107 protein-coding genes and 1 tRNA gene (2 of these 108 only partly in view) are annotated in these 112,537 nt (G+C 67.6%); 65 read left to right on the top strand and 43 right to left on the bottom strand.

Annotation, left to right across the window (positions count from 1 at the left end):
• The 3 genes in view from BFF94_RS22880 to BFF94_RS22890 are tightly spaced (at most 48 nt apart) and all read left to right on the top strand, a layout consistent with a single transcriptional unit that may run on beyond the window.
• Positions 1–686: the 3' portion of a D-alanyl-D-alanine carboxypeptidase family protein gene (locus tag BFF94_RS22880; protein ID WP_128842192.1), read on the top strand. It extends 625 nt beyond the left edge of the window; the window shows 686 of its 1,311 coding nt (coding positions 626–1,311); its start codon lies beyond the left edge, outside the window; the stop codon is at positions 684–686.
• Between the two features lie 48 nt (positions 687–734).
• Positions 735–1,661 carry a D-amino acid aminotransferase gene (locus tag BFF94_RS22885; RefSeq protein ID WP_128842191.1) on the top strand — a complete coding sequence of 309 codons (927 nt, stop codon included), beginning with the start codon at positions 735–737 and terminating at the stop codon, positions 1,659–1,661.
• Positions 1,661–1,969, top strand: coding sequence for an HP0495 family protein (locus BFF94_RS22890; RefSeq protein WP_011546305.1), 309 nt, complete (start codon positions 1,661–1,663; stop codon positions 1,967–1,969). The genes BFF94_RS22885 and BFF94_RS22890 overlap by 1 nt, the downstream gene beginning before the upstream one ends.
• Here the strand turns inward: BFF94_RS22890 and BFF94_RS22895 are convergent.
• Entirely contained in the window at positions 1,953–2,933 is a 981-nt protein-coding gene (locus tag BFF94_RS22895; RefSeq protein WP_128842190.1) for a transcriptional regulator GcvA, read from the bottom strand. The two genes, BFF94_RS22890 and BFF94_RS22895, sit on opposite strands and share 17 nt — an antisense overlap.
• A 102-nt stretch (positions 2,934–3,035) precedes the next feature.
• On the opposite strand from BFF94_RS22895, the gene BFF94_RS22900 reads away from it, so the two are divergent.
• The 6 genes from BFF94_RS22900 to BFF94_RS22925 all read left to right on the top strand — a co-directional run bounded on the left by BFF94_RS22900 (position 3,036) and on the right by BFF94_RS22925 (position 8,230).
• Complete coding sequence (locus tag BFF94_RS22900) at positions 3,036–3,362, top strand: DUF2917 domain-containing protein (protein ID WP_128842189.1); 327 nt, start codon at positions 3,036–3,038, stop codon at positions 3,360–3,362.
• An 84-nt stretch (positions 3,363–3,446) separates the two neighbouring features.
• On the top strand, positions 3,447–4,193 hold the full coding sequence (lipB, locus tag BFF94_RS22905) for a lipoyl(octanoyl) transferase LipB (protein WP_128842188.1): 747 nt from the start codon (positions 3,447–3,449) through the stop codon (positions 4,191–4,193).
• Entirely contained in the window at positions 4,186–5,178 is a 993-nt protein-coding gene (gene lipA / locus BFF94_RS22910; protein ID WP_128842187.1) for a lipoyl synthase, read from the top strand. The genes lipB and lipA overlap by 8 nt, the downstream gene beginning before the upstream one ends.
• Before the next feature lie 246 nt (positions 5,179–5,424).
• Positions 5,425–6,441, top strand: a complete 1,017-nt coding sequence (gene tauA, locus BFF94_RS22915; RefSeq protein ID WP_219139882.1) for a taurine ABC transporter substrate-binding protein — start codon at positions 5,425–5,427, stop codon at positions 6,439–6,441.
• 29 nt (positions 6,442–6,470) lie between these two features.
• Positions 6,471–7,268 carry a taurine ABC transporter ATP-binding protein gene (locus BFF94_RS22920; RefSeq protein ID WP_128842186.1) on the top strand — a complete coding sequence of 266 codons (798 nt, stop codon included), beginning with the start codon at positions 6,471–6,473 and terminating at the stop codon, positions 7,266–7,268.
• A 71-nt stretch (positions 7,269–7,339) separates the two neighbouring features.
• Positions 7,340–8,230 (top strand): ABC transporter permease subunit, encoded by an 891-nt coding sequence (locus tag BFF94_RS22925; protein ID WP_246637391.1) that lies wholly within the window; start codon positions 7,340–7,342, stop codon positions 8,228–8,230.
• Positions 8,231–8,359: 129 nt separating this feature from the next.
• Here BFF94_RS22925 and BFF94_RS22930 read toward each other — a convergent pair whose 3' ends face one another.
• The 3 genes from BFF94_RS22930 to BFF94_RS22940 all read right to left on the bottom strand — a co-directional run bounded on the left by BFF94_RS22930 (position 8,360) and on the right by BFF94_RS22940 (position 13,483).
• A complete protein-coding gene (locus BFF94_RS22930) occupies positions 8,360–10,150 on the bottom strand; it encodes a YadA family autotransporter adhesin (RefSeq protein ID WP_128842195.1) in 1,791 nt (596 codons plus the stop codon).
• 418 nt (positions 10,151–10,568) lie between these two features.
• Positions 10,569–12,443, bottom strand: coding sequence for a gamma-glutamyltransferase (gene ggt / locus BFF94_RS22935; protein WP_128842184.1), 1,875 nt, complete (start codon positions 12,441–12,443; stop codon positions 10,569–10,571).
• Positions 12,444–12,520: 77 nt separating this feature from the next.
• Positions 12,521–13,483, bottom strand: coding sequence for a LysR family transcriptional regulator (locus BFF94_RS22940; RefSeq protein WP_219139883.1), 963 nt, complete (start codon positions 13,481–13,483; stop codon positions 12,521–12,523).
• A gap of 249 nt (positions 13,484–13,732) precedes the next feature.
• Here BFF94_RS22940 and BFF94_RS22945 point away from each other — a divergent pair, with 249 nt between their 5' ends.
• The 9 genes from BFF94_RS22945 (at position 13,733) to BFF94_RS22985 (ending at position 27,124) form a co-directional block, all read left to right on the top strand.
• Positions 13,733–15,865 (top strand): 3-hydroxyacyl-CoA dehydrogenase NAD-binding domain-containing protein, encoded by a 2,133-nt coding sequence (locus tag BFF94_RS22945; RefSeq protein ID WP_219139884.1) that lies wholly within the window; start codon positions 13,733–13,735, stop codon positions 15,863–15,865.
• Positions 15,866–15,907: 42 nt separating this feature from the next.
• Complete coding sequence (locus BFF94_RS22950) at positions 15,908–17,116, top strand: acyl-CoA dehydrogenase family protein (RefSeq protein WP_219139885.1); 1,209 nt, start codon at positions 15,908–15,910, stop codon at positions 17,114–17,116.
• Between the two features lie 14 nt (positions 17,117–17,130).
• Positions 17,131–18,267 (top strand): acyl-CoA dehydrogenase family protein, encoded by a 1,137-nt coding sequence (locus tag BFF94_RS22955; RefSeq protein WP_219139886.1) that lies wholly within the window; start codon positions 17,131–17,133, stop codon positions 18,265–18,267.
• Positions 18,268–18,296: 29 nt separating this feature from the next.
• Complete coding sequence (locus tag BFF94_RS22960; protein ID WP_219139887.1) at positions 18,297–19,502, top strand: CaiB/BaiF CoA transferase family protein; 1,206 nt, start codon at positions 18,297–18,299, stop codon at positions 19,500–19,502.
• Positions 19,503–19,694: 192 nt separating this feature from the next.
• Positions 19,695–20,000, top strand: coding sequence for a DUF485 domain-containing protein (locus tag BFF94_RS22965; RefSeq protein WP_128850026.1), 306 nt, complete (start codon positions 19,695–19,697; stop codon positions 19,998–20,000).
• Positions 20,001–20,011: 11 nt separating this feature from the next.
• Positions 20,012–21,697, top strand: a complete 1,686-nt coding sequence (locus tag BFF94_RS22970) for a cation acetate symporter (RefSeq protein WP_219139888.1) — start codon at positions 20,012–20,014, stop codon at positions 21,695–21,697.
• A gap of 400 nt (positions 21,698–22,097) precedes the next feature.
• A complete protein-coding gene (locus BFF94_RS22975) occupies positions 22,098–23,387 on the top strand; it encodes a dicarboxylate/amino acid:cation symporter (protein WP_128845321.1) in 1,290 nt (429 codons plus the stop codon).
• Between the two features lie 4 nt (positions 23,388–23,391).
• Entirely contained in the window at positions 23,392–25,401 is a 2,010-nt protein-coding gene (locus BFF94_RS22980; protein WP_128845323.1) for a sensor histidine kinase, read from the top strand.
• A gap of 367 nt (positions 25,402–25,768) precedes the next feature.
• Positions 25,769–27,124: a sigma-54-dependent transcriptional regulator gene (locus tag BFF94_RS22985; RefSeq protein ID WP_128845329.1), complete on the top strand. Its 1,356-nt coding sequence runs from the start codon at positions 25,769–25,771 to the stop codon at positions 27,122–27,124.
• Between the two features lie 94 nt (positions 27,125–27,218).
• Here the strand turns inward: BFF94_RS22985 and BFF94_RS22990 are convergent, their stop codons facing one another.
• The gene (locus BFF94_RS22990) at positions 27,219–27,755 is read right to left on the bottom strand and encodes a TlpA disulfide reductase family protein (protein ID WP_128845325.1); all 537 of its coding nucleotides are present in this window, start codon (positions 27,753–27,755) and stop codon (positions 27,219–27,221) included.
• A 160-nt stretch (positions 27,756–27,915) separates the two neighbouring features.
• On the opposite strand from BFF94_RS22990, the gene BFF94_RS22995 reads away from it, so the two are divergent.
• On the top strand, positions 27,916–28,488 hold the full coding sequence (locus tag BFF94_RS22995) for a hypothetical protein (RefSeq protein ID WP_219139889.1): 573 nt from the start codon (positions 27,916–27,918) through the stop codon (positions 28,486–28,488).
• 333 nt (positions 28,489–28,821) lie between these two features.
• On the opposite strand, the gene BFF94_RS23000 is transcribed toward BFF94_RS22995, so the two are convergent.
• Positions 28,822–30,402, bottom strand: coding sequence for a YifB family Mg chelatase-like AAA ATPase (locus tag BFF94_RS23000; protein ID WP_219139890.1), 1,581 nt, complete (start codon positions 30,400–30,402; stop codon positions 28,822–28,824).
• A 299-nt stretch (positions 30,403–30,701) separates the two neighbouring features.
• Positions 30,702–30,953: an accessory factor UbiK family protein gene (locus BFF94_RS23005; protein ID WP_006489451.1), complete on the bottom strand. Its 252-nt coding sequence runs from the start codon at positions 30,951–30,953 to the stop codon at positions 30,702–30,704.
• Positions 30,954–31,308: 355 nt separating this feature from the next.
• Between BFF94_RS23005 and BFF94_RS23010 the strand changes: the two genes are divergently transcribed.
• The 7 genes from BFF94_RS23010 (at position 31,309) to ptsP (BFF94_RS23040) (ending at position 38,753) form a co-directional block, all read left to right on the top strand.
• Complete coding sequence (locus tag BFF94_RS23010; protein ID WP_038711752.1) at positions 31,309–31,647, top strand: P-II family nitrogen regulator; 339 nt, start codon at positions 31,309–31,311, stop codon at positions 31,645–31,647.
• Between the two features lie 37 nt (positions 31,648–31,684).
• Positions 31,685–33,196 (top strand): ammonium transporter, encoded by a 1,512-nt coding sequence (locus BFF94_RS23015; RefSeq protein WP_219139891.1) that lies wholly within the window; start codon positions 31,685–31,687, stop codon positions 33,194–33,196.
• A gap of 243 nt (positions 33,197–33,439) precedes the next feature.
• Positions 33,440–34,729 (top strand): glutamate--cysteine ligase, encoded by a 1,290-nt coding sequence (gshA, locus tag BFF94_RS23020; protein WP_128843678.1) that lies wholly within the window; start codon positions 33,440–33,442, stop codon positions 34,727–34,729.
• 27 nt (positions 34,730–34,756) lie between these two features.
• A complete protein-coding gene (gene gshB / locus BFF94_RS23025) occupies positions 34,757–35,713 on the top strand; it encodes a glutathione synthase (protein WP_128843677.1) in 957 nt (318 codons plus the stop codon).
• A gap of 231 nt (positions 35,714–35,944) precedes the next feature.
• Complete coding sequence (locus tag BFF94_RS23030) at positions 35,945–36,415, top strand: PTS sugar transporter subunit IIA (protein WP_219139892.1); 471 nt, start codon at positions 35,945–35,947, stop codon at positions 36,413–36,415.
• Positions 36,416–36,488: 73 nt separating this feature from the next.
• Complete coding sequence (locus BFF94_RS23035; RefSeq protein ID WP_128843676.1) at positions 36,489–36,758, top strand: HPr family phosphocarrier protein; 270 nt, start codon at positions 36,489–36,491, stop codon at positions 36,756–36,758.
• A 222-nt stretch (positions 36,759–36,980) separates the two neighbouring features.
• Positions 36,981–38,753 carry a phosphoenolpyruvate--protein phosphotransferase gene (ptsP, locus tag BFF94_RS23040; protein ID WP_128843675.1) on the top strand — a complete coding sequence of 591 codons (1,773 nt, stop codon included), beginning with the start codon at positions 36,981–36,983 and terminating at the stop codon, positions 38,751–38,753.
• Positions 38,754–38,818: 65 nt separating this feature from the next.
• Here the strand turns inward: ptsP (BFF94_RS23040) and BFF94_RS23045 are convergent, their stop codons facing one another.
• From BFF94_RS23045 to gpmA, 3 genes are all read right to left on the bottom strand, one after another.
• The gene (locus BFF94_RS23045) at positions 38,819–39,571 is read right to left on the bottom strand and encodes a HesA/MoeB/ThiF family protein (protein ID WP_128843674.1); all 753 of its coding nucleotides are present in this window, start codon (positions 39,569–39,571) and stop codon (positions 38,819–38,821) included.
• Between the two features lie 105 nt (positions 39,572–39,676).
• Positions 39,677–41,221, bottom strand: a complete 1,545-nt coding sequence (locus BFF94_RS23050) for a S41 family peptidase (protein ID WP_128843673.1) — start codon at positions 41,219–41,221, stop codon at positions 39,677–39,679.
• A gap of 262 nt (positions 41,222–41,483) precedes the next feature.
• The gene (gene gpmA / locus BFF94_RS23055) at positions 41,484–42,230 is read right to left on the bottom strand and encodes a 2,3-diphosphoglycerate-dependent phosphoglycerate mutase (RefSeq protein ID WP_128847060.1); all 747 of its coding nucleotides are present in this window, start codon (positions 42,228–42,230) and stop codon (positions 41,484–41,486) included.
• A 134-nt stretch (positions 42,231–42,364) separates the two neighbouring features.
• Between gpmA and BFF94_RS23060 the strand changes: the two genes are divergently transcribed.
• From BFF94_RS23060 to BFF94_RS23080, 5 genes are all read left to right on the top strand, one after another.
• Positions 42,365–42,787, top strand: a complete 423-nt coding sequence (locus tag BFF94_RS23060) for a rhodanese-like domain-containing protein (RefSeq protein WP_114178149.1) — start codon at positions 42,365–42,367, stop codon at positions 42,785–42,787.
• A complete protein-coding gene (grxC, locus tag BFF94_RS23065) occupies positions 42,784–43,044 on the top strand; it encodes a glutaredoxin 3 (RefSeq protein ID WP_128847063.1) in 261 nt (86 codons plus the stop codon). The genes BFF94_RS23060 and grxC overlap by 4 nt, the downstream gene beginning before the upstream one ends.
• Before the next feature lie 107 nt (positions 43,045–43,151).
• On the top strand, positions 43,152–43,634 hold the full coding sequence (secB, locus tag BFF94_RS23070) for a protein-export chaperone SecB (protein ID WP_128847066.1): 483 nt from the start codon (positions 43,152–43,154) through the stop codon (positions 43,632–43,634).
• 25 nt (positions 43,635–43,659) lie between these two features.
• On the top strand, positions 43,660–44,658 hold the full coding sequence (locus tag BFF94_RS23075; protein WP_128847068.1) for an NAD(P)H-dependent glycerol-3-phosphate dehydrogenase: 999 nt from the start codon (positions 43,660–43,662) through the stop codon (positions 44,656–44,658).
• Between the two features lie 92 nt (positions 44,659–44,750).
• Positions 44,751–45,275 (top strand): O-acetyl-ADP-ribose deacetylase, encoded by a 525-nt coding sequence (locus tag BFF94_RS23080; RefSeq protein WP_128847070.1) that lies wholly within the window; start codon positions 44,751–44,753, stop codon positions 45,273–45,275.
• 22 nt (positions 45,276–45,297) lie between these two features.
• Here BFF94_RS23080 and trmL read toward each other — a convergent pair whose 3' ends face one another.
• Together trmL and BFF94_RS23090 are read right to left on the bottom strand one after the other, a co-directional pair.
• Positions 45,298–45,768, bottom strand: a complete 471-nt coding sequence (trmL, locus tag BFF94_RS23085; protein WP_128847072.1) for a tRNA (uridine(34)/cytosine(34)/5-carboxymethylaminomethyluridine(34)-2'-O)-methyltransferase TrmL — start codon at positions 45,766–45,768, stop codon at positions 45,298–45,300.
• A gap of 105 nt (positions 45,769–45,873) precedes the next feature.
• Positions 45,874–46,671: a ComF family protein gene (locus tag BFF94_RS23090; protein ID WP_219139893.1), complete on the bottom strand. Its 798-nt coding sequence runs from the start codon at positions 46,669–46,671 to the stop codon at positions 45,874–45,876.
• Between the two features lie 81 nt (positions 46,672–46,752).
• Here BFF94_RS23090 and BFF94_RS23095 point away from each other — a divergent pair, with 81 nt between their 5' ends.
• The 8 genes from BFF94_RS23095 (at position 46,753) to BFF94_RS23130 (ending at position 53,817) form a co-directional block, all read left to right on the top strand.
• The gene (locus tag BFF94_RS23095) at positions 46,753–47,718 is read left to right on the top strand and encodes a methyltransferase domain-containing protein (protein WP_219139894.1); all 966 of its coding nucleotides are present in this window, start codon (positions 46,753–46,755) and stop codon (positions 47,716–47,718) included.
• Positions 47,719–47,913: 195 nt separating this feature from the next.
• On the top strand, positions 47,914–48,438 hold the full coding sequence (locus tag BFF94_RS23100; RefSeq protein ID WP_128842628.1) for a DUF2244 domain-containing protein: 525 nt from the start codon (positions 47,914–47,916) through the stop codon (positions 48,436–48,438).
• 57 nt (positions 48,439–48,495) lie between these two features.
• A complete protein-coding gene (gene coxB, locus BFF94_RS23105) occupies positions 48,496–50,100 on the top strand; it encodes a cytochrome c oxidase subunit II (protein WP_128842626.1) in 1,605 nt (534 codons plus the stop codon).
• A gap of 43 nt (positions 50,101–50,143) precedes the next feature.
• Positions 50,144–51,751, top strand: a complete 1,608-nt coding sequence (ctaD, locus tag BFF94_RS23110; RefSeq protein WP_128842625.1) for a cytochrome c oxidase subunit I — start codon at positions 50,144–50,146, stop codon at positions 51,749–51,751.
• A gap of 69 nt (positions 51,752–51,820) precedes the next feature.
• Complete coding sequence (locus BFF94_RS23115; RefSeq protein WP_027789063.1) at positions 51,821–51,961, top strand: cytochrome oxidase small assembly protein; 141 nt, start codon at positions 51,821–51,823, stop codon at positions 51,959–51,961.
• 35 nt (positions 51,962–51,996) lie between these two features.
• Positions 51,997–52,605, top strand: coding sequence for a cytochrome c oxidase assembly protein (locus tag BFF94_RS23120; RefSeq protein ID WP_072437278.1), 609 nt, complete (start codon positions 51,997–51,999; stop codon positions 52,603–52,605).
• 16 nt (positions 52,606–52,621) lie between these two features.
• Entirely contained in the window at positions 52,622–52,822 is a 201-nt protein-coding gene (locus BFF94_RS23125) for a DUF2970 domain-containing protein (protein ID WP_096471841.1), read from the top strand.
• A gap of 137 nt (positions 52,823–52,959) precedes the next feature.
• Positions 52,960–53,817 (top strand): cytochrome c oxidase subunit 3, encoded by an 858-nt coding sequence (locus BFF94_RS23130; RefSeq protein WP_219139895.1) that lies wholly within the window; start codon positions 52,960–52,962, stop codon positions 53,815–53,817.
• 172 nt (positions 53,818–53,989) lie between these two features.
• Here the strand turns inward: BFF94_RS23130 and BFF94_RS23135 are convergent, their stop codons facing one another.
• Positions 53,990–54,199 carry a twin transmembrane helix small protein gene (locus BFF94_RS23135; RefSeq protein ID WP_006752055.1) on the bottom strand — a complete coding sequence of 70 codons (210 nt, stop codon included), beginning with the start codon at positions 54,197–54,199 and terminating at the stop codon, positions 53,990–53,992.
• A gap of 84 nt (positions 54,200–54,283) precedes the next feature.
• Between BFF94_RS23135 and BFF94_RS23140 the strand changes: the two genes are divergently transcribed.
• Genes BFF94_RS23140 through BFF94_RS23160 form a run of 5 tightly spaced genes read left to right on the top strand, consistent with a single transcriptional unit; the run spans position 54,284 to position 58,363 of the window.
• A complete protein-coding gene (locus BFF94_RS23140; RefSeq protein WP_246637393.1) occupies positions 54,284–54,994 on the top strand; it encodes an SURF1 family protein in 711 nt (236 codons plus the stop codon).
• A 60-nt stretch (positions 54,995–55,054) separates the two neighbouring features.
• A complete protein-coding gene (locus BFF94_RS23145) occupies positions 55,055–55,678 on the top strand; it encodes an SCO family protein (RefSeq protein WP_128842623.1) in 624 nt (207 codons plus the stop codon).
• 25 nt (positions 55,679–55,703) lie between these two features.
• Complete coding sequence (locus BFF94_RS23150) at positions 55,704–56,816, top strand: COX15/CtaA family protein (RefSeq protein WP_128842622.1); 1,113 nt, start codon at positions 55,704–55,706, stop codon at positions 56,814–56,816.
• 8 nt (positions 56,817–56,824) lie between these two features.
• Positions 56,825–57,727, top strand: coding sequence for a heme o synthase (gene cyoE / locus BFF94_RS23155; RefSeq protein ID WP_128842621.1), 903 nt, complete (start codon positions 56,825–56,827; stop codon positions 57,725–57,727).
• 18 nt (positions 57,728–57,745) lie between these two features.
• Entirely contained in the window at positions 57,746–58,363 is a 618-nt protein-coding gene (locus BFF94_RS23160; protein ID WP_128842620.1) for an SCO family protein, read from the top strand.
• Between the two features lie 140 nt (positions 58,364–58,503).
• Here the strand turns inward: BFF94_RS23160 and BFF94_RS23165 are convergent, their stop codons facing one another.
• On the bottom strand, positions 58,504–58,794 hold the full coding sequence (locus BFF94_RS23165) for a YciI family protein (RefSeq protein WP_128842619.1): 291 nt from the start codon (positions 58,792–58,794) through the stop codon (positions 58,504–58,506).
• A 242-nt stretch (positions 58,795–59,036) separates the two neighbouring features.
• Between BFF94_RS23165 and BFF94_RS23170 the strand changes: the two genes are divergently transcribed.
• Together BFF94_RS23170 and BFF94_RS23175 are read left to right on the top strand one after the other, a co-directional pair.
• Entirely contained in the window at positions 59,037–60,674 is a 1,638-nt protein-coding gene (locus tag BFF94_RS23170) for a methyl-accepting chemotaxis protein (protein ID WP_219139897.1), read from the top strand.
• A gap of 203 nt (positions 60,675–60,877) precedes the next feature.
• A complete protein-coding gene (locus BFF94_RS23175) occupies positions 60,878–61,693 on the top strand; it encodes a MetQ/NlpA family ABC transporter substrate-binding protein (RefSeq protein ID WP_128846751.1) in 816 nt (271 codons plus the stop codon).
• A 117-nt stretch (positions 61,694–61,810) separates the two neighbouring features.
• Here the strand turns inward: BFF94_RS23175 and BFF94_RS23180 are convergent, their stop codons facing one another.
• Positions 61,811–62,119 carry a VF_A0006 family four-cysteine protein gene (locus tag BFF94_RS23180; RefSeq protein WP_128846753.1) on the bottom strand — a complete coding sequence of 103 codons (309 nt, stop codon included), beginning with the start codon at positions 62,117–62,119 and terminating at the stop codon, positions 61,811–61,813.
• Between the two features lie 331 nt (positions 62,120–62,450).
• On the opposite strand from BFF94_RS23180, the gene BFF94_RS23185 reads away from it, so the two are divergent.
• From BFF94_RS23185 to nagE, 11 genes are all read left to right on the top strand, one after another.
• Positions 62,451–63,416: an ABC transporter substrate-binding protein gene (locus BFF94_RS23185; protein ID WP_128846756.1), complete on the top strand. Its 966-nt coding sequence runs from the start codon at positions 62,451–62,453 to the stop codon at positions 63,414–63,416.
• Between the two features lie 140 nt (positions 63,417–63,556).
• Entirely contained in the window at positions 63,557–64,453 is an 897-nt protein-coding gene (locus tag BFF94_RS23190; RefSeq protein ID WP_128846758.1) for an ABC transporter permease, read from the top strand.
• A gap of 1 nt (position 64,454) precedes the next feature.
• Positions 64,455–65,249: an ABC transporter ATP-binding protein gene (locus tag BFF94_RS23195; RefSeq protein ID WP_128846762.1), complete on the top strand. Its 795-nt coding sequence runs from the start codon at positions 64,455–64,457 to the stop codon at positions 65,247–65,249.
• 249 nt (positions 65,250–65,498) lie between these two features.
• A complete protein-coding gene (gene imuA, locus BFF94_RS23200; protein ID WP_219139898.1) occupies positions 65,499–66,206 on the top strand; it encodes a translesion DNA synthesis-associated protein ImuA in 708 nt (235 codons plus the stop codon).
• Positions 66,139–67,644 carry a Y-family DNA polymerase gene (locus tag BFF94_RS23205; RefSeq protein ID WP_219139899.1) on the top strand — a complete coding sequence of 502 codons (1,506 nt, stop codon included), beginning with the start codon at positions 66,139–66,141 and terminating at the stop codon, positions 67,642–67,644. Before imuA ends, BFF94_RS23205 begins: the two co-directional genes overlap by 68 nt.
• A gap of 6 nt (positions 67,645–67,650) precedes the next feature.
• Positions 67,651–70,854 (top strand): error-prone DNA polymerase, encoded by a 3,204-nt coding sequence (locus BFF94_RS23210; protein WP_219139900.1) that lies wholly within the window; start codon positions 67,651–67,653, stop codon positions 70,852–70,854.
• A 307-nt stretch (positions 70,855–71,161) separates the two neighbouring features.
• Complete coding sequence (locus tag BFF94_RS23215) at positions 71,162–71,896, top strand: GntR family transcriptional regulator (protein ID WP_219139901.1); 735 nt, start codon at positions 71,162–71,164, stop codon at positions 71,894–71,896.
• A gap of 100 nt (positions 71,897–71,996) precedes the next feature.
• Positions 71,997–73,100, top strand: a complete 1,104-nt coding sequence (nagA, locus tag BFF94_RS23220; RefSeq protein ID WP_128843058.1) for an N-acetylglucosamine-6-phosphate deacetylase — start codon at positions 71,997–71,999, stop codon at positions 73,098–73,100.
• Positions 73,093–74,109, top strand: coding sequence for an SIS domain-containing protein (locus tag BFF94_RS23225; protein WP_219139912.1), 1,017 nt, complete (start codon positions 73,093–73,095; stop codon positions 74,107–74,109). Before nagA ends, BFF94_RS23225 begins: the two co-directional genes overlap by 8 nt.
• Before the next feature lie 15 nt (positions 74,110–74,124).
• Positions 74,125–76,707, top strand: coding sequence for a phosphoenolpyruvate--protein phosphotransferase (gene ptsP / locus BFF94_RS23230; protein ID WP_219139902.1), 2,583 nt, complete (start codon positions 74,125–74,127; stop codon positions 76,705–76,707).
• A gap of 77 nt (positions 76,708–76,784) precedes the next feature.
• Positions 76,785–78,548, top strand: coding sequence for an N-acetylglucosamine-specific PTS transporter subunit IIBC (gene nagE / locus BFF94_RS23235; RefSeq protein ID WP_219139903.1), 1,764 nt, complete (start codon positions 76,785–76,787; stop codon positions 78,546–78,548).
• A gap of 150 nt (positions 78,549–78,698) precedes the next feature.
• Here the strand turns inward: nagE and BFF94_RS23240 are convergent, their stop codons facing one another.
• The 6 genes from BFF94_RS23240 to rpoH all read right to left on the bottom strand — a co-directional run bounded on the left by BFF94_RS23240 (position 78,699) and on the right by rpoH (position 86,201).
• Positions 78,699–81,182: a beta-N-acetylhexosaminidase gene (locus BFF94_RS23240; RefSeq protein ID WP_219139904.1), complete on the bottom strand. Its 2,484-nt coding sequence runs from the start codon at positions 81,180–81,182 to the stop codon at positions 78,699–78,701.
• A gap of 539 nt (positions 81,183–81,721) precedes the next feature.
• Positions 81,722–81,838: a cytochrome bd-I oxidase subunit CydX gene (gene cydX / locus BFF94_RS23245; protein ID WP_128849540.1), complete on the bottom strand. Its 117-nt coding sequence runs from the start codon at positions 81,836–81,838 to the stop codon at positions 81,722–81,724.
• Between the two features lie 53 nt (positions 81,839–81,891).
• Positions 81,892–83,028 carry a cytochrome d ubiquinol oxidase subunit II gene (gene cydB / locus BFF94_RS23250; protein WP_128849542.1) on the bottom strand — a complete coding sequence of 379 codons (1,137 nt, stop codon included), beginning with the start codon at positions 83,026–83,028 and terminating at the stop codon, positions 81,892–81,894.
• A gap of 31 nt (positions 83,029–83,059) precedes the next feature.
• A complete protein-coding gene (locus BFF94_RS23255; protein WP_128849545.1) occupies positions 83,060–84,640 on the bottom strand; it encodes a cytochrome ubiquinol oxidase subunit I in 1,581 nt (526 codons plus the stop codon).
• The gene (gene cydP / locus BFF94_RS23260; RefSeq protein ID WP_201260458.1) at positions 84,630–84,914 is read right to left on the bottom strand and encodes a cytochrome oxidase putative small subunit CydP; all 285 of its coding nucleotides are present in this window, start codon (positions 84,912–84,914) and stop codon (positions 84,630–84,632) included. The genes BFF94_RS23255 and cydP overlap by 11 nt, the downstream gene beginning before the upstream one ends.
• A 351-nt stretch (positions 84,915–85,265) precedes the next feature.
• Positions 85,266–86,201: an RNA polymerase sigma factor RpoH gene (gene rpoH / locus BFF94_RS23265; protein ID WP_128849550.1), complete on the bottom strand. Its 936-nt coding sequence runs from the start codon at positions 86,199–86,201 to the stop codon at positions 85,266–85,268.
• Positions 86,202–86,561: 360 nt separating this feature from the next.
• On the opposite strand from rpoH, the gene BFF94_RS23270 reads away from it, so the two are divergent.
• Complete coding sequence (locus tag BFF94_RS23270; protein ID WP_128849555.1) at positions 86,562–87,131, top strand: acyloxyacyl hydrolase; 570 nt, start codon at positions 86,562–86,564, stop codon at positions 87,129–87,131.
• 45 nt (positions 87,132–87,176) lie between these two features.
• Positions 87,177–87,560 (top strand): nuclear transport factor 2 family protein, encoded by a 384-nt coding sequence (locus tag BFF94_RS23275; protein WP_128849558.1) that lies wholly within the window; start codon positions 87,177–87,179, stop codon positions 87,558–87,560.
• A gap of 143 nt (positions 87,561–87,703) precedes the next feature.
• Here BFF94_RS23275 and leuA read toward each other — a convergent pair whose 3' ends face one another.
• Together leuA and ybiB are read right to left on the bottom strand one after the other, a co-directional pair.
• Positions 87,704–89,350, bottom strand: coding sequence for a 2-isopropylmalate synthase (gene leuA, locus BFF94_RS23280; RefSeq protein WP_219139905.1), 1,647 nt, complete (start codon positions 89,348–89,350; stop codon positions 87,704–87,706).
• A 380-nt stretch (positions 89,351–89,730) separates the two neighbouring features.
• Entirely contained in the window at positions 89,731–90,705 is a 975-nt protein-coding gene (ybiB, locus tag BFF94_RS23285) for a DNA-binding protein YbiB (RefSeq protein WP_128849561.1), read from the bottom strand.
• Between the two features lie 193 nt (positions 90,706–90,898).
• Between ybiB and maiA the strand changes: the two genes are divergently transcribed.
• Positions 90,899–91,543: a maleylacetoacetate isomerase gene (gene maiA, locus BFF94_RS23290; RefSeq protein ID WP_128849564.1), complete on the top strand. Its 645-nt coding sequence runs from the start codon at positions 90,899–90,901 to the stop codon at positions 91,541–91,543.
• Positions 91,544–91,628: 85 nt separating this feature from the next.
• On the opposite strand, the gene ftsY is transcribed toward maiA, so the two are convergent.
• Positions 91,629–92,795 (bottom strand): signal recognition particle-docking protein FtsY, encoded by a 1,167-nt coding sequence (gene ftsY / locus BFF94_RS23295; protein WP_128849567.1) that lies wholly within the window; start codon positions 92,793–92,795, stop codon positions 91,629–91,631.
• A gap of 216 nt (positions 92,796–93,011) precedes the next feature.
• Here ftsY and rsmD point away from each other — a divergent pair, with 216 nt between their 5' ends.
• The 3 genes from rsmD (at position 93,012) to BFF94_RS23310 (ending at position 94,561) form a co-directional block, all read left to right on the top strand.
• On the top strand, positions 93,012–93,626 hold the full coding sequence (gene rsmD, locus BFF94_RS23300; RefSeq protein ID WP_128849570.1) for a 16S rRNA (guanine(966)-N(2))-methyltransferase RsmD: 615 nt from the start codon (positions 93,012–93,014) through the stop codon (positions 93,624–93,626).
• Positions 93,627–93,737: 111 nt separating this feature from the next.
• Positions 93,738–94,235, top strand: coding sequence for a pantetheine-phosphate adenylyltransferase (gene coaD, locus BFF94_RS23305; RefSeq protein ID WP_128849585.1), 498 nt, complete (start codon positions 93,738–93,740; stop codon positions 94,233–94,235).
• Between the two features lie 59 nt (positions 94,236–94,294).
• Entirely contained in the window at positions 94,295–94,561 is a 267-nt protein-coding gene (locus tag BFF94_RS23310; RefSeq protein WP_048246983.1) for a YfhL family 4Fe-4S dicluster ferredoxin, read from the top strand.
• An 84-nt stretch (positions 94,562–94,645) separates the two neighbouring features.
• Here BFF94_RS23310 and hisC read toward each other — a convergent pair whose 3' ends face one another.
• The 8 genes from hisC to BFF94_RS23350 form a co-directional block, all read right to left on the bottom strand.
• Entirely contained in the window at positions 94,646–95,713 is a 1,068-nt protein-coding gene (hisC, locus tag BFF94_RS23315) for a histidinol-phosphate transaminase (protein ID WP_128849573.1), read from the bottom strand.
• 118 nt (positions 95,714–95,831) lie between these two features.
• On the bottom strand, positions 95,832–96,431 hold the full coding sequence (pth, locus tag BFF94_RS23320; RefSeq protein ID WP_128849575.1) for an aminoacyl-tRNA hydrolase: 600 nt from the start codon (positions 96,429–96,431) through the stop codon (positions 95,832–95,834).
• Positions 96,432–96,539: 108 nt separating this feature from the next.
• Positions 96,540–97,148, bottom strand: coding sequence for a 50S ribosomal protein L25/general stress protein Ctc (locus BFF94_RS23325; RefSeq protein WP_128849578.1), 609 nt, complete (start codon positions 97,146–97,148; stop codon positions 96,540–96,542).
• Positions 97,149–97,314: 166 nt separating this feature from the next.
• Entirely contained in the window at positions 97,315–98,271 is a 957-nt protein-coding gene (locus tag BFF94_RS23330) for a ribose-phosphate pyrophosphokinase (protein WP_128849580.1), read from the bottom strand.
• A gap of 44 nt (positions 98,272–98,315) precedes the next feature.
• Positions 98,316–98,392: transfer RNA gene (locus BFF94_RS23335), tRNA-Gln, on the bottom strand.
• A gap of 55 nt (positions 98,393–98,447) precedes the next feature.
• Positions 98,448–99,329: a 4-(cytidine 5'-diphospho)-2-C-methyl-D-erythritol kinase gene (ispE, locus tag BFF94_RS23340; RefSeq protein WP_128849583.1), complete on the bottom strand. Its 882-nt coding sequence runs from the start codon at positions 99,327–99,329 to the stop codon at positions 98,448–98,450.
• A gap of 25 nt (positions 99,330–99,354) precedes the next feature.
• Positions 99,355–99,975 (bottom strand): lipoprotein insertase outer membrane protein LolB, encoded by a 621-nt coding sequence (gene lolB / locus BFF94_RS23345; protein WP_219139906.1) that lies wholly within the window; start codon positions 99,973–99,975, stop codon positions 99,355–99,357.
• Positions 99,975–101,798 carry a tetratricopeptide repeat protein gene (locus BFF94_RS23350; protein WP_219139907.1) on the bottom strand — a complete coding sequence of 608 codons (1,824 nt, stop codon included), beginning with the start codon at positions 101,796–101,798 and terminating at the stop codon, positions 99,975–99,977. The genes lolB and BFF94_RS23350 overlap by 1 nt, the downstream gene beginning before the upstream one ends.
• Positions 101,799–102,164: 366 nt before the next feature.
• On the opposite strand from BFF94_RS23350, the gene mutM reads away from it, so the two are divergent.
• Both mutM and mutY read left to right on the top strand, forming a co-directional pair.
• Positions 102,165–102,992, top strand: a complete 828-nt coding sequence (mutM, locus tag BFF94_RS23355) for a bifunctional DNA-formamidopyrimidine glycosylase/DNA-(apurinic or apyrimidinic site) lyase (protein ID WP_048246970.1) — start codon at positions 102,165–102,167, stop codon at positions 102,990–102,992.
• 24 nt (positions 102,993–103,016) lie between these two features.
• A complete protein-coding gene (gene mutY / locus BFF94_RS23360) occupies positions 103,017–104,123 on the top strand; it encodes an A/G-specific adenine glycosylase (RefSeq protein ID WP_219139908.1) in 1,107 nt (368 codons plus the stop codon).
• Positions 104,124–104,218: 95 nt separating this feature from the next.
• Here mutY and BFF94_RS23365 read toward each other — a convergent pair whose 3' ends face one another.
• The 11 genes from BFF94_RS23365 to kdsD form a co-directional block, all read right to left on the bottom strand.
• A complete protein-coding gene (locus BFF94_RS23365; RefSeq protein WP_128843964.1) occupies positions 104,219–104,854 on the bottom strand; it encodes an LON peptidase substrate-binding domain-containing protein in 636 nt (211 codons plus the stop codon).
• Between the two features lie 28 nt (positions 104,855–104,882).
• Positions 104,883–105,791, bottom strand: coding sequence for an RNase adapter RapZ (rapZ, locus tag BFF94_RS23370; RefSeq protein WP_128843963.1), 909 nt, complete (start codon positions 105,789–105,791; stop codon positions 104,883–104,885).
• Positions 105,792–105,866: 75 nt separating this feature from the next.
• On the bottom strand, positions 105,867–106,835 hold the full coding sequence (hprK, locus tag BFF94_RS23375; protein ID WP_011353227.1) for an HPr(Ser) kinase/phosphatase: 969 nt from the start codon (positions 106,833–106,835) through the stop codon (positions 105,867–105,869).
• 129 nt (positions 106,836–106,964) lie between these two features.
• Positions 106,965–107,504: a PTS sugar transporter subunit IIA gene (locus tag BFF94_RS23380; RefSeq protein ID WP_128843966.1), complete on the bottom strand. Its 540-nt coding sequence runs from the start codon at positions 107,502–107,504 to the stop codon at positions 106,965–106,967.
• A gap of 168 nt (positions 107,505–107,672) precedes the next feature.
• Positions 107,673–108,032: a ribosome hibernation-promoting factor, HPF/YfiA family gene (hpf, locus tag BFF94_RS23385; RefSeq protein WP_006477786.1), complete on the bottom strand. Its 360-nt coding sequence runs from the start codon at positions 108,030–108,032 to the stop codon at positions 107,673–107,675.
• Between the two features lie 158 nt (positions 108,033–108,190).
• A complete protein-coding gene (locus BFF94_RS23390) occupies positions 108,191–109,696 on the bottom strand; it encodes an RNA polymerase factor sigma-54 (RefSeq protein WP_128843962.1) in 1,506 nt (501 codons plus the stop codon).
• A 161-nt stretch (positions 109,697–109,857) separates the two neighbouring features.
• On the bottom strand, positions 109,858–110,634 hold the full coding sequence (gene lptB, locus BFF94_RS23395; protein WP_128841468.1) for an LPS export ABC transporter ATP-binding protein: 777 nt from the start codon (positions 110,632–110,634) through the stop codon (positions 109,858–109,860).
• Complete coding sequence (lptA, locus tag BFF94_RS23400) at positions 110,631–111,296, bottom strand: lipopolysaccharide transport periplasmic protein LptA (protein ID WP_219139909.1); 666 nt, start codon at positions 111,294–111,296, stop codon at positions 110,631–110,633. The genes lptB and lptA overlap by 4 nt, the downstream gene beginning before the upstream one ends.
• Positions 111,297–111,316: 20 nt before the next feature.
• Entirely contained in the window at positions 111,317–111,931 is a 615-nt protein-coding gene (gene lptC, locus BFF94_RS23405; protein WP_128841467.1) for an LPS export ABC transporter periplasmic protein LptC, read from the bottom strand.
• Between the two features lie 3 nt (positions 111,932–111,934).
• Positions 111,935–112,471, bottom strand: coding sequence for a KdsC family phosphatase (locus BFF94_RS23410; RefSeq protein ID WP_128841466.1), 537 nt, complete (start codon positions 112,469–112,471; stop codon positions 111,935–111,937).
• A protein-coding gene (gene kdsD, locus BFF94_RS23415; protein WP_128841465.1) for an arabinose 5-phosphate isomerase KdsD crosses the window boundary here: on the bottom strand, positions 112,471–112,537 show its end. 917 nt of this gene lie beyond the right edge of the window; only the last 67 of its 984 coding nucleotides appear in the window; its start codon lies beyond the right edge, outside the window; the stop codon is at positions 112,471–112,473. Before kdsD ends, BFF94_RS23410 begins: the two co-directional genes overlap by 1 nt.

Here is a 112,537-nt window from a genome sequence, read left to right on the forward strand (position 1 = left end):
TGAACGGCATGCCCGACCCGAACCACTACACGACGGCCGGCGACCTCGCGAGGCTGTCCGCGCACCTGATCCGCGATTTTCCGCAGTACTACGGCATCTTCTCGGAGAAGGAATTCAAGTACAACAACATCCGCCAGGGCAACCGCAACCGTCTGCTGTGGCTCGACCCGACGGTCGACGGCCTGAAGACGGGCCATACGCAGGCGGCCGGCTACTGCCTGATCGCGTCGGCCAAGCGCGCGATTCCGGGCGTCGACGGCCAGCGCCGCCTGGTGTCGGTGATGATGGGCGAGCAGAAGGAAGGCGAGCGCACGCAGGACAGCATGAAGATGCTGAACTACGGCTACAGCGCGTTCGATTCGGTGCGCCTGTTCAAGGGCGGCCAGGCGATGTCGACGCCGCGCGTCTACAAGGGCAAGGAAAACACCGTGCAGGTCGGCGTGAAGGGCGACCAGTGGGCGACCGTGCCGCGCGGCCTCGGCGACAAGGTCAAGACGGAAGTCGACGTCAATGCGCCGTTGATCGCGCCGCTCGCGGAAGGCCAGCAGGTCGGCACCGTGAAGATCGTCGCCGACGGCAAGACGCTGTCCGAATTCCCGGTCGTCGCGCTGCAGGCCGTGCCGGAAGCGGGTATCTTCGGGCGTATCTGGGACTCGATCCTGCTGATGTTCAGCAAGAAGAAGTAAGCGCGACGGGTCTTTGTTTTCACGACTTCATCCCCATCTGTCATAGCCATGAGCCAAGCCGAATTTGAACCGATCGTCTACCTCAGCGTCTCGTCGCAGGAGGAACTGGTGCCGCTGTCGGAAGCCCGTGTCCCGGTGCTCGACCGCGGGTTCATCTTCGGCGACGGCGTGTATGAAGTCGTCCCCGTTTATGCGCACGACGGCGCGCACGTGCCGTTCCGGATCGAGCAGCATCTCGGACGGCTCGCACGCAGCCTGAAGAAGATCGGCATCGACAACCCGCACGACGCGGCCGGCTGGCGCGCGCTGATCGAGCGCGTCGTCGCGGCGAATGCCGAAGGCCTCGGCGACGGCAACGCGCTCGTCTACCTGCAGGTGACGCGCGGCGTCGCGAAACGCGGCCACGCGTTCCCGGCGAACACGGTGCCGACGGTGTTCGCGATGACGAGCCCGCTGCGCCTGCCGCCGGAAGAAGAGCGCGCAAGGGGCGTGCGCTGCGTGACGGCCGAGGATCGCCGCTGGCTGCATTGCGACATCAAGTCGATCTCGCTGCTCGGCAACGTGCTGATGGCGCAGCATGCGGCCGAACACGATGCGTTCGAGACGCTGCAGTTGCGCGACGGCTACCTGACCGAAGGCTCGTCGTCGAACGTATGGATCGTGAAGAACGGCGAGCTGCTCGCGCCGCCGCGCAGCAACAAGATCCTCGAAGGGATCCGCTATACGCTGGTCGAGCAGCTGGCCGACGAATCCGGGATCCCGTTCGTCGCGCGCGAGATCAGCGAAGTGGAGTTGCGCGCGGCCGACGAGATCATGATCACGTCCGCGACGAAGGAAATCCTGCCCGTCACGTCGCTCGACGATCTGCCAGTGCATGGCGGCAAGCCGGGCCCCGTGTTCGCGGCGTTGTACGACGCGTACCAGCGTGCGAAGGCACGCGAGTTTGAACAGTTTGACCTAACCCGGAGAAAATGATGAGCGAACCGACCAAAACCGTCGAGGTTACCGGCGCGATCGAGACCCGGAAGGAGTCGCTGCTGGAGTTCCCGTGCGATTTCCCGATCAAGATCATGGGCAAGGCCCACCCCGAGTTCAAGGACACGATCTTCAAGGTCGTCGCCGTTCACGACAACGAGATCGATGTCGAGAAGATCGAGGAGCGCGCGTCGAGCGGCGGCAATTACACGGGCCTCACGATCACCGTGCGCGCGACGAGCCAGGAACAGCTCGACAACATCTACCGCGCACTGACCGGCCATCCGATGGTCAAGGTCGTACTCTGAGCCATCTTCCTTCCTGCGCGCACTCGGCGGGGGTCTTCCCCGCCGCGCGCCGCGCGTCCAGCTCGTCGCACAGCAGCTTGTATTCGGCGACTTCCTGAAGCAGCCAGGTCCTGAACGCCTGCACGCGCGGCGTGTTCAGCAGCGGCGGCGGACACACGAAAAAATAATGCCACGGGCTTGGCCCGTCGATGTCGAACAGGCGCACGATGCGCCCGGCCAGCAGGTCGTGCACCGCGAGCGAGCGGCGCACCAGCGCGATACCCTGGCCGTCGATCGCGGCCAGCAGCAGGTTCGACGAATCCTGGTAGAGAATCCCCCGTTTCGGCTCGGTCAGCGTATCGAGCCCGGCCGCGTCGAACCACGGCCGCCACAGCTCGTCGTCCGAGCGCAGCAGCTTGTAGTGCACGAGATCGGCCGGCGTCTGCGGCAGCTTGCCGCCGTTCAGCGTCGGCGAGCACGCCGGAAAGAACACCTCCTCGAACAGCGGCTCGACATGCAGCCCCGGATAACTGCCGTGGCCGAAGCGGATCGCGAGATCGACGTCGTCGCGCGCGAAATCGGTGAGCGAATTGGTCGACTGCAGTTCGACGTCGATTTCCGGATGCCGCTCGATGAACGTGCCGATGCGCGGCGTGATGAAGCGCGCGGCGAACGACGACAGCATCGACACCACGAGCCGCCGGTCGCGGTCGCTTGCTCGCACGTCGCGCGTCGCGTCGGCGATCACCATCAGCGCGGTGCGGATCTGCTGCGCGTAGCGCATGCCGGCGTCGGTCAGGCACAGCCGCTTGCCGTTGCGCGTGAACAGCTGCACGCCGAGCTCTTCCTCGAGCGCGCGTACCTGGTGGCTGACCGCGCCGTGCGTGACGTACAGCTCATCGGCGGCGCGCGAGAAATTCTCGTGGCGGGCGGCGGCTTCGAATGCGCGAATCGCGTTCAGCGCAGGCAGCTGTCGGAGGTCCATTTGCTAATTTTCCTCACATCGACGTGAAAATTGGTCGTTTGGTCGGACGCCTTTAAGTGACTACGATTGTAGCCATCGAAGCATTTATTGGCGGAGACGATCATGCAAGAAATTTCTTCAAGCATCACGTTCGAGATCCCTGCGGGCGAAACCGTGCCGATGAGGGTGCAACGCAGCACGCGGCTGATTGTCCAGTGCGGGCCGGTCTGGGCCACGCGCAGCAACGATGTCGACGACTACTTCCTGGTCGACGGCGAGACGCTGAAGCTGCGTCGCGGCGAGCGGCTGTGGCTCAGCGCGGAAGGCCGGGAGGGTGCGTGCGTCGCGTTCTCGGTGTCGCGGCCGACCCGGGAAGTCGCGCTCGGCGGGCTGGCACGGCTGCGCGAACGCGTGAGCGAGCTGCTCCATGACGGGTGGCGCACCGTCTGACCATCATTTCGTCCGACGGATACCGGCGATCCGTCCCCCCTCCAGGGCCGGCGAGACCCATGGGTTTTCGGTAAACTACCGCCCATGTCCGTTTCGCCGGTTTCCATCGTGTCCATGCCTGTCGCCGTTTCCGCCTCGCCCGCCGAATCCCCGGTTCAGCCGGTCGTCGTGCGCTGGCGGGGTGTCGAGGGCTACGAGACAAGCTTCGACGCGATGCGCGCGTTCACCGACACGCGCACGGCCGACACCGGCGACGAGATCTGGGTGGTCGAGCATCCGCCCGTCTACACGCTCGGCCAGGCGGGCGACCCGGCCCACCTGCTGGTGGCCGACAGCGGCGTGCCGCTCGTGAAGGTCGACCGCGGCGGGCAAATCACTTACCACGGCCCCGGCCAGATCGTCGTCTACCTGCTGCTGGACCTGCGCCGGCGCAAGCTGATGGTGCGCACGCTCGTGACGAAGATCGAGGAGGCCGTGATCGAAACCCTCGCGGCGTATAATCTCGCTTCGGTCCGCAAGGCGGGCGCGCCCGGGATCTACGTGGCATCCGGCGTGCACGAAGGCGCGAAAATCGCGGCCCTCGGCCTGAAGATCCGCAACGGCTGCAGTTATCACGGGCTGAGCCTGAACGTGAAGATGGATCTGCGCCCGTTTCTTGCGATCAACCCGTGCGGCTATGCCGGACTGGAAACCGTCGACATGGCGAGCCTCGAGGTTGCCGCCGACTGGAACGACGTTGCCCACACCCTGGTGCGCCGTCTGATCGCCAACCTCGACGGCGCATCCGCGGCCGCCGACAAGCCGCAGGCACTGGAACAATCGAATGACTGACGTTACCGCTTCTCCCGCACCGACCGATTCGGCCGCGACCCCTGCCTACGATCCGACCGCCAAGCAGAAGGCGCAGGCGAAGACGGCGCGCATCCCGATCAAGGTCATTCCGATCGAGAAGCTGAAGAAGCCGGAATGGATCCGCGTGAAGGCGGCCACCGGCAGTTCGCGCTTCAACGAGATCAAGACGATCCTGCGCGAGCACAACCTGCATACGGTGTGCGAGGAAGCGAGTTGCCCGAACATCGGCGAATGCTTCGGCAAGGGCACCGCGACGTTCATGATCATGGGCGACAAGTGCACGCGTCGCTGCCCGTTCTGCGACGTCGGCCACGGCCGCCCCGATCCGCTCGATGCGGACGAGCCGAAGAATCTCGCACGCACGATCGGCGCGCTGAAGCTCAAGTACGTGGTGATCACGAGCGTCGACCGTGACGACCTGCGCGACGGCGGTGCCGCCCACTTCGTCGAGTGCATCCGCGAAGTGCGCGAGCAGTCGCCGGAAACGCGCATCGAAATCCTGACGCCGGACTTCCGCGGCCGTCTCGACCGCGCGATCTCGATCCTGAACGCCGCGCCGCCCGACGTGATGAACCACAACCTCGAAACGGTGCCGCGCCTGTACAAGGAAGCGCGCCCGGGTTCGGACTACGCGCACTCGCTGAAGCTGCTGAAGGACTTCAAGGCGCTGCATCCGGACGTCGCGACGAAGTCGGGCCTGATGGTCGGCCTCGGCGAGACGGAAGAGGAAATCCTGCAGGTGATGCGCGACCTGCGCGCGCACGACGTCGACATGCTGACGATCGGCCAGTACCTGCAGCCTTCCGAGCACCATCTGCCGGTACGCGCGTACGTGCATCCGGATACGTTCAAGATGTACGAGGAAGAGGCGTACAAGATGGGCTTCACGCACGCGGCCGTCGGCGCGATGGTGCGTTCGAGCTATCACGCCGATCTGCAGGCGCATGGGGCCGGCGTGGTCTGAGCGTCTTTTCCGCAGTCACGATGCAGCCGAAAAGCCCGCAGCGATGCGGGCTTTTTCGTTGGTGCGGCCGCCATCCGCGCCCCCGCATGGCAATCGCCGCCCGACCGGACGCGCGAGCCGGTCGAGCGTGGAAAGCAAAGCTGAAACGGCATCGATAGCTTCGCAGGATAAGTTCGCTCCCGCCGCGCGCAAAGCTCCTATAGTCGGCTCTCCCGCAGCATTGCCCGCATTCCGAAGGAGAGCCGCATGTCCCGTTTCAGCTTCATCCGCCGCGCCGTCGTCGCGCTGACCGCCCTGGCCGCGCTCGGCGCGGCGCACGCCGAATCGCGCGAAGTCGTGATCGCGTACCAGGACATGGTCGTGCCGTGGCGCTATGCGCAGGCGAGCGGTGAAGTCGAAAAGGCCACCGGCTACAAGGTCACATTCCGCAAGCTCGACAGCGGCGCTGACGTGATCCGCGCGCTCGCGTCGGGTTCCGTGCAGCTCGGCGAGGCCGGGTCGAGCCCGATCGCGGCCGGCCTGTCGCAGGGGCTCGACATCTCGCTGTTCTGGGTGCTCGACAACATCAACGACGCCGAGGCGCTCGTCGCGCGCAACGGCTCGGGCGTCACGAGCGTCGCGGCGTTGAAGGGCAAGAAGATCGGCGTGCCGTTCGTGTCGACGTCGCATTTCCATACGCTCGTCGCGTTGCAGGCCGCGGGCGTCAATCCGAACGACGTGAAGATCGTCAACCTGCGTCCGCCCGAAGTCGCGGCCGCCTGGGCGCGCGGCGACATCGACGCGACCTATATCTGGGATCCGGTGCTCGCGAAGGTCAAGCAGTCGGGCACCGTGCTGACCACGTCGGGCCAGGTTGCGAAAGAAAGCGGCAAGGCGACCTTCGACGGCTTCGTGGTGAGCCGCAAGTTCGCGCGCGCGAACCCCGAGTTCGTCACGCGCTTCGTGAAGGTGCTCGCGGCCGCCGATGCCGACTACCGCGCGCATGCGGCGGCCTGGAAGGCCGGCACGCCGCAGGTCGCGGCGGTGGCGAAGGTGTCGGGCGCGAACGTGCAGGACGTGCCGGCCAGCCTCGCGCTCTATGCATTCCCGACGCCGGCCGAGCAGGCGTCGCCGACCTGGCTCGGCGGCGGTGCGCAGTCGGGCGCCGCGAAGTCGCTCGCGGCCACGGCCACGTTCCTGAAATCGCAGGGCACGATCCAGACGGTGCTCGCCGACTACTCGGCCGGCGTCGATCCGCAGTTCGTGCAGAAGGCCGCGCGCTGAGCGCGGCGTCCATTGCGGAGCCTTCGACCATGAGCACGCTGGAAGTCCGTCAGGTATCGGTTGCCTATCCGGGCGGGCGCGGCAGGCCGACGACGCAGGCGCTCGCGCGCGTCGACCTGCGTATCGACGCCGGTGAATTCGTCGTCGCGCTCGGCGCGTCCGGGTGCGGCAAGACGACGCTGCTGAACTGCATGGCCGGCTTCGTCGCGCCGACGACCGGCGACGTGCGCGTCGACGGCGTGCCCGTCACGGGCCCCGGCGCCGATCGCGGCGTCGTGTTCCAGAAATACGCGTTGCTGCCGTGGCTCGACGTGCTCGACAACGTCGCGCTCGGGCTGCGCTTCGCGCGCGTGTCGAAGGCCGAACGCGAAGCGCGTGCGCGGGAGATGCTCGCGCTGGTCGGGCTCGACGGCCAAGCGCATGCGCGCGTGTACGAACTGTCGGGCGGGATGCAGCAGCGTGTCGGCATCGCACGTGCGCTCGCGAGCGACCCGCGCGTGCTGCTGATGGACGAACCGATGGGCGCACTCGACGCGATGACGCGCGGCACGATGCAGGCACTCGTGCTCGACGTATGGGCGCGCACCGGCAAGACGGTGTTCTTCATCACGCACGACGTCGAGGAGGCGCTGTTCCTCGCGACGCGCCTCGTCGTGATGACGCCGGGCCCCGGCCGGATCGCGGACACCTTCGAACTGCCGTTCGCGCGCCGCTACGTCGAATCGCGCGATGCGCGCGCGGTGAAGTCGTCGCCGGATTTCATCGCGTGGCGCGAGCGGCTGATCGCGTACCTGCATCGCGACGAGGCGGTCGCGGAGCCCGCGTGACGAGCGAACTCGCGCGGCACGGCGTGGCCGTCGGGCGCGGCCGGAACAATATTTTGCACAGGCAGGACAGCATGAGCACGCAGGATTCATGGGCGGCCGATCGTGCGGCCGCAGGTTTCGAGCAGGGCGATCGGACGCGGACTCGGGTGGCCGGGCGTCGTGCGCCCTCGTCGCGCCGCTACCGGTTGCCGGGGCAGGGGAAGACAGCGGCCTTGAGCGCGGCGACGGTCGCGGCGCTGGCCGTGCTGTGGTGGGTCGCCACGAACCGGCAGTGGCTGCCGCCGCTCTTCCTGCCCGCGCCGGAAGCCGTGTGGGCGGCCTTCATCGACGCATGGCACGGCCGCATCCAGGGCGGCCTGCCGCTGTCCGAGCACCTGCTGTGGAGTGCCGCGCGCGTGTTCGGCGCGTTCCTGCTCGCGACCGCGATCGGCGTGCCGGCCGGCATCCTGATGGGCGTGAGCCGTGTCGCGCGCGGCGTGCTCGATCCGCTGCTGGAGTTCTACCGGCCGCTGCCGCCGCTCGCGTACCTGCCGCTCGTCGTGATCTGGTTCGGCATCGACGAAACGGCGAAGCTCGTCGTGATCTTCCTCGCGTGCTTCGCGCCGATCGCGATGGCCGCGCGCGCCGGCGTGCGCGCGGCGACGGTCGAGCAGATCAACGCCGCGTATTCGCTCGGCGGCAGCTTCACGCAGATCGTGCGCCACGTGGTGCTGCCGGCCGCGCTGCCGGAGATTCTCACCGGGCTGCGGATCGCGATCGGCTTCGGCTGGACGACGCTCGTCGCGGCCGAGATGGTCGCCGCGACGGCCGGGCTCGGGCAGATGGTGCTCAACGCGTCGAGCTTCCTGCGCACGGACATCGTCGTGATGGGCATCCTGATCATCGGCGCGATCGCGTGGCTGTTTGATCTCGCGATGCGGTGGGTCGAGCGGCGGATCGTGCCGTGGAAGGGGCGGGGATAGCCGGGCGCGCCGCTCGGCGGTCGCGAAACGCGCGGCATCGGCCGTCATGCGAAGGGGCCGGGTTCGCGCCATGCGAATGCCGGCCCCTGCTTCGTCGCGCTGCCGTCCCGCGGGCAACGCGGTGCTCGCTTACCAGCGGAAACCGGCGCCGGCGCCGACTGCCACCGTGCCCCGGGTATTGGTCGAACCGGATGCCTTGATCACCCAGCGACCGTTGCGGGTGGCGGTCGACAAGCCGAACGCGACGGCCGATTGCCCGCTATACGTTCCGCCGGCGATGGAGACCATGCTTTCGCCCGCGAGCGAAGCCTGCGGCAGGTTCGCGATCGCGACGGCGGACGCAATGCCGCCGCTCGCATCGCGCCGGTAGTGGTCGATATCGTTGCGCACGCTGCCGATCTCGTCGTTCAACTGCTGGACGTTGACCGCGTCGGTCGGCGCGGTGCCGCGCGCGACGTTCGTGATCTGCCGCTCCTGGCCGGGCGCGCCGACGGAAACGCTGTTGTCGCGATCGGCGACGGAGTTCGCGCCGAGCGCCACCGAGTTGTTGCCGGTTGCGTTGGCGTTCGTCCCGATCGCGGTGCTGTTGTTGCCGGACGCGCTCGAATCCTGGCCGAGCGCCATCGCGTTTGAACCCGTCGCGCCGGAACCGTCGCCGAGCTGCGCGAAGTTGTTGCCGTGGTCGCCGGGCGGGTTGGTGCTGGGGCCGTTGCGCTCGAGGTTCGACATGCGATTGTCGAGCGATTCGAACCGGCTCTGGAATTGCTGCTGCATCGAAAAGAGCTGCCCGCCGTTGACGGCCTGCATGCCGCCCGCCGCGATCGCGCCCGCCGCGACATTGTCGAGCAGCGTGCCGCCGACACCGCCGAGCGTCGCGCGGCCGAGCGTCAGATCGTCATAGACGATTGCGCCGAGCGCTTTCCCGGACGGGTCGATGAGGCCGGCAGCCTTGAGCTGCGCCACCGTCACCGCATCGGTGTCGCCGACGCCGTTCGACAGGCCGCTCAGCACGCGCGCGCCGTCCGTGCCCGCCATGTTCACCGAGGTGCCGCCCTTGTCCGCGCCGACCGTGATCGCGAGGCTCGCCGGATCCTGACGCACGAGGCCGGTCGAGCCGTTGTTGATGCGTGTGCCGAGATCGTCGACGTCGCCACGGATCGATTTGACGTCGCCTTCGACCGTCGTGACGCGGCCGTCGAGCGACGTGATCGTCGTGCTGTTGGTGTTGACCCGATCGTCGAGGTTCGTCAACGCGCTGCCGACGTTGCCGAACGACTGACCGCCGATCTTGTAGCTCGGGCCGCGGATGGAGCCGTCCGCATTGACGGCGGCGTCGCCGCCAAGCGCGTCGACGACCGGCTTGAGCTGCGACAGGTTGGTCGCGTCGGTATCCTTCGTGCCGGCGCGGAGATTGACGAGCTGGCGCTCGTTGCCTTCCTTGCCGATCGAAACGGTCTTCGCGCGATCCGCGACGCTGCCTTGACCCAGCGCCACCGCGTCGTGGGCGGTGACCTTCGTGTCCGCGCCAAGCGCGACGGAACGGTTCCCGTTGACGCTCGACGATACGCCGAATGCGCTCGAACGGTCGCCGTGAACGCTGGCGGTTTCACCGATCGCGACGGTGGCCTGGCCGTTGGCACTGGCGTTCGCGCCGATCGCGATGGCCGAGTAATCGCCGCCGGATTCGCCGTTCGCGTGCGCACCCGGCCCGATGGCAATCGAGCCGGCGCCCGTGGCGGACGGCGAACCGCCGGTTCCGCTGTTGACGACGAGATTGTCCAGGACCAGATCGGCGGCATGGCCGTAGGCTGGCGCGAGCATGGCGATCGCGATTGCGAGTTTCGTGAGGCTGGCGGCGTGCGCACGTGCGCTTGGTCGAATCGGGATTGCTGCCGAAGGAGGCGGGAGGGTAGTCGTCATTTGAATCGCAGTCCTTATTACCTTGTTTCGTTTATGACATGACGGCGCGGTCGGTATCGACGCGCGCGAGGTTTCGCCGCAACGGGCGGGGGCGACATGCGGGTGTCTGCGCGCGACGTAGCCGGGCCGGGATGGCGCGACCGGCATGGCGCGACGCAAGCGGCCGACTATACCGATCGACGAATCGAGCGTCGATCAGACGTATTCGAAATCTGGGTGTTGTCGCATAGGACGCGACTGGGTTCGCGGGAACGATGCCGCAGATGTGCGGGAGGAGGGGAGACCGGTGCGTTGCGCAACGGAAGCGGCGCGCGGGCGCGCGCGGTGGGAAAGTGGGCCCGCGACGCGCGCCCTTCAGGCAGAGCGGAGCGGGCGGCGAGAGGGTTTCGTACGGGTATTCGGGGGCGCGTGCCGTGCGTCACTCCCCCATCACGATCCCCTCGCGCCGCGGATCCGCGCCGCCGAACCACACCGTCTGCCCCTGCACGTTCAGCCGCTGGATCCCCTGCAGCCCCGAGTTCATCTCGACGACCTGCACGTCGTGCCCGCGGCCCTTCAGCCCGTCGGCAAGCGCGTCCGACACGCGGCCGCGCTCGAGCTGGGTCGGCCCGTTCATCGACCCGAAGTTCGGCAGCGCGATCGCCTGCTGCATCGTCATGCCCCAGTCGAGCACGCCGACCAGCGTCTTCGCGACGTGGTTGATGATCGCGGGGCCGCCGGCCGAGCCGACGATCATCGTCACCTGCTTCGTCTTCTTGTCGAACACGAGTTCCGGCGACATCGCGGAGCGCGGCCGCTTGCCGGGCTGCACGCGGTTCGCGACCGGCCGGCCGCTGTCGTTCGACACGAACGAGAAATCGGTGAGCTGGTTGTTCAGCATGAAGCCGCGCACCATCAGCCGCGAGCCGAACGCATCCTCGATGCTCGTCGTCATCGACAGCGCCTGCCCGTAGCGGTCGACGATCGCGATGTCGGACGTCGACGGCAATTCGGGGCTGCGGTCGTCGGCCATCGCGAGCATCGCGCCCTGCGGCGCGCCGGCCTGCGCGACGCCCATGCTGCTGTCGCCGATCAGGTGCGCGCGCTGCGCGAGATAGGTCTTGTCGGTGAGGCTCGCCCAGTTGCCGCCCGGCAGCGGCACGAAATCGGGATCGGCGACATAGCGCGCGCGGTCCGCATACGCGAGGCGCCCGGCTTCGCTGAACAGGTGCGCGGCAAACGGCGTCGGCTCGTAGCCGACGTCGTTGCGCACCGGCTTCTGCGCGCCGATCTGCTGCCAGTCGGGCATCGCTTCGAGGATGCCGAGCATCTGCGCGATCGCGAGGCCGCCCGACGACGGCGGCGGCATCCCGCACACGACCGAGCGCCGGTAGTCGGCGCACAGCGGCGTGCGCACCTTCGCCTTGTAGCGCGCGAGATCCTGGAGCGACAGCAGGCCCGGGTTGGTCGGGTGCTTGCGCACCTTCGTGACGATGTCGCGCGCGATCGCGCCGCTGTAGAACGCGTTCGCGCCGCGATCCGCGACCTGGCGCAGCACGGTCGCGAGCGCGGGATTCTTCAGCACCGTGCCGGCTGCCTTCGGCGAGCCGTCCGGGTTGTAGAAGTACGCGCGCGCGGCCGGGTCGTTCTTCAGGTACTTGTCGTTCGCGATCAGCGACGCGAGCCGCGGGCTGATCGTGAAGCCGTGCTCGGCGAGCCGGATCGTCGGCTGGAACAGCCGGCGCCACGGCAGCTTGCCGTGCGCGCGGTGCGCGGCGTCGAGCATGCGCAGCACGCCCGGCGTGCCGACCGAGCGCCCGCCGACGACGCCTTCGTAGAAGCCCATCGGCTGGCCGGTCGGCCCGTAGAACAGGCGGTCGGTCGCGGCGGCCGGTGCGGTTTCGCGGCCGTCGTACGCCTGCGTCGCCTGGCCGTCGAAGTACAGCATGAACGCGCCGCCGCCGATTCCCGACGATTGCGGCTCGACGAGCGCGAGCACCATCTGCGTCGCGATCGCCGCGTCGATCGCGGTGCCGCCTGCCTTCAGCATGTCGTAGCCGGCCTGCGTCGCGAGCGGGTTCGCGGCCGCGATCATGAAGTGCTGCGAGGTCCAGCCCGGCTTGTCGACCCAGCCGGACGACAGTTCGGGCGCGTGCATGCCGGGCAGCGGCACGGCCGTGCCCGATGCGGCTGCAACAGGGACGACGGCGCCCGACGGCGTGGACGGGGACGTGCAGCCGGCGTTGAACGCGACGAGCGCGACGGCGGCGAGCAGCGTCCAGGAACGCGAATGCGGACGAATCCGATCGAACATTGAACCCTCGGCAGCAGTGAATTCGAAGGAGGCGGCGGCGTTGCCGCTGGCGCAACGCGGCTGCCCGCCCCGGCGCGCTATTGTCGCCGCGCGGCCGGCGGATTGTCATCCGACAGGAAACCCTGACGCATCCCGCCGGGCCCGCCCCGGCCGGTCTTTCCGGCCTGTTCGAGGATGAACTCTATGAACGTCGACGTCGCGCGCGTGTGGTGCCGGTTCGGCATGTAGAGCATGTACATGTGCGTGCCGAAGATGCTGAGCCGGTACGCGTCGAGCGACGTGACGACCGTGCCGCGCCGGATGTCGTCCTGCACCACGTAGTCGGGCACGATGCCGACGCCGGTCCCGCCGAGGATCGCCTGCCGCAGGAACAGGAAGTTCTCCGAAATCAGCGTGGGCTCGAGCAGCACCTCGTGGCGCTCGTCGCCGAGATACGCGGCGATCCTGAGCTGCCGGCCCATCACCGTCGCGGTGACGACCGGCGCGGCGGCCAGCGCGCCGAGGCTCGCCGGCATCCCGTGCGCGGCCGCGAACGCGGCCGATGCGCACGCGACGTAGCGCACCGCGCCCATGTCGCGCGCGACGAGGTTCTGCGGCGGCTCCGGCATCACGCGCACCGCGATGTCGATCTCGTCGCGCATCAGGTCTTCCACGCGGTTCTCGAACACGACGTCGAGCACGATGCCCGGATGCAGCCGCTTGAACGCGAGCAGCCAGTCGGACATCACCATCTGCCCGTAGCCGCTCGGCACCGACAGCCGCACGCGGCCCTGCAGGTCCTGGCCGAGCGTCGTCACCGATTCCTGCGCGGCGAGCAGTTCGTTGCGGATGCGCCGGCCGTGCTCGTACAGCTTCAGCCCGATCTCGGTCGGCTCGATGCGCCGCGTCGTGCGCCGCACGAGCTGCTGGCCGATCGAGCGCTCGAGCTGGTTGAGCCGGTAGCTGACGTTCGCGCGGCTCATCTTGAGCCGCCGCGCGGCCTTGCTGAGATTGCCGGCATCGAGGATCTCGACGAGCAGCGTCAGCGCGTTCAGGTCCATCCCGGTCTCTCCTGATCCGTCCCGTTTAACGGTCGGCAAACATTCAGTGTCAAGTCAGACTTGACAGCTTGTAAAGGCGTGCGGGAATTGTCAATGAATCTCGATCAATCGAGAATCGGGTCATGCCCGGCGAGCAGCCGGATCTTGTCCCGCTTCGTGCGGGACCGGGGCGGATGCCCCGGCGCCGCACGCGTTGCCGCGAGGCACGAACCGGCGCCGGCGTGCCCGCCGCCGCGTCAAGGAGACACGATGAACTCACCCGCTTCCCCCGCCACCCCGGCCGGCACGGTCACGCGCGAACGGCGCGACAAGGTGCTCGTCGTCACGATCGATCACCCGCCCGTCAACGCGCTGTCCGCCGACGTGCGGCGCGGCCTCGCCGACGCGCTCGACGCCGCGCAGGCCGACGACGCGATCCGCGCGGTGCTGATCGTCGGCGCCGGCCGCAACTTCATCGCGGGCGCCGACATCCGCGAATTCGGCAAGCCGCCCGTCCCGCCGTCGCTGCCCGACGTGTGCGAGCGGATCGAATCGGGCGCGAAGCCGGTCGTGGTCGCGCTGCATGGCGCGACGCTCGGCGGCGGCCTCGAAGTCGCGCTGGCCGCGCATTACCGGCTCGCGGTGCCCGGCGCGAAGCTCGGGCTGCCGGAAGTCACGCTCGGCCTGCTGCCCGGCGCGGGCGGCACGCAGCGTGCGCCGCGCCTGATCGGCGCGAAGGCCGCGCTCGACCTGATGCTGACGGGCCGCCACGCGAGCGCCGACGAAGCGCTCGCGCTGGGCCTCGTCGACCGCGTCGCGCACAGCGACGACACGCTCGCCGAAGGCCTCGCGTACGCGCAGGAACTGGTATCGCTCGGCGCGCCCGTGCGCCGCACGCGCGACGCGCAGGGGCTCGCCGATCGCGCGTCCGCGCAGGCCGCGATCGACGCGGCGCGCGTGGAGCTGCCGAAGAAGTCGCGCGGGCTGTTCTCGCCGGCGAAGATCGTCGACGCGGTCGAGGCCGCGCTCACGCAGTCGTTCGACGCGGGAATGAAGTTCGAGCGCAGCCTGTTCCTGCAATGCATCGACAGCCCGCAGCGCGCGGGCCTCGTGCATGCGTTCTTCGCGGAGCGCGAAGCGGCGAAGGCGCCCGAGGCGCGGCGCGCGAGCGCGCGGCCGGTCGAGCGGATCGGCGTGGTCGGCGGCGGCACGATGGGCGCGGGCATCGCGGTCGCGGCGCTCGATGCCGGGCTGCCGGTGACGATGATCGAACGCGACGAAGCGTCGCTCGCGCGCGGCCGCGCGCACGTCGAGAAGGTGTACGACGGCCTCGTCGCGAAAGGGCGGATGACGCCGGCCGCGCACTCGGCGCGGCTCGCGCGTTTCAAGGGCAGCACGTCGTACGACGCGCTCGCGCAGGCCGACGTCGTGATCGAGGCCGTGTTCGAGGACATGGCGGTGAAGAAGGCCGTGTTCGCCGAGCTCGCGCGCGTCTGCAAGCCGGGCGCGGTGCTCGCGACCAACACGTCGTATCTCGATATCGACGAACTGGCCGCGAGCATCGACCGGCCGGCCGACGTGATCGGCCTGCATTTCTTCTCGCCGGCCAATGTGATGAAGCTGCTCGAGATCGTCGTGCCGGCGCGCGTGAGCGCGGACGTCGTCGCGACCGCGTTCGCGCTCGCAAAGCAGCTGAAGAAGACGCCGGTGCGCGCCGGCGTGTGCGACGGCTTCATCGGCAACCGGATCCTGGCGGTCTACCGCACGGCGGCGGACACCCTGATGGAGGACGGCGCGTCGCCGTACCAGATCGATCGCGCGGTGCGCGAATTCGGCTTCCCGATGGGGCCGTTCCAGGTCGTCGACCTCGCGGGCGGCGACATCGGCTGGGCGACCCGCAAGCGCCGCGCGGCGACGCGCGACCCGCGCGCGCGCTACGTGGAGATTTCCGACCGGCTGTGCGAGCGCGGCTGGTTCGGGCAGAAGACGTCGCGCGGCTACTACCTGTATCCGGACGGCGCGCGCGTCGGCACGCCGGACCCGGAAGTCGATGCGATCGTCGCGGCGGAACGCGCGAAGAAGGGCGTCACGCCGCGCACGTTCACCGACGACGAGATCCTGCGCCGCTACCTCGCCGCGATGATCAACGAAGGCGCGAACGTCGTGCACGAGAAAATCGCGCTGCGCCCGCTCGATGTCGACGCGGTGTTCCTGTACGGCTACGGCTTCCCGCGCTATCGCGGCGGCCCGATGCACTACGCGGACACGGTCGGCCTCGCGAACGTGCTCGCCGATATCCGAGCGTTCGCGAAGGAGGATCCGCTGTTCTGGAAACCTTCGCCGCTGCTCGTCGAACTCGTCGCGCGGGGCGCGGATTTCGCGAGCCTGAACCGCATCGACTGAACCGCATCGACCGAACTTCACCGCATTCGCAACGGACCGCAGATGGACCTCAATTTCACTCCCGAAGAGGAAGCCTTCCGCACGGAAGTGCAGCGCTTCCTGCAAGCCGAACTGCCCGGGCGCATCGCGCGCAAGGTGAAGGGCGGCCTGCACCTCACGCGCGACGACATGCGCGAATGGCACGCGATCCTGAACGCGCGCGGCTGGCTCGCGAGCCACTGGCCGCGCGAATACGGCGGCCCCGGCTGGAGCGTCGCGCAGAAGTTCCTGTTCGACAACGAATGCGCGCTTGCGGGTGCGCCGCGCATCGTGCCGTTCGGCGTGAACATGCTCGGCCCCGTGCTGATCAAGTACGGCGACGAAGCGCAGAAGCGCTACTGGCTGCCGCGCATTCTCGACGGCACCGACTGGTGGTGCCAGGGTTACTCGGAGCCGGGCGCCGGGTCCGATCTCGCGGCGGTGAAGACGAGTGCGGTGCGCGGGCTCGACGCGCAGGGCGAGCACTACATCGTGAACGGCCAGAAGACGTGGACCACGCTCGGCCATTACGCGAACATGATCTTCTGTCTCGTGCGCACCGCGACCGACGTGCGCAAGCAGGAAGGCATCAGCTTCCTGCTGATCGACATGAATACGCCGGGCGTCGAGGTCCGCCCGATCATCACGCTCGACGGCGAGCACGAGGTGAACGAGGTGTTCTTCACCGACGTGCGCGTGCCGGCGGAAAACCTCGTCGGCGAAGAGAACCGCGGCTGGACCTACGCGAAATTCCTGCTCACGTACGAGCGCACCAACATCGCCGGGATCGGCTTTTCGACGGCCGCGCTCGACCGGCTGCGCGCGGTCGCCGCGAAGGTCACGAAGAATGGCAGGCCGCTCGCGGACGATCCGTTCTTCGCGGCGCGTGTCGCGCGCGTCGAGATCGAGCTCGAGAACATGCGCACGACCAACCTGCGCGTGCTGGCCGCGGTCGCGGGCGGCGGCGCGCCGGGCGCGGAAAGCTCGATGCTGAAGATCCGCGGCACGCAGATCCGCCAGGAGATCGCGTCGCTGATGCGGCGGGCGATGGGGCCGTACGCGCAGCCGTTCGTCGACGAAGCGCTCGATGCGGACTACGACGGCGAACCGGTCGGCCCGGACGAAGCCGCGAGCGCCGCGCAGCAGTACTTCAACAACCGGAAGCTGTCGATCTTCGGCGGCTCGAACGAGATCCAGAAGAACATCATCGCGAAGATGATGCTCGGGCTGTAACGAGGGACGCGACGATGGATTTCCAGCACACAGAAGACCGCCGGATGCTGGCGGACACGTTGAACCGCTTCATCGCCGAACAGTACGCGTTCCCGGTGCGCGATCGCATCGCGCAGTCGGCCGAAGGCTTCGATCGCGCGATGTGGCAGCGCTTTGCCGAACTCGGCACGGTCGGCGCGCTGTTTCCCGAAACCGACGGCGGCTTCGGCGGCGCGGGATTCGACATCGCGGTGGTGTTCGAATGCCTCGGGCGCGGGCTCGTCGTCGAGCCGTTCCTCGGCGCGCTGCTCGCGGGCCGCGCGCTGTCGCTCGCCGGCGGCGATGCGCATCGCGACAGGCTCGCCGCGCTGATCGACGGCAGCGCGAGCGCCGCGTTCGCACACGACGAGCCGGGCTCGCACTACGAACTGACGACCGTGCGCACGCGCGCCGAACGCTCGGGCGACGGCTGGGTGCTGACGGGCGAGAAGGGCGTCGTCGACCAGGCCGCGCAGGCGGCGTTCTTCGTCGTCAGCGCGCGCGTGTCCGGCCACGACGACGATGCGGCCGGCATCGGCCTGTTCGTCGTGCCGGCCGATGCGCCCGGCGTGTCGCTGCGCGACTACCCGAAGATCGACGGCGGCCGCGCGGCCGAAGTGCGCTTCGATCGCGTCGCGCTGCCGGCCGACGCCGCGCTCGGCGATCACGACGGCGAAGCGGGCGCGGCGCTGCTCGAACGCGTGCTCGGCTACGGGCTGCTCGCGCTGTCGGCGGAAGCGCTCGGCGCGATGGACGTCGCGAAGGAGCACACGCTCGAGTATCTGCGCACGCGCAAGCAGTTCGGTTTGCCGATCGGCAGCTTCCAGGCGCTGCAGCACCGGATGGCCGACCTGTTGCTCGAAGTCGAGCAGGCGCGCTCGGCCGTGATCAACGCGGCCGCGCAGCTCGATGCGCCGCGCGCGGCGCGCGAACGCGCGCTCGCGGCGGCGAAGGCCAGCATCGGCCGGATCGGCACGCTCGTCGCCGAGGAGAGCATCCAGTTGCACGGCGGGATCGGGATGACGTGGGAGCTGCCGCTGTCGCACTACGCGAAGCGCCTCGTGATGATCGATCACCAGCTCGGCGATGAGGATCACCATCTCGCGCGCTATATCGCGCTGTCGAAACAGTAAAAACGAAAACGCGAATGGAGGAGACAAGGATGACGAACGAACCGCGCGCGTTGCCGCTGGCCGGCGTGAAGGTGCTCGATTTCTCGCGCGTGCTCGCGGGCCCGTGGTGCGCGATGGTGCTCGCCGATTTCGGCGCGGAAGTGATCAAGGTCGAACATCCGGCGCGCGGTGACGACACGCGCGACTGGGGGCTGCGGATCGGCGCGACCGAGACCACGTATTTCAACAGCGTGAACCGCAGCAAGCGGTCGATCTGCATCGACCTGCAGACGGAAGCCGGGCAGCGCATCGCGCGCGAGCTGGCTACGCAGGCCGATGTGGTGATCCACAACTTCAAGTTCGGCGGCGCGGAAAAGCTCGGGCTCGGCTACGACGCACTGGCCGAACTGAATCCGCGCCTCGTTCACTGCGCGATTTCCGGCTACGACCGTTCGGGCGCCGAGGCTGCCCGGCCCGGCTACGATCTCGTCGTGCAGGGCGAGGCCGGGCTGATGGCGTTGAACGGCGAGGCCGGCCAGCCGCCGCTGAAGTTCGGCGTCGCGGCGGTCGACCTGTTCACCGGCATGTATTCCGCGCAGGCGATCCTCGCCGCGCTAGTCGAACGCCATGCGACGGGGCGCGGGCGGTGCATCGAGATGGCGCTGTTCGACTGCGGGCTGATGATCACCGCGTACTACGGGCTCGACGCGCTGCTGATGGGGGAGGACCCGCCGCGCTACGGCAACGCGCATCCGTCGATCGTGCCGTACGGCGTGTTCGACGCGGCGGATGGCCCGCTCGTGATCACGGTCGGCAACAACACGCAGTTCGCGCGCTTTTGCGACGCGATCGAGCGGCCCGACCTCGCGACCGACGCGCGCTACAAGACCAACCTCGGTCGTTCGGAAAACCGTGCCGATCTGCTGCCCGAGATTCGCGGCGAACTCGCGCGCCGGTCGCGCGCGACGCTGCTCGCGGCGCTCGCCGAGGCGGGCATTCCATGCGGCGAAGTGCTCGGGCTGCACGAAGCGCTGACGTCGGAGCGCGCGACCCGCGCGGGGCTCGTCACGCGGCAGCCGCATCCGGTCGCGGGCGCCGTCGACGTGCTCGCGCCGCCGTATCGGTTCGACGGCGCGCGGCTGCCGGTGCGCGGTGCGCCGCCGGTGCTGGGCGCGGATACGGATGCGGTGCTCGGGGGCTGGCTCGGGATGTCGGCCGACGAGGTTGCGCGGCTGCGTGCGGATCGCATCGTGTAACGCGTTTTTTTTCGCCGCGGCGCGGGCGGAGCAGTCGACGCGCCGGCCATCCACAAGACAACCCTCGCGCAACGACGAGGTGACTTGCCCTGCGGGGACTGGAGTAAGCGCTAAAGCGCCAACTCTGGTCGACCGCGAAGCATGGGACCCGAGTAAGCGCTGAAGCGCTAACTCTGGTCCACAGGAGACACCATGGAGCTTTCCGTCATCGAATCGGTCACGGCATGCCGTGACTACCAGCAACTCGTGCGCGCGCGGCGCCGCTTCAGCTTCACGCTGACGGCGCTGATGATCGCCACTTATTACGGCTTCATCCTGCTCGTCGCGCTCGCACCGCACGTGCTTGCGGCGCCGCTGTACCGCGGCGCGACGACGACGGTCGGGATCGCCGCGGGCGTCGCGATCATCCTGGTCGCGATCGGCCTGACCGCGTGCTACGTGCTGCGCGCGAACCGCGTGTTCGACCGCCGCGTCGACGCGATCCTGCAGCGCGCTTGACGGAGGCCGACATGCGACGTACCTCGATCGCGCTCGGCGCGCTTGCCGTTCTCGTTTCTTCCGCCGCGCAGGCGGTATCCGTAGCGGGCCCGATGCCCGACAAGGTCGAACTGAACCCGGTCGCGATCGGGATGTTCTTCGCGTTCGTGTTCGCGACGCTCGCGCTCACGCGCTGGGCCGCGCGCCGCACGCGCTCGACCCGCGACTTCTACACGGCCGGCGGCGGCATCACGGGCCTGCAGAACGGGCTCGCGATCGCGGGCGACTACATGTCGGCCGCGTCGTTCCTCGGGCTGTCCGGCATGGTGTTCATGTTCGGCTTCGACGGGCTCATCTACTCGATCGGCTTTCTCGTCGGCTGGCCGTTCGTGATGTTCCTGATCGCCGAGCCGCTGCGCAACCTCGGCAAGTTCACGTTCGTCGACGTCGTCGCGTACCGCTTCGCGCAGCGACCGATCCGGCTGCTGACGTCCGCGAACGCGCTGACGATCGTCGTGCTGTACCTCGTCGTGCAGATGGTCGGCGCGGGCAAGCTGATCCAGCTTCTGTTCGGGCTGTCGTACGGCACGGCCGAGCTGATCGTCGGCGTGCTGATGGTCGTCTACGTGTTCTTCGGCGGGATGACCGCGACCACCTGGGTGCAGGTGATCAAGGCCGTGCTGCTGCTGTGCGGCGCGACGCTGCTGGTCCTGCTCGCGCTCGGCGAATTCGGCTTCAGCATCGACGAGATGTTCCGCCGCGCGGTGGCCGTGCATCCGGGCGCGCTCGGCATCATGGGGCCGGGCAAGCTGATCCGCGATCCGGCCAACGCGCTGTCGCTCGGCATCGCGCTGATGTTCGGCACGGCCGGCTTCCCGCACATCCTGATGCGCTTCTTCACGGTGCCGAACGCGAAGGAGGCGCGCAAGTCGGTGCTCTACGCGACCGGCTTCATCGGCTACTTCTACCTGCTGACCTTCGTGATCGGCTTCTCGGCGATCGTGCTGCTCGCGCAGCATCCGGAGTTCTTCAAGCTCGGCGCGGACGGCTCGTTCAACCTGACGCACGACCTGCTCGGCGGTTCGAACATGGTCGCGGTGAAACTCGCGCAGGCGGTCGGCGGGAACTGGTTCTACGGGTTCATCGCGGCCGTCACGTTCGCGACGATCCTCGCGGTGGTCGCGGGCCTGACGCTCGCCGGCGCGACCACGATCTCGCACGACCTGTATGCGCAGATGTGGGCGCGCGGCAAGCCCGACGAGCGGCTGGAAATGCGCATCTCGCGCGCGGCGACGATCGGGTTGTCGGGAATCGCGATCGCGCTGTCGATCCTGTTCGAGCACGTGAACGTCGCGTTCATGGTCGGCCTCGTCGCGGCGGTGGCCGCGAGCGCGAATTTCCCGGTGCTCGCGATGTCGATCTTCTGGCGCGGGATGACGACGCGCGGCGCGGTACTCGGCGGCGGCCTCGGGCTCGCGTCGGCGGTGGCGCTCACGGTGCTGTCGAAGTCGGTGTGGGTCGACGTGCTGCACCACGCGCAAGCGCCGGTGTTCCTCGACAACCCGGCGCTCGTGTCGGTGCCGCTCGCGTTCATCGGGATCGTCGTCGGCTCGCTCGCGGATCGCGGCGAGCGTGCGCGGCGCGAGCGCGACGCGTTCGCGCAGCAGGAGTTCTACGCGCAGACGGGCGTGCTGGCCAGCCGTGCCGTGCAGCACTGATTCGTCGGATGAATGCGCGTATCCGTCCGGATCGCCGGACGGATATTTTCCGGAAATCCGGAATCCCGGATTTCCTTGCCTGCCGCATTATGAGAAATACAATAAAAACAACGGCTTGATGGGTTCCCGCAACCTGGCATCGACCTTGCGATATAAAGCGCATGGCCGTCCTTCGGCCTGACTATTAAACCAAGCGTTGCATGGATCAGAGTAAGCGCTAAAGCGCCCACTCCGGTCTACAGGAGACAATCGATGACCAATGCCTTCCTCCCCCTCCGGATGTCTTGAGGCATCGCTTGTTGCGGCACGGCAGCCGCGCGGGCGAATGGCTCCTCCCCTGACATTCGCCTGCGCGTGTGACGCCGTTTCCATCGGCTCATCTACATCAGCAGGAACCATCGTGAAGAAGAAACCCTTCTACAAAGTGCTCTATGTGCAGGTGATCTTCGCCATCATCGTCGGCGTGATCCTCGGCCACTTCTACCCGGCACTCGCCACCGACATGAAGCCGCTCGGCGACGGCTTCATCAAGCTGATCAAGATGGTGATCGGGCCGATCATCTTCTGTACGGTCGTCACCGGCATCGCCGGCATGGAAGACATGAAGAAGGTGGGCCGCGTCGGCGGCAAGGCGCTGCTGTACTTCGAGATCGTGTCGACCTTCGCGCTGCTGCTCGGCCTCGCGGCCACGCACATCCTGCGCCCGGGCGTCGGCTTCAACATCGATCCGGCGACGCTCGACGGCAAGGCCGTCGCGTCGTACGCGGCGAAGGCGCACGGGCAGTCGACGGTCGACTTCCTGATGCACATCATCCCGAACACGATGGTCGATGCGTTCGCGCAGGGCGAGATCCTGCAGATCCTGCTGATCGCGCTGCTGTTCGGCAGCGTGCTCGCGCACCTCGGCGAGCGCGGCAAGGTCGTCACCGACTTCATCGACGGGCTCACGCGCGTGCTGTTCGGCATCGTGCACATCGTCACGAAGCTGGCGCCGATCGGCGCGTTCGGCGCGATGGCGTTCACGATCGGCAAGTACGGCGTCGGCTCGCTGGTGCCGCTGCTCAAGCTGATCGGCACGTTCTACCTGACGTCGATCGTGTTCGTGCTCGTCGTGCTCGGTACGATCGCGCGCGTCACGGGCTTCTCGATCATCCGCTTCGTGTCCTACATCAAGGAAGAACTGCTGATCGTGCTCGGCACGAGCTCGTCGGAAGCCGCGCTGCCGCAGCTGATGGAAAAGCTCGAGAAGGCAGGCTGCTCGCGTTCGGTCGTCGGCCTCGTCGTGCCGACCGGCTATTCGTTCAACCTCGACGGCACCAACATCTACATGACGATGGCCGTGCTGTTCATCGCGCAGGCGACCAACATCGAACTGACGTGGATGCAGCAGCTCACGCTGCTCGCGGTCGCGATGCTGACGTCGAAGGGCGCGAGCGGTGTCACGGGCGCGGGCTTCATCACGCTCGCCGCGACGCTGGCCGTCGTGCCGACGATCCCGCTGTCGGGCATGGTGCTGATCCTCGGCATCGACCGCTTCATGAGCGAATGCCGCGCGCTGACCAACATCGTCGGCAACGGCGTCGCGACGGTCGTCGTGTCCGCATGGGAGAAGGAGCTCGACCGCAACAAGCTGCGCCAGGCGCTGAAGGGCGGCGGCGAAGTCCCGACGACCGAGACGGCCGGCGTCTGACATCATGAAGGAGCAGGCGGCGGCACCGCCCGCCGGCGGCGCGGCACGCGGCGGCCGAGGCGTTGATGCGGAGGCCTATGACACAATAGGCGATCCGCATCGCCAGGAAGCCTCGACCGTGACGCGCCGCCTGCTCATCCTCGTCGTGCTTGCCGCCGCGCTCGTCGCGGCGTGCGCGCTGACGTGGACGATTACCTGGCAGCGCGGCGTCGCCGAGCTGCAGCGCAACGCGGCAGTGCGCGTCGATCGCACCACCAACGCGCTCAAGAGCACGCTCGACCGCTACGAATCGCTGCCCTATCTGCTCGGCAGCCATCCGTACGTGCAGGACCTGCTCGCCGAGCCGAGGCGCGGCGACTACACCGTGCGCGTCAACCGCTATCTCGAAGACCTCAACGAACACGCGCACGCGACCGTCACCTACGTGATCGGCGCGGACGGCCTGTGCGTCGCCGCCAGCAACTGGCGCGCGCCCGACAGCTTCGTCGGGATCGAATACCGTTTCCGTCCGTATTTCCTCGATGCGATGAACGGCCAGGTCGGCCGCTTCTTCGGGATCGGCACGATCTCGCGCGATCCCGGCTACTACATCTCGCAGCCCGTGTGGCGCGACGGCAAGATCGCGGGCGTCGTCGTCGTGAAGCTCAACCTCGAATGGTTCCAGGGTGCCGACGCGTCCGAGCCGCTCGTCGTCGCGGACGACCACGGCGTCGTGTTCCTGTCGTCGGTGCCCGCGTGGAAGTACCACACGCTGCGCCCGCTCACGGGGCCCGTCGCCGCGTCGATCTACGAGACGCGCCAGTATGCGCAGCAACCCGTCACGCCGCTGCCGCTGCGCATCGAGCAGGTACTCGGCGCCGATGCGGAGATCGTGCGCCTTGGCGCCGGCCTGCGTGCGCCGCGCTTCCTCGCCAGCAAACGCCGGATCGGCGAGCCCGACTGGCTGCTCGTCACGCTCGCGCCGATCGCGCCCATCGACGCCGATGCACGCAACGCGACGATCGTCACCGGTTTCGGCTTCGTGTCGGTTGCGCTACTCGCGTTCTACTGGCGGATGCGCCGCGCGCGCGTGCGCGAGATGATCCGCGGCCGCGCGCTGCTGCAGCAGGCGTACGCGGAGCTGAACCGGCGCGTCGAGGAGCGCACGGCCGACCTGTCGGAAGCGAACGAGCAGTTGCAGAAGGAGGTCGGCGACCGGATCCGCGCGGAGCAGGAACTGCGCGCCGCGCACGACGAACTGATCCAGGCGAGCAAGCTCGCCGCGCTCGGCCAGATGGCGGCCGGCATCACGCACGAACTGAACCAGCCGCTCGCGGCGCTGCGCAGCTTCTCGGACAATACGCGGGTGCTGCTCGATCGCGGCGAGCAGGCGGCCGCGCGCGAGAACCTCGAGGCGATCGCCGCGCTCACCGAGCGGATGGGCAAGATCACGAACCAGCTGAAGCTGTTCGTCGGCCGCGCGAAGCCGCGCAACGAGCGGGCGCTCGTCGTGCGCGCGCTGCGCAGCGTGCTGTCGCTGCTCGACGAGCGCCTGCGCGGCGTCGCGCTCACGCTGGTGCTGCAGGACGCCACCGTGTCGCCCGCGCACGACGCGCCGCTCGACCTGGCGCGCGACTATCCCGAGCTCGTCGCGCGCTGCGAGGACCTGCGCCTCGAGCAGGTGCTGATCAACCTGCTCGGCAATGCGCTCGACGCGGTCGCCGGCGTCGCGGCGCCGGCCCTCGAGGTGACGATCGGGGTGTCGGCGGCGACGCTTTCGGTCGAGGTGCGCGACAACGGGGGCGGCATTGCGCCCGAGCTGCTGCCGCGCCTGTTCGAGCCGTTCTTCACGACGAAGGAAATGGGGCGCGGGCTCGGGCTCGGCCTCGCGATCTCGTCGTCGATCGCGAGCGACGCGGGCGGGGCGCTGACCGCGCGCAACGCGCCGTCGGGCGGCGCACTGTTCGTCTTGACGCTGCGGCGCGCCCGCACGCATCATCCGGACTCCGTGTCCGAGCCGACGGGTTCGCACTAGGGTCTGTTTACGCTAATAACGGGGTTGCGAACGTGCCTTTCCGCCTGTAGTGCAAGGAGAGAGGAGGCGCAATAGCCGTAGCTATTGCAACGACGAACGACGCCGCAATGCGGGCGGAAAGGCACGTTCCCCTGTTTGGAAAAAATCATTTGTGGGGCTGGCTACCAGAAGGGCCGATCGCCGAGTCATACTCCTCGCGAATGCGTCGAGTATTCGCTTTGTCGCATTCCTTGCGCTAGGCCCTTCTGGTGGCCAGCGCAAGCCCGTTATTAGCGTGAACAGACCCTAGGCCCGGTCGGCGAACGACCGGCATCAACGCAGCCGCGCGCGAGACCGCTGCGCGGCCCGCCAGGAGCAAGTGAGTACGATGGCCAACCGGCTGCAAGTGATCTATATCGAAGACGATGCGCTCGTTCGCCGGGCGAGCGTGCAGAGCCTTCAGCTGGCGGGCTTCGACGTCGCCGGCTTCGAGTCGGCCGAAGCGGCCGAGAAGGCGGTCGTCGCGGATACCGCCGGCGCGATCGTCAGCGACATCCGGCTGCCCGGCGCAAGCGGCCTCGACCTGCTTGCGCAGTGCCGCGAGCGCGTGCCCGACGTGCCCGTGATCCTCGTCACCGGGCACGGCGACATCTCGATGGCCGTGCAGGCGATGCGCGACGGCGCGTACGACTTCATCGAAAAACCGTTCGCGGCCGAGCGCCTGATCGAGACGGTGCGCCGCGCGCTCGAGCGCCGCGAGCTCGTGCTCGAGAACCATGCGCTGCGGCGCGAGCTGGCCGGGCAGAACGTCGTCGCGCCGCGCATCATCGGCCGCAGCCCCGCGATCGAGCAGGTGCGCAAGCTGATCGCGAACGTCGCGCCGACCGACGCGTCGGTGCTGATCAACGGCGACACGGGCGCGGGCAAGGAGCTGATCGCGCGCAGCCTGCACGAGCTGTCGCCGCGCCGCGACAAGCCGTTCATCGCGGTGAACTGCGGCGCGCTGCCCGAACCGATGTTCGAGTCGGAGATGTTCGGCTACGAGCCCGGCGCGTTCACCGGCGCCGCGAAACGGCGCGTCGGCAAGCTCGAATACGCGTCCGGCGGCACGCTGTTCCTCGACGAAATCGAAAGCATGCCGCTCGCGCTGCAGGTGAAGCTGCTGCGCGTGCTGCAGGACGGCGTGCTGGAGCGGCTCGGCTCGAACCAGCCGATCCGCGTGAACTGCCGTGTCGTCGCGGCCGCGAAGGGCGACATGGGCGAGCTCGTCGCGGCCGGCACGTTCCGGCGCGACCTGCTGTACCGGCTCAACGTCGTGACGATCGCGCTGCCGCCGCTCGCCGAGCGCCGCGAGGACATCGTGCCGCTGTTCGAGCACTTCATGCTCGATGCGGCCGTGCGTTACGGGCGGCCCGCGCCGGTGCTGACCGACCGGCAGCGCGCGAGCCTGATGCAGCGCGACTGGCCCGGCAACGTGCGCGAGCTGCACAACGCGGCCGACCGCTTCGTGCTCGGCGTGGCCGACATGCCGCAGGAAACGGGCGCGGCCGGCGACGAGGCCGACAACGACCAGACGCTGAAGGAGCGCATCGAGCAGTTCGAGCGCGCGGTGATCGCCGAGGCGCTGAACCAGACGGGCGGCGCGGTCGCCGCGACGGCCGACCGGCTGCATGTCGGCAAGGCGACGCTGTACGAGAAGATGAAGCGCTACGGGCTGTCGGCGAAAGGCGAAACCGAGCGCTGAAAAGCAAACGGACCGCGGAACCGGGCTGCCCGGTCGTGCGGTCCGTTATCGGCGAAGGGCGTTGCGTGCCCCTTCGATTCCGATCCGGCGGCGCTCAGGCCGCGTTGCTGTCGAGCGCCTTCTTGAGCAGCGCGTCGAGTTCCGCGAACTGCGGTGCGCCGACATAGCGCTTCAGGATCTTGCCGTCCTTGTCGACGACGAAGGTCGTCGGCGTGAGCTGCACGTTGCCGAACTGCTTCGCGACGCTGCCGTCGTCGAGCGCGACCTTGAACGGCAACTGGCGCGTCTGCGCGTAGTTCGCGACGTACATCGGCGGATCGTAGTTCATCGCGACCGCGACGAATTCCAGCCCCTGACCCTTGAAGCGGTTATAGGTATCGACCATCTGCGGCATTTCCTGCATGCAGGTCGCGCAGCTCGTCGCCCAGAAGTTCACGAGATAGACCTTGCCCTTCAGGTCGCCGGCGGTCGAGACCTTCTGGCCCGACAGTAGCGTGAACGTCGCGTCCGGCACGGTGGACTTGCCGCTGAACGCGAAGAAGCCGGCTACGGCGATCGCCGCGACGACGACGGCGGCGACGATGTAGCGGACGGGGCCGGCGCTGCGGCGGGCGGGAGGCGTGGTGTTCATCTGGTGCTCTCGGAGTCGGTCGATGACGCGGATCAATGCAAGGGACGTCGAAATTCGACGCCCATTTTAGCGCGAATGCCGCGCGCGCACCGGTGGCGGTCACGCATCCCGGTTTTCACGTTCGGCGGATAATGCCCGTTTTGTCTGCCCGATCCACGCCATGCCGAAGGAAGTCATCGATTCGTTACGCCCCCTTTATCGCCCGCTGCGACACTTCGCCGCGCTCGCCTGCATGAGCGCGGCGCTGGCCGCGTGCTCGCCGTCGTACGACTGGCGCACGCTGCACAACGATGCCGGCTACACGATCGACCTGCCGGCGAAGCCGACCGTCGAGGAGCAGCCGGTGGCGATCGGCGGCGCGTCGATGCCGATGCGGATGCAGGCCGCACACGTCGACGGCGCGGTGTTCGCCGTCGGCACGCTGACGCTGCCCGACGACCGCGACGACACGCGCCGCGCGGCGCTCGAGTTCCTGCGCGCCGGGTTGTCCCGCAACCTCGAGGGCGCGCCGCAGACGGCTTCGGTGCCCGTGCCGCTCGCGGCCGGCGGCGGGGTGAACGGGCTCGAGCTGCGCATCGCGGGCGCGGCCGCCGGCGGCGATGGCGCGCGCAAGACGATCGTCGCGCGGCTTGCCGCCCGCGGCCGGCACGCCTACCAGGCCGTCGTCATCGCCGACGGGCCGCTCGCGCAGGAGCAGCTCGACCAGTTTTTCGGTTCGTTCAAACTCGACTGATGGCGGCCGGCGAGGGGGCTCAGACACTCTGTGACAACTGAAAGTTCATTCGCAGCTTTCAACGCTAATCGCCGGATTTTGCGAGGGTTTTTCGGCTATCCACAGCGCATGTGGATAACTTTGTTGAAAAGTTGCCCGAATTGCCCGCTGAGCCGCGCCGGACGGCCTTTCGGCCCGTTTGGTCGCGCGCTCGCTGTTTGAGAAAAATCAATAAAAACAAAGGGATACGGATCCCGTTGCGCAAAGGCCTCCGCGAGCCGCGATCCGGGGCCGGATTCGTGAAATTGTGCATAAGTCAAGTCTTGACAGCCGGATTTTGTCCTCAGAGGGCGCTCACAGTCCCGTGAGCGCGCGCCGGTAGCGGATCGCCTCGGCGATCTGCGCGGCCGTCGGCAGCGGGTCGCCGGCCAGGTCGGCGATCGTCCGCGCGACCTTCAGGACACGGAAATACGCACGCGCCGACCAGCCGAAACGTTCGCCGGCCTCGCGCAGCAGCCGCTCGCCTTCGTCGGTCGGCCGGCACAGATCGTCGGTTTCGCGGCCGCTCAGCATGTGATTCGTCTTGCCCTGCCGGTCGAGCTGCAGCGCGCGCGCCTGCGCGACCCGCGCGGCCACCGCCGCGCTTGGCTCGCCGGGCGCCGATGAGCGGGTCGCGAGTTCGGCCGGCGACAGCGCGGGCAGGTCGATCTGGATGTCGATGCGGTCGAGGAGCGGCCCCGACAGCTTGCGCAGGTAGCGCGCGGCGATGTCCGGCGAGCAGCGGCAGCGCCCAGACGGATCGCCGTGCCAGCCGCATGGGCACGGGTTCATCGCGGCGATCAGCTGGCATGCGGCCGGAAAGTCGGCTTGCTGGGCCGCGCGCGAGATCGTGATGCGGCCGGCTTCCAGCGGCTCGCGCAGCATCTCGAGCACATGCCGGTCGAATTCGGGCAATTCGTCGAGGAACAGCACGCCGAGGTGCGCGAGCGTGATTTCGCCCGGCTGCGGCGGGTTGCGGCCGCCGACCAGCGCGGCGGCGCTCGACGAGTGATGCGGCGAGCGGAACGGCCGCCGGCGCCACTGCGCGGGCGAGAAGCCGAGGCGGCTCGCGGAGAGGAGGGCAGCCGATGCCAGCGCCTCGTCGTCGGTCAGCGGCGGCAGGAGGCCGGCCAGCCGCGCGGCCAGCATCGACTTGCCGGCCCCCGGCGGCCCGACCATCAGCATGTGATGGCCGCCCGCGGCGGCGACTTCCAGCGCGCGCCGCGCGCCGCGCTGGCCGACCACATCCGCGAGATCGGGTGCGGCCGGCGCAGGCAGGCCGTCGAGACAGGGCGCCGCGACCGGCATCAGTCGCCCGTCAGGCGCATCGGCGAGGTGCGCGCACAGCGCGGGCAGGTCGCGCGCGCCGAACACCGTGACGCCCGGCACGAGCGCGGCCTCGGCCGCGCTGTCGAGCGGCAGGTACAGCTCTGGCGGGCGCGACGTCGCGGCGGAATCCGGGCCGGAACCAGGGCTCGATCCGGTTTCTCCGGTGCGCCGGTCCCGTGCCGCGCCGCACGCCATCGCGAACGCGCCGCGCATCGGCCGCAGCGCGCCGGTCAGCGACAGCTCGCCCGCGAATTCGCGGCCGGCCAGCGCGTCGGCCGGGATCTGGCCGTTCGCGGCGAGGATGCCGAGCGCAATCGGCAGGTCGAACCGGCCCGACTCCTTCGGCAGATCGGCCGGCGCGAGGTTGACGGTGATGCGGCGCACCGGGAATTCGAATCCGCAGTTCTGCAGCGCGGCGCGAACGCGCTCGCGGCTTTCGCGGACTTCGAGATCGGGCAGGCCGACGATCGAGAACGACGGCAGCCCGTTGGCGAGATGGACTTCGACGGTGACGTCCGGCGCACGGCCGGATGCGGGCGCGCGACTGCGCACCACGGCGAGCGACATGGCGAGGCTCCTGTAAACAGACGGGCGACGGCCGTTCGAGGCCGCATGCCGCGGGAATCGGAGGAATCGGTGCGCGCTTGCCGGCGTGGCGCGGGGAAAGAACGAGGCACTGCGGAACGACGAACTGCGAAGAGCGATGAACTGCGAAGAGCGGGAGGACTGCGAAGAGCGGGGGGACTGCGAAGAGCGGGGGGACTGCGAAGAACGACGGACGACGAAGAACGGCGGAGCGGCTTCAGGGCGGCGGGCGCGGGCCGCACGAGGCGGCCCGCGCCCGGACCTTGCGGCCGGGTGGGGCGTCAGGCCTGCGGCGCTGCGAGCTTCTGCTCGAGTTCCGCGACGCGCTTTTCGAGTTCCTCGAGGCGCACGCGGGTGCGGGCGAGCACTTGCGCCTGCGTGTCGAATTCCTCGCGCGTGACGAGATCGAGTTTCGAAAAGCCTTGCGACAGCATGGCCTTCACGTTGCGCTCGACGTCCTTGGCCGGCGAGTTTTTCAGCAGGTCGCTGACACGCGACTGCAGATCGTTGAAAACGTCGCTGGGTTGCTTCATGTGATTCCCCTTCCTTGCACAAAAAATGTGCATCTTCAGTTGCGTACGTGCCCATGATGCACGCATGACCGGAAATGGTGCGCGCGGAGCGCGAATTCCGAGCATGGCGCCCGCATGGGTGAATATCCCGGCGAGCCGGGACGTGCGTGCACTCTAGCAACGATCCTTTCGCCGCGCCAGCAAACCGGGCCACGTTGGCCATTCGGCCGGGCCTCCGCGCCTTACATCACGGGATGCGACCCCGTTCATGAGCCCTTCGAGACGGTGCTCGAACGAACATGGCATGCGAGTTGCTGAGAAGAGTCCGTTACAACATTCAAACCAATTCGACGGGACAACCCAGCGAGAGGACTTCATGAAACTCATTACCGCAATCATCAAGCCGTTCAAGCTCGATGAGACGCGCGAGGCGCTGTCGGCGCTTGGCGTCTCGGGCATCACGGTGACGGAGGTAAAAGGGTTCGGGCGCCAGAAAGGGCACACCGAGCTGTACCGCGGCGCCGAATACGTGGTCGATTTCCTGCCGAAGATGAAGATCGAGGCGGCCGTGTCAGACGATCTCGTCGACCAGGCGGTGGAGGCGATCGAGCGGGCCGCGCGCACCGGCAAGATCGGCGACGGCAAGATTTTCGTCACGCAGATCGAGCAGGTGATCCGGATTCGCACCGGGGAGACAGGCGCAGACGCGCTGTAACAGAACACACAAGACAAGCGACAAGAGGAAACCCAAGATGCGCAAACTTCTGATGTCCCTGCTGATGGCCGGCTCGCTGATCGCGGCCGGCGTTGGCTCCGCGCTCGCTGACGACGCGGCGTCCGCCGCGGCTGCGTCCGCGCCCGCCGCAACGGCTTCCGACGCGTCGGCTGCCGCTGCACCATCCGCTTCGGCACCGGCCGCAACCGACGCATCCGCCGCCGCAGCAGCAGCCCCGGCTTCGGGCGCCGCCGACGCATCGGCCGCCGCAGCCGCGTCCGCGCCGGCCGCACCCGCCGCGCCGACCGCGCCGTTCTCCGTCGATTCGTCGAAGATCAGCGCGGGCGACACCGCATGGATGCTCACGTCCACCGCGCTCGTGCTGTTCATGACGGTCCCCGGCCTCGCGCTGTTCTACGCCGGCATGGTCCGCAAGAAGAACGTGCTCGCGACCGTGATGCAGAGCTTCGCGATCACCGCGCTGATCACGGTGCTGTGGACGGTGGTCGGCTACAGCCTCGCGTTCACGCCGGGCAACGGCTTCATCGGCGGCCTGTCGCGCACGTTCCTGCACGGGATGAACTACATCCACGGCGACAAGGCGACGACGCTGACCGTCAGCCACCTGGCGCCGACGATTCCGGAATCGGTCTACTTCGTCTACCAGATGACGTTCGCGATCATCACGCCGGCACTGATCTGCGGCGCGTTCGCCGACCGGATGAAGTTCTCGGCGATGCTCGTGTTCATGACGCTCTGGTCGCTGATCGTCTATGTGCCGATCGCGCACATGGTGTGGGAGCCGACCGGCTGGCTGTCGGCGGACGGCGTGCTCGACTTCGCGGGCGGCACCGTCGTGCACATCAACGCCGGTATCGCGGGCCTCATGTCGTGCCTGGTGCTCGGCAAGCGCGTCGGCTACGGCCGTGAATCGATGGCGCCGCACAACCTCGTGCTGACGATGATCGGCGGCTCGATGCTGTGGGTCGGCTGGTTCGGCTTCAACGCGGGTTCCGCGGTCGCGGCCGACGGCCGTGCCGGCTTCGCGATGCTGACGACGCAAGTGGCGACGGCCTGCGCGGCGCTCGGCTGGATGTTTGCCGAGTGGATCGCGAAGGGCAAGCCGTCGGTGCTCGGCATCGTGTCGGGCGCGGTCGCGGGTCTCGTCGCGATCACGCCGGCCGCCGGCTTCGTCGGCGTGGCGGGTGCGCTCGTGATCGGCATCGCGGCCGGCGTCGTGTGCTTCTGGTCGGCGACGTGGCTCAAGTCGAAGCTCGGCTACGACGATTCGCTCGACGCGTTCGGCGTGCACGGCATAGGCGGGATTCTCGGCGCGCTGCTGACGGGCGTGTTCGCGGTCAAGGACATCGGCGGTGCCGACGGCAGCCTGCTGCTGCAGGCCAAGGGCGTGCTGATCACGCTGGTCTACAGCGGCGTGCTGAGCTTCGTGCTGCTGAAGCTGATCGACCTGACGATCGGCCTGCGCGTGTCGGAAGAGGAAGAGCGCGAAGGCCTCGACGTGATCCTGCACGGCGAGCATGTCGAATAAGTCATAAGGATGCACGGCGGGCCGCCGCGACGACGGCGCCCGTCACGAATGAGCGCAGCGACTTCGGCCCGCCCACCCGGCGGGCTTTTTTTCTCCTGCCGCCTGCTGCCGTAGCGCATAACCCTTCGCGCTATCGGGTCAATAGCCGAAAACTTCCTCCAAACCCTTGCGAAGCCGGGAACAATCCCCAAATGGGCGGGGCAATTGCTCTACAATCTTCATTCTCCCGCTCGCGAGTGATTCATGGTTCCCCACCTCGTTACCGCGTTGAACGGTCCGCTGCTCGAACTCGAGCAGAAGATCCTCGACGCGACGCCTGCGATCGAACGCTGGTTCAGGCTCGAATGGCAGGAACACACCCCGCCGTTCTATTGTTCGGTGGACCTGCGCAATGCCGGCTTCAAGCTGGCGCCCGTCGACGCGAACCTGTTTCCCGGCGCGTTCAACAACCTGCCGTCCGAGGTGTTGCCGCTCGCCGTGCAGGCCGCGATGGCCGCGATCGAGAAGATCTGCCCGGACGCGAAGAACCTGCTCGTGATTCCCGAGTTGCCGACCCGCAACGCGTTCTACCTGGAAAACGTCGCGCGCCTCGCGACGATCATGCGCCAGGCCGGCTTGAACGTGCGCTTCGGCTCGCTCGACCCGAGCATCACCGACATGACGCCGATCACGCTGGCCGACGGCCAGAAGATCGTGCTCGAGCCGCTCGAGCGTTCGCAGCGCCGCCTCGGCCTGAAGAATTTCGACCCGTGCTCGATCCTGCTGAACAACGACCTGTCGGCCGGCATCCCGGCCGTGCTGGAAAACCTGCACGAGCAGTACCTGCTGCCGCCGCTGCACGCGGGCTGGGCCGTGCGCCGCAAGTCGACGCACTTCTCGTGCTACGACGACGTCGCGAAGAAGTTCGCGAAGATGGTCGGCGTCGATCCGTGGATGGTGAATCCGTATTTCGCGCATGTGGAAGGGGTCGACTGGCAGGCGCATGAAGGCGAGCAGGCGCTCGCCGACGCGATCGACGGCGTGCTGAAGAAGATCACGCGCAAGTACCGCGAATACGGGATCAGCGAGAAGCCGTACGTCGTCGTGAAGGCCGACGCGGGCACGGCGGGGCGCGGCGTGATGACCGTGCACGACGCGGCCGAGATCGGCCGCCTGTCGAAGGCCGAGCGCGCGCAGATGGCCGAGTCGAAGGCCGGCCTCGCGGTGCGCGACGTGATCGTGCAGGAAGGCGTCTATACGTTCGAGCGCGTCGGCGACGAAGTCGCCGAGCCCGTCGTGTACATGATCGACCGTTACGTGGTCGGCGGCTTCTACCGCACGCACGGCGGCCGCGAGCGCGACCAGAACCTGAACGCGCCCGGCATGCACTACGTGCCGCTCGGCTTCGAGCACACCGCGCTGCCGGATGCAGGAGCCAAGCCGGGCGCCGCGCCGCCGAACCGTTTCTACATGTACGGCGTCGTCGCGCGGCTGTCGCTGATCGCGTCGTCGATCGAACTGGAAAAGACCGATCCCGAAGCCATCCAGGTGTAACGGACCTTCGCTACGTACAGGACCCGCATGGACATTCTCTTTATCGCCGACCCGCTCGAGCGCTTCAAGATCTACAAGGATTCGACCTACGCGATGATGGCCGAGGCCGCGCGGCGCGGGCATGCGGTGTACGCGTGCGAGCCGGGCCACCTCGCGTGGACGGGTTCGGCTGTCGAAGCCGATGTGCGGCGCATCACGTTCGTCGGCGAACTGGACGACCTGCATCGCGAGACCTGGTTCGAGGCGGGGCCGGTCGATGCGCGCCGCGTCGAATCGTTCGGCGCGGTGCTGATGCGCAAGGATCCGCCGTTCGACATGGAATACGTGACGTCGACGTGGCTGCTCGAGCTCGCCGAGCGCGCGGGCGCGCGGGTGTTCAACCGCGCGCAGTCGATCCGCGACCATTCGGAGAAGCTCGCGATCGGCGAGTTTCCGCAGTTCGTCGCGCCCACGCTTGTCACGCGCGACGCGAAACGGCTGCGTGCATTCCACGCCGAGCACGGCGACGTGATCCTGAAGCCGCTCGACGGGATGGGCGGGATGGGCGTGTTCCGCGTGAAGCCGGACGGCATGAACCTCGGTTCGATCGTCGAGATGCTGAGCCACGACGGCACGCGCTCGGTGATGGCGCAGAAGTTCATCCCCGAGATCAAGGCCGGTGACAAGCGCATCCTGCTGATCGGCGGCGAACCCGTGCCGTATTCGCTCGCCCGGATTCCGCAGGGCAGCGAGGTGCGCGGCAATCTCGCCGCGGGCGGGCTCGGCGTCGCGCAGCCGCTGACCGCGCGCGATCGCGAGATCGCCGAGACGCTCGGTCCCGTGCTGGCGTCGCGCGGGCTGCTGCTGGTCGGCCTCGATGCGATCGGCGACTGGCTGACCGAGGTGAACGTCACCAGCCCGACGTGTTTTCGCGAGATCATGGAGCAGACGGGCTTCGACGTCGCCGCGATGTTCATCGACGCGCTGGAGCGTGCGGCCGCGTAGGCCGTTTCCCGCGCAACCCCGGCGGCGGCCGCGCAGGTCCCCCGCCGCCGGAGCAGCTTGACCGGCCTGCTACAATGCCCGCTTGCCCGGTGCCGTGATCGGCGCACCGAAGGCCCGGCGGTCGGGCCGCAACTGTCGCAAGGTTGAACATGGAACGTTTCCCACACTCGCAACGCTCATTGCCCCGCCGCGGGGTGTCGGCCCGCCAGGGGCGGCCGGGAGCGATCTGACATGGCCGGGATTCTGATCATCGCGCACGCCCCGCTCGCCACCGCGCTGCGGGATTGCATCGCGCACATCTACGGCGGCGTGCCCGCACGCATCGGTTGTATCGACGTGATGGCGGACAGCGATCCGACCCAGGTGATGGCGTTCGCGTACGCGGAGCTCGCGCGGCTCAAGGAAGAGAACGGCGTGGTCGTGCTGACCGACATGTACGGCGCGACGCCCGCGAACATCGCGGGCCAGCTCGCGAAGGTCGACAACGTGCGCGTGCTGGCGGGCGTGAACCTGCCGATGCTCGTGCGGGCCGTCTGCTATCGCACCGTGCCGCTCGACAAGCTCGTCGACAAGGCGTTGTCCGGCGGCGCGAAGGGCGTTCATGAAGTCGCGGCCGGCACGCCGCCGCCGCCGACGGAAGCCGGCTGCGGCCAGTGCGCGCCGATTCCGCCCGCACCGCAGCCGCGCACCGAATCGCACTGACCACCCGTTTTCCGTTTTAGACCGACCCGCCGACGCGCCCCGCCGGCGGCCCCGACCGACCCGACCGAGAATCATGCTTCAACAAGAAACCACCATCGTCAATAAATTGGGGCTCCATGCGCGCGCATCGGCCAAGCTTACGCAACTGGCCGGCAACTTCCAGTCGGAAGTGTGGATGACACGCAACGGGCGCAAGATCAACGCGAAGAGCATCATGGGCGTGATGATGTTGGCGGCGGGCATCGGCAGTACCGTGACGATCGAGACCGAAGGGCCCGACGAGCGGGAAGCGATGGACGCGTTGCTGAAACTGATCTCCGACAAGTTTGGCGAAGGCCAGTGATCCAGGGCCTGTTTCCATAGGGAGACGCCCTGGGATCGTTGCTGTTTCCAGTCAGAATGCCGCGGATTTCGCGGCATTTTTTTCGTCGGAAGCATTGATGCGGAATGCGCAATGCTGCAGTGCATGCAGTCAGCGGGGGCCGCGGAATTTATAATCGCTAACCGGGGTCATAAGCGCATCGCAGCAGTGTGCCGCGGCTTTACTTGTATAGAGGAGGTGCGCGTGTCCTTCACGCTGCATGGCATTCCCGTCTCACGAGGTATCGCGATCGGGCGAGCGTATCTGATCGCGCGGGCGGCGCTCGACGTCGTCCATTACCTGATCGAGGCAAACCGGATCGACGCCGAGGTCGAGCGTTTCCGCACGGCGCTCGATGTCGTGCATCACGAACTCGAGGCGCTGCGCGCCGACCTGACCGACGACACCCCGAGCGAAGTAGGTGCATTCATCGACGTGCACGCGATGATCCTGAGCGACGCGATGCTCGTGCAGGAAACCATCGACCTGATCCGCACGCGCCGCTACAACGTCGAGTGGGCGCTGACCGAGCAGCTCGAGCTGCTCACGCGCCACTTCGACGACATCGAGGACGAATACCTGCGCGAGCGCAAGGCCGACATCGAGCAGGTGGTCGAGCGCGTGCTGAAGGCGCTTGCCGGCGCGCCGTCCGCGTCGCAGGCGCTCGACCGCGCGGCCGCGAACAGCACGAACGAGATGATCGTCGTCGCGCACGACATCGCGCCGGCCGACATGATGCAGTTCAAGACGCAGTCGTTCCAGGCGTTCGTCACCGATCTCGGCGGCCGCACGTCGCACACGGCGATCGTCGCGCGCAGCCTCGGCATTCCGGCCACGGTCGGCGTGCAGCATGCGAGCGCGCTGATCCGCCAGGACGACCTGATCATCGTCGACGGCGACCAGGGCATCGTGATCGTCGATCCCGCGCCGATCGTCCTCGAGGAATATTCGTACCGCCAGTCCGAGAAGCTGCTGGAGCAACGCAAGCTGCAGCGGCTGAAGTTCTCGCCGACGCAGACGCTGTGCGGCACCAAGATCGATCTGTGCGCGAACATCGAGCTGCCCGACGACGCGAAGGCGGCGGTCGAGGCCGGTGCGGTCGGCGTCGGGCTGTTCCGTTCCGAGTTCCTGTTCATGCATCAGAAGCTGATGCCCGAGGAAGAGGAGCAGTTCGCCGCGTACAAACGGGCCGTGGAATGGATGAAGGGCATGCCGGTGACGATCCGCACGATCGACGTCGGCGCGGACAAGCCGCTCGAGGCGCTCGACGAAGGCTACGAGACGGCGCCGAATCCCGCGCTCGGCCTGCGCGCGATCCGCTGGAGCCTGTCCGAGCCGCAGATGTTCCTCACGCAGTTGCGCGCGATCCTGCGCGCATCCGCGTTCGGCCAGGTGAAGATCCTGATCCCGATGCTCGCGCATGCGCAGGAAATCGACCAGACGCTCGACCTGATCCGCGAGGCGAAGCGCCAGCTCGACGACGCGGGGCTCGAGTACGATCCGAACGTGCGCATCGGCGCGATGATCGAGATTCCGGCCGCGGCGATCGCGCTGCCGCTGTTCCTGAAGCGGTTCGATTTCCTGTCGATCGGCACGAACGACCTGATCCAGTACACGCTCGCGATCGACCGCGCGGACAACGCGGTCGCGCACCTGTACGACCCGCTGCATCCGGCCGTGCTGCACCTGATCGCCTATACGTTGCGCGAAGCGAAGCGCGCGGGCGTGGCCGTGTCGGTGTGCGGGGAAATGGCGGGCGATCCGGCGCTCACGCGCCTGTTGCTCGGGATGGGGCTCACCGAGTTCTCGATGCACCCGAGCCAGTTGCTCGTCGTGAAGCAGGAGATCCTGCGCGCGCATCTGAAGGCGCTCGAGAAGCCGACGGCCGACGTGCTCGCCGCGTTCGAGCCGGAGGAAGTGCAGGCGGCGCTGCAGCGTCTGTCGGTCGCCGAGCCGCGCGCGGACGCTGCTGCCTAGGCCCCCTGCGTCGCTGCCGATCGTAGCGAAACGTCACGCATGCGCCGGCGCTTGCACGCCGCGCGTCAGTGCCGGCCCCCGCATACGGGGCAGTCGGCCTGGCGCGCGATCTTCATCGTCGTCCATTCCATTCGCAGCGAATCGAGCATCATCAGGCGCCCGTTGAGCGTCGTGCCGATCGCGCCGATCACGCGCAGCGCTTCGGCGGCCTGCATCGCGCCGATGATCCCGACCGTCGGCGCGAACACGCCCATCGTCGCGCACGCGACTTCCTCGAACGGCTGGTCTTCCGGGAACACGCACGCATAGCAGGGCGCGGCCGGGTCACGGAAATCGAACGTGCTGATCTGGCCGTCGAAGCGCAGCGCGGCGCCCGACACGAGCGGCACGCCGTGCGCGACGCACGCGCGGTTGATCGCGTGCCGCGTCGCGAAGTTGTCGGTGCAGTCGAGCACGACGGTCGCACCCGGCACGTGTGCGTCGAGCCACGCATCGTCGACGCGCTCCGCGACCGCGTGCACCTTCACGTCGGGATTCAGTTGCGCGAGCGCGTCGCGCCCCGATTCGACCTTGCTGCGGCCGACCGACGACGTCACGTGCAGGATTTGCCGCTGCAGGTTCGTGAGGTCGACCGTATCGGCGTCGACGAGCGTGATCGTGCCGACTCCCGACGCCGCGAGGTACATCGCGGCGGGCGAACCGAGGCCGCCCGCGCCGACGACGATCGCATGCGCATCGAGAAAGCGCTGCTGCGCCTCGATGCCGATTTCATCGACGAGGATGTGACGGGAGTAGCGAAGCAGTTGATCGTCGTTCATGGGGAGTCGTGGGCGAGGCGGGCGGGTGTATCGTTATTCTAGGCGCGCATGAAAAACGGGCCATCGCGGTCTTCCCGCGATGGCCCGTCGGATGCCGGCCGGCGCTTACTTCGGCGCCGACGCGGGCTTCGGTGCGGAAGCCGGCTTCGCGCTCGATGCCTTCGAGGCCGCGGCGGCCTTGCCGGCCGGGCTCTTCGTCGTGCTCTCGGCGAGCATCGACTTCGATTCCTGGATCGGCTTGCCTTCGAGCTTGTTGAGCGCCTGCTGCATCATGAAGTCGTCGGTGCTGCCGAACTCGATCGGCTTGCGATCGCGATCCTTCTGGCGTTGCTCCGGCGTCTTCTTGTCGTTCTGCTCTTCGAGGACGCGCAGCTGGTCCATCCGGCGCTGCTCGCGCTCTTCCTGTTCCTTCTTCTCGTTCGGGTCCTGCGTGTTCGCGAGGTGGTTCGTGTAGTCGACCTCGCGCGTCACGAGCACGTCGTCCGGATCGCCGTCCGCGTACTGATCGACCGGCACGTCCGGCGTGATGCCCTTGTTCTGGATCGAACGGCCGCTCGGCGTGTAGTAGTACGCGGTCGTCAGGCGCAGCGCGGTGTCGGCCGTCATCGGGCGGACCGTCTGCACCGAGCCCTTGCCGAACGTCGTCTTGCCCATGATCTGCGCGCGCTTCGAATCCTGCAGCGCGCCGGCGACGATTTCCGACGCGGACGCCGAATACGCGTTCGTCAGCACGATCATCGGCACGGTCTTGAAGACCGGCGGCAGGCTCTTCAGCGGATCGCCGTCGAAGGACGGCAGGCGATAGTTGTCGTACGTATCGCGGTAGACCTGCTTCGAATCGGGGATCTGGCCGTTGGTCGACACGACGACCGAGTCGGGCGGCAGGAAGGCGCCGGCCACGCCGACCGCGCTCTGCAGCAGGCCGCCGCCGTTGTTGCGCAGGTCGAGGACCAGGCCCTTCAGGTTCGGCTGCTGGCGCGCGATGTCCTGCAGCTTCGCGGCGAGATCGGGGGTCGTGCGCTCCTGGAAGCTCGTGATGCGGACATACGCGTAGCCCGGATCGAGGATCTTCATCTTCACGCTCTGGACCCGGATGATCGCGCGCGTGACCGTGACCGGGAACGTGCGGTCGTCGCTCTTGCGGAAGATCGTCAGCGTGACCTTGGTGCCCGGCTCGCCGCGCATCTGCTTGACGGCCTTGTCGAGCGTCATGCCGCGCACCGGCTTGTCGTTGATGCGCGTGATCAGGTCGCCCGGACGGATGCCGGCGCGGAACGCGGGGGTGTCCTCGATCGGCGAGATCACCTTGACGAGGCCGTCTTCCTGCGAGATCTCGATGCCGAGACCCGCGAAGCGGCCCTTCGTCTGCTCCTGCAGCTCGTCATAGTCGGTCTTGTCGAGGAACGACGAGTGCGGGTCGAGGCTCGACACCATGCCCTTGATCGCTGCCGTCAGCAGCTTCTTGTCGTCGACCGGCTCGACATACTCGCGTTTGATCTGGCCGAACACTTCCGCGAACAGGCGGAGCTGGTCGAGGGGAAGCGGCGCCGTGGCGGTCTGCTCGGCCGATGCGGAAACCTGCAGCGTGGCGAACACGCCCGTGGCGAGGCCCGCGGCAATCAGGCCGATGTTCTTCAATTTCATTCGCATAGAGAGTCTGGTGCGGTCGGGAAGCGCGTGGCGGTAGCGGGGATGTAGCGGACAAGTATAACTGTTCGTCCGATAACCCAGTGGAACGGCGCGAAAAGCGACGAAAAGGGCCCGGAGAAGGCCCGGCGGGGCACCGCCGGACGCGCTGCGGGTTCGAAAGCGGATTCGACAGCGCCCGGGCCGCGAAGGTTCGCGCGCTGCGCCGCGCAGGGCAGCGGCCGGGCACGCCGCACCGGAAGCGGCCCGCCCGGCACGGCGGGTGTCAGCCCGCCTTGCCCTGCTTCGCGACGGCGGCCTGCGCCTGCGCGATCGCGTCCTGGTCGCCGAGGTAATAGTGCTTGATCGGCTTCAGGTTCTCGTCGAGTTCATACACGAGCGGCACGCCGTTCGGGATGTTCAGGCCGACGATGTCGCTGTCCGAGATGCCGTCGAGGTACTTGATCAGTGCGCGCAGCGAGTTGCCGTGCGCGGCGATCAGCACCTGCTTGCCCGCGCGGACCGCCGGCGCGATCGACTCGTTCCACAGCGGCAGCACGCGCGCGACCGTGTCCTTCAGGCACTCGGTGAGCGGCAGCTGTTCGCGCGGTACCTTCGCATAGCGCGGGTCGTTGAACGGCGCGCGTTCGTCGGTCGGCTCGAGCGCGGGCGGCGGCGTGTCGTAGCTGCGGCGCCAGACGAGCACCTGGTCGTCGCCGAACTTCGCGGCCGTTTCCGCCTTGTTCAGGCCCGACAGCGCGCCGTAGTGGCGTTCGTTCAGGCGCCACGAATGGACGACGGGCAGGTACATGAGGTCCATCCGGTCCTGCACGTGCCACAGCGTGCGAATCGCGCGCTTGAGCACCGACGTGTACGCGATGTCGAACGTGTAGCCGGCCTCCCTGAGCAATTCGCCGGCCTGGTAGGCCTCGTTGCGACCCTGTTCGGTCAGGTCGACGTCGACCCAGCCGGTGAAGCGGTTTTCCTTGTTCCACGTCGATTCGCCGTGGCGGATGAGAACGAGTTTGTACATGGATCTTGCGGTCGGTAGTGAAGGAAGCGGTGCGCATCGCGCGGGACCCGACCCGGGCCCGCCATCGCGCAAGACGGTTATTTTATAATGGCGGGATTGTCCTCATCCGATTTCTCTTTTTCCGGCGGAATTCCGTGACGTTCTTTACCGATTACACGAACCTGGCCCTTATCGCGATCCTGCTGGTATCCGGCGGCCTGCTGGCCTGGCCCGCACTGCGGCGCGGCCGCGGCGGCCTGTCGGCCGCAGAGGCCACCCAACTCATCAACCGCCGCAACGCGATCGTGATCGACGTGCGCGCCGCGTCCGATTTCGCCGCCGGCCACCTGCCGTCGGCGCGTCAGGTCGCGGCGGGCGAGATCGGTGCGAAGATTGCGCAGGTCGCGAAGAACAAGAGCACGCCCGTGCTGCTCGTCTGCCAGAATGGCCAGCAGTCGCAGAAGGCGGCGCGCGAGGTCGAGGCGGCGGGCTACGCCGAGGTGCACGTGCTCGAGGGCGGCGTGGCCGCCTGGCAGCAGGCCGGGATGCCGGTCGTCAAACAAGGAGTGGCGAAGTGAACAAGGTTTTGATGTACAGCACGCAGGTGTGTCCGTATTGCATCCAGGCCGAGCGCCTGCTGAAGCTGCGCGGTGTCGAGCAGATCGAAAAGGTGCTGATCGACCGCGATCCGGCCCGCCGCGAGGAAATGATGACGCGCACGGGGCGCCGCACGGTGCCGCAGATCTATATCGGCGACACGCACGTCGGCGGCTACGACGATCTGTCGAAGCTCGACCGCGACGGCGGGCTCGCTCCGCTTCTGCAAGCGGCCTGATTAGGGCAGAATGGCCGCCGGCCGCGCCGCGGCTTGGGCGCGCAGGATTCATCCGTGGCGGCCGGCGAGAAGCCGGGCCGCCCCGTCACCACTTTTAGGGAAACACCATGTCCGACGTCGAAAACCAACCGTTCTTCAACATCCAGCGCGTCTACCTGAAGGACATGTCGCTCGAGCAGCCGAATTCGCCGGCGATCTTCCTCGAGCAGGACATGCCGTCGGTCGAAGTCGAAGTCGACGTCAAGGCAGACCGCCTGGCAGAAAGCGTGTTCGAAGTCGTCGTGTCGGGCACCGTCACCGCGAAGGTGAAGGACAAGGTCGCGTTCCTGATCGAAGCGAAGCAGGCCGGCATTTTCGACATTCGCAACATTCCGGACGAACAGCTCGATCCGCTCGTCGGCATCGCCTGCCCGACGATCCTGTTCCCGTACCTGCGTTCGAACATCGCCGACGCGATCACGCGCGCGGGCTTCCCGCCGATCCACCTGGCGGAAATCAACTTCCAGGCGCTGTACGAGCAGCGTCTCGCGCAGCTTCAGCAGCAGGGCGGTGCCGAAGCAGGCGCGCCGAACGGCACGACGCTGAACTGACGCTTCACTCGGACCGGTGCTGGGTATGAAAGTAGCCGTTCTCGGCGCCGGTGCCTGGGGCACCGCGCTCGCGGGCCATCTGGCCGCGCGGCACGATACGCTTCTGTGGGCGCGCGACGCCGCGCTCATCGCCGGGCTGCAGGCCCGGCACGAAAATTCCCGCTATCTGGACGGCATCGCGCTGCCTGACGCATTGCGCTACGACGCCGATCTCGGCGCCGCGCTCGCGCATGGCGCCGCGGACGACGCGCTGTGCGTGATCGCCGCGCCCGTGGCCGGGCTGCGCACGCTGTTCGGCGCGATGCGCGATGCGGGCTGCGTGCCCGCGCATGTCGTCTGGGTCTGCAAGGGCTTCGAGGCCGACACGCATCTGCTGCCGCATCAGGTGATCGCGGCCGAGCTGCCCGAACAGCAGAGCAACGGCGTGCTGTCGGGGCCGAGCTTTGCGCGCGAGGTCGGGCTGTCGCTGCCTGTCGCGCTGACGGTGGCGAGCGCGTCCGCCGAATGCCGCGAGCGCACGCTCGCCGCGTTCCATCACGGCGCGATGCGGATCTATACGGGCGACGACGTGGTCGGCGTCGAGGTCGGCGGCGCGGTGAAGAACGTGCTGGCGATCGCGACCGGCATCGCCGACGGTCTTGGCCTCGGGCTGAACGCGCGCGCCGCGCTGGTCACGCGCGGCCTCGCCGAAATGTCGCGGCTCGGCGTCGCGCTCGGCGGCCGCGCGGAAACCTTCACGGGCCTCACGGGCCTCGGCGACCTGATCCTCACCGCGACGGGCGACCTGTCGCGCAACCGCACGGTCGGCCTGCAACTGGCGGCCGGCCGCACGCTGGACGACATCCTCGGCGCGCTTGGCCACGTGGCCGAAGGCGTGCGCTGCGCGCAGGCGGTGCTGGCGATCGCACGCGCGCAATCGATCGAAATGCCGATCACCGAAGCCGTGTGCGGTGTGCTGTTCGACGGCATCGCGCCGCGCGACGCGGTCAGCGGCCTGCTGCGGCGCGACGCGCGCGCCGAGTAGCGTGGACGTGCGCCGCCCGGTGCAGTCGCACCCAGCGCGCGGCGCCAAAGCGCACTACGCTTGAACAGTCTCCGGCGTTCCGGGAGGGTGTCATGCTGCAGATCGGTTCCACCACGCTCGACGCGCAGGTCGTCGATATCACGACGCTCGATGTCGACGCGATCGTCAACGCCGCGAACGGCTCGCTGCTTGGCGGAGGCGGCGTCGACGGCGCGATCCACCGTGCGGCCGGCCCCGGCCTGCTCGCCGAATGCCGCACGCTCGGCGGCTGCGACACGGGCGACGCGAAGCTCACGCGCGGCCACGGGCTGCCGGCGCGCTACGTGATCCATGCGGTCGGGCCCGTGTGGCACGGCGGCGGGCGCGGCGAGGCCGACCTGCTCGCGTCGTGCTACCGGCGCGCGATCGAGCTGGCCGAGGAGGTCGCCGCGACGTCGATCGCGTTTCCGGCGATCAGTTGCGGCATCTACCGCTATCCGGCCGAAGAGGCCGTCGACATCGCGGTCGGCACCGTCGCCGAAATGCTGCCGCAGGCGCCGAGCCTCGCGCGCGTGGTGTTCGCGTGCTTTTCCCCCGACATCTACGACCTGTATCGCGCGCGGCTCGCGCGGGCCTGACGCAGCCCGCGCCGCGCACGCGTCATGCGCCGCCTTCGAAGCCGGCCTGGCGCCACGCCTCGAACACGACCACCGCGACCGTGTTCGACAGGTTCAGGCTGCGGTTGTCCGGCCGCATCGGCAGGCGCACGCGCTGCTCGTTCGCGAAGCGCTCGAGCAGCTCGGCGGGCAGGCCGCGCGTTTCCGAGCCGAACACGAACCAGTCGCCGGGCAGGAACGCATGGTCGTGGAAGCGGCCCGAACCGCGCGTCGTGAATGCGAACATCCGCGCGGGATCGGGCGATTCGGCCGCGACGAACGCGTCCCAGTCGCGGTGCACGCGCATCTGCGCATATTCGTGATAGTCGAGGCCGGCGCGGCGCATCCGCGCGTCGTCGAGCGGAAAGCCGAGCGGCTCGATCAGGTGCAGGCGCGCGCCCGTGTTGGCGCACAGGCGGATCACGTTGCCGGTGTTCGGCGGAATTTCGGGGGCGACGAGGACGACGTTGAACATGTTTCGGTTTGGCTGGGCCGTCCGGGGCGGCGCAACGCGCGCGTTCCCGGCCGGCCGGTTCGTGATGGCCACGGCCGCGTTCCGGCGGCCGGCCTTTCTATCTAATTAATCCCTGGCGGTGCGCAGCGCAACCAGATTCGTCACGCGCGCGGCGCCGGCCGTCTTCAGCGCGTGCGCGGCCGCCGCGAGCGTCGCGCCGGACGTCATCACGTCGTCGACGAGCGCGACGTGGCGGCCGGCGACGTCGCCCGTCACCGCGAACGCCGCCATCACGTTGTCGCGCCGCGCGTGCCGGTCGAGCCGCGATTGCGGCGCGGTGTCGGCGACGCGCGCGAGCAGCGCAGCCTCCGCGCGCACGCGGAGCCGGCGCGCGAGCGGACGTGCGATCGCCCACGCCTGGTTGTAGCCGCGCGCGACGAGCCGCCGGTGCGACAGTGGCACCGGCACGACCAGGTCGAAGCCGCTGGTGCCGCACGTATCGTCGACGAGCCGGGCGAGCCGCGCCGCGAATTCGGCGCCGAGCGCGAGTTGCGCGTGAAACTTCAGGCCGCGCGCGAGCCCGTCGAGCGGCGAGCGGTAATCCGCCAGCGCGAGCGTCGCATCGAACGGCGGCGGCGCGGTGCGGCACGCGTCGCACCGGTACGCGGCCGCGCGGCCGGCGCCGGTGTGCCCGCCGCGGGGCGAACGCGGTCGCGCAGTGCCCAGCGGCAGCGCGCAGACGTCGCAGCGCAGCCTCGCTTCATTCCAGTACGCGGTGTCGCAAGCGCCGCAAATCACGGCGTGTGACAAATTGCCGCACAGTGCGCAGCGATTCGGCAGCGCGACAGTGGCGACACGTGCCGCCAGTGCGCGAACCCGCGACAAAACGACGCGCATCGTGCGCGGAGCGGAACCGCGGATCATCGCAACACTCCTGACACCTCGTCTCAATGAAGCCTGCGGGGCGAGCGAGTATACTTCGGGCTCTTCGCCAGTGTGCCCGACATGTCCCCAGCTTCGACTTCCACCGGCCGTCCGGCCAATGACGCCAGGCGCCTGCGGCGGATCTTCGACCGCCGTGCCGCCACGTTCGACGCGGTCGCGTTCCTGCCGCGCGAGATCGCGCAGCGGATGAACGAACGCCTCGAATACATCAAGGTGAGCCCCACGGCCGTGCTCGATGCGGGCTGCGGCCCGGGCGACGACCTGCCGGCGCTGCGCGCGCGCTTTCCGGAAGCCCCCGTATTCGGCGTCGACCTGTCCGGCGCGATGCTCGCGCGGGCCGGTCAGCGCGAGGTCGAGCAGGCCAGCTGGCGCCGCTGGCTGCCGGCCTCGCTCGGCCGGGCGCTGGGCCAGCGCGGCCCGCGCGTCGCGCAGGCCGACTTCGCCGCGCTGCCGTTCCCCGGCGGCGCGTTCGACCTGATCTGGTCGAATCTCGCCCTCCACTGGCATTCGCGTCCCGACGCGGTGCTGCCCGAATGGCAGCGCGTGCTGCGCGTGAACGGGCTGCTGATGTTCAGCACGCTCGGTCCCGACACGCTGCGCGAGCTGCGCGCGGCCTGCGCGGACGCCGAAGCGGCGCTCGGCATCGCACCGCCGGCCGCGCGCGTCATCGATTTCGTCGACATGCACGACCTCGGCGACATGCTTGTCGAGAGCGGCTTCGAGATTCCCGTGATGGATCAGGAAGTGCTGACCGTCACCTACAAGTCCCCCGATTCCCTGCTGGCCGACGTGCGCCGCTGGGGCGCCTATCCGTTCGAGCGCGCGGCGCCGCAGCGCGCTACGCGGCGCTTTCGCGCGGCGCTCGGCGATGCGCTGGAGGCGCGCCGGCGCGCGGACGGCACGATTGCCCTGACCTTCGAGGTGATCTACGGCCACGCGTGGAAGGCCGTGCCGCGCACGACCGCCGAAGGGCACGGGATCGTGCGCATCGAGGACATCGGAAAGGGGCGTCCGAAGAATCGGTAAAGCGGTAAAGATGGGTTTTGTTATGTCTGAAATTAGCGGCGCAAAGCAGGGTCGAGTTGGCGCCAAAAATGGCCGGAAAGCTTGTCGCGCTTGGCTTGGCGGGCGATAGGCGCTTGCTTGTGGATGCCATTGAACCCGCCTATAATGCGTCAGCTTGTCGTCCCGGGGTCCCCGCAATACGGGGCGACGAGTCCGATGCAGGCATGCATCGCATGCCATTCGCGTGAGGCGGCGATGGAAGCAGCGAGGGGTTTGGCGGAGGCGACGAACGGCGAGCCGGTGCTGGAAGACTGGCTCATGAAACGTAACTGTTCGGTGTCGCCACGCCAGTTCGTGCTGTTTTACGCGTCGCTCGCGGGCTTTTCGCTGGCGATCGCGACGTTGCTGATGTGGCGGGGGGCTTGGCTCGTCATGCCCTTCACCGGAATCGAGTTGGTGGCGGTGGGTGTCGCATTTGCGATCTATGCTCGCCATGCGGTCGATTACGAACGCATCAGGCTGTTTCCGCACCGGCTCGTGATCGAGCGGATGGATGCGGAGCGGCTCACGCAGATCGAATTCAATCCGCGCTGGGTGCGGGTCGAGCCGGGTGCGACGCCACGCGATCCGATTCGGCTGGTATCGCGCGGGCAGACCGTCGTAATCGGGCAGCATCTCGCGCAGCACAAGCGTGCGCAGTTCGCCGACGAACTGCGCGTGTCGCTCAGGCGCTGCGGCTGACGAGGCGCGGGCACTGGCCGGAAACAGGCCGGCGGCTTGCGACGGGGGAGGGTTTGAATGGAAATTTTGGGTAAGGATGCTATGAAAACAATCAAGCGAGCCCTCGCGGGCGTGCTGGCATGCAGCGGATTGCTCTTTGCCGGTGCGGCCCTGGCGGTCGGTGATAGCCCGGGCGGCCCCCGTGTCAACGAGATCAACTTTCAGCCGCCTGTCACGAAGATCGCCGAGGAGCTCTACGATCTCCACACGATGATGCTGATCCTGTGTACGGTGATCTTCGTCGCCGTGTTCGGCGTGATGTTCTATTCGATCTTCGCGCACCGCAAATCCAAAGGCCACAAGGCCGCCAATTTCCATGAAAGCACGACCGTCGAGATCATCTGGACGATCGTGCCGTTCGTCATCGTCGTGCTGATGGCGTTGCCGGCGACGAAGGCCGTCGTCGCGATGAAGGACACGACGAACGCCGATCTCACGATCAAGGTCACCGGCTACCAGTGGAAGTGGGGCTACGACTACGTGAAGGGTCCGGGCGAGGGCATCGGCTTCCTGTCGACGCTGAGCACCCCGCGTGACGAAGTGATGGGCAAGAAGCCGATCACCGACACCTATCTGCAGGAAGTCGACAACCCGCTCGTCGTGCCGGTCAACAAGAAGATCCGCATCATCACGACCGCGAACGACGTCGTCCACTCGTGGTACGTGCCCGCGTTCGGCGTGAAGCAGGATGCGATCCCCGGCTTCGTGCGCGACACGTGGTTCAAGGCCGACAAGGTCGGTACCTTCCGCGGTTTCTGTACGGAACTGTGCGGCAAGGAGCACGCGTACATGCCGGTCGTCGTTGAAGTCCTGTCGGACGACGATTACGCGAAGTGGGTGACCGCGCAGAAGGCCAAGATGGCCGGCGCGGCGGTCGATCCGAACAAGGTCTACACGATGGCCGAACTCGTCGCGCACGGCGAGGAAGTCTACAAGGCGAACTGCGCGGCCTGCCACCAGGTGAGCGGCAAGGGCCTCGGCGCGTTCCCGGCAATGGACGGCAGCCCGATCGTGAACGGCCCGATCGCCGCCCACGTCGAGCGCGTGCTGCAAGGCAAGGGCGCGATGCCGTCGTGGGCGTCGCTGTCGGACCTCGACATCGCTTCGGTCGTCACGTACGAGCGCAATTCGTGGGGCAACCACAAGAACGACCTGCTGCAGCCGAAGCAAGTGGCTGACGCGCGCAACGGCAAGATGCCGGAAGACACGGCGGGCGCGGCAACGGCGGCGGCGCCGGCCGAAGCGGCTTCGGCACCGGCGCAAGCCGCGTCGGGCGCAGCCGAGCAGCCGGCGGCAGCGCCGGTATCGGCCGCGCTGTCGACGATCTACTTCGAGACGGGCAAGAGCGTGCTGCCGGCCGACGCGAAAGCGGCGATCGCCACCGCGGCCGACTATGCGAAGGCACATCCGGACGCGAAGCTCGCGCTGTCGGGTTTCACCGACAAGACGGGGTCGGCCGACGCAAACGCCGAACTGGCCAAGCATCGTGCACAAGTCGTGCGCGACGCGCTGAAGGCAGCAGGCGTGGCGGAAGACCACATTATTCTCAAAAAGCCGGAAACGATCACGGGCGGGGCTGACGCGAAGGAAGCCCGGCGTGTCGAGATCGGCCCGGCGGCTTGACGTGTCGCTGAGTTAGTCGACGTATTCGCATTAGGAGATTCTCATGTCTAGCATCGGACACGACGTAGCCGCGGACCACGCGCACGACGACCACGCGCACGAAACCCCGCAGGGCTGGCGGCGCTGGCTGTTCGCCACCAACCACAAGGACATCGGTACGCTGTACCTGCTGTTCTCGTTCATCATGTTCCTGTCGGGCGGCGTGATGGCGCTCGGCATCCGTGCCGAGCTGTTCGAGCCGGGCCTGCAGATCATGCGTCCGGAGTTCTTCAACGAACTCACGACGATGCACGGCCTGATCATGGTGTTCGGCGCGATCATGCCGGCATTCGTCGGCTTCGCGAACTGGATGATTCCGCTGCAGATCGGCGCATCCGACATGGCGTTCGCGCGGATGAACAACTTCAGCTTCTGGCTGCTGCCGGTTGCTGCCGTGCTGCTGGTCGGCTCGTTCTTCGCGCCGGGCGGCGCGACGGCCGCCGGCTGGACGCTGTACGCGCCGCTGTCGACGCAGATGGGCCCGGGCATGGACTTCGCGATCTTCGCGGTCCACTTGATGGGCGCTTCGTCGATCATGGGCGGGATCAACATCGTCGTGACGATCCTGAACATGCGCGCGCCGGGCATGACGCTGATGAAGATGCCGATGTTCGCATGGACGTGGCTGATCACGGCCTACCTGCTGATCGCCGTGATGCCGGTTCTGGCAGGCGCGATCACGATGGTGCTGTTCGACCGCCACTTCGGCACGTCGTTCTTCAACGCGGCAGGCGGCGGCGACCCGGTGATGTACCAGCACATCTTCTGGTTCTTCGGCCACCCCGAGGTGTACATCATGATTCTGCCGGCGTTCGGGATCGTGTCGCAGGTGATCCCGGCGTTCGCACGCAAGACGCTGTTCGGCTATAGCTCGATGGTGTACGCGACGGCTTCGATCGCGATCCTGTCGTTCATGGTCTGGGCGCACCACATGTTCGCCACGGGCATGCCGGTCACCGGCCAGCTGTTCTTCATGTACGCGACGATGCTGATCGCGGTGCCGACGGGCGTGAAGGTGTTCAACTGGCTCGCGACGATGTGGCGCGGCTCGATGACGTTCGAAACCCCGATGCTGTTCGCGATCGGCTTCCTGTTCGTGTTCACGTTCGGCGGCCTGACGGGCCTGATGCTCGCGATGGCGCCGCTCGACATCCAGTATCACGGGACCTACTTCGTGGTGGCGCACTTCCACTACGTGCTGGTGGCGGGCTCGTTGTTCGCGCTGTTCTCGGGCTGGTACTACTGGGCGCCGAAGTGGACGGGCTGGATGTACAACGAGACGCGCGGCAAGATCCACTTCTGGGCGTCGATGATCTTCTTCAACCTGACGTTCTTCCCGATGCACTTCGTCGGTCTCGCGGGCATGCCGCGCCGCTATGCGGACTACCCGGCGCAGTTCACGGACTTCAACCAGGTTGCGACGATCGGCGCATTCGGCTTCGGCCTCGCGCAGGTGTACTTCCTGTTCGCGGTCGCGCTGCCGGCCTACCGTGGCGGCGGCGAGCTGGAAAAGGCGTCGGACAAGCCGTGGGACGGCGCGACGGGTCTCGAGTGGACGGTGCCGAGCCCGGCTCCCTTCCACACGTTCGAGCAACCGCCGCACGTCGAGTAAGTTTCACAGTGCGCTCCGCCGCTGCCTGCCGCGCAGGCAGGCGCGGCGGGCGCCGAACCGAAGTTTCAGATGAACCGGAATCCACAACAAAGACGAACGCCCGAGCAGATCCGCGCGGGCAACAAGCGGCTCGGCCTCATCCTGCTCGTCATCGCCGCCGTTTTTTTTGTGGGTGTCGTGATCAAGCAGTGGTGGCTGTCCACTCACTGATGCAGTAACTGACGCAGTAGCGAGGAAGTTGTCGTATGTCGAAGCCGGAAGAGGGCGCCGTCGATCGCGCGTTCAATCGTTCGATGCTGGTGAAGCTCTTCGTCGTGGCCGGGCTGATGTTCGGTTTCGGCTTCGCGCTGATTCCGATGTATCGGGCGATCTGCCAGATCACCGGCATCAACAACCTGGTGCAGCGCGACGTCAGCGAGCGCGAGGTGAAGAACTCGCAGGTCGACACCAGCCGCACGGTGTCGGTCGAGTTCGATGCGAATGCGCGCGGCCCGCTCGGTTTCAAGCCGGAGCACAACAGTCTCGACGTGCATCCGGGCGAACTGACGACGATCGTGTACGACGTGACGAACGGGCAGGGCAGGCCGGTCGTTGCACAGGCGATTCCGAGCTACGCGCCGAAGCAGGCGACGGAATTCTTCAAGAAGATCGAGTGCTTTTGCTTCACGCAGCAGACGCTGGCCGCGAACGAGTCGCGCAAGATGCCGGTGGTGTTCGTGATCGATCCGAAACTGCCGAAGGACGTGAAGACGATCACGCTGTCGTACACGTTCTTCGAGCTGAATACGCCGGCCGCGCCGGCGCCGGCGACGCGCAGTACCGCGGCGCAGGGCGCGGCGAAGCCGGATGCATGATGACGGAGGCGGGGCGATGACGGAGGTCAAGCGGGGCGGATCGTTCGGCCAGGCAGTGAAAGCCGTGCTGTGGTCGTTCTTCGGGGTGCGCAAGCGGCGCGACCTGGAGGCCGACGCGACGCAGCTGAATCCGCTGCACGTGCTGATCGTCGCGTTGATCGCGGCCGGCGTGTTCATCGGCGTGCTGATCCTGATCGTGCGTGCCGTCGTGGGCTGAAGCCCGCGGCCACGAAAGAATGCAGTGCGCGGCGCCACGGCGCCGCGTGCGGGAAAGAGCGGTGGCGGTCACGCCGCGCAAGAAATAAACCGGAGCGGTTTCCGGTAAACAAATTGGACTGAAGTGGAGAATCAAGCATGAGCGGTCAAAACCAGACCCCGTACTATTTCGTGCCGCATCCGTCGCACCATCCGATCAGTGCGGCCACCGGCCTGCTGGTCATGCTCGGATCGGCGGCGCTGTGGATCAACGGTCACGACTGGGCGCCGTTTACGGCGCTGCTCGGCCTGCTGTGGTTGCTCTTCACGCTGTACCACTGGTTCGGCGACGCGATCGCCGAATCGGAAGGCGGTCATTACGGCAAGAACGTCGACAAGTCGTACCGCTGGAGCATGAGCTGGTTCATCTTCTCCGAAGTCATGTTCTTCGGCGCGTTCTTCGGCGCGCTGTTCTATGCGCGTGAAATCGCGCTGCACCAGCTCGGCAGCCTCGACTACAAGCTGATCTGGCCGGATTTCTCCGCCGTGTGGCCGAACGAAGGCCCCGCCGCGCTCGCCGGTCACTTCAAGACGATGGGCCCGTGGCCGATCCCGACGCTCAACACGGCATTCCTGCTGTCGTCGGGCGTGACGCTGACGATCTCGCACCACGCGCTGCGCGACGATCACCGCAAGAAGGCGATCGCCTGGATGGCCGCGACGCTCGCGTTCGGGATCTGCTTCCTGTTCCTGCAGGGCTTCGAATACTTCCACGCGTACAACGAACTGAACCTGACGCTGAACTCGGGCGTGTACGGTTCGACGTTCTTCCTGCTGACGGGCTTCCACGGCTTCCACGTGTTCCTCGGCGGCACGATGCTGGCCGTGGTGCTGGTGCGGATGATCCGCGGCCACTTCACGCCCGAGCATCACTTCGCATTCGAAGGCGCCGCGTGGTACTGGCACTTCGTCGACGTCGTCTGGCTCGGCCTGTACGTCGTCGTCTACTGGCTGTAAATGGAAAAACGGCCCGCGCAGTGATGCGCGGGCCGTTTTCATTGGTGTCGCCGGGCCGCGAGGCTGCCGGCCGACACCACCCTGGCGCCGCCGCGACTCAGTCAGGCGGCGCTTTTGCTTGGTGGTGCGACCGTGCGGCGAAATGTCACAGCGGTCGCGGCGGGTAAATGCATCAACGTCCGATCGGCAAACCGGTCGAATGGATCCAGCCCATCCAGTTCGCGAACAGGATGAACAGGAACAGCGAGACCGACAGCCCGACGCGGGTGGCGAGCGACCAGACCATGCGTTTCGTATGACCGCGGTCGTGCATCATGAAGTAGAGCGCCGAGCCCATGCTGGCAATGATGAGGACGAAGGCGATGGGAACGAGTATGTGCATGACACGAACCGGACGACGGCAATTCGAAAGGAAGGGGATAATTATCGCACTTCGCTTTCGCGAATGTGCCGGGCGGGCCGCACGATGAAGATTCGCTGGCTGCCTGCGCTGCTGATTCTCGTCGTCGTCGCCGTCACGGTCCGTCTCGGTTTCTGGCAGCGCGACCGCGCGCACCAGAAGGAAGCGCTGCAGGCGAGCATCGTGCGCTACGAGCACGCGGCGCCCGTCGACGTCGGCGCGCAGCCGATTCCGCTGGCATCGATCGAGTTTCATCGCGTGCGTGCGACGGGCCGCTTCCTGCCCGAGCAAGCCGTGTTCCTCGACAATCGGCCGTATAACGACCAGCCGGGTTTTTACGTCGTGATGCCGTTTAAACTCACGGGCGGCGGCGTCGTGCTCGTGAACCGCGGCTGGCTGCCGCGCAACATCGCCGAGCGCACGGCGATCGAGCCGTTCGCGACGCCCGCGGGCGACGTCGAGATCGTGGGCATCGCGCGCGCCGACGCGTCGCGGGCGTTCGAACTCGGCGAAGGCGGTTCGGCGGCGCACCAGAAGATCCGGCAGAACCTGGACGTCGCCGCGTATGCGAAGGAAACGGGGTTGCCGCTGCAGCCGTTCGTGATCCAGCAGACGAGCGACGACGGCGACAAGCTGGTGCGCGACTGGCCGGCGGCGACGACCGGCGTCGAGCGCAATTACGGTTACATGTTTCAGTGGTGGGCCATGGCGGCCGCCGCGCTCGGCTTCGGCCTGTACGCCGCGCGGCGTGCGGCGAAGAAGTCGGCCGGCGCGTGAGCGCCATGCCAGGACGCGGCGCCGGTGCCGCGGGTTCGTTTCGAGAGGTCTGATTTGTCCATGCAATCTTCCCGTCAGGGTCCGGCCGCTGCGCCGTCGCCTGCGGCCCGCAAGCGCGGCCGCTGGATGCTTGTGCTGCTGGGGCTCGTGTGCGCCGCGCCGATGCTCGCGTCGTATTTCACCTATTACGTGATCAAGCCGAAGGGCGGTTCGACGAACTACGGCACGCTGATCGAGCCGCAGCGGCCGATCCCGGCGGATCTGCAGGTCACCGACGAAACCGGCAAGACCGTGCCGCTGTCGTCGCTGCGCGGCGTGTGGCTGTTCGTGATGACCGACCGCAGCGCGTGCGACGAAGCCTGCGCGCAGAAGCTCTATTTCATGCGCCAGATCCGCGTCACGCAGGCGGGCGAACGGCACCGGATCACGATGGTGTGGCTGCGCAGCGATGCGGGCGCGACGCCGCAGAAGGTGCTGGACGCCTATCCCGACACGCGCCGGCTCGTCGCCGATCCGGCCGCGGTGGCCGCGTGGCTGCCGGCCGACGTCGGCACGAAGGACAGCGACCACCTCTACCTGATCGACCCGAACGGCAACCTGATGATGCGTTTCCCGAAAGACCCGAATCCCAGCAAGATCAAGGCGGACGTGACGAAGCTGCTGAAGTGGTCGAGCATCGGTTAAGGCAAGAGAACGAGGCACCATTCCGATGTCGTATCTACTGCAACTCGGCCTGATCGGCTTGTGCATCGCACTGCTGCCGCTGTCGTACGTGTGGGTGAAGGCCGACGACAACAAGTTCCGCAAGCTGGTGTGGATCACCACGTTCCTGACGCTCGACCTGGTGATGTTCGGCGGCTTCACGCGGCTGACCGATTCGGGGCTCGGCTGCCCCGACTGGCCCGGCTGCTACGGCACGTCGTCGCCGTTCATCGCGCACGCCGCGATCACGGCCGCGCACCAGGCGATGCCGACGGGCCCCGTCAGCATGACGAAAGCGTGGATCGAGATGATCCACCGCTATTTCGCGATGGCGATCGGCGTGCTGATCATCGCGCAGGTCGTGATCGCGTGGTCCGCGCGGTTGCGCCGCCGCCCGCTCTCCGTGTCGCCGTGGTGGCCGACCAGCCTGCTGCTGCTGATTCTCGTGCAGGGCGCGTTCGGCGCGTGGACGGTCACGATGAAGCTGCAGCCGGTGATCGTCACGATCCACCTGCTGCTCGGCCTCACGTTGCTTGGCACGCTCGGCTGGCTCGCGGCGCGGCAGACGCCGCTGCCGTCGCATGATCCCGAGGCCGGCCGCTATCGCGCGGCCGCGCTCGCGGCGCTCGTGCTGCTGGTCGTGCAGATCGCGCTCGGCGGCTGGGTGAGCACCAACTACGCGGTGCTCGCGTGCACCGACTTCCCGACCTGCAACGGCCAGTGGATCCCGCCGATGGACTTCCAGCACGGCTTCCACCTGTGGCGCGCGCTCGGGATGACGAAGGACGGCGACGCGATCACGCAGGACGCGCTGGTCGCGATCCACTGGACGCACCGCACGTTCGCGTTCGTCGTCGTCGCGTATCTCGTCGCGTTCGCGCTGAAGATGCGCCGCTTCGAGTCGCTGCGGCGGCCCGCGACCGGCGTGCTGCTGGTCGTCCTGCTGCAGTTCGTGACGGGCCTGACCAACATCGTGCTGCAGTGGCCGCTGCCGGTCGCGGTCGCGCACAACGGCGGTGCCGCGATCCTGCTGCTGCTCGTCGTCATGTTAAACTTTCGCATCCTTTCAAGCCGCCCCGGCCGTGTCGCGCAGCCTGCGCGCGACGTCGCCCCGGCGTGACCGTCCCCATGCAAAGCACCCTCTCCCAATCGCCCGGTAGCCGTTTTTCGCAGTACATGGCGCTGACGAAGCCGCGTGTCACGCAGCTCGCGGTGTTCTGCGCGGTGATCGGCATGTTCCTCGCGACGCCGGGCATGGTGCCGTGGCATGTGCTGATCGGCGGCACCGTCGGCATCTGGCTGCTGGCCGGCGCCGCGTTCGCGATCAACTGCCTCGTCGAGCAGAAGATCGACGCGATGATGCGCCGCACCGCGTGGCGTCCGTCCGCGCGCGGCGAGATCACGTCCCCGCAGATCCTGCTGTTCTCGGCCGTGCTCGGCAGCGTCGGCGCATGGACGCTCTATACGTTCACGAACCCGCTGACGATGTGGCTGACGATCGCGACGTTCGTCGGCTACGCGGTGATCTATACGCTGCTGCTCAAGCCGATGACGCCGCAGAACATCGTGATCGGCGGCGCGTCGGGCGCGATGCCGCCGGCGCTCGGCTGGGCCGCGGTCACCGGCGCGGTGCCCGGCGACGCATGGATCCTCGTGCTGATCATCTTCGTGTGGACGCCGCCGCATTTCTGGGTGCTCGCGCTCTATCGCCGCAAGGATTACGAGAACGCGGGCCTGCCGATGCTGCCCGTCACGCACGGCGAGAAGTTCACGCGGCTGCACATCCTGCTGTACACGGTGATCCTGTTCGCGGTCACGCTGATGCCGTTCATCTCCGGGATGAGCGGGGCCGTCTACCTGGCGAGCGCGGTGCTGCTCGGCGCGGTGTTCCTCGCGTATGCGTGGAAGATCTACCGCGATTACTCGGACGAACTCGCCCGCAAGGCCTTCCGCTACTCGATCGTCTACCTGTCGCTGCTGTTCGCCGCGCTGCTCGTCGATCACTATGCACGCCCGTTGCTCGGCGTGTAACCGCACGGTTTGAACGCAATGCTCCATTCACGGTTCGGGCGCCGCGCGCGCCAAGGCTGGATGCTCGCGTGCGCATTCACGGCAGCGCTGCTGCTCGCCGGATGCGACAACGCGCCCAAATTCCAGAATCTCGACATCACCGGCAACACGCAGTTCGGCAACGATTTCTCGCTGCCCGATACGGCCGGCAAGGTGCGCGCGCTCGCCGACTTCAAGGGCCGTGCGGTCGTGATGTTCTTCGGCTATACGCACTGCCCGGACGTGTGCCCGACCACGATGGCCGAGCTGTCCGAGGCGCTGAAGCAGCTCGGGCCCGACGCCGCGAAGCGCGTGCAGGTGCTGTTCGTCACCATCGATCCGGAGCGCGACACGCCGGCGCTGCTCGGCCAGTACGTGCCCGCGTTCGATCCGTCGTTCATCGGCCTGCGGCCGGCCGACGAAGCGGCGCTGAAGAAGGTCACGAAGGATTTCCGCGTGTACTACGCGAAGGTGCCCGGCAAGACGCCCGGCAGCTATACGATGGATCACACCGCCGCGAGCTACGTGTTCGACCGCAACGGCAAGCTGCGCCTGTTCGTGCGCGACGGCCAGGGCCCCGGCCCGTGGGTCCACGACCTGAAGCTGCTGGTCGACTGAGCGGTATCCGTCGGGCGCACGGCCCGGCGATTACGTGACGGCCGCCGCGCGCCGTCGCGCATTCTCTCTTTCCTCGTTGTCTGCATGCGCCGCCTGTCGGGCGGCGCGTCGGCATGCGCGCGCGCCGCGCCGGTATCGCGTTACGGCAGCGCCGGCACGTTGAAGCCGGAGGCGGCGCGCGTGATGCGGAATTCCGTCACGCGATACGTGGCGAGCCCCTCGGTGACGAACGGGTCGGTCGCCAGGATCGCGTCGAGTTCGTCGCGATCGATGCGGGCCGCGAGGATCACGCCGCCTTCGCGCGGCACCTTCGGCCCCGCCGCGATGAAGATGCCCTTGTCGAACTGCGGCTGCAGATACGCACGGTGGCGTTCGAGCGCGTCGTCGATGCGCTCGAGCGACGCGGTGTAGTGGATGTCGATGACGTACATGGGATGGCCCTGGAATGATGCCGGTGCTTCGCGCGCCGGCCAGCCGGTCTTTGTAGCACAAGCGGATGCGGGTGTCGCGCGGGCGCGCCGCGTTGCGGGGGCGCTGCCTGTCGATCGTCGGTTCGTCGCGATGGCGCGTATTCAAGTTGTAAGGCTCGTTGCCGTAAATAAAAGAGCAACCGTTTGCGCGCGGCAGGCCGTTCGCGCGCATCGCGCGTATCGACATCGACAAAGGCACGCAGATGAGCAGAATGAGTTTGAACCGCAAGCTGTGGCTCGCGCTTGCGCTGGTATGGATCGGTCTTCTCGGCGTCGGCGCATGGAGCGCGTACGAGACGCGCGCGACGATGCTCGCCGAACGCAAGGCCGGCATCGCGAATCTCGTCGACTCGGCGGCCGGCATCGTGACGGCGTATCACGCGCTCGCGCAGAGCGGCACGCTGCCCGAGGCCGACGCGAAGCGCGATGCGCTCGCGAGCCTTGCGGCGATGCGCTACGGCGATTCGGGCTACGTGTTCGTGATGGACTCGAAGCCGGTCGTGCTGATGCATCCGACGCTGCCGAAGCTGGTCGGCACGCAGGTCGGCGACTATCTCGATCCGGACGGCAAGCCGCTGTTCGTCACGATCCTGAACGCCGCGAAGGCGACCGGCAGCGGCTTCGCCGAATACCGCGGGCGGTTGCCGCACAGCGAGACCGCCGTGCCGAAGATCAGCTACGTCACGCGTTTCGCGCCGTGGGACTGGAACATCTCGAGCGGCGTGTTCCTGAAGGACCTCGACACCCTCTACTACCGGACGCTGCTCGGCCACCTCGCGGTCGTGTTCGTGATCGGCTTCGTGATCAGCGCGGCGATGCTGGTGATCATCCGCAACGTGCGCGGCAATCTCGGCGGCGAGCCCGACGAAGCGGCCGCGCTCGCGGCGCGCATCGCGCAGGGCGACCTGACGCAGCCGGTACCCGTGCGCGCGGGCGACCGCACGAGCATGATGGCCGCGATGCGCGACATGCAGGCCCGGCTGCAGGCGACGATCGGCGGCATTCGCCAGTCGGCCGAGTCGATCGCGTCGGCGAGCCGCCAGATCTCGGCCGGCAACGACGACCTGTCGCAGCGTACCGAGGAGCAGGCCGCATCGCTGGAAGAGACGGCCGCGAGCATGGAGCAGCTGACCGCGACGGTGAAGCAGAACGCGGACAACGCGCGGCAGGCGAGCGGGCTCGCGAACAACGCGTCGGACATCGCGCGCACGGGGAGCGACGTGGTGAACCGCGTGATCGGCACGATGGGCGAGATCGACGACAGCTCGCGCAAGATCGCCGACATCATCGGCGTGATCGAGGGCATTGCGTTCCAGACCAACATCCTCGCGCTGAACGCGGCGGTCGAAGCCGCGCGGGCGGGCGAGCAGGGCCGCGGCTTCGCGGTGGTCGCGGGCGAAGTGCGTTCGCTCGCGCAGCGCAGCGCGACGGCCGCGAAGGAGATCCGCGAGCTGATCGTCGATTCGGTCGAGCGCGTGCGCAACGGTTCGACGCTGGTCGGCCAGGCCGGCACGACGATGGGCGAGATCCTGCAGGCCGTTGCGCGCGTGACCGACATCATGGGCGAGATCGCGGCCGCGTCCGAGGAGCAGGCGAGCGGCATCACGCAGGTCGGGCGCGCGGTCACGCAGATGGACCAGGTGACGCAGCAGAACGCGGCGCTCGTCGAGGAGGCCGCCGCGGCCGCCGCGTCGCTGCAGGAACAGGCCGCGCGGCTGCGCGACGCAGTCGGCGCGTTCCGGGTCGGCGACGCCGGCGGCCTGTCGCCGCGCCGGGCCGGCGAGCGGCCGGTCGGACCGGCATTCGGCACGAAGGCGGCCGATGAGGCCGTGGCGGCGTGACGCGTGCGGCTGATGCGCGATACGCATAAACGCAACTAACGGCCGAGTCGCGCATGCGCCGCCGGCACTGCCGCGGTGCATACCCATATGAGCGGGATGTATTTCACTTCCCGCCGATCCTGTGACACCATTTGCCCCTTCCTGCGAGTCGGGGCATACCCGTATCGCGCCCCATTTCAAGTAAGCAAGAAAGCGAGAAACAGATGAAGCGTCGCAGTCTCCTGAAGGTGTTTTCCGTGCTGGCCACCGGTGCAGCGCTGACGTTGTCGGCGGGCGCGCACGCCGAAGACAAGGTGATCAAGGTCGGTACGGTCGCCGGCCCGGATTCGGAAGTGTGGCAGCTCGTGCAGAAGGTCGCGAAGGAGAAGGAAGGCCTGAACGTGAAGGTCATCGAGTTCAACGACTACGTGCAGCCGAACGCGGCGCTCGACTCGGGCGACCTCGACGCGAACAGCTTCCAGCACCAGCCCTACCTCGACAGCCAGGTGAAGCAGCGCGGCTACAAGCTCGTCAGCGCGGGCCTGACCTACATCTCGCCGATGGGCGTGTACTCGAAGAAGTTCAAGTCGCTGAAGGACCTGCCGCAAGGCGCGAAACTCGCGGTGCCGAACGATCCGTCGAACGAGAACCGCGCGCTGCTGCTGCTGCAGACGCAAGGCGTGATCAAGCTGAAGGCGGGCGCCGGCACGGGCGGCAACAACGCGACGGTGCTCGACATCGCCGACAACCCGAAGAAGCTGAAGATCTCCGAACTCGACGCCGCGCAACTGCCGCGCGTGCTGTCGGACGTCGACGCGGCCGTGGTCAACACGAACTACGCGCTGGCCGCGAACCTGCAGCCGACCAAGGATGCGATCGCGCTCGAATCGCTGACGAGCCCGTACGCGAACCTGATCGCCGTGCGCGCGAAGGACAAGGACCAGCCGTGGGTGAAGAAGCTGGTCAAGGCGTACCAGTCGCAGGAAGTGAGGGAGTTCATCAAGAAGCAGTTCAAGGGCTCGATGGTCGCGTCGTTCTGAACGCCGCACACCGGTCGGACCGCTGAACGCAAAGGGCCTGCATCGCGCAGGCCTTTTTTCATTGGCGTGGCCGATCGACGGCCGCGCGGCGCCTGGCGCGCGGCATTCCGCGCCGGCTCACATCTCGCCGCGCCGCGAGCAGATCGACATGATCTGCTGGATCGCGTAGTTGTCGCGCACGCCCGGCAGCGACTGCACGACGCACTCGTGAAAGCGCCGCTCGCGCGGCAGCAGCATCGCGTTGTTGCGGTACAGCGCGTCGCACGAGCGCTGGATCAACTGGGCTGCCGCGCCGTTGCGGCTTTCGCGCAGCGCGTTGAGCATGCAATCGTCGTATTGCGCATCGCCGTCGGTCAGCGCGAACGCCGCACCCGGCAGCGCCAGCGCGACAGCCGCGAATGCGATGGCTCGGATCCCCCGTTTCATCTGCCCTCCGATGGAGTGGATTGGGTCGGCCGACAGCATAACGTAAAGCCGCGAGCGCGGCTGACGCGTTGCGTCGATGCGGTCGGGAATCGCCGCCGGCCGGGCTTCGCGGGCAGTCGCGCGGCGCTCTCGGGCACCGCGAAACGGGGCGCCGCGTGAAAGCGAGGGGTCAGGCGGTGGTCTGCGGAAATGGTATCCTCGTGCGTTCGCCGCTGCACGCCTTCCCGGGGCGCGCGGGCCGGCCGCCCCTGCGTTGCACGCGCGGCGGCGCCCGCCTGACGGCGGCGGGAATCCATCATCCAGAACCGACACAATACGGGGGAGACTACCCATGAAGCGATTCAAGACTCGCGCGATCCGTTCGATCACGGCCGGCGTGGCCGCACTCGCGCTGGCAGGTGCCGCGCATGCCCAGACCGTCAAGGTGCTGTCGATCGTCGACCATCCGGCGCTCGACGCGATCCGCGACGGCGTGCGCGCCGAGCTGAAGGCGGAAGGCTACGGCGACGACAAGCTCAAGTGGGAATACCAGAGCGCGCAGGGCAACACGGGCACCGCCGCGCAGATCGCGCGCAAGTTCGTCGGCGACCAGCCCGACGTGATCGTCGCGATCGCGACGCCGGCCGCGCAGGCGGTCGTCGCGTCGACGAAGAGCGTGCCGGTCGTCTATTCGGGCGTTACCGACCCGGTCGCAGCACAGCTCGTGAAGGGCTGGGGCCCGTCGGGCACCAACGTGACGGGCGTGTCCGACAAGCTGCCGCTCGATCGCCAGGTCGCGCTGATCAAGCGCGTCGTGCCGAATGCGAAGACGGTCGGCATGGTCTACAACCCGGGCGAGGCGAATTCGGTCGTCGTCGTGAAGGCGCTCAAGGAGATCCTCGCGAAGCAGGGGATGACGCTGAAGGAAGCGGCCGCGCCGCGCACCGTCGACATCGGCCCGGCCGCGAAGAGCCTGATCGGCAAGGTCGACGTGATCTACACGAACACCGACAACAACGTCGTGTCCGCGTACGAAGCGCTCGTGAAGGTCGCGAACGAAGCGAAGATCCCGCTCGTCGCCGGCGATACCGACAGCGTGAAGCGCGGCGGCATCGCGGCGCTCGGCATCAACTACGGCGACCTCGGCCGCCAGACGGGCAAGGTCGTCGTGCGCATCCTGAAGGGCGAGAAACCGGGCGCGATCGCGTCGGAGACGAGCAGCAACCTCGAGCTGTTCGCGAACACGGGCGCGGCCGCGAAGCAGGGCGTCACGCTGTCGCCGGATCTCGTGAAGGAAGCGAAGACGGTCATCAAGTAAGCCGCGGCCCGACCGCCGCGCTTGGCAGGCCCGATCCGGGCCTGGACGACATCGCCGGACGGGCGGCTCCCACCCGGGGCCGCCCGTTCGCTTCGCCCGGCCGTACACGTCCGGCCGGGAAGCAACAGGATTTCCCCATCATGTCTCTGTTCTCGTTACTGGGCGCCCTGGAGATCGGCCTGATCTTCAGTCTCGTCGCCCTCGGGGTGCTGATCTCGTTTCGCATCCTCAACTTCCCCGACCTCACCGTCGACGGCAGCTTTCCGCTTGGCGGCGCCGTCGCCGCGACGCTGATCTCGGCCGGCTACGACCCGTTCAGCTCGACCTGCATCGCGATCGTCGCGGGCGCGGCGGCCGGCTTCATCACGGGCTGGCTCAACGTGCGCCTGAAGATCATGGATCTGCTCGCCAGCATCCTGATGATGATCGCGCTCTATTCGGTGAACCTGCGGATCATGGGCCGGCCGAACGTGCCGCTCATCACCGAGCCGACGATCTTCACCGTGCTGCAGCCCGACTGGATGCCCGACTACGTGCTGCGCCCGGCGCTGCTCGCGATCGTCGTCGTGGTCGCGAAGCTCGGTCTCGACTGGTTCTTCTCGTCGCAACTCGGCCTCGCGATGCGCGCGACCGGTGCGAATCCACGGATGGCGCGCGCGCAAGGCATCGCGACCGGCCGTGCGACGCTCGCCGGGATGGCGCTGTCGAATGCGCTCGTCGCGCTCGCCGGCGCGCTGTTCGCGCAGACCCAGGGCGGCGCGGATATCTCGATGGGGATCGGCACGATCGTGATCGGGCTGGCCGCCGTGATCATCGGCGAGACGCTGCTGCCCGCGCGCCGGCTCGTGCTGACGACGCTCGCCGTCGTGCTCGGCGCGATCGTTTACCGCTTCTTCATCGCGCTTGCGCTGAACAGCGAATTCATCGGCCTGAAGGCGCAGGATCTGAACCTCGTGACGGCCGCGCTCGTCACGATCGCGCTGGTGCTGCCGGCGACGCGCAAGAAGCTGTTCGCGCGCAAGAACGGAGGGGCATGACATGCTGTCCGCACAAGACCTGAAACTCACGTTCAATCCCGGCACGCCGATCGAGACGCGCGCGCTGCGCGGGCTGTCGCTCGAGATTCCCGACGGCCAGTTCGTCGCGGTGATCGGCTCGAACGGCGCCGGCAAGTCGACCTTCCTCAATGCGGTCAGCGGCGACCAGCCGGTCGATGCGGGGCGCATCGCGATCGATGGCACGGACGTCACGCGCAAGGCCGCGTGGGATCGCGCGCACCTCGTCGCACGCGTGTTCCAGGATCCGATGGCCGGCACCTGCGAGGCGCTGACGATCGAGGAGAACATGGCGCTCGCGACGGCGCGCGGTGTGCGGCGCGGTTTCCGGGCCGCGCTCGACCGCCCGTCGCGCGAGCTGTTCCGCGACAAGCTGCGGCTGCTGAACCTCGGGCTGGAAAACCGGCTGACCGACCGGATCGGGTTGCTGTCGGGCGGCCAGCGGCAGGCCGTGAGCCTGCTGATGGCGTCGCTGCGGCCGTCGCGGATCCTGCTGCTCGACGAGCATACGGCCGCACTCGACCCGAAGACGGCCGCGTTCGTGCTGGAGCTGACCGCGCGCATCGTTGCCGAGAGCAAGCTGACGACGATGATGGTCACGCATAGCATGCGGCAGGCGCTCGACTACGGCGACCGCACGGTGATGCTGCACCAGGGGCAGGTCGTGCTCGACGTGTCGGGCGACGCGCGCAAGGGGCTCGATGTGCCGGACCTGCTGCAGATGTTCGAGAACGTGCGTCACGAGCAGCTCGACGACGACGCGCTGCTGCTGGGCTGAAGCAACGCGATCGGAGCGGCGCGATGCGGAGTGCTGCATCGCGCCGCTCCGGCTGCGGGCCGGTCGGCATGGATGGTCGGGCTCATTGGGCCCGGCACGGGAGACCGTGGCCCGGACGCGCCGCGGCATGGCGGTCGCCTGGGCTTTTTCCCCTGGTTTTCCTCTGACGAAAGGCCGGTTTCTCGCCGGTGCTGTGCGAGGCGGGCGCATTGCCATATACTGTATATCCATACAGTTGTGGGTGGCGTCATGCTCGCATCCTCCATTTCCCCCGAATCCCTTCATCCGTCGCTGTGGCGCGGTTCGCAACTCGCGCGCGGCGGCCCGCGCACGATCGACACGGGTTTTGCATCGCTGTCCGCCGAGTTGCCGGGCGGCGGCTGGCCGTTCGGCGGGCTCGTCGAACTGCTGGCCGCGCAGCCGGGCTGCGGCGAGATGCGGCTGCTCGCGCCCGCGCTCGCCCGCACCGTCAGCGCGCGGCGCCCGCTCGCGCTCGTCGCGCCTCCGCAGTCGCCGCATGCGACCGCGCTCGCCAGTCTCGGCGTGCCGGCCGACGCGTTGCTGTGGCTGCGCGCCGGCAGCCGCACGGATGCGCTGTGGGCCGCCGAGCAGGCGCTCAAGACCGGCTGTTGCGGCGCGCTGCTGCTCTGGCAGGACGCGCGGCCCGATGCGCTGAGGCGCCTGCATCTCGCGGCCGCGCGCACGGGCGACACGCTGTTCGTGATGCTGCGCCCGCTGTCGGCCGCGCGGCAGCCGTCGCCGGCCGTGCTGCGCGTCGCGTTGCATCCCGTGCCGGGCGGCGTGTCGCTCGATATCGTCAAGCGTCGCGGGCCCGCGCGCAGCGAGCCGCTCGTGCTCGACCTGCCGTCGCCCATCGTGGAGAGCCGCTATGCGCGTCTTGCTCGGCATCCATCTGCCGCGCCTGCCGCTCGACGTGTGCGCCCCGCCGCCGTCTGACGGCGGTGAGGGCGATGCAGGCGACGCGAACGACGCAGGTTGCGCGGTGCTCGAGCAGGGTGTCGTGCTGATCGCCGACGCGCCCGCGCGCCGGCACGGCGTGCGCGCAGGCATGAAGCGCGGCGGCGTGCTGACGCTCGCGCCGCACACGCGGCTCGTCGAACGCGATCCCGCGCGCGAGGCCGACGCGCTGCGCGCGGTCGCGCTCGCGTTGCTGCGCTTCTCGCCGTGCGTCGCGCTCGACGACGAAGCCACGCTGATCGTCGACGTCGGCCCGAGCCTGCGCCTGTTCGGCGGCTTGCCGTCGCTGTGCCGTCAGGTGCGCGCGACGCTCGCGGCGCTCGGCTATGCGGCGCGCCTGTCCGCCGCACCGACCGGGCGTGGCGCATGGCTGCTGGCGCGCGTATCGGCCCGTGCGCGGATCCGGCGCCGGGTGGCCGGCCCCGCGTCGCTGGTTCGCACGCTCGACGGGTTGCCGTGCGTACTGCTGCCCGATGCGCGTCCGTATGCGGGCTGGTTCGACGGTCTCGGTTGCCGCACGCTTGCCGATCTGCGCGGCCTGCCGCGCGCGGGGCTGCAGCGCCGCTGCGGTCCCGCGCTGCTGGCCGCGCTCGATCGTGCGTACGGCGAGGCGGTCGAGCCGCTTGCGTGGATGGCGGTGCCGCCCGTGTTCGACGTGCGGCTCGAATTGCCGGAGCGCGTCGAATACGCGGAGGCCGTGCTGTTCGCCGCGCGGCGGCTCGTCGTGCAGCTCTGTGGCTGGCTGGCCGCGCGGCAATTGTCGCTGGCCGCGATGACGTTCGATCTCGAGCACGAGCGCGGCCGCCAGGCCGTGCCGCCGACGCCGCTCGAGCTTGCGTTCGCCGCACCCGTGCGCGACGAGGCGCACTTCATGCGGCTGCTCGGCGAGCGACTCGCGCGCGTCGAGTTGCCGGCCGCGGTGATCGCGGTGCGCCTGACGGCCACGCGCGTCGAATCGGTCGCGCCGCCGGCCGAGGATCTTTTTCCCGAACCGGGCGGCACGAAAGAGACGCGTGCGCGGTTGTTCGAGCTGCTGGTTGCGCGGCTCGGCGCGGAGAACGTATTGCGTGCGGCGCCCGTTGCCGATTACCGGCCCGAGGCCGCGAACCGCTGGTTGCCGCTCGATGCGCAGGCGGGCAAGCCGGCTGCCGGGCCGCCGGCCGTGCCGCCGAGGCCCGCGTGGTTGCTGGCGGAGCCGCTGCCGTTGTTGATGCGTGAGAACCGGCCGGTATTTCATACGCCGCTCAGGATGATGTCGTCGGTGGAGCGGATCGAGGCCGGGTGGTTCGACGGTCAGCTCGCTGCGCGCGATTACTGCGTCGCGCAGGACGAGGCCGGTGCGTGCTACTGGGTGTTCAAGGAGCGGGCGGGGAGCGAGGCCGAGCCGCGCTGGTTCCTGCACGGCCTGTTCGGGTGAACGGTCATGGTTGCGGAATTCAGTTGGCTGCCCGATTACGCGGAGTTGTTCTGCCGTTCGAACTTTTCGTTCCTGCATGGCGCGTCGCATGCCGAAGAACTGGTCGAGCGTGCGGTGGAACTCGGCTATCGCGGGATCGCGATCACCGACGAATGCTCGTTGGCAGGCGCGCCGCGGATGCATGTCGCGGCGAAGGCGAAGGGGTTGCCGCTCGTCATCGGCTCGTATTTCGAAGTCACGCCGGATGAAGTCGCGCCCGGCCACGATCCGGGCCCCGGTGCGTTCGGGCTCGTGTTGCTTGCGCAGAACCGCGAGGGTTACGGCAATCTTTCCGAGCTGATTTCGTGGCGGCGGATGGCATCGCCGAAGGGCACTTACAAGCTGACGTCGCGGATGCTGTCGGCGCCGCCTGCGGAGTTTGCACACTTGCGCGGCATGCCCGACTGCTTCGCGATTCTCGTGCCCGCCTATCCGGTGCGTGCCGACGTACTCGATGCGCAGGTCGCGTGGTTTCGCGCGATGTTCGGCGAGCGCGCGCGGCTCGGGCTCGTGCAACTGCAGCGCGCGCTGGATGGTGCGCAGCGCGAAGAGATTCGTGCGGCCGGCGAGCGGCGCGGCGTGCGCATCGTCGCACTCGGTGACGTGACGATGCACCGGCGCTCGTGCAAGGAGTTGCAGGACGTGATGACGGCGATTCGCGTCGGCATGCCGGTTTCCGAGTGCGGGTATGCGCTTGCGCCGAATGCGGAACAGCATTTGCGTTCGCGGCAGCGGATCGGGCAACTGTATTCGCCGGATGAGATCGCGCAGACGTGCGCGATTCTCGATGCGTGTCCTTTCGAACTGGACTCGCTTCGCTACGAGTATCCCGACGAGATCGTGCCGAAGGGGCTCACGCCGACGAGTTATCTGGAACAGGAAACCCGGGCAGGGGCGGCCGAGCGCTATCCGAACGGCATTCCGGAGAAAGTGGCGAAGCAGATCCGGTATGAACTCGACCTGATCGCGAAGCTGAGCTACGAACCGTTTTTCCTGACCGTCTACGACATCGTCAAATACGCACGCAGCCAGAACATCCTGTGCCAGGGTCGCGGCTCGGCGGCGAACTCGGTCGTCTGCTTCTGCCTCGGCATCACCGAGGTGAATCCCGAGCAGAGCACGATGCTGTTCGAACGCTTCATCAGTGCGGAGCGCGGCGAGCCGCCCGATATCGACGTCGACTTCGAGCATCAGCGCCGGGAAGAAGTGATTCAGCATATCTACGAAAAATACGGACACAACCGCGCCGCACTTGCGGCCGCCGTATCGACCTATCGCCCGCGTGGCGTGCTGCGCGAAACCGGCAAGGCGCTCGGCGTCGATCCGATGCTGGTCGATCGCGTCGCGAAAGCGCACCGCTGGTTCGATGGCAGCCGCGACCTGCTGCAGCAATTCTCGACGATCGGGCTCGATCCCGAGACGCCGCTCATCCTGGCGTGGGCCCGGCTCGCCGCGCGGCTGCTGAACTTTCCGCGCCACCTGTCGCAGCACTCCGGTGGTTTCGTGATCAGCCGCGGCAAGCTCACGCGGCTCGTGCCGGTCGAGAACGCGGCGATGGACGGGCGGCGCGTGATCCAGTGGGACAAGGACGATCTCGAAGCACTCGGGCTGATGAAGGTCGACGTGCTCGCGCTCGGCATGCTGTCGGCGCTGCATCGCGCATTCGACATGCGTACCGCGTGGCGCGGGCCGCCGGAGCCGGATGGTGAGCCGTTCACGCTGAAGCACATTCCGCAGGATGACAAGGCGACCTACGACATGATCTGTCGTGCCGACACGGTCGGCGTGTTCCAGATCGAATCGCGCGCGCAGATGTCGATGCTGCCGCGCCTGCGCCCGCAGACTTACTACGACCTGGTGATCGAGGTTGCGATCGTGCGGCCGGGGCCGATCCAGGGCGGGGCGGTGCACCCTTATCTGAAACGGCGCCAGGGAACCGAGAAGGTCAGTTATCCGAAGGAGGATCTGAGGCCTGCGCTCGAACGGACCTATGGGGTGCCGATCTTCCAGGAACAGGTGATGCAGGTCGCGATGATCGCGGCGGGCTTCACGCCCGGCGAAGCCGACCAGCTGCGCCGGGCGATGGCCGCGTGGAAGCGCAAGGGCAATCTGGAGCAGTACCATCGCAAGATCGTCGACGGGATGCGGGAGCGTGGCTATCCGCCCGAATTCGCCGAACAGATCTTCGAGCAGATCAAGGGCTTCGGCGATTACGGTTTCCCCGAGAGCCACGCGGCGAGCTTCGCCAAGCTGGCCTACGCGAGCAGCTGGCTCAAATGCCACGAACCGGCGATCTTCCTCGCCGCGCTGCTGAACAGCCAGCCGATGGGTTTCTATCCGCCGTCGCAGCTCGTGCAGGACGCGAAGCGCCACGGCGTGCAGGTCCTGCCGATCGACGTCACGCAAAGCAACTGGGAAGCATCACTCGAAGCGCTGCCCGACCAGCCGCCTCCCCATGGCCAGCCGGCCGTGCGGCTCGGCCTGTCGCTCGTGCGCGGTCTGGGCGAAGCGGCCGCGCGACGCATCGAAATCGCGCGCACGGCAGGCCCCTTCGAGCATGTCGATGCACTCGCGCGCCGCGCGCAGCTCGAACGCCGCGACCTCGAAGCGCTCGCCGCCGCGAACGCGCTCGCGACGCTCGCCGGCCACCGCCGCGACGCGCTATGGCAAGCGGTTGCGGCGGCGCCCGACCGCGACCTGCTCGCGGCCGCGCCGATCGACGAACCCGAAAAGCCCACGCTCGGCGCGCCGTCGGAAGCCGACGACATCCTCGCCGACTATCACACCACCGGCCTCACGCTGAACCGCCATCCCGTCGCGCTGCTGCGGCCCGAGCTACGCGCGCGGCGGTTATCGTCCGCGGCCGAATTGCACGACCGTCCCGACGGCCGGCTCGCGCGCGCGTGCGGGCTCGTGACCGCGCGGCAGATGCCGGGCACCGCGAAAGGCGTGATGTTCATGACGCTCGAGGACGAAACGGGCTGCGTGAACCTGATCGTCCGGCCCGAGTTGCTCGCGCGGCAGCGCCGCGAAACCCTCGATTCGCGGCTGCTCGCGGCGTCGGGCGTGTGGCAGGTCGTGAGCGACGTCAGGCACCTGATCGCCCAGCATTTCGAGGATCTGACGCCGTTGCTCGGCGGTTTGCGCACGTCGAGCCGGGAATTTCACTGACGCCACCGGCGCGTGCCGTCAGGCGATGCATACCAGTCGATTAAATTGGTTCTATTCTAGTCTCATATTCACACCCGAAACCAGACCGAACCGCGCACTGGAACTGTCCCCTTGCATACCACCCCGGGTAAATCCCTATCCCGCACTCCGTTGTAAACAAAGGCTTTATCGATACTAAAACGCTTGCCGGGCAAGGCTTGCAGCGATTTCCCCATCTCTAATACCAGTTCGTTGACTGGTATTATGGTGGTTATATAATGCGTTCACTTTCGACGGCTTGCGGTCGTCGTCCGACACCCGGAGGCACATGGAAACCGGCTGGTCCGAACTGGCGCCCGATCCCCTCAGCGATACGCCGCTCTATCTGCAGCTCGCCCGCAACCTGGCGAGCGCGATCCACGGCGGCGCGTGGCGGGCCGGCGAGGCGCTGCCGTCGGAGCGGCTGCTGTCGGTGTCGGTCGGCGTGTCGCGGATCACGGCCCGCCGCGCACTCGCGCTGCTGGTCGAGCAGGGGCTGATCAAGCGGGCGCGCGGTGCGGGCAGCTTCATCACGCCGCGCGTCGCCGATCCGCTGTCGCGTCTCGTCGGCTTCAGCGCGAAGATGCAGCAGCGCGGCTTCGTGCCCGATTCGGTGTGGCTGTCGCGCAGGCTGCGCGCCGCGAGCCGCGACGAGATCACGCATCTCGGCCTTGCGCCGGGCGCGACGGTTGCCCGGCTCGAACGGCTGCGCCGCGCGGACGGGATCGTGATGGCCGTCGAGCATTCGACGCTGCCGGCCGCGGTGGTGCCCGATCCGCAGGCGCTCGGCGCGTCGCTGTACGAATACCTCGACGCGCGCGGCATGACCGTCGTGCGCGCGCTGCAGCACTTTCGCGCGGCGAACTCGACGCACGAGATCGCGAAATGGATGGCGGTGAAGCCGGGCTCGGCGCTGCTCGTGATCACGCGCATCGGCTATGGCGCCGACCAGCGCGCGATCGAAGTGACCGAAACGTATTGCCGCGACGACTATTACGACTTCGTCGCCGAACTGAAACGCTGACGCGCGAGACTGCCCGCGCGCGACATGCGTGAAGCAACGACACGGATTTTGCAAATCACGACGCGGAACGTCCGCGTCACCAGATCATCAAGAGAACGTCATGCTGACTGGCAACATCCTCACCCCCGACGGCTGGATTCACGGTTCGCTCGATAGCGCGAACGGCCGCATCACCACGCTCGACGGCACGCCCGCCGATCCCGCGAAGAACGACGCGCCGTACATCCTGCCCGGCTTCATCGACCTCCACGTGCACGGCGGCGGCGGTGCCGACGTGATGGAAGGCGGCGACGCGATCGAGACGATCGCCCGCACGCACGCGCAATTCGGCACGACGAGCCTGCTCGCGACGACGATGACCGCGCCGCGCGACGAACTGATGCGGGTCGTCGCGAACCTCGGCACCGTCGCGCGCACCCGCACGCCGGGCGGCGCGCGCGTGCTCGGCGTGCACCTCGAAGGGCCGTACATCAACCCCGGCAAGCTCGGCGCGCAGCCCGACGCGGCCGTGTCGGCCGTGCTCGACGAAGTGCTGAAGTACCTGTCGATCGCGCCGATCCGCGTCGTCACGCTCGCGCCGGAAATCGCCGGCCACATCGAGATCATCGGCGAGATGGCCGCGCGCGGCGTGCGCGTGCAGCTCGGCCACTCGCTCGCGACCTACGACGACGCCGTTGCCGCGCTCAAGCACGGCGCATGCGGCTTCACACACCTGTTCAACGCGATGTCGCCGCTGCATCACCGCAACCCGGGCCTGGTGGGCGCGGCGCTGGCGCACGCCGAATACGCGGAAATCATTCCCGACCTGCTGCACGTGCACCCGGGCGCGATTCGCGCCGCGCTGCGCGCGATCCCGCGCCTGTACGTGGTGACCGACAGCACGTCCGCCACCGGCATGCCCGACGGCGAATACCGGCTCGGCAGCCAGCACGTGACGAAGTGCCTCGGCGGCGTGCGTCTGGCCGACGGCACGCTCGCCGGCAGCACGCTGACGATGGACCAGGCGCTGCGCAACCTCGTGTCGCTCGGCCTGCCGATCGCCGACGTGTCGAACCGGATGTCGCGCTATGCGGCCGACTACCTCGGCGTCGCCGATCGCGGCCGCCTCGAGCGCGGCGCATGGGCCGACCTCGTGGTGTTCGATCGCGACCTGAACCTCACCGCGACCTACGTCGAAGGAGAATCGATTGTCGAATATGCTTAAGGAAGCGCGCGAGTCGGCCCAGGTCGTCGCCGCGCAGATCGCCGACACCACGCGCGTCGAAGCGCTCGCGGGCCAATTGCTCGATCACCCGCCGGCCGTCGCGCTGACGGTCGCGCGCGGCAGCTCGGATCACGCCGCGAGCTATTTCGCGAGCCTGACGATGAGCCGCCTCGGCGTGCCGGTCGCGTCGCTGCCGATGTCGGTCGCGACGCTGCAGCAGGCGCCGCTGAAGGTGCAGGACCAGCTCGCGATCGCGTTCTCCCAGTCGGGCAAGAGCCCCGATCTCGTCAACACGATGGCCGCGCTGCGCGAAGCCGGCGCGCGTACCGTCGCCGCCGTGAACGTGCTGCCGTCGCCGCTCGCCGACGCGTGCGAGCACCAGTTGCCGCTGCTTGCCGGCCCCGAACTGTCGGTCGCCGCGACGAAGAGCTATATCGCGATGCTGTCGCTGTCCGCGCAGATCGTCGCGTACTGGCAGCGCGACGCCGCGCTGACGGCCGCGCTGCGCGGCCTGCCCGACGTACTTGCGCAGGCCGGCGGGCTCGACTGGTCGCAGGCCGTTGCGGCGCTGGCGGGTGTCGAGCGGATGATCGTCATCGGCCGCGGCCTCGGCCTCGCGATCGCGCAGGAAGCCGCGCTGAAGCTGAAGGAAACGTCTGGCATCCAGGCCGAGGCGTTCTCGAGCGCCGAGGTTCGTCACGGCCCGATGGAGCTGATCGACCGCGACTATCCGCTGCTCGTGTTCGCGCCGCCGGGGCCCGAGCAGGCCGGCCTCCTGCAGCTCGCCGAAGACATGCGCGCACGCGGCGCCGCCGTGCTGCTCGCGGCGCCCGCCGGCACGCCCGGCTTATCGGGCACCGTGCTGCCGCTCGCGCAGTCCGCCCATTCGGCGCTCGACCCGATCGCCGCCATTCTTTCGTTCTACGTGATGGCGGCGGATCTCGCCGTCGCGCGCGGCCGCAACCCCGATACGCCGCGTCACCTGAACAAAGTCACCGAAACGCACTGATAGCCGAGAAAGCCGATGAGACGCGCCGAGGAGTCCCAGTTGAAGAGCCCCACCCACGATCAGATCGTCCTGCTTAGCCCCTTGACGGGGCCGATCGTCGCGCTGGCCGACGTGCCCGATCCGGTGTTCTCCGGCGGGATGTTCGGCGACGGCATCGGCATCGACCCGCTCGCGGGCCAGCTCGTCGCGCCGTGCGCGGGCATCGTGTCGCATCTCGCGCGCACGGGCCACGCGGTGACGATCACGACGCCGCAAGGCGCGGAAGTGCTGCTGCACATCGGCATCGACACCGTCGAGCTGAACGGGCAGGGCTTCGCCGCGCACGTCGAGGCCGGCGCGCGCGTCGAAGCGGGCGATCTGCTGATCGAGTTCGACCAGGACGCGGTCGCGCGCAGCGCGCACTCGCTCGTGTCGGTGATCGCGATCGCGAACTCCGACGCGTTCGAGGTCGTCGACCGCGCGAGCGGTTTCGCGACGGCCGGCGAGACGCCGCTGCTCGCGCTGCGCGGCAAGGGCGAAGCGGCCGCGCAGGCGGCACAAGCCGGCGCGGCGGCGATGAACGAAGTGCGCCGCGAGATCGTGCTGGCGCAGCCGGGCGGCCTGCATGCGCGGCCGGCCGCGCGGGCGCGTGAAGCCGTGCGCGGGTTCGATGCGACCGTCGACGTGCAGTTCGACGGCCGCAAGGCGTCGATCGCGAGCGTCGTCGGCCTGCTTGGCCTCGGCGCCGGCGAAGGCGCGACGGTCGAACTGGTCGGCCGCGGCGCGCACGCGCAGCAGGCCGTCGATGCGGTCGAACACGAGCTGCTGCGCGAAGCGCACGGCGAAGTCGAGGAACAGCCGGCGCGGCTGAAGTCGCCCGCGCCGCAGACGGTCGCGCGCAACGTAGGAGCACAGATCGACCCGAACACGCTCGCGGGCGTGTGCGCGGCGCCCGGCATCGCGGTCGGCACGCTGGTGCGTCTCGACGATGCGGAAATCGTGCCGCCCGAGCAGGCATCCGGCACGCCCGCCGCGGAAAGCCGCCGGCTCGACCAGGCGCTGAAGACCGTCGACGGCGAACTCGACGAAACGGTGCGCAACGCATCGGCGCGCGGCGCGGTCGGCGAAGCGGGCATCTTCGCGGTGCATCGCGTGCTGCTCGAGGATCCGACGCTGATCGACGCGGCGCGCGACCTGATCAGCCTCGGCAAGAGCGCGGGCTTCGCGTGGCGCGCGACGATCCGCACGCAGATCGACACGCTGTCAAAGCTCGACGACGCGCTGCTCGCCGAACGCGCGGCCGACCTGCGCGACATCGAGAAGCGCGTGCTGCGCGCGCTCGGCCACACGAACGGCGCGGCGCGTGCGCTGCCCGACGAGGCCGTGCTCGCGGCCGAGGAATTCACGCCGTCGGACCTGTCGTCGCTCGATCGCCGGCGCGTGAGCGCGCTCGTGATGGCGCGCGGCGGCGCGACGTCGCACGCGGCGATCATCGCGCGGCAGTTCGGCATTCCGGCGCTGGTTGCGGTCGGCGACGCGCTGTACGCGATTCCGGACGGCACGCAGGTGGTCGTCGACGCGAGTGCGGGCCGTCTCGAACACGCGCCGACCGCGCTCGACGTCGAGCGCGCGCGGCACGAGCGCCAGCGCCTGGACGGCGTGCGCGAAGCGAACCGGCAACTGGCAGGCGTTACCGCCGCGACGGTCGACGGCCGCGCGATCGAGGTCGCCGCGAACATCGCGACGCTCGACGACGCGAACACCGCGGTCGACAACGGCGCGGACGCCGTTGGCCTGCTGCGCACCGAGCTGATGTTCATCCATCGCCAGGCCGCGCCGACGGTCGTCGAACACCAGCAGAGCTACCAGTCGATCGTCGACGCGCTGCAGGGCCGCACGGCGATCATCCGCACGCTCGACGTCGGCGCCGACAAGGAAGTCGACTACCTGACGCTGCCGCCCGAACCGAATCCGGCGCTCGGCCTGCGCGGCATCCGCCTCGCGCAGGTGCGCCCCGATCTGCTCGACGATCAGTTACAGGGCCTGCTCGCGGTGAAGCCGCTCGGCGCGGTGCGCATCCTGCTGCCGATGGTCACCGATGCGGGCGAGCTCGTGCGCTTGAGAAAGCGCATCGACGAATTCGCGCGCGCGCAGGGCCGCACCGAGCCGATCGAGGTCGGCGTGATGATCGAGGTGCCGTCGGCCGCGCTGCTGGCCGACCAGCTCGCGCAACACGCGGATTTCCTGTCGATCGGCACCAATGACCTGACGCAGTACACGCTCGCGATGGACCGCTGCCAGGCCGACCTGGCCGCGCAGTCCGACGGCCTGCATCCGGCCGTGCTGCGCCTGATCGACATCGCGGTGCGCGGCGCCGAGAAGCACGGCAAGTGGGTCGGCGTGTGCGGTGCGCTCGGCGGCGATCCGCTCGCGGTGCCGATTCTGGTGGGCCTCGGCGTGACCGAACTGTCGGTCGACCCCGTGTCGGTGCCGGGCATCAAGGCGCGTGTGCGCCGTCTCGATTACCAGCTGTGCCGCCAGCGCGCGCAGGATCTGCTCGCGCTCGATTCGGCACAGGCGGTAAGGGCAGCAAGCCGCGAGGTCTGGCCGCTCGACTGAGCGTCGAAGGCAGGCCCGCGAGCCGTTTCACCACGAGAGCAATTAAGTCAACGACGAGACAAGGATTGGAGGACTGAATGGACGGGAATCCGTTTCTGAAGATACAGGGCCTGGGCCGGGCACTGATGCTGCCGATCGCGGTATTGCCGGTCGCCGGCATCCTGCTGCGACTCGGCCAGCCGGACGTGTTCAACATCAAGATGATCGCCGACGCCGGCGGTGCGATCTTCGACAACCTGCCGCTGCTGTTCGCGATCGGCGTGGCGGTCGGCTTCGCGAAGGACAACAACGGCGTGGCGGCGCTCGCGGGCGCGATCGGCTACCTGATCGAAACCGCGATCATGAAGGACATCGATCCCAAGCTGAACATGGGCGTGCTGTCCGGGATCATCGCGGGCGTGGTGGCGGGCTTGCTGTACAACCGCTACAAGGACATCAAGCTGCCCGACTACCTCGCGTTCTTCGGCGGCAAACGGTTCGTGCCGATCATCACGGGGCTGGTCTGCGTGATACTCGGCATCGCGTTCGGGTACGTGTGGCAGCCGGTCCAGCATGCGATCGATGCGGCCGGCCAGTGGCTGACGACGGCGGGCGCGATCGGCGCGTTCGTGTTCGGCTTCCTGAACCGCCTGCTGCTCGTTACGGGCCTGCACCACATCATCAACTCGCTCGCGTGGTTCGTGTTCGGCAACTTCACGCCGCCCGCCGGCGGCGAGATCGTGCACGGCGACCTGCACCGCTTCTTCGCGGGCGACTCGACCGCGGGCACCTTCATGGCCGGCTTCTTCCCGATCATGATGTTCGGCCTGCCGGCCGCGTGTCTCGCGATGCTGCACGAAGCGCCGAAGGAGCGCCGCGCGATGGTCGGCGGCCTGCTGCTCTCGATGGCGCTCACGTCGTTCCTGACCGGCGTGACCGAGCCGATCGAATTCAGCTTCATGTTCCTCGCGCCGGTGCTGTACGTGATCCACGCGGTGCTGACGGGGCTGTCGCTCGCGATCTGCCAGCTCGTCGGCGTGAAGCTCGGCTTCACGTTCTCGGCCGGCGCGATCGACTACGTGCTGAACTACGGGCTGTCGACGAAGGGCTGGATCGCGATTCCGCTCGGCATCGCGTACGGCGTCGCGTACTACGGGCTGTTCCGCTTCTTCATCCGCAAGTTCAACATGGCGACGCCGGGCCGCGAGCCGGCCTCGGCCGATGCGGCGGCCGAGTCGTACGCGTCGGGCGGCTTCGTCGCACCGGCGGCGGGCGCAGCCGCTGCCGCGCCGCGTGCGCAACGCTATATCGCCGCGCTCGGCGGTGCGGGCAACCTGTCGGTCGTCGACGCATGCACGACGCGCCTGCGCCTGACCGTCGTCGATCCGGAGAAGGTATCGGAGCCTGAACTGAAGTCGATCGGCGCGCGCGGCGTGCTCAAGCGCGGCGGCAACAGCGTGCAGGTGATCATCGGGCCCGAGGCCGACATCATCGCCGACGAAATGCGCACGGCGATCGGCAGCGGCGCGGCCGGCGCAGCGTCGACGGCGACGGCCGCCGCGGCGCAGCCTGTCACGGGCGCGGCCGCCGGCCCGCTCGACCCGGAGCCGGCCCGCTGGCTCGCGGTGTTCGGCGGGGCGACCAACGTCGTGTCGCTCGACGCGATCGCGACCACGCGCCTGCGCGTCGTCGTGCGCGATCCGTCTGCGGTCGATCGCGATCGTCTCGGCGCGCTCGATGTCGCCTGGGTGTCGCTCGACACGTTCCACATCGTCTGCGGCAACGCGGCGGCACGCTATGCCGAACAGCTCGGCGCGCGCCTGCCGCCGTCGGGCGGCGGCGCGGCCGCACAGCCGGCCTGATGCGACGAAGCCGGCCGGATCCGCGCCGCGGATTCGGGCCGGCCGGCAAAATGAAAACGGCTTGCGATGCGTCGCAAGCCGTTTTTCTTTGGTGCGGGCGATGGCGCGATGCGTTCATCCGCATCGCGCATCGCTCGGCCGCTCAGCCGCTCACGGGTTCGTCAGCGTGAAGGTCGGCTTCCGGTAGCCGATGCCGGCCCGGTCGAGCTTCGGCAATTCGCGTTGCGTGAGCAGCGTCGCGAAACCGGCCCAGTCGCGCTGCAGCGCGGCCGTGTCGACGTGATGCGTGTCGTCGCGCTTGTAACGCACGCCGGCCGCGTACGGCAGCTCCCAGTCGGCCCGGTGCCACGCGCGCTCGGCGAGCGCGAGCAGCCGCGGATAGGCCATGTATTCGAGGAAGGCGTCGTTGCGCATCACCTCGCCCCACGCCTGCCCCTGCATGCCTTCGATGCGCGGCGCGGGGCCCGTGCCCGTCACCTCGAATGCGTTGCCGTCACGGTCGCCCATCACTTCGGCGTTCTGCGGCAGGTTCTCGGGCGCGAACGAGAACACCTTGTACTCGTCCGTCGCGTGCGAGCCCCAGTAGTAGCCGCGCTCGCGCGGGTTGAGCGTGTACGGGAAGTCGAAGTACAGGTAGTCGGGCAACGCCAGCACCGTCAGGTAGCCCTTGCCGCTCAGGTCGCGCGCGCTGTCCGACGCGCCCCAGAAGATCGTGTCCCACAGCGACACCATCACGTGGCGCGTGCTGAAATCCTGCGGTCCGTTCGCATGCTTGATGCCGTCCTGCCACGCGGCCATCGTGTCGATCCCGTTCGCGTTGACCGCCGCGCTCACCTGTTTCGCGAAACGCGTCGGCAGCTCGTCGATCGACTTGATCTCCCCGCGCTGTAGCAGCGCCGCGCACGCGGGCGAACGTGCCCACGGCTTGTCCTGCGCGGCGAGATCGATGCGGCCCTTGTTCGGGTCGGTGCCGTTCAGCGGCTGGAAGCCTGCGCCGAGCAGGATGTTCTTCGCTTCGTCGCCGCCGTAGTGCCAGATGTGCAGCGGCGCCTGCGCGTCCGCGTGCATCGCCGCGATCTCGCGGATGACCTTCGACGCGAAATTGAGCGCGCCCGGCACGCACGGGTTCAGGTCGCTGCGCCGGTCGTAGAACTGCACCGTCAGCAGGTTCGACGTGTCCTGCGGATCGAGCAGCCGGTACGCGTTCGCTTCCTGCTCGCGGCCGGCCGCATGGAGCCGTCGATAGCGCGCCTCCATCGTTACGACCGCCGCGCGCGCATGCGCGGGCATGTCGATCTCGGGGATGATCTCGACGAAGCGCGTGGCGGCGTAGCGCACGAGCGCCACGTAGTCGTCGCGCGTCAGGTAGCCGCCGCCCGACCGGTTGTCCGGGCCGGAGCCTAGCTGCGGCAGCAGGCAGCGCGTCTCGCTCGGGTCGTGGCAGCGGCGTGAGCCGATCCCGGTCAGCTCGGGCAGGCCGGGGATCTCGATGCGCCAGCCCTCGTCGTCGGACAGGTGCAGGTGCAGGCGGTTGAGCTTGTACGCGCTCATCTGGTCGATCAGGCGGCGCAGCGTCGCCGGGTGCTTGAAGTTGCGCGCGAGATCGACGTGCATCCCGCGATGCGTGAAGCGCGGCGCATCCTCGACGAGCATCGCCGGGATCGGGCCGCCGCCGGCGGGCGCGAGCGAGAAGAGCGTCTGCACGCCGTAGTAGAGGCCCGCGCGATCGTAGCTTTCGATCAGCACGCCGCGCGGCCCGATCGCGAGCCGGTAGCCGCCTGGCATGGCGATGTCGGCCGGCAGCCGGCGCGGAGCGACGGCGCCGCGGACCGGTACGCGTGCGCCGTCGAGCCCGAGTGTCGTCGCGCGTTCGCGCAGCGCCGCGACCTGCGCGTCCGGCAGGTCCGGCAGCGCGAGCTCGACGCCGCGCAGGTCGAGCGTGCCGGGCAGCGGCTGCTCGCGCTTCACGCTCGGCAGCGCGCGGCTCGCGTCGGGCCGTGCGGCCACGGGCGGTGCGTTGCCGGTCGAGTTGTTCTGCGCGTCGGCCGGCAGCGATTCGACGTAGCGCAGCTCGTCGTCGGTGTCGTTGTAGCGGAGCACGGCCGGCGGCGCGCCGTCGACGACGACATACGGGCGCGGAATCACGTCGCTGTAGCGCAGCAGCCAGTATTCGGCGACGAACGGCAGCTCGATGCGCTCGCCGGGCGCGAGCCGCACCGAGCCCGGCTGCGGCGTCAGTTCGTACAGGTCGCCGGTGAGCCGCCGCAGCGCGAAGCCCGGACGGTCGATCCGCAGCAGGCGGCGGATGCTGTGCAGGTAGAGCTTCCAGCCGCCGTCGGCGATCGCCTGGTGGCCGCGATTCTGCAGGATCAGGCGGCCCGTCGCGCAGGCCGCGCCGTCGGCGCCGAGATCGGCGCACGGCACGCCGGCCGCGGCCGCGTGGTTGTTGTCGACGGCGACGCGCAACGCGAGGCCGTTCGACAGCAGCGCCGCGAGACTGGCCGGTCCCGCGGCCGATTGTGCGGCGCCGGCGGTCGCGACAGCGGCGATCGACGCCGGCTGCGCGGAGATCGCGGCAGGCGACAGCGCCGCGATCAGCAGGCCGGCAATGATGGATGGCAAGGTGTGCTTCATTCGAACTCCTGAGGAAAAGAGGGCGTAGCGGCGTCGTAAGGCGACGTCGCTGCGATCGGGTTTTTCAGTGGAGCTGCGGGTGATACCAGCACGCGGGGCGAAGCAACTGCACCGCGCGCATTCGGCACGCGAGGGCGTGCGTTACGGAACGGGGGGCGGGCACGCGTGCCGATCGGATCGGCGGGGCGGTGTGCGCGTACTCATCGGCGGCGCACGGCAGTCGCCACGGCGGCGACGCAACTGCAGCCGGCTGCGTTCGTCCGGCCGTGCACGATCGCGACGGCGGACGCACGGCGACACGGCGCGCAGGCGTGCGCCACATACGGGATTCGCATGTCTCCCCCACCCAGATGGATTCGGCCTGTCAGCGGCCGTGTCCAAAGATCTTATGAAACCTTTTATTGGTATTCAAGTGGTATCAATCTGGCGCTAAATTGGCATCGGTGCGCGGGGCCTGTCCGGCCGGCCGGGACGAAAAAAAACCTCGCGCGAGGCGAGGTTCCTTCCGGACGGCGGCGGCGCGATCGGCCGCACGCGCGTCAGTCGCGGCGCACGCGTGCTTCCTGCGTCTTCTGCCGCGCTTCGAGCCACATCGCGTTGACGATGCCGAACGACAGCGCGACGCCGATACCGAGAATCCAGCTGAAATACCACATGATCCGACTCCTTGCGAAACGGTGGACGGGGGGCGCGCGCGCCCCGGTCCGGTTCAATACATCGAGTGCTTGTTCTCTTCGAGCGTCTGGTGCGTGACCTTGCCGCGCATCACGCGATACACCCAGCTCGTGTAGATCAGGACGATCGGCAGGAACACGATCACCGCGAACAGCATCACCTGCAGCGTCTTCTGGCTCGATGTCGAGTCCCACACGGTCAGGCTGCTGCGCGGGTCGAGCGACGACGGCATGATGAACGGGAACATCGAGAAGCCCGCGGTCAGGATCACGCCGGCGATCATCAGCCCCGTGCAGAAGAACGCCGTTTTCTCCTGCTTCGAGCCGGCGAGCAGCAGCGCGAGCAGCCCGCCCGCGATGCCGACGACGGGCGCCGCGATCATCCACGGGAATTCGCCGTAGTTCGCGAGCCACAGGCCCGAGCCGGCGGCGACGTCCTTGAGCAGCGGGTTCGCGACCGAGTCGGTCGGCGCGGCGTTCGTGATGTGGAAGCCGCCGATGGTCGACGCGACCAGCACGCCGGCCAGCACGAACAGCACGACTGCGAGGAGCGACGCCACCCGCAGCGCGATCGATGCACGGCGCGCGATCACGCCGTCGGTCTTCATCTTGATGAACGCGGCGCCGTGCGCGACGAGCATCGTGAGGCTGACGAGCCCGCACAGCAGCGCGAACGGATTCAGCAGCGCCCAGAAGCTGCCGTAGTAGGTCACGCGCAGGTCGCTGTCGAACTTGAACGGCACGCCCTGCAGCAGGTTGCCGAACGCGACGCCGAACACGAGCGCCGGCACGAAGCCGCCGGCGAACAGGCCCCAGTCCCAGCCCGCGCGCCAGCGCGGGTCGGGCCGCTTGCTGCGGTAGTCGAAGCCCACCGGCCGGAAGAACAGCGCGAACAGCACGAGCAGCATCGCGAAGTAGAAGCCCGAGAACGACGCCGCGTAGACGAGCGGCCAGGCGGCGAACATCGCGCCGCCGGCCGTGATCAGCCACACCTGGTTGCCTTCCCACGTCGCGCCGACGGTGTTGACGATGATGCGGCGCTCGTCGTCGGTCTTGCCGAGGAACGGCAGCAGCGCGGTCGCGCCCATGTCGAAGCCGTCGGTGACGGCGAAGCCGATCAGCAGCACGCCGACGAGCAGCCACCAGATCAGCTTGAGAGTTGCATAGTCCATAGCGATTCCTTGTTCCGTTTCGGGGGCGTGCTCACGCCGGGGCACGCTCGCTGGCGTCCGCGAGTTCGTGGTGATAGCGGCCGGTATGCAGCGACGACGGGCCGAGGCGCGCGTACTTGAACATCAGCTTGATCTCGATGACGAACAGCGCGGTGTAGAACAGGATGAAGCCCGCGAGACTCAGGTACAGGTCGTTCGGTGTCAGGCTCGACGCGGACAGGTGCGTCGGCAGCACGCCCGCGATCGTCCACGGCTGGCGGCCGAGCTCGGCGACGATCCAGCCGAATTCGATCGCGATCCACGGCAGCGGGATCGCCCACACCGCGTAGCGCAGGAACCAGCGGCGGTTGTCCTGCAGCAGTTCGCGGCGCGCGCAGAACCAGAAGGCGGCAACGAACGTCGCGACGAACAGGAAGCCGAGGGCCACCATGATCCGGAACGAGAAGAACACGGGCGCGACCGGCGGGATCGTTTTCTTCGCGGCCGCCTTGATCTGTTCGGGCGTCGCGTCGACCACGTTCGGCGTGAACTGCTTGAGCATCAGCCCGTAGCCGAGATACTGCTTGTGCTGGTCGAACAGCGCGTGCGTCGCCGCACTGGTGTCGCCTTCCTTGATCTTCTGCAGCGCGCCGTACGCGATCATCCCGCTCTGGATGTGCTCCTCGCTGTGCTTCATCAGATCCTTGAGGCCGATGACGGGTTCGTCGATCGAGCGCGTCGCGATCAGGCCGAGCGCGTACGGGATCTTGATCGCGTAGTCGGTGCGCTGTTCCTCCTGGTTCGGAATGCCGATCAGCGTGAACGAGGCCGGCGCGGGCGCCGTTTCCCATTCCGACTCGATCGCGGCGAGCTTCATCTGCTGCACTTCGCCGGTCGTATAGCCCGATTCGTCGCCGAGCACGATCACGCAGAGCGTCGCCGCGAGGCCGAAGCCGGCCGCGACCGCAAACGAGCGCAGCGCGAAGTCGATGTCGCGTTTCTTCAGCAGGTACCACGACGACACGCCGAGCACGAACATCGCCGCCGACACGTAGCCGGCCGACACCGTGTGCACGAACTTCACCTGCGCGACCGGATTGAACAGCACGTCGAACAGGCTCGTCATCTCCATGCGCATCGTCTGGTAGTTGAACTCGGCGCCGACCGGGTTGTTCATCCAGCCGTTCGCGACGAGGATCCACAGCGCGGACAGGTTCGAGCCCAGCGCGACGAGGAACGTGACCATCAGGTGCTTGACCTTCGACAGGCGGTTCCAGCCGAAGAAGAACAGGCCGACGAACGTCGATTCGAGGAAGAACGCCATCAGGCCTTCGACCGCGAGCGGCACGCCGAAGATGTCGCCGACATAGTGCGAGTAGTACGACCAGTTCGTGCCGAACTGGAATTCGAGCGTGATGCCGGTCGTCACGCCCATCGCGAAGTTGATGCCGAACAGCTTGCCCCAGAACTGGGTCATGTCCTTGTAGACCTGCTTGCCGGTCATCACGTAGACGGCTTCCATGATGACGAGCAGCCAGGACAGGCCGAGCGTCAGCGGCACGAACAGGAAGTGGTAGAGCGCCGTGATGCCGAACTGCAGACGTGACAGATCGACGACTTCACTACTTATCATGGTGGTCTCCCTCGGTAGATGCAGGCGCCGGCACCGAGAGCAGCTTCTCGGCGACGGCGGCAGGCGGCAACGACATGTGCTCGGCCTGCGGATGATTGAAGAATGCGTATTTGAGCGACATCAGGAGGATCAGCTTGACGATCAGCACCAGGGTGATGTCGCGGGCGAGGGTCGGTCCGCGTGCCCACGCGGCGATGCGCGCGCGCCAGCCGATCGTGCCGTCCGGCCGCGGGGGCGGCGGCGCAGGCTCTTTATTGATCGAGATCAAGGCGATTATCCTGAATCGATTTAGGACGGTTTTGGGGGCGACGTTACGTCGGATTTATGACGGCCGTGAAGCTGTTTTAATCCTTTTGCGCCGGACATACCAATTTTAAAAGGAAGGCTTTCCGATGCCGAGTGCTGCGCTGCGGCAGACCGTCGCGAAACACGGGCAGAAAATTGAGGCAGATCAAGGTTATGCGGAAGGGGCGCGCCAACGGCCTATTGCCTGATGAATCAGGTCAATTAATCGGCGGAGAAACGAGCGGAGAAGCGGATGAAAAGCAGGGGAAAAGACGGACGAAAAAAAACCGCTGCCGGTCGGGCAGCGGTTTTTGACGATGCGCTCTGAATCGCCAGGGATTTATGCGTACTCGGCGAGGGCGGTGCGCATTTTTTTCATCGCGCTCGCTTCGATCTGGCGGATGCGTTCCGCCGATACGCCGAACTCGGCGGCGAGATCATGCAGCGTCGAGCCGCCCGAGCCGTCGTCGTCGACGTGCAGCCAGCGCGCCTCGATGATGCGGCGGCTGCGCGCGTCGAGCGCGTCGAGCGCCTGTGCGATGCCGTCCGTCTGCAACGTGTCGCGCTGACGGGCGGCGAGCACGGCGGTCGGCTCGTTGTGCGAATCGGCCAGGTAGGCGATCGGCGCGTACGACTCCTCGCCATCTTCCACCTGCCCTTCGAGTGCGATGTCGCCGCCCGACAGGCGCGTTTCCATTTCGGTCACGTCTTCGCGCTTGACGTTGAGCTCCTTCGCGAGGCCGTCGATCTCCTCGGGCGTCATCGCCTGCAGGCCTTTCTTGTGGCTGCGCAGGTTGAAGAACAGCTTGCGTTGCGACTTGGTCGTCGCGACCTTCACCGTGCGCCAGTTGCGCAGGATGTACTCGTGGATCTCGGCCTTGATCCAGTGGATCGCGTACGACACGAGGCGCACGTTCTGGGCCGGATCGAAGCGCTTCACGGCCTTCATCAGGCCGATGTTGCCTTCCTGGATCAGGTCGCCGTGCGGCAGGCCGTAGCCGAGATAGTTGCGCGCGATCGACACGACCAGCCGCAGGTGCGACAGCACGAGGCGGCGCGCCGAGTCGAGGTTGTTGTCTTCGCGGAATTCGGTCGCGTACTGGCGTTCCTCTTCGGCCGTCAGCAGCGGAATGCGATTGACGGCCTGGATATACGCGTCGATGTTGCCAAGCTGGCCCGGCAACATCGATTGAGCTGCGAGCGCCAGCGAGCCTGCCGATGCGGCCTTGGCCGGCGCCGGGCTCAGGGTGTTCGGGAGGGTCAGGGCGTTGCTCACTAAAAACTCCTTTGGAATCAGGGACAAACCCCCGGTCTCGAATAAAATTCCGTGGGCCATCTTAGCACTCCCGCAATCTGAGTGCTAATTCCTTAGAGCGGGCGTGGGCATCGGAGTTCCCGGTTTTTCTATCGAATCAGTCGAGTTGATAGTCTATTCTGCGACAGAGGCGGTGACGCGAAGTTCCGTAAACCATTGTTTCTGATGGGAATCAGTAGACGATTTCGATTTTTGTCGTTTTGGAAGGAAGCCATTTCGCTTCGTGATGCCGATCCGAAAAGTCCTTTACCATAACATTCAGTTCGCTCGGGCCCTGCCGTGGCGGCAGGCCCCATTCAACCCACAAAGTTGGAGTGTCTGATGAACAATAAGAAGAATCGCCGGCCCCGCAGCCGGCTTGCGCTGCATGCGATGCTGGCGGCGTCTCTTCTGGGCGGATCGGGTGCGGCATTCGCGGATCGATGGGGGATCCAGGCGGGCGGCGGGTTTTCGGATCGTCACGGGATCGACAAGGCCGATCTCGGCGTGGTGTGGGATCCGGGCTGGAACTGGTGGGAAATCGGCGGCTGGCACTTCGCGTTCGTGATGGAAGGCCATGTCGGCTACTGGCACACCGGCGGCAACGTTCACGGCAGCCTCGGCGAGATCGGTGCGACGCCGATGTTCCGCTTCATCAAGAGCGCGGGCCAGGTGCGCCCGTTCATCGAGGCCGGCGCAGGCATCCGGTTCCTCACTTCCCCGACGATCTCCAACCATTTTTCGCTGGGGACGTCGTTCCAGTTCGCGGATGTCGTGGGCGTCGGCGCACAGTTCGGAGAACGGCAACAGTATCAGGTCGGCTACCGTTTTCAACATGTGTCTAACGCGGGTATCAAAGAGCCGAATCCTGGTATAAATTTCCACCAGTTCTACGTGCAGTACAACTTCTGATCCGCATGCCCGCGCACGGCGTGCGCGTTGCCGAGGAGTCAGGCGATGGCGAAGGTGGTCGATGCGATCCGCGCGCTCGAGCGCGATCGGTTCCGGGCGATGGTGGACGGCGACGGCGAGGTGCTCGACGCGCTGTTGTCGGACAACGTGTTCTTCGTGCACACCAACGGCAAACGCGAAACCAAGCAGCAGTTCATCGACGCCATCGTCGCCGGCCGCCGCCGTTATCGCCAGATCGAAATCCAGTCGCAGGACGTGCTGCCGGTCGGCGGCGAAACCTGCGTCGTCACCGGGCGCGCGTTGATCGAGATGGAAACGAACAACGGCGGCCTGGTCTTCCCGATTGCCTATACGTCAGTCCATACCCACGAGCAGGGCCGCTGGTGCCTGTTCGCGTGGCAGGCGACGCGGTGCGCGACCGAGACATGAGCGCGCGTGGCGCTCCTTTTCATGTCCCGACCGAAGCGGCCTCCTGGGCCGCTTTTTGCTGCCTCGTGCGGCGCGGATCGCGCGGCGCACGGGCGGTCACGCCCCGCTCGCTGACGTTTGAACCCTGAATCAAGACCCGACGGTCAGGCCGCCGCGCGGCGGTCCGTGCAGTGCCATGCCGAACGGTTGATCGCGCTGACGACCGCGTCGAGCGCGGCGCTCGCCGCATCGGCGTGCAGGCCGACACCGTGCCGCAGCGGCGCATCGCCGACCCGGCAGCCGACCGATACCGCGATCCGTCCGTCCGTCGTGCGCGCGTGTTCGCACGACGCGACGTCGATCGCGGCGCCGGCGGCTGCCGCGAATGCTGCGGCCGAACGTCGCACGGCGTCCTCGGGCGTCGTGTCGGCCGCGGGCGCCGCCGCGATCTCGCGGTTCCGCCAGCGCGCGCCGTTGCCGTGACACGCGGCCGGGCCGTCGGTCTCGAAGAATTCGCGGGCGAACAGCGCGCAGATCGCGTCGCCGGTCACTTCCTCGCCGGACGCGTCGGCGAGCGTCTGCACCGCATGGCTGAATTCGATCTGCACGCGGCGCGTCGGCGTGAAGCCCATCCCGCGTTCGAGCAGGAACGTCGCGCCGCCCTTGCCGGACTGGCTGTTCACGCGGATCACCGCGTCATAGCTGCGGCCGAGGTCGGCCGGGTCGATCGGCAGGTACGGCACTTCCCAGGCCGCGTCGGGGCGCTGCTGCGCGAAACCCTTGCGGATCGCGTCCTGGTGCGAGCCCGAGAACGCGGTGAACACGAGGTCGCCGGCGTACGGATGGCGCGGATGCACGGGAATCTGGTTGCAGCGTTCGACGACGCGGCGCACCGCGTCGATGTCGGAGAAATCGAGGCCCGGGTCGATGCCCTGCGTGTAGAGATTCAGCGCGAGCGTGACGAGATCGACGTTGCCGGTGCGCTCTCCATTGCCGAACAGGCAGCCCTCGATGCGGTCGGCGCCGGCGAGCAGCGCGAGTTCGGCGGCCGCGACCGCGGTGCCGCGATCGTTGTGCGGATGCACGGACAGCACGATGCTGTCGCGGTACGCGAGGTTGCGGTCCATCCATTCGATCTGGTCGGCGAACACGTTCGGGCTTGCGGCCTCGACGGTGGCCGGCAGGTTGACGATCATCTTGTGGTCGCGGGTCGGGCGCCACGTCTGCGCGACCGCGTCGCAGATCTCGCGTGCGAACGTCAGCTCGGTCATGCTGAAGGTTTCCGGCGAGTACTGGAAGGTCCAGTGCGTGTCGGGGCGCGCGGCGGCATGCTCCTTGACGATGCGCGTGCCGTCGACTGCGAGCGCCCTCACGTCGTGCTTCGACATCCCGAACACGATGCGGCGGAACGACGGGCAGACCGCGTTGTACAGGTGCACGATCGCGCGCGGCACGCCTTCGAGCGCGTCGAACGTGCGTGCGATCAGGTCCTCGCGTGACTGCACGAGCACCTCGATCGTCACGTCGTCGGGAATCCGCTTGTCGTCGATCAGCTTGCGGACGAAATCGAAGTCGGTTTGCGACGCCGACGGAAAACCGACTTCGATCTCCTTGAAACCGATCGCGACCAGCATCTCGAAGAACTCGAGCTTCTGCTCGATGCTCATCGGCTCGATCAGCGACTGGTTGCCATCGCGCAGGTCGGTGCTCATCCAGACGGGCGCGCGCTCGATGGTGCGCGACGGCCATTTGCGGCCATTGAGGCGGACGGGCTCGAACGGACGGTACTTGTTTTGCGGATTGCGCATCATCTTCTGGACCTCGGGTCTCAAGTCGCGAGCGAAGACGGGCGGCATGGGCGATGGTTGGCGCTGCCTCGCCCCGCGGCGCGCGATTGCGCTGCGGATGCGAATGATCTTCGCGAATCGACCGACGGATAGACGGACGAATGCTGACGACTTCGGGTTGTAAAAACTGCGAGAGGGGTACTGCGAGGAACTGCTGGGCGGGACCGTGCGGACAGCACACGGCGCTACGACAGCCTTAGGCTAGTCGTAGCGATAGCGGCCGCGCTAGGCGGCCGGCGGTAATTCGGAGGGTGTTCGGAAAGGAACGCATGACGGCAACTCTATGCCAGGATGCGCCCGCGTGTCAAATGGTCGGCGCGCGGGGCCGGATCGCCGCCGCGCCGTCAGCGCGTGGTGCGGGCGATCTGCACGATCGTCGCGACCTGCCGCGCGACCGTGTCGGGCACCGGCACCTCGCCGCGCAATACGGCGTCCGTCCACGCGGCCGTCGCCGCCGCGTCGCGCGATTCGGGCAGTGCGACGGGCGGCGTATCGGTCGACGAACGTTCGGCCTCGATCAGCGTGTCGCACACGCCGTCATGCAGCCAGTCGACCTGCACCTGGCGCCGCGTGTCGGCGACGGCCTCGCCCTCGGTGCCGCGCGCGAGCAGCGCGCCGCCGAGCGCGGCGTCGGGGTGGTCGCGGAACAACTGCGCGAGGCTGTCGCGGTACGGCGGGTGCGTGTAGTTGACGAGCCGCAGCCCGGCCGGCGCGAACGGCTGCAGGATCTTCACGAGCGTGTGCGTCGAGTTGCGCACGCCGAGCACGCGGCGCATCGACAGCAGGTGCGCGATGCGCGGCGCCAGCGCTTCGATCGGCGCGAACGCGACGCGGCGCTCGGCGAGCATGTCCTCGATCGCATCGTGCGACGCCGACGGCGCGAGCGACAGCGCCGAGAAGATCTCGGCGCTCGTCACGCGGCCGGGATCGCGCTCGACGCCATGCACGAGCACCGGCACGCCTTCGCGCGCGAGCAGCAGCGCGAGCAGCGGCACCAGGTTCGGTTGCTTGCGCGCGCCGTTGTAGCTCGGGATCGACACGGGGCGGAACGCGGCGTCCCGCACGTGCACGGGCTCGAACGATGCCTGCGCGGCGGCGAGCATCGCGGCCAGCTCGTCGGCGGATTCGCCCTTCAGCCGATAGGCGATCAGGATCGCACCGAGTTCGACGTCCGACACGCGCGCGTCGAGCATCGCGCGATAGAGTTCGAACGTGTCCTCGGCGGACAGTGCGCGCGCGCCGTTCGGGCCGCGGCCGATTTCCTTGATGAAGCGGGCGCAGGGGAACGGAACGGCTGCGGGATCGTGGGAGGCAGTCATCGGGGCGTGGGGCGGGCGGCCGGCATCGGGCCGCGCGGTGAGCGGTGAGGAATGCCCCGAGTATCGCACGGGGGCGGCCGGCGCCAGCGCGGCCGCGCATCGCGTCGCGCTACACTCGGGTTCCCGGCGGTGCGCGCGCCGGCTGCGCCGCGCCCGTGCCGTTGCCGGCGAATACGACTACGAGAGACATCCCATGAAGCTCTACAGCTATTTCCGCAGTTCCGCGTCGTACCGCGTGCGGATCGCCCTGTACCTGAAGCAGTTGCCGTTCGACTATGTTCCCGTGCACATGCTGCGCAACGGCGGCGAGCAACTGAAGGACGAGTACCGCGCACTGAATCCGGATGGGGTCGTGCCGACGCTGACCGACGGCGACGCGACCCTGCAGCAGTCGCTCGCGATCATCGAATATCTCGAGGAAACCCATCCCGAGCCCGCGCTGCTGCCGAAGCAGCCGGTCGATCGCGCGTATGTGCGCGCGGTCGCGCTGCAGATCGCGTGCGAAATCCATCCGCTCGACAACCTGCGCGTGCTGAAGTACCTGAAGCACACGCTGCAGGTGCCCGAGGAGGCGAAGAACGCGTGGTACCGGCACTGGATCGAGGCGGGCTTCGAATCGCTCGAGACGCGTCTCGCGAACGATCCGCGTACCGGCAAGCTGTGCTTCGGCGACACGCCGACGCTCGCCGACGTGTGCCTCGTGCCGCAGGTGTTCAACGCGAACCGCTTCTCGATCGACACGACGCGCTATCCGACGATCCAGCGGATCGTCGACCATGCAGCGACGCTCGACGCGTTCAAGGCCGCCGAACCCGGCGTGCAGCCCGACGCCGAATGATCGCGGCACGCCCGCGGCGTGCATGATCGGGCGCGCATGAAAAAGGGCGCCCGAAGGCGCCCTGTGCGATGCGTGCCGGCGGCGTTCAGCCGAGCAGCGCGTCCGCGAATTCCACGGCGCTGAACGGCTGCAGGTCCTCGACCTTTTCGCCGACGCCGATGAAGTAGACGGGCACCGGGCGTTGCCGTGCGATCGCGGCGAGAATCCCGCCCTTCGCGGTGCCATCCAGCTTCGTGACGATGAGGCCCGTGAGGCCGAGCGCGTCGTCGAAGGCCTTCACCTGCGTGAGCGCGTTCTGGCCGGTGTTCGCGTCGATCACCAGCAGCACTTCGTGCGGCGAGCCGTCGTGCGCCTTCGAGATCACGCGCTTCACCTTCTTGAGCTCTTCCATCAGGTGGATCTGCGTCGGCAGGCGGCCGGCCGTGTCGGCCATCATCACGTCGATCTTGCGCGCGCGCGCGGCGCTGACCGCGTCGAAGATCACTGCGGCCGGATCGCCGCTTTCCTGCTGCACGACCGTCACGTTGTTGCGTTCGCCCCAGACCGCCAGCTGTTCGCGCGCGGCCGCGCGGAACGTGTCGCCCGCGGCCAGCAGCACCGACTGGTCGAAGCTCTGCAGATGCTTCGCGAGCTTGCCGATGCTGGTCGTCTTGCCCGCGCCGTTCACGCCGGTGATCATCATCACGAGCGGCTGCGCGCGGCCGAGCATCAGCGATTTCTCGAGCGGCTTCAGCAGTTCGACGAGCAGGTCGTGCAGCGCGGCCTTCACCTGCTGCGGGTCGGTCAGCCGGCCCGTGCGTACCTTTTCGCGCAGCGCGTCGAGCAGGTACTCGGTCGCGTCGACGCCCGCGTCGGACATCAGCAGCGCGGTTTCGAGCTCCTCGTACAGATCCTCGTCGATCTTCGTGTTGACGAATACGCCGGTGATGCTCGAGCCCGTCTTCGCGAGCCCCGTTTTCAGGCGCGTCAGCCACGACTTCTTCGCGGAGGCGTCCTGCAGCGGCGGCGGGACGATTTCGACCGTCTCGACGACTTCGTCGCGGCCGTCGTTGGTCGGCGTGACCGTCATCACGACGGCCGGCGCGGCCGGTTGTGCGGCTGGTTGCGCGGGCGCTTGCGGCACTGCGGCTGCGAGCGGGGCCTCGACCGCGGGCGCATCGGACGGCTCGTCCGTTTGCGGCACGTCGGCCGATTGCGATTCCGCCGGATCGGGCTCCTGCGTTTTCTTGAATCGTTTGAAGAAGCTGAACATGGTCTGACGTCGCGAAGAGGGCGGGCCGCCGCCAGGGGCGGGGCGCCGGATGGGCCGTTCTGCGTTCGCGCGGGCGCGGCGCACGGCGGCCGAAACCGTACATTTTATCAGTGCGGCGTGGCGCTCGCGTCAGTGGGCGTCGCCGCTGTGGTAACGTGCGCCTGTTTGGCGGTGCGCCACTGCGCGCGCCCGGTCCCTCCGTCGTCGATATCCCGTATGTCCCGTTCCTCTTCCGGCCGCCCGGCGGCCCTTCCCGGCCGCGGCAAGCCGCACACGATCCGCATCATCGGCGGTGACTGGAAACGCACGCCCCTCGCGGTGCTCGATCTCGACGGCCTGCGGCCGACGCCCGATCGCGTGCGCGAAACGCTGTTCAACTGGCTTGGCCAGGATCTCGAAGGCTGGCGCTGCCTCGACCTGTTCGCGGGCACCGGCGCGCTCGGCTTCGAGGCCGCGTCGCGCGGCGCAGCGAGCGTCGTGATGGTCGAGCGCCATCCGCGCGCCGCGCAGCAGTTGCGTGCGATCAAGGACAAGCTCGGCGCACGGGCGGTCGAGGTCGCGGAGGCCGACGCGCTGCGGCTCGCTGCCGGGCTCACGCCGGGTGCGTTCAACGTCGTGTTTCTCGATCCGCCGTTCGGCGATCCGGCCGCGCTCGAGCGCGCGATCGCGCTGGCGGCGCCGCTCGTCGCGCCGGGCGGCGCGCTGTACGTCGAGACGGGGGCGGAACTCGATCCGGCCGCGCACGACGCGCTCGCAGGCTGGCAGGTGGTGAAGCACGGCAAGGCCGGTGCGGTTCACTATCATTTGCTGCGGCGCGAAAATGATGAATAATGCGCGTTCGATACGAGGCGGCGCGCCGCAAAGGCGACGCATGCCCATCTCGGCAGCGGCGTGCGCATGGCACGGCTGCCATCCCGTTTGCGTGATGACAGGAGGAGCGACATGGTAGTCGCCGTGTATCCCGGTACGTTCGATCCGCTGACCCGCGGGCACGAAGACCTCGTGCGGCGTGCGTCGAGCATTTTTGATACGCTGGTGGTTGGTGTTGCCGACAGCCGCGCGAAAAAGCCGTTCTTTTCGCTGGAAGAACGTCTGACGATTGCGAACGAGGTGCTGGGCCATTATCCGAACGTGAAGGTGATGAGTTTCACCGGCCTCCTGAAGGATTTTGTCCGTACCAACAACGCGCGCGTGATCGTGCGCGGCCTGCGTGCCGTGTCCGATTTCGAATACGAGTTCCAGATGGCGGGGATGAATCGCTATCTGTTGCCTGACGTCGAGACGATGTTCATGACGCCGTCCGACCAGTACCAGTTCATCTCGGGGACGATCGTGCGCGAAATCGCGCAGTTAGGCGGCGATGTCAGCAAGTTCGTGTTCCCGTCCGTCGAAAAGTGGCTGACCGAGAAAGTTGCCGCGATGGAAGGCCCTGTCGCGTGACGCGGCGCCGGCCGGTTTCGTTGCGAAGCCGGCCGCCGGCCTGAAGAAGTGAGATCAGTATGGCTTTGATGATTACCGACGAGTGCATCAATTGCGACGTGTGCGAGCCCGAGTGCCCGAACGGCGCGATTTCGATGGGCCCGGACATCTACGTGATCGACCCGAACAAGTGCACCGAGTGCGTCGGCCATTTCGACGAACCGCAGTGCCAGCAGGTGTGTCCGGTCGAATGCATTCCGCGCGATCCGCAGCATGACGAATCGCACGCACAATTGATGGAGAAGTATCACGTGTTGATCGCCGGGAAGGGCGACGACGCGTCGTGATCCCGCGGTAAGGCGCGCGCTTGGGGCAGCCGGCGCGCATGCCACCCTCTCAGATCGGCGCCGCCCGGCGCCGGTTCTTCCGTTTCAGGCCAGCAGCTCGCGCAACGCCGCGACGAGCGCATCGCATTCGGCGTCGGTGCCGACCGTGATGCGCAGGTGCTGGTCGATCCGCGGCAGCCGGAAGTGCCGCACGAAAATTTCCCGTTCCTTCAGCCTGGCCGCAATCGTGCCCGCATCGTGCGCGGGATGGCGCGCGAACACGAAATTCGCGGCCGACGGCACGATGTCGAAGCCGAGCGCGTCGAGTGCGTGCGTGAGCCGCGTCCGGCTGTCGATCACGCGCCGGCAGGTCGCGCCGAAATGGTCGGTGTCCTCGTACGCGGCCTGCGCGGCAACCTGCGCGAGCCGGTCGAGCGGGTACGAGTTGAAGCTGTCCTTCACGCGGTTCAGCGCGTCGATCAGTGCCGTATCGCCGAACGCGAAGCCGACGCGCATGCCCGCGAGCGAGCGCGCTTTCGACGTCGTGTGCACGACGAGCAGGTTCGGATGGCGGTCGATCAGCTTAATCGCGGACTGCGCGCCGAAATCCACATAGGCCTCGTCGATCACGACGACCGACGACGGATTCGCGGCCGCGATCCGCTCGACGTCCGCGAGCGGCAGCGCGCGCCCGGTCGGCGCGTTCGGGTTCGGAAACAGCACGCCGCCGGCGTCGTCGAGATAGTCGTCGACGCGGATCGAGAAGTCGTCCGCGAGCGGCACGACCGTGGTGTCGACGCCGTACAGGCGCGCATAGGTCGGATAGAAGCTGTACGTGATGTCGGGAAAGCGCAGCGGCCGGTCGTGCTTGAGCAGCGCCTGGAACGTGTGCGCGAGCACCTCGTCGGAGCCGTTGCCGACGAATACCTGCCCGGGCTCGATGCGATGATGGGCCGCGACCGTCTCGCGCAGCGCGCGTGCGACCGGGTCCGGATAGCGGCGCAGCGTGTCGCCGGTCTCGCCGAGTTCGCGCGCGATCGCCGCGACGACGCGCGGCGACGGCGGATAGGGATTCTCGTTGGTGTTCAGCTTGACGGGGTGCGCGAGTGCGGGCTGTTCGCCCGGCACGTAAGGCACGAGTTGCTGAACGACATCGCTCCAGTAACGGCTCACCGCTTGGCTCCTGTCGGGCAAAACGACGAGATTACCGCATGTGCGCGCACGGTGGGGAAGGGCGGTGCCGCCCGGCGACGCCGGACGGCCCGATGCACCGTGCCGGTGCGATGCGCGGTCAGTTGCGATGCAGCTGCATCGTCGCGCGGTCGAGTTGGCCCTTGACGACCATCGGCATCACGGCGAGCGCGCGCTCGATCGACGCGTCGATCACGTCCTGTTCCTCGCGGCGCGGCGGCTTCAGCACGAAGTTCGCGACGTCGGGCTTCGCGCCGGCGCGCGCGCTTTCCGGAATCAGGTCGCGCGGATGGCCGATGCCGATCCGCAGTCGCCAGTACTGCTGCGACGACAGGTGCGCGGAGATGTCCTTGAGGCCGTTGTGGCCGCCGCTGCCGCCGCCGAGCTTCAGCTTCACGGTGCCGGGCGGCAGGTCGAGCTCGTCGTGCGCGACGAGGATCTGGTCGGGCAGGATCTTGAAGAACTGCGCGAGCGCGACGACCGACTGGCCGGAGCGGTTCATGTAGGTTTGCGGCTCGAGCAGGTGGACTTCCTCGCCGTGCAGGCGCGCTTTCGCGTAGAAGCCGTGGAAGCGGCGTTCGTCGCGCAGCGTCGTGCCTGCTTCGCGGGCGAGCTGGTCGATCAGCCAGAAGCCGGCATTGTGGCGCGTCGCGGTGTATTCCGCCCCGGGATTGCCGAGGCCGACGATCAGTTTGATCATGACGTTTCGAAGGCGGCTGCCGCCGCCTGGGCGCAGAAAAAGAAAAACCCGCCGGGCAAGCCGCGGCGGGTTGCGTCGACCGTTTCGTGAAACGGATCGATGGGGCGCTTAGGCAGCCGGCGTTTCGCCTTCGCCTGCTGCGTCCGACACGGCACCAGCCGGGACCGTCGCCGATGCGACAACCGGGTTTTCCGCGTCGACGTGCGAGACCAGCACGACGCCCTTCGGCAGCGTGATGTCCTTCGCGTGCAGCGACTGACCGGCTTCGATCTTCGACAGGTCGACTTCGAGGAACTCCGGCAGGGCAGCCGGCAGGCACTCGACTTCGATTTCCGTCGCGACGTGCGAAACGATCGCGCTCGACAGCTTCACGGCCGGGCTGACTTCAGCGTTCAGGAAGTGCAGCGGCACCTTCGTGTGCAGCTTCTTCTTCGCGTCGACGCGCTGGAAGTCCACGTGCAGCACCAGTTGCTTGAACGGGTGGTATTGCACGTCGCGCAGCAGAACCTGTTGCGACTGGCCGGCCACTTCGAGGTCGAGGATCGACGAGTGGAACGCTTCCTTCTTCAGGGCGTGCCACAGGGCGTTGTGATCGAGTTCGATCTTTTGCGGGGCTGCTTCGCCACCGTAAACGATACCCGTGGTCTTACCGGCGTTGCGCAGGCGGCGGCTCGCACCCGTACCTTGCTCTTGGCGCTCGAAAGCGACTACTTTCATGTGATTCTCCAATGGCTGCCCGCGACCAGGCAGTAAAACGGGGCCGTCACGTCAAACGGCGGCCCCCGATGAAACGGCCGGGGTTTCGTCTATCCCGTCCGATTGTGCAAAAAGCGAAGCGTTGCCGCTTCGCTTTTCGCGCTTGCTTTGTCGTGTCGATTCGCGATCAGGATTCCGCGAACAGCGACATCACCGAGTCGCCGCGGCGGATCCGCGAGAACGTCTCGGCCAGCAGGCTCGCGCTCGTCAGCGAGCGGACCTTCGAGCATGCCAGCGATTCGGCCGACAGCGGGATCGTATCGGTGACGACCAGCTCGTCGAGCGCCGATGCAGAGATGCGATCCGCGGCGCCGCCCGACAGCACGGGGTGCGTCGCGTAGGCGAACACCTGCTTCGCACCGCGGTCCTTCAGCACTTGCGCGGCCTTGCAAAGCGTGCCGGCCGTATCGACCATGTCGTCCATGATCACGCAGGTGCGGCCTTCGACTTCACCGATGATGTTCATCACTTCGGCGATGTTCGCCTTCGGACGACGCTTGTCGATGATCGCGAGATCGCAGTTGAGCTGCTTCGCGAGTGCCCGGGCGCGCACCACGCCGCCGACGTCCGGCGACACGACGAGCAGATCCGAATAGTTCTGCTTGCGCAGGTCACCCAGCAGGATCGGCGTTGCGTAGATGTTGTCGACCGGGATGTCGAAGAAGCCCTGAATCTGGTCGGCGTGCAGATCCATCGTGATGATCCGCTCGACGCCGGCGATTTCCAGCATGTTCGCGACGACCTTCGCCGAGATCGCGACACGCGCCGAACGCGGGCGACGATCCTGGCGGGCGTAGCCGAAGTAGGGGATGGCTGCAGTGATCCGGCCGGCGGATGCGCGCTTGAGCGCATCGACCATGATCATCAGTTCCATCAGGTTGTCGTTCGCCGGTGCGCACGTGGATTGCAGGACGAAGACGTCCTTGCCACGCACGTTTTCCTGGATCTCGACCTGGATCTCGCCGTCGGAGAAACGGCTGACCATCGCTTTGCCGAGGGGGATTCCAAGAATGTTGACGACTTCCTGGGCGAGCGCGGGATTCGCGTTGCCAGTAAAAACCATCAGGCCGTCATGGCTGCTCATCGTGCACCTGCTTCAGGCTTGGGCGGGAAATGCGGGAAAATTTTTGGCAGGGGAGGAAGGACTCGAACCCTCGCATGCCGGAATCAAAATCCGGTGCCTTGACCAACTTGGCGACTCCCCTACACTTAACTGACAACTTCACCGGGCTTGTGTAGGCCGTCCGGCAAAGTAAAACTTCATGACGCGAAAGCGAAGAGCGGATGCTCGTTCAGACTCTCGGCAACTGCACCATTCCAACCGGTGGGCAGCTTGGCTTGCGCCGCTTCTGCCTCGTGTTTGCTGCGAAACGCTGCGAACACGCTTGCTCCGGAGCCGGTCATCCTCGCGGGGGTCACATCATACAACCATTTGACCACCTGCGCAACTTCCGCGTACTTACTTGTCACAACTTGCTGCATGTCGTTCCGGCCGAAGCTGTCTGGCCATCCCGCATCGCTGGTTTGCTGTGCAAGAAAGTCAGCAATTGTGACGGGCTTCGAATCTCTTGTCAACAACTCATCTGAAAATATTTCAGCGGTCGGGACATGAACGCGTGGCGTCACAACCAAGAACCAGCGAGTCGGCAATTCTACCTCAGCTAATTCTTCTCCGATACCCTCTGCGAACGCATTTTTCCCAAAAATAAAAAACGGGACGTCTGCGCCGAGTTTCACCGCGAGCGACTGGAGCTCCGCGCGCGGCAGGTCGAGCTGCCACAGGCGGTTCAGCGCGAGCAGCGTCGTCGCCGCGTCGGAGCTGCCGCCGCCGAGGCCGGCCCCCATCGGCAGGCACTTGTCGATCTCGATGTCGACGCCGGCCGAGGTGCCCGTGTGCGCCTTCAGCAGGTTGGCCGCGCGCACGACGAGATCGCTTTCCTCGGGCACGCCGGGCACGTCGGTGACACGCGCGACGCGGCCGTCGTCGCGCAGCGTGAAGTGCAGCGTGTCGCCCCAGTTCAGCAACTGGAACACGCTCTGCAGATCGTGATAGCCGTTCGGGCGGCGGCCGGTGATGTGCAGGAACAGGTTGAGTTTCGCGGGCGCAAGGCAGTTGCGCAGCGAGCGGGTCGAATCGGTCATGCGTATGTCGGGGCTAGGCGTGTGCTCACTGGTCGAGCACGAGCTTGATGTCGAGCGGCGGCGTCGCGCGCACGAGGTTGACGCGCTTGACGCCCGTGGCCGGGGCGTCCGCGTAGGCGAGGTAATCGATCGTCCAGCCGTCCTGGCGGATCTGCTTGAAGTGCGTGCCGTCGGCCGGATCGCGCACGGTTTCCGCGGGCGTCGCGGGCGCGGCCGTCGGCAGCAGCCAGTAGCGCAGGCCCGCGAGCGGCAGTTCGAAGCCGAGGGTCTTCTGCATCAGGTCGCCGACGTCCGGCGCATATTGCGTCGGACGATTCGGCAACTCGAGCGATGCCGCGCGCGGCGTCGATTTCACGACCGCGAGCGTCTGGCCGAGCGGGCTGCGCAGCTCGAGCGACACGTCGTCGCCGTGCTCCTGCCAGTCGAAGTTGCCGTACACGTTCTGCTGCCTGCCGAGGCGGTCGTCGTACTGCACCGCGAAGCGGCCATGGTAAGCGTGCGTCGCCGCGGTCTGCAGCACCGCGCCTGCCGGCGCGCTTGCCGACGGCGGCGTGCTCGCGCAGCCGGCGAGCGCGAGCGCCGCGCCGGCCGCGGCGAGCGTGCGCTGCGCGCGGGAGGACAGGGAAAGCATCGGGAACATCTGCATCAGAGGCCGTTGATCTGCAGGCGTTTCAACGTCTGCACGAGCGTTTCGTTGTCGGGCTCGAGCTTTTGCGCGGCACGCCACGCGGAACGCGCGTCATCCTGCGCGCCGCTCTTCCACAGCACTTCGCCGAGGTGCGCGCCGATCTCTGCGTTCGGCTGCAGCTCGTACGCGCGCTGCAGGACCTTCGTCGCGCCGGCCGTGTCGCCCATCCGGTACTTCACCCAGCCGAGGCTGTCCATGATGTACGCGTCGTTCGGCGCGAGCGTCATCGCCTTGTCGATCAGCTTGCTGGCCTCGGGCAGGCGCTGGTTGCGGTCGGCGAGCGAATAGCCGAGCGCGTTGTATGCCTGCGGGTTGTCGGGCTGCGTGCGGATCAGCTCGCGCAACTGCTTTTCCATCGTCGTGTAGTGGCCGGTCTTTTCGGCCGCCATCGCGTAGTCGTAGCGCAGGTCGGGATCGTCGGGGAAATCCTGGACTGCCTGTCCGAGCCGTGCCTCGGCTTCCGGATAGCGCTTCGCGGTGAACAGGATCGACGCGTCGGTGCGCGCGACCACGGCCGCGTCGCGCGGATCCGTGATCGGCAGGTTGTCGAGCACCTTGCGCGCCTCGTCGGTCTTGCCCTGTTTCTGCAGCAACTGCGCGCGCGTGATCTGCGCGGGGAGGTAGTGCTGGCTCGTCTGGTCGACCTTGTCGAGCCATTGCGACGCCTGAGCCTCGTTGTCCTGGTCGATCGCGATCTGCGCGAGGTAGATGTAGCCCTGGCCGACGTCGAGGTTCGGCTGCTTGTCGCCGAGCTGCACGTACTGCTTCAGGTAGGCGGTCGCTTCGTCGAGCTTCTTCTGCTGGATCTTGATCAGCGCGAGCGCCATCAGCGGCGTCGGATCCTTCGAGTCGAGCTTGCGCATCGTCTCGAACTGCTTCTGCGCGTCGTCGAGGCGATCGTCGGCGAGATAGAGCTGCGACAGCGCCAGCCGCGCGTCGCGCGACTTCGGATTCTGCTGAACATACTTTTCGAACGATACGATGCCGGCCGCGCGTTCCGCCGGCCCCATCTGCGACAGCATCAGGGCTGCCGGCAGGTAGTCGGGGCGCAGTTGCAGCGCCTGCTTCAGCGACTGCGCGGCGCCGTCCTTGTCGTCGACCGCGAGTTGCTGCCGCGCGATCGCGAGCTGCGCCTCGGGCCGGCTCATGTCGTTCTTCAGCATGTCCTTCAGCACCGCGAGGCCGCCGACGCGGTCGGAGCCGCGCACGAGCAGCGCCTGCAGCGCGAGGATCGCCGGGCCGCGGGTTTCGCCGGTCGCGCGGGCCAGCTCGCGCGCGAGCATCGGCTGCGCGTCGGCCGGCTTGCCGGCGAGCACCAGCAGCGCGGCGTCGACCTGCGACGCCCGGTTCGAATCCGGTGCGTACTGGCGCCACAGGTTCGCGGCGGACAGCGCGTCGGCCGGGCTCTGCGCGCCGAGCGCGATCTCGGTCGCGCGCTGCGCCATGCGCGGATCGCGCGTGTCGCGGGCGAGCGCGAGATAGGTCTGGTAGGCCGGCGCGGGCTGGTTGCGCTGGAGCGCGACCTCGGCGGCAAGCACCTGGTAGACGATCTGGCTCGTCAGCGGCGCGGCGGGGAGATTCTGCTGCTCGTCCGACATCACATGCTCGAACGCGCCCTGCGGCTCCGCGTCGTCCGATGCCGGATCCTGCGCGTGGGCCGGGAAGGCGGTGAGGGTCCAGGCGGCAAACAGCGCGGCGCCGAGTGCACGACGGACCGGGAAGACGCGCGCGCCGCGCACGGCGGCGGGGCGCTTCTGAAGCAGCTTCGAGGGCAGGGTCATGGAAATCCGTTCGATGTTTCAACCGATTGTAACGCGCTCGCTACAATACACGCACGATCGTGATAGGGTCTGCTTACACGTGGAACGCACATGCGAATGCCCGAAATCGCGCGCATGGCAAGAAGCGAGGAGCGCCGTTTGGCGAGTCAAACAAGCGACGAGCGACGCCGCCATGCGCGCGATTTCGGGCATTCCCGTGGAATGTTTTTTTAATTTGGGGTTGCCACGAGAACGGCCGCTCGCCGCGTTGCGCTCCTTGCGAATACGTCCAGTATTCGCAGCGTCGCGCGCCTCGCGAGCGGCCGTTCTCGTGGCAACGCATGCGCGTTCCACGTGTAAGCAGACCCTAGTCTAGACCCGCAAAACATGCCAGAGTTGCCAGAAGTCGAAGTCACGCGCCGGGGCATCGAGCCCTTTGTCGCGGGCCGCCGCGTCGAGCGTGTCGACGTCCGTACCGCGATGCTGCGCTGGCCCGTGCCGGCGGGGCTCGCCGAGCAGTTGCGCGCGCGCGAGGTGCTCGCCGTCGAGCGTCGCGGCAAGTATCTGCTGTTCGAGGTCGACGCGGGCTGGTTCATCGTCCATCTCGGCATGACGGGCACGCTGCGCGTGTTGCCCGCGGCGGGCGTGCCGGTCGCCGCGAAGCACGATCACATCGACTGGATCTTCGACGAATTCGTGTTGCGGTTCCGCGATCCGCGCCGTTTCGGCGCCGTGCTGTGGCATCCGCGCGAAGCGGGCGACGTGCATGCGCATCCGCTCCTCGCGAGCCTCGGCGTCGAGCCGTTCTCGCCGGCGTTCACCGGCGCGCTGCTGCACGCGCGCACGCGCGGCCGCACGGTGTCGGTCAAGCAGGCGCTGCTCGCGGGCGACATGGTCGTCGGCGTCGGCAACATCTATGCGTCGGAGAGCCTGTTTCGCGCCGGCATCCGGCCGACGACGGCCGCCGGCAAGGTCTCGCTGCCGCGCTACGAGCGGCTGGCCGATGCGGTGCGCGCGACGCTTGCCGACGCGATCGAGCGTGGCGGCAGCACGTTGCGCGATTTTGTCGGCAGCAACGGCGAAAGCGGCTATTTCCAGCTCGACTGTTTCGTCTACGACCGGGCCGGCCAGCCTTGCCGCGTATGCGGCACGCCGATCCGCCAGATCGTGCAGGGCCAGCGGTCGACCTATTTCTGCCCGACCTGCCAGCGTTGAAACCTTTTTCCACGACCAGATAACTTGAAGCCGCCCCGCATCGCTCCCGCTCCGTTTCCCGTCACGCCGCTGCACCGCACCTTCGCCACGCGCCTGATCGCGTGGCAGCGCGTGCACGGCCGCCACGACCTGCCGTGGCAGAACACCCGCGATCCGTACCGGATCTGGCTGTCGGAAATCATGCTGCAACAGACGCAGGTGTCGACCGTCGTCCCGTATTACACGCGCTTTCTCGAACGCTACCCCGACGTCGCCGCGCTCGCGGCCGCACCGATCGACGATGTGATGGCGCTGTGGGCGGGGCTCGGCTACTACTCGCGCGCGCGCAACCTGCACCGCTGCGCGCAGGTCGTCGTCGCCGAGCACGGCGGCGCGTTTCCGTCGACGCCTGACGCGCTGGCCGAACTGCCTGGCATCGGCCGCTCGACGGCGGCGGCGATCGCGTCGTTCGCATACGGCGCGCGCGCGACGATTCTCGACGGCAACGTGAAGCGCGTGCTCGCACGGGTATTCGGCGTCGAAGGATTTCCGGGCGAGAAGCGCGTCGAGAACGACATGTGGGCGCTCGCCGAATCGCTGCTGCCCGACGCTGCGAACGCGGCCGATGTGAGCGCGTATACGCAGGGGCTGATGGACCTCGGCGCGACGCTGTGCGTGCGCGGCAAGCCCGATTGCGCGCGCTGCCCGTTCGCGGGCGACTGCGTCGCGCAATCGACGGGCCGGCAGCGCGAACTGCCGGCCGCGCGGCCGAAGAAGGCCGTGCCGACGCGCAAGACCTGGATGCTCGTGCTGCGCGACGGCGATGCCGTGCTGCTGGAGCGGCGGCCGCCGGCCGGCATCTGGGGCGGCCTGTGGAGCCTGCCGCAAGCCGACGGCGACGCCGCGCTCGCGGAACTCGCGCGCGGCTTCGGTGGCGGCGGCACGGTGCCGCTCGCGCCGCTCACGCATACGTTCACGCATTTCCGGCTCGAGATCGAGCCGCGGCTGAGCGACCTGACGGATGATGGCGGCCCGCCGTCGCACGCGCGGGACGCGGATACCGCCTGGGTGCCGCTGAGCCGGCTCGATGCGTACGGCGTGCCGGCGCCCGTGCGCAAGCTGCTCGATGCGCTGAGCGGGCCGCTGCTGTAACGAAGGGAGAAGGGCGCGGCGCGGGCCGCGCGCTCGAGAAAACGCCGGGCGCCGCAGGTTTTCCGCCCCGAAGGACGTCCCTCGGGGGACTGGGCTTACAACCAGCCGTGCCGGTCGAGCACGTGGTGCACGGCGTCGATGCGCGCGCCGACGTCAGGAAACTCCATCAGCTTTTGCCGCGCGCGCAGGTCGAGCGGCAGCAGCTCCGCGAGGCGGTTCGACACCCAGCTCGGATCGTCGAGACGGAACGGCTCGCCGAACGGCAGCTTGCCCGGTTCGGATTTCTTCAGCGCGTCGATGATGCGCTCGAGCACCTCGGCGCACGAGCCGAACTGCGCGAGCGTCTGCTCGCTTTCGAGCGGGATGTCGTCGGGCAGCGGCTCCGCGATGCCGACCAGCAGCCCGTTGCCTTCGACGCGATACGACAGCAGCTCGAAACGTTGCGTGCCGACCGCCTGCAGATACAGCATCCCGAATTCGCCGGTATCGCATTCGGTGATGCGCGCCATGCAGCCGATGGTTTCGGGTACCGACACGGCGCCGTCCTGCGCGACTTCGGGCCCGCTCTTCAACAGGCACACGCCGAACGGTGCGTCGTCGCGCAGGCACGCGCGAGCCATGTCGAGATAGCGCGCCTCGAACACCTTGAGCGGGAGCAGGCCCCCCGGAAACAGCACCGTGTGCAGCGGAAACAGCGGCAGGTCGATCAGGGTGGTCGATAGTGAGGACATGGCGCGCGGGCGTTGGGGCTGGCGTCGGCTAGGGTCGATCGACCTCGGAGACGAGCCGCGACGACGCGTCGACATCCACTGGCGCGTCACGATGCCGCACGATCACGTTCGCCTCGCGTGCGAGGCGCGCGGCGAGCGCTTCCGCGATGAACACCGAGCGATGCTGACCGCCCGTGCAGCCGATGGCGACGGTCAGGTAGCTGCGGTTGTCATCGCGGAAGTGCGGCAGCCATTTCATCAGGAACGCATGGATGTCGTCGATCATCTGGTGGACGATCGGCAGTGCGTCGAGAAAGGCGATGACCGGCTGGTCGAGCCCGGTGAGCGGGCGCAACTCGTGGTCGTAGTACGGATTCGGCAGCGCGCGCACGTCGAACATCAGGTCGGCGTCGAGCGGCACCCCGCGCTTGAAGCCGAACGATTCGAACATCAGCATCAGCGCGGTGTCCTTCTGCTCGATGAAGCGCTTGACCCACGTGCGCAGCGCGTTCGCACGCAACGTGCTCGTGTCGATCTGGTGGCCGAATTCGGCGAGCGGCGCGACGAGGTCGCGCTCGCGCTCGATCGCTTCCTCGAGCGACGACAGCAGGCCGACGTCCGCATCGTGCGACAGCGAGCCGGACAGCGGATGGCGGCGGCGCGTTTCGGAGAAGCGCTGGATCAGCGACTGGGTGCTTGCGTTGAGGAACAGCACGCGCACGTCGTGCTCGCGCGACAGCTCGCGGATCAGGCCGGGCATTTCGTCGAGCGACGCGCTCGAGCGCGCGTCGATCGCGACCGCGAGCCGGCGCTGGCCGTCCTGGGCAAGGTAGCGGGCGAGTTCCGGGAGCACGTGCGGCGGCAGGTTGTCGACACAGTAATAGCCTGCGTCTTCGAGCGCGTTCAGCGCGACGGACTTGCCTGAGCCGGAGATGCCGGTGATAAGGACGATGCGCATGGGAAGCAGAGAATCCTGACGTTTCATCATAGCACCGGCTCGACGCGCCGGCGTGGCGCGGCCGGCGCGTGCGGGTTATACCAGCTTGCCGGGGAACTGACTGTCGGGATCTTGCATCGCGAGTCGTTGCCGATCCATGAAATCGCGCAACGTGTCGATTCCGCGCAACTGCAGGATCGTGTTCCGGACGGCTGCCTCGACGAGCACCGCGAGGTTGCGGCCCGCCGCAACCTGGATCGTGACCTTGCTGATCGGCAAACCGAGCACGTCGACGGTCTGGCTTTCGAGCGGCAGGCGCTGGAATTCGCCGTCGGGGCGCCGCACGAGCTGGACGATCAGCTTCAGCTTCATTTTCCGCCGTACGGCGGTCTCGCCGAAGATCGTCTTGATGTCGAGCAGGCCGAGGCCGCGCACCTCGAGCAGGTTCTGCAGCAGCGGCGGGCAGCGCCCTTCGACGAAATCGGGGCCAAGACGGACGAAATCGACCGCGTCGTCGGCGACGAGGCCGTGGCCGCGGCTGATCAGCTCGAGGCCGAGTTCGCTCTTGCCGAGGCCCGAATCGCCGGTCAGCAGCACGCCCATCCCGAGGATGTCGATGAAAACGCCGTGCAGCGTCGCGCGGGGCGCGAGGATGCGGGACATGTAGAGCCGCAGGCTGTCGATCACCGCGGCGGCCGACATCGGCGTCGTGAACAGCGGGGTCGACGAGCGCGTGCAGCGCAGCACGAGTTCGGGCGGTGCCGCGGCGCCGCCGGCGACGACGAGGAACGGCGGTTCGAGCGCGATCAGCTCGGCCATGTGGCGCGAGCGGTCTTCGTCGGTCTGCCGCTGGTAGTAGTCGATTTCGGCTTCGCCGAGCACCTGGATCCGGTTCGGGTGGATCAGGTTCAGGTGGCCGACGAGGTCGGCGCTCGACGTCGCGTTGCCGACCGTGTCGGCCGAAAAGCCGCGCTCCCAGCCTTCATGCCCCGTCAGCCAGCTCAGTTTCAGCGTGGCCGCGTTGTCGTCGAAGATGCTCTGGGCGTTGATGCTGGACGTATCCATGACTTCCGTCACTCCAATGGGCCGGTGCGTGCGCACGGCGACGGACGTCGCCATGCCGGGCCGGCGCCGGACGGCCCTGAACGGCGGCGTGTGCCGCCGCGTACGGGAAAATATTCCGCCCGGATCAACTCAAGGTTGCCACTGAGTGAGCAGGTGATGCAACTCGGCGATATCCGTTTCGTTGTGCAGACGCTCGCGCGCGTCGCGATCGGACAGCAGTTGCGCGATTTCCGACAGGATCTCGAGGTGCTGCTGGGTGGCTTGCTCGGGAACGAGCAGGAAAATCAGGAGGCCGACCGGCTGGCCGTCAGGCGCTTCGAACGGGATCGCATCGGCGAGCCGGACAAACGCGGCGAGCGGGTGCTTGAGCCCCTTGATGCGCCCGTGCGGAATCGCGACGCCTTCGCCGAGCCCGGTCGAGCCGAGGCGCTCGCGCGCGAACAGGTTGTCCGTGACGGTGCTGCGGGCGATGCCGTTCTGATTCTCGAACATCAGGCCGGCTTGTTCGAACACGCGTTTCTTGCTGGTGACCGAGAGGTCGATGACGACGTTCTCTATGGGCAGGATTTTGGCTAGGCGATTCATGTTGGCAGGCGATTGGGCGGCCTGGGGTCTCCTTGCGGCGGCAGACTGATTTTCCATGTTCGGCGATATCAAGACGTTCGGCATCGGCAACCTGCAACGCAGCTACCGCACCCAACGCCCCCCGGCGATAACCGGAACATTATAGAGCACAGCCGCTTGCGTGGCGCAGCACGGACGGACCGGTCGCGCCGCTGCGCGGAGTCGCAAAAAAAACGCCCGGCGAACCGGGCGGCGTGTGTGTTGCGGTGACGGTTACTGCGGCGGCAGTTCGATCTGATCGATCGACGGTTGAAGCTTGATCGGGTCGTGCGCGTGCGTTTGCAGGCGCTCCATGTGCTTGACGACCTGGCGATCCAGCTTGTCGATCAGCAGGTCGATCGCCGCGTACAGGTTACCGTTTGCGCTTTCGACGAAGATGTCCTTGCCCTTCAGGTGCAGGTTGATTTCCGCGCGCTGCTGCTTGTCCTTTTCTTTGTGGTTGTCGACCGAGAGGATCACAGTGCCATCGATCACCTGATCGCTATGCCGTAGCACCCTGTCCAGCTTGGTGATCACGTATTCGCGAATTGCAGGCGTGACTTCGAGATGATGTCCACTGATCTTCAGGTTCATAGTGCTTCTCCAAGCGAGTGACCACCCGGCCGCATCGAGGCGGCGCTCCGGTCGACTTGCCCGTGCCGCACGAAGCGGCGTATCGCGGACAGGTCGCCCGGCATGTTCCCCGTGTGCGCGGTGGCCGGGACACGCCTGCCGCCGGGCAGGCAGCAGGCTTAAAGAGACTTGCGCAGATTCACTGCCGGGATCTTGAGGGCTTCGCGATATTTCGCAACCGTGCGGCGTGCGACCACGAAACCCTGTTCTGCCAGCAGCTCGGCAATGCGGCTGTCCGAAAGTGGCGATTTTGGGTCTTCAGCTCCTATCAGTTGCTTGATGAGGGCTCGGATGGCTGTCGACGAAGCGGCGCCACCGGTGTCGGTCGAAACGTGAGATCCGAAGAAGTACTTAAATTCAAGCGTCCCGAACGGGGTCAGCATGTACTTTCCGGTTGTCACACGGCTGACAGTCGACTCGTGTAGGCCCAGCGTATCAGCAATTTCCCGCAAAACCAAGGGGCGCATGGCAATTTCACCGTGCGCAAAGAAATTCTTCTGACGCTCGACAATAGCCTGCGCGACACGCAGGATCGTGTCGAAACGCTGCTGGATATTCTTGATCAGCCAGCGTGCTTCCTGGAGCTGCTGCTTTAGCGAACCGGCCGACGGATCGCCGCGGCTGTTGCGCAGGATGTTCGCGTAGAGGCTGTTGATCCGCAGGCGCGGCATGACCTCCGTATTGAGCTCCGCGAGCCATCCCTGGCCGGCCTTCTTCACGATGATGTCGGGCACGACGTAGTCGGCCTCGGCGTTGCCGTACGCGGCGCCGGGGAACGGCTCCAGCGAGCGGATCAGCGCATGCGCGTCGCGCAGCGCGTCGTCGCTTGCCTTCAGGTGCTTGCGCAACCGCGTGAAGTCGCGTGCGGCGAGCAGTTCGAGATGCTGCGACACGATCTCGAGCGCGAGCGTGCGTGTCGGGGACGGATCGAGGCGCAGCAACTGCAGCTTCAGGCATTCGGATGCCGAGCGGGCGCCGACTCCGGCCGGGTCGAAACTGTGCAGCAGCGCGAGCGCCGCGTTCAGTTCGTCGCAGTCGATCTCCAGCTCGGGCGGCAGGTCGGCGAGCACTTCGTCGAGCGTGGCGGTCAGGTAGCCGTCGTCGTCGAGCGATTCGATCAGGAACATCACGAGCGCGCGATCGCGCGGGCCGGCCTGCGTGACGCGCAACTGCGCGGACAGGTGGTCGCGCAGCGACGTCGCCGCTTCCTGCACCTGCCGCGGCGGTAGATCGTCGTCGTCGGACGCGCCGCTCGAGCGGCCGAATTCGTCGAGATTCCATTGCGGGCCATCGTTGCCGTCGCCGGACCCGTAACCGTCGTATTCGTCCGCGCCGGCCGGCTCGTCGCGCTCCGCGCGCTCGCCCGACGAACTGCTGCTGTTCGCCCCGGCAGGCTCGGTGTTCTGCGCGGAAGGCGTCTGCGCGATCAGCGATCCGTCCGACGCGACGCGCAGCGGGCTCGAGATCCAGTCGTCGTCGTTCTCGAGCAGCGGGTTCTGCGCGACGGCCATCGCGACTTCCTGCTGCAATTCGAGCGTCGACAACTGCAGGAGCCGGATCGACTGCTGTAGCTGGGGCGTCAGCGCAAGATGCTGCGACAGGCGGAGTTGAAGGCTGGCTTTCATGGCAAGGAGGGAGTCATACCGGCAGTTTGCCACGACCCAGGCGCGTTGAGCCATCCGCGATTACGCGCGGCGCGCCGCCCGGCCGCGGGCATGGCCGCGAAGCGGGGCGCGGCCCCGCGCGGCCATGCCGGGCGGGGTGCAGCCAGCCACGAGGGGAGAGGTTACATGCGGAAGTGTTCGCCGAGGTACACGCGGCGAACGCTTTCGTTTTCGATGATTTCGCTCGGAGCGCCGGAGGCGAGCACCGAGCCGTCGCTGATGATGTAGGCGTGGTCGCAGATGCCGAGCGTTTCACGGACGTTGTGATCGGTAATCAGCACGCCGATGTTGCGCTGCTTCAGGAACTTGACGATCTTCTGGATCTCGAGCACCGCGATCGGGTCGACGCCGGCGAACGGTTCGTCGAGCAGGATGAAGTTCGGGTTGGTTGCGAGCGCGCGCGCGATTTCGACACGGCGCCGTTCACCGCCCGACAGCGACAGCGCGGGGTTCTCGCGCAAGTGGCCGATCTGCAGTTCGTCGAGCAGTGCTTCGGCGCGCGACGAGATCGCGTCCTTCGACAGGCGTTTGCCGTCTTCGCCGAACTGCAGCTCGAGCACCGCGCGGATGTTTTCCTCGACGGTCAGCTTGCGGAATACGGACGCCTCCTGCGGCAGGTACGACAGGCCGAGCGACGCGCGCTTGTGGATCGGCAGCAGGCTGATCGAGCTGCCGTTCAGCGAGATCTCGCCCGCGTCGAGCGGCACGAGGCCGACGATCATGTAGAACGAGGTGGTCTTGCCGGCGCCGTTCGGGCCGAGCAGGCCGACGACTTCGCCGCTCTTCACGTCGAGCGACACGTCCTTGACGACCGTGCGCGAGCCGTAGCGCTTCTTCAGGTTGCGGACGACGAGCGAACTCGTGGTGCCGGCCGGCTGGCGGTTCGGTAGCGCGTTCATTGGTCCGGCGCTCCCTGGATCGTGGTCGACGGCGACAGCTTCGCCGGCGCGCCGTTCAGCGGAGCGGGGCCGCCGCTCTTCGGCGACAGCATCGCGCGCACGCGGCCGTTCGGGTTGCCCGGCGCGGCGACGTCCTTGCCGCCCTTCGCGGTGTAGAAGTCGCGCTGGCCGTCGTACGTGATCACGCTGCCGTGCACGGTATCGGCGATAGTCGATGCGCCCTGCAGGCGGCGCACGGTCGCGGCGGTCGTCAGCGTGGTCAGGTCCTGCTTGCCGTCGTAGTCGATGCGCTCGCCGTCGCCGTCGATGTACTCGTCGAGGCCTTCGCGCTTCTGCCGGAACGTCGCGTGCTTCTTGCCGCTGCCGAACGAAGTTGCGTACTGATAGCCTTCGGGGTCCTGGCGCACTTCGACGCGATCGCCCTTGATGATGATCGTGCCCTTCGTGATCACGACGTTGCCGGTCGCGACCGTGACCTGCTTCAGGTCGTCATAGGTCAGGTTGTCGGCCTCGACGTTGATCGGCTTGTTCTGGTCGGCCTTCTCGGCATGGGCGAGCGGCGCCAGCCCGACCAGCGGGAGCGCCACGAGCGTCGCGGCGAGCGCGGCGCGGACGGCGCGCGCAGCGCCGCCGGAATTCTGTCGAGGGAACGGTTCGTTCATGCAGTCACGTGAGGGAAGCGTCACTTGGGTTGACCTTTCGAGCCGCCGGACGTGTTCGCCGCGGCGATCGTGCCGCGCACGTTGCCGTAAAGCTCGATGACCCGGGTGACGTTGTTGTACTTCATGCCGTCGGTCGCGTTGACGAGCGACAGGCCGCGCTGAAGTTTAACCGGCTTTTCGGTCTGGATCACATCGTCATTGACGAAGATCCGGAAATGCTGGGAATCGGCCTGCATCTGCGGGTCGCCGCCGCCGGCCGCGCGCAGGATGCGCGCGTCATCGTACAAATCGACGATCGACACGTCGCCGTTGACGATGCCGCGCTTCGCGGTGGTCGTCACGACCGGCTTGCCGGGCTGGAATGCGCGCATGGCCGGATCGGCCAGGTCGCTGTTTTCGGTGTCTTCGTAATGGATCAGCTTCGCGGCCGTCAGCCGGTACTGGGTCGTGCCGGACTGGTCGAGCTCGGTGACCGAGAAGTTGTCCGCGAAATAATCGGGCGTATGGCGCTTCGGCTGCACGGTGCCCTCGCCGGGCGGCGGCAGCGTCGCCTGCAGCAGCCACCAGGTGATGCCCGCGAGCGCGGCGACCGCGGCGAGCGGCAGCAACTGGGTCCAGCGGAAATGCTTGTCCATTCGTCAGGCTCCGCAGGCGGCTGCGAGCAGCGCGTCGTAGCGGCGCTGCGCGCGCAGGATCGCGTCGCAGACTTCGCGCACGGCGCCCTGGCCGCCGCGGGCCTCGGCCACCCAGTGCGCGCGGGCGATCACCTCCGGGTGCGCGTTCGCGGGCGCGGTCGCGAAGCCGCAACGCAGCATCACGGGCAGGTCGGGCCAGTCGTCGCCCATGTAGCCGCACGCGTCGGCGGTGAGGCCGAGCGATGCGATCAGGTCGGTGAACACGGCGAGCTTGTTCTCAACGCCCTGGAACAGGTGCGCGATCTTCATTTCCTTCGCGCGCGCCGCGACGATTTCCGAGCGGCGGCCCGTGATGATCGCGGTCGCGATGCCGGCTTCGCCGAGCAGCTTCACGCCGTGGCCGTCGAGCGAATTGAACGACTTCATCGCATCGCCGGCCGCGGTAAACAGCAGGCCGCCGTCGGTCAGCACGCCGTCGACGTCGAAAATCATCAGCTTCACGCGGCTCGCGCGTTCGGCCGCAGTCAGTGCTGCGCTCATCAGATCACCTTCTTCGAAAACAGGTCGTGCATGTTCAGCGCGCCGATCAGCGCGCCGTCGGCATCG

It is taken from the genome of Burkholderia catarinensis (assembly GCF_001883705.2).
Classification (GTDB): Bacteria; Pseudomonadota; Gammaproteobacteria; order Burkholderiales; family Burkholderiaceae; genus Burkholderia; species Burkholderia catarinensis.

Bases quoted from the DNA above. Each gene is read 5' to 3' on its own strand.
- rsmD (WP_128849570.1), top strand. From the start codon at position 93,012: ATGTCCCGTTCCTCTTCCGGCCGCCCGGCGGCCCTTCCCGGCCGCGGC.
- trmL (WP_128847072.1), bottom strand. From the start codon at position 45,768: ATGTTCAACGTCGTCCTCGTCGCCCCCGAAATTCCGCCGAACACCGGC.
- BFF94_RS23005 (WP_006489451.1), bottom strand. From the start codon at position 30,953: ATGAAGCAACCCAGCGACGTTTTCAACGATCTGCAGTCGCGTGTCAGC.
- lipA (WP_128842187.1), top strand. From the start codon at position 4,186: ATGACTGACGTTACCGCTTCTCCCGCACCGACCGATTCGGCCGCGACC.
- BFF94_RS23160 (WP_128842620.1), top strand. From the start codon at position 57,746: ATGCTCCATTCACGGTTCGGGCGCCGCGCGCGCCAAGGCTGGATGCTC.
- gshA (WP_128843678.1), top strand. From the start codon at position 33,440: ATGGTTCCCCACCTCGTTACCGCGTTGAACGGTCCGCTGCTCGAACTC.
- BFF94_RS23275 (WP_128849558.1), top strand. From the start codon at position 87,177: ATGGCGAAGGTGGTCGATGCGATCCGCGCGCTCGAGCGCGATCGGTTC.
- gpmA (WP_128847060.1), bottom strand. From the start codon at position 42,230: ATGTACAAACTCGTTCTCATCCGCCACGGCGAATCGACGTGGAACAAG.
- BFF94_RS23075 (WP_128847068.1), top strand. From the start codon at position 43,660: ATGAAAGTAGCCGTTCTCGGCGCCGGTGCCTGGGGCACCGCGCTCGCG.
- BFF94_RS22955 (WP_219139886.1), top strand. From the start codon at position 17,131: ATGGATTTCCAGCACACAGAAGACCGCCGGATGCTGGCGGACACGTTG.
- BFF94_RS23390 (WP_128843962.1), bottom strand. From the start codon at position 109,696: ATGAAAGCCAGCCTTCAACTCCGCCTGTCGCAGCATCTTGCGCTGACG.
- BFF94_RS23410 (WP_128841466.1), bottom strand. From the start codon at position 112,471: ATGAGCGCAGCACTGACTGCGGCCGAACGCGCGAGCCGCGTGAAGCTG.
- BFF94_RS23000 (WP_219139890.1), bottom strand. From the start codon at position 30,402: ATGTCGCTCGCCGTGGTGCGCAGTCGCGCGCCCGCATCCGGCCGTGCG.
- BFF94_RS23130 (WP_219139895.1), top strand. From the start codon at position 52,960: ATGAGCGGTCAAAACCAGACCCCGTACTATTTCGTGCCGCATCCGTCG.
- BFF94_RS23030 (WP_219139892.1), top strand. From the start codon at position 35,945: ATGGCCGGGATTCTGATCATCGCGCACGCCCCGCTCGCCACCGCGCTG.
- hpf (WP_006477786.1), bottom strand. From the start codon at position 108,032: ATGAACCTGAAGATCAGTGGACATCATCTCGAAGTCACGCCTGCAATT.
- BFF94_RS23135 (WP_006752055.1), bottom strand. From the start codon at position 54,199: ATGCACATACTCGTTCCCATCGCCTTCGTCCTCATCATTGCCAGCATG.
- cyoE (WP_128842621.1), top strand. From the start codon at position 56,825: ATGCAAAGCACCCTCTCCCAATCGCCCGGTAGCCGTTTTTCGCAGTAC.
- BFF94_RS22930 (WP_128842195.1), bottom strand. From the start codon at position 10,150: ATGACGACTACCCTCCCGCCTCCTTCGGCAGCAATCCCGATTCGACCA.
- BFF94_RS23010 (WP_038711752.1), top strand. From the start codon at position 31,309: ATGAAACTCATTACCGCAATCATCAAGCCGTTCAAGCTCGATGAGACG.
- coxB (WP_128842626.1), top strand. From the start codon at position 48,496: ATGGAAATTTTGGGTAAGGATGCTATGAAAACAATCAAGCGAGCCCTC.
- ispE (WP_128849583.1), bottom strand. From the start codon at position 99,329: ATGACCGATTCGACCCGCTCGCTGCGCAACTGCCTTGCGCCCGCGAAA.
- BFF94_RS23150 (WP_128842622.1), top strand. From the start codon at position 55,704: ATGTCGTATCTACTGCAACTCGGCCTGATCGGCTTGTGCATCGCACTG.
- BFF94_RS22885 (WP_128842191.1), top strand. From the start codon at position 735: ATGAGCCAAGCCGAATTTGAACCGATCGTCTACCTCAGCGTCTCGTCG.
- BFF94_RS22950 (WP_219139885.1), top strand. From the start codon at position 15,908: ATGGACCTCAATTTCACTCCCGAAGAGGAAGCCTTCCGCACGGAAGTG.
- BFF94_RS22895 (WP_128842190.1), bottom strand. From the start codon at position 2,933: ATGGACCTCCGACAGCTGCCTGCGCTGAACGCGATTCGCGCATTCGAA.
- ptsP (WP_219139902.1), top strand. From the start codon at position 74,125: ATGAGACGCGCCGAGGAGTCCCAGTTGAAGAGCCCCACCCACGATCAG.
- lolB (WP_219139906.1), bottom strand. From the start codon at position 99,975: ATGCAGATGTTCCCGATGCTTTCCCTGTCCTCCCGCGCGCAGCGCACG.
- BFF94_RS22945 (WP_219139884.1), top strand. From the start codon at position 13,733: ATGAACTCACCCGCTTCCCCCGCCACCCCGGCCGGCACGGTCACGCGC.
- BFF94_RS23270 (WP_128849555.1), top strand. From the start codon at position 86,562: ATGAACAATAAGAAGAATCGCCGGCCCCGCAGCCGGCTTGCGCTGCAT.
- ybiB (WP_128849561.1), bottom strand. From the start codon at position 90,705: ATGACTGCCTCCCACGATCCCGCAGCCGTTCCGTTCCCCTGCGCCCGC.
- BFF94_RS23165 (WP_128842619.1), bottom strand. From the start codon at position 58,794: ATGTACGTCATCGACATCCACTACACCGCGTCGCTCGAGCGCATCGAC.
- BFF94_RS22940 (WP_219139883.1), bottom strand. From the start codon at position 13,483: ATGGACCTGAACGCGCTGACGCTGCTCGTCGAGATCCTCGATGCCGGC.
- coaD (WP_128849585.1), top strand. From the start codon at position 93,738: ATGGTAGTCGCCGTGTATCCCGGTACGTTCGATCCGCTGACCCGCGGG.
- BFF94_RS23325 (WP_128849578.1), bottom strand. From the start codon at position 97,148: ATGAAAGTAGTCGCTTTCGAGCGCCAAGAGCAAGGTACGGGTGCGAGC.
- BFF94_RS23380 (WP_128843966.1), bottom strand. From the start codon at position 107,504: ATGCCGAACGTCTTGATATCGCCGAACATGGAAAATCAGTCTGCCGCC.
- BFF94_RS23255 (WP_128849545.1), bottom strand. From the start codon at position 84,640: ATGATAAGTAGTGAAGTCGTCGATCTGTCACGTCTGCAGTTCGGCATC.
- BFF94_RS23145 (WP_128842623.1), top strand. From the start codon at position 55,055: ATGCAATCTTCCCGTCAGGGTCCGGCCGCTGCGCCGTCGCCTGCGGCC.
- BFF94_RS23330 (WP_128849580.1), bottom strand. From the start codon at position 98,271: ATGAGCAGCCATGACGGCCTGATGGTTTTTACTGGCAACGCGAATCCC.
- cydB (WP_128849542.1), bottom strand. From the start codon at position 83,028: ATGGACTATGCAACTCTCAAGCTGATCTGGTGGCTGCTCGTCGGCGTG.
- cydX (WP_128849540.1), bottom strand. From the start codon at position 81,838: ATGTGGTATTTCAGCTGGATTCTCGGTATCGGCGTCGCGCTGTCGTTC.
- BFF94_RS23240 (WP_219139904.1), bottom strand. From the start codon at position 81,182: ATGAAGCACACCTTGCCATCCATCATTGCCGGCCTGCTGATCGCGGCG.
- BFF94_RS22900 (WP_128842189.1), top strand. From the start codon at position 3,036: ATGCAAGAAATTTCTTCAAGCATCACGTTCGAGATCCCTGCGGGCGAA.
- BFF94_RS23210 (WP_219139900.1), top strand. From the start codon at position 67,651: ATGGTTGCGGAATTCAGTTGGCTGCCCGATTACGCGGAGTTGTTCTGC.
- lptC (WP_128841467.1), bottom strand. From the start codon at position 111,931: ATGGACAAGCATTTCCGCTGGACCCAGTTGCTGCCGCTCGCCGCGGTC.
- BFF94_RS23365 (WP_128843964.1), bottom strand. From the start codon at position 104,854: ATGTCCTCACTATCGACCACCCTGATCGACCTGCCGCTGTTTCCGCTG.
- BFF94_RS22960 (WP_219139887.1), top strand. From the start codon at position 18,297: ATGACGAACGAACCGCGCGCGTTGCCGCTGGCCGGCGTGAAGGTGCTC.
- BFF94_RS23215 (WP_219139901.1), top strand. From the start codon at position 71,162: ATGGAAACCGGCTGGTCCGAACTGGCGCCCGATCCCCTCAGCGATACG.
- BFF94_RS22995 (WP_219139889.1), top strand. From the start codon at position 27,916: ATGCCGAAGGAAGTCATCGATTCGTTACGCCCCCTTTATCGCCCGCTG.
- lptA (WP_219139909.1), bottom strand. From the start codon at position 111,296: ATGAACGAACCGTTCCCTCGACAGAATTCCGGCGGCGCTGCGCGCGCC.
- BFF94_RS22925 (WP_246637391.1), top strand. From the start codon at position 7,340: ATGAGCACGCAGGATTCATGGGCGGCCGATCGTGCGGCCGCAGGTTTC.
- BFF94_RS22970 (WP_219139888.1), top strand. From the start codon at position 20,012: ATGCGACGTACCTCGATCGCGCTCGGCGCGCTTGCCGTTCTCGTTTCT.
- BFF94_RS23115 (WP_027789063.1), top strand. From the start codon at position 51,821: ATGAACCGGAATCCACAACAAAGACGAACGCCCGAGCAGATCCGCGCG.
- BFF94_RS22890 (WP_011546305.1), top strand. From the start codon at position 1,661: ATGAGCGAACCGACCAAAACCGTCGAGGTTACCGGCGCGATCGAGACC.
- BFF94_RS23035 (WP_128843676.1), top strand. From the start codon at position 36,489: ATGCTTCAACAAGAAACCACCATCGTCAATAAATTGGGGCTCCATGCG.
- gshB (WP_128843677.1), top strand. From the start codon at position 34,757: ATGGACATTCTCTTTATCGCCGACCCGCTCGAGCGCTTCAAGATCTAC.
- BFF94_RS23015 (WP_219139891.1), top strand. From the start codon at position 31,685: ATGCGCAAACTTCTGATGTCCCTGCTGATGGCCGGCTCGCTGATCGCG.
- BFF94_RS22965 (WP_128850026.1), top strand. From the start codon at position 19,695: ATGGAGCTTTCCGTCATCGAATCGGTCACGGCATGCCGTGACTACCAG.
- tauA (WP_219139882.1), top strand. From the start codon at position 5,425: ATGTCCCGTTTCAGCTTCATCCGCCGCGCCGTCGTCGCGCTGACCGCC.
- nagA (WP_128843058.1), top strand. From the start codon at position 71,997: ATGCTGACTGGCAACATCCTCACCCCCGACGGCTGGATTCACGGTTCG.
- BFF94_RS22985 (WP_128845329.1), top strand. From the start codon at position 25,769: ATGGCCAACCGGCTGCAAGTGATCTATATCGAAGACGATGCGCTCGTT.
- ggt (WP_128842184.1), bottom strand. From the start codon at position 12,443: ATGTTCGATCGGATTCGTCCGCATTCGCGTTCCTGGACGCTGCTCGCC.
- pth (WP_128849575.1), bottom strand. From the start codon at position 96,431: ATGATCAAACTGATCGTCGGCCTCGGCAATCCCGGGGCGGAATACACC.
- ctaD (WP_128842625.1), top strand. From the start codon at position 50,144: ATGTCTAGCATCGGACACGACGTAGCCGCGGACCACGCGCACGACGAC.
- BFF94_RS23185 (WP_128846756.1), top strand. From the start codon at position 62,451: ATGAAGCGATTCAAGACTCGCGCGATCCGTTCGATCACGGCCGGCGTG.
- lipB (WP_128842188.1), top strand. From the start codon at position 3,447: ATGTCCGTTTCGCCGGTTTCCATCGTGTCCATGCCTGTCGCCGTTTCC.
- BFF94_RS23225 (WP_219139912.1), top strand. From the start codon at position 73,093: ATGCTTAAGGAAGCGCGCGAGTCGGCCCAGGTCGTCGCCGCGCAGATC.
- BFF94_RS23310 (WP_048246983.1), top strand. From the start codon at position 94,295: ATGGCTTTGATGATTACCGACGAGTGCATCAATTGCGACGTGTGCGAG.
- secB (WP_128847066.1), top strand. From the start codon at position 43,152: ATGTCCGACGTCGAAAACCAACCGTTCTTCAACATCCAGCGCGTCTAC.
- imuA (WP_219139898.1), top strand. From the start codon at position 65,499: ATGCTCGCATCCTCCATTTCCCCCGAATCCCTTCATCCGTCGCTGTGG.
- leuA (WP_219139905.1), bottom strand. From the start codon at position 89,350: ATGATGCGCAATCCGCAAAACAAGTACCGTCCGTTCGAGCCCGTCCGC.
- BFF94_RS23045 (WP_128843674.1), bottom strand. From the start codon at position 39,571: ATGAACGACGATCAACTGCTTCGCTACTCCCGTCACATCCTCGTCGAT.
- BFF94_RS23205 (WP_219139899.1), top strand. From the start codon at position 66,139: ATGCGCGTCTTGCTCGGCATCCATCTGCCGCGCCTGCCGCTCGACGTG.
- BFF94_RS23120 (WP_072437278.1), top strand. From the start codon at position 51,997: ATGTCGAAGCCGGAAGAGGGCGCCGTCGATCGCGCGTTCAATCGTTCG.
- BFF94_RS22920 (WP_128842186.1), top strand. From the start codon at position 6,471: ATGAGCACGCTGGAAGTCCGTCAGGTATCGGTTGCCTATCCGGGCGGG.
- BFF94_RS23090 (WP_219139893.1), bottom strand. From the start codon at position 46,671: ATGATCCGCGGTTCCGCTCCGCGCACGATGCGCGTCGTTTTGTCGCGG.
- BFF94_RS23175 (WP_128846751.1), top strand. From the start codon at position 60,878: ATGAAGCGTCGCAGTCTCCTGAAGGTGTTTTCCGTGCTGGCCACCGGT.
- BFF94_RS22980 (WP_128845323.1), top strand. From the start codon at position 23,392: ATGAAGGAGCAGGCGGCGGCACCGCCCGCCGGCGGCGCGGCACGCGGC.
- lptB (WP_128841468.1), bottom strand. From the start codon at position 110,634: ATGAACGCGCTACCGAACCGCCAGCCGGCCGGCACCACGAGTTCGCTC.
- hprK (WP_011353227.1), bottom strand. From the start codon at position 106,835: ATGGATACGTCCAGCATCAACGCCCAGAGCATCTTCGACGACAACGCG.
- BFF94_RS23080 (WP_128847070.1), top strand. From the start codon at position 44,751: ATGCTGCAGATCGGTTCCACCACGCTCGACGCGCAGGTCGTCGATATC.
- BFF94_RS23100 (WP_128842628.1), top strand. From the start codon at position 47,914: ATGCAGGCATGCATCGCATGCCATTCGCGTGAGGCGGCGATGGAAGCA.
- BFF94_RS23170 (WP_219139897.1), top strand. From the start codon at position 59,037: ATGAGCAGAATGAGTTTGAACCGCAAGCTGTGGCTCGCGCTTGCGCTG.
- ftsY (WP_128849567.1), bottom strand. From the start codon at position 92,795: ATGTTCAGCTTCTTCAAACGATTCAAGAAAACGCAGGAGCCCGATCCG.
- BFF94_RS23350 (WP_219139907.1), bottom strand. From the start codon at position 101,798: ATGACCCTGCCCTCGAAGCTGCTTCAGAAGCGCCCCGCCGCCGTGCGC.
- BFF94_RS23140 (WP_246637393.1), top strand. From the start codon at position 54,284: ATGAAGATTCGCTGGCTGCCTGCGCTGCTGATTCTCGTCGTCGTCGCC.
- rapZ (WP_128843963.1), bottom strand. From the start codon at position 105,791: ATGCGCATCGTCCTTATCACCGGCATCTCCGGCTCAGGCAAGTCCGTC.
- BFF94_RS23190 (WP_128846758.1), top strand. From the start codon at position 63,557: ATGTCTCTGTTCTCGTTACTGGGCGCCCTGGAGATCGGCCTGATCTTC.
- nagE (WP_219139903.1), top strand. From the start codon at position 76,785: ATGGACGGGAATCCGTTTCTGAAGATACAGGGCCTGGGCCGGGCACTG.
- BFF94_RS23125 (WP_096471841.1), top strand. From the start codon at position 52,622: ATGACGGAGGTCAAGCGGGGCGGATCGTTCGGCCAGGCAGTGAAAGCC.
- BFF94_RS22990 (WP_128845325.1), bottom strand. From the start codon at position 27,755: ATGAACACCACGCCTCCCGCCCGCCGCAGCGCCGGCCCCGTCCGCTAC.
- BFF94_RS23095 (WP_219139894.1), top strand. From the start codon at position 46,753: ATGTCCCCAGCTTCGACTTCCACCGGCCGTCCGGCCAATGACGCCAGG.
- BFF94_RS23180 (WP_128846753.1), bottom strand. From the start codon at position 62,119: ATGAAACGGGGGATCCGAGCCATCGCATTCGCGGCTGTCGCGCTGGCG.
- BFF94_RS23195 (WP_128846762.1), top strand. From the start codon at position 64,455: ATGCTGTCCGCACAAGACCTGAAACTCACGTTCAATCCCGGCACGCCG.
- mutM (WP_048246970.1), top strand. From the start codon at position 102,165: ATGCCAGAGTTGCCAGAAGTCGAAGTCACGCGCCGGGGCATCGAGCCC.
- BFF94_RS23050 (WP_128843673.1), bottom strand. From the start codon at position 41,221: ATGCGAATGAAATTGAAGAACATCGGCCTGATTGCCGCGGGCCTCGCC.
- maiA (WP_128849564.1), top strand. From the start codon at position 90,899: ATGAAGCTCTACAGCTATTTCCGCAGTTCCGCGTCGTACCGCGTGCGG.